The 111606-nt window shown below is 70.9% G+C and carries 102 protein-coding genes, 1 tRNA gene and 1 pseudogene (2 of these 104 cut by a window edge); 44 read left to right on the forward strand and 60 right to left on the reverse strand.

Features of this window, described 5'->3' with window-relative positions; genetic code table 11:
* From gap to uvrC, 6 genes are all read right to left on the reverse strand, one after another.
* Positions 1–978: the 5' portion of a type I glyceraldehyde-3-phosphate dehydrogenase gene (gene gap, locus ACWIGU_RS20165; protein ID WP_266565571.1), read on the reverse strand. Its footprint begins 33 nt before the window's first position; only the first 978 of its 1011 coding nucleotides appear in the window; the start codon lies at positions 976–978; the stop codon falls past the left edge of the window.
* Positions 979–1214: 236 nt separating this feature from the next.
* A complete protein-coding gene (locus ACWIGU_RS20170) occupies positions 1215–4175 on the reverse strand; it encodes a M14 family zinc carboxypeptidase (RefSeq protein ID WP_454402688.1) in 2961 nt (986 codons plus the stop codon).
* A 241-nt stretch (positions 4176–4416) separates the two neighbouring features.
* A complete protein-coding gene (gene whiA, locus ACWIGU_RS20175) occupies positions 4417–5406 on the reverse strand; it encodes a DNA-binding protein WhiA (RefSeq protein ID WP_100592386.1) in 990 nt (329 codons plus the stop codon).
* Positions 5397–6434: a gluconeogenesis factor YvcK family protein gene (locus ACWIGU_RS20180; protein WP_454402691.1), complete on the reverse strand. Its 1038-nt coding sequence runs from the start codon at positions 6432–6434 to the stop codon at positions 5397–5399. The genes whiA and ACWIGU_RS20180 overlap by 10 nt, the downstream gene beginning before the upstream one ends.
* Complete coding sequence (gene rapZ / locus ACWIGU_RS20185) at positions 6431–7423, reverse strand: RNase adapter RapZ (protein WP_454402693.1); 993 nt, start codon at positions 7421–7423, stop codon at positions 6431–6433. The genes ACWIGU_RS20180 and rapZ overlap by 4 nt, the downstream gene beginning before the upstream one ends.
* Positions 7420–9459, reverse strand: a complete 2040-nt coding sequence (gene uvrC, locus ACWIGU_RS20190) for an excinuclease ABC subunit UvrC (protein ID WP_454402695.1) — start codon at positions 9457–9459, stop codon at positions 7420–7422. Before uvrC ends, rapZ begins: the two co-directional genes overlap by 4 nt.
* A 198-nt stretch (positions 9460–9657) precedes the next feature.
* Between uvrC and ACWIGU_RS20195 the strand changes: the two genes are divergently transcribed.
* Positions 9658–10608, forward strand: a complete 951-nt coding sequence (locus ACWIGU_RS20195) for a hypothetical protein (protein ID WP_454402697.1) — start codon at positions 9658–9660, stop codon at positions 10606–10608.
* 17 nt (positions 10609–10625) lie between these two features.
* On the opposite strand, the gene ACWIGU_RS20200 is transcribed toward ACWIGU_RS20195, so the two are convergent.
* Positions 10626–11051 carry a Rieske 2Fe-2S domain-containing protein gene (locus tag ACWIGU_RS20200; protein WP_454402698.1) on the reverse strand — a complete coding sequence of 142 codons (426 nt, stop codon included), beginning with the start codon at positions 11049–11051 and terminating at the stop codon, positions 10626–10628.
* 91 nt (positions 11052–11142) lie between these two features.
* Here ACWIGU_RS20200 and ACWIGU_RS20205 point away from each other — a divergent pair, with 91 nt between their 5' ends.
* Positions 11143–11334, forward strand: a complete 192-nt coding sequence (locus ACWIGU_RS20205; RefSeq protein ID WP_454402700.1) for a hypothetical protein — start codon at positions 11143–11145, stop codon at positions 11332–11334.
* A 100-nt stretch (positions 11335–11434) separates the two neighbouring features.
* Positions 11435–12361: a carbohydrate kinase family protein gene (locus tag ACWIGU_RS20210; RefSeq protein ID WP_454402702.1), complete on the forward strand. Its 927-nt coding sequence runs from the start codon at positions 11435–11437 to the stop codon at positions 12359–12361.
* A 40-nt stretch (positions 12362–12401) separates the two neighbouring features.
* Here the strand turns inward: ACWIGU_RS20210 and ACWIGU_RS20215 are convergent, their stop codons facing one another.
* Positions 12402–13265 (reverse strand): helix-turn-helix domain-containing protein, encoded by an 864-nt coding sequence (locus tag ACWIGU_RS20215; RefSeq protein WP_454402704.1) that lies wholly within the window; start codon positions 13263–13265, stop codon positions 12402–12404.
* A gap of 101 nt (positions 13266–13366) precedes the next feature.
* On the opposite strand from ACWIGU_RS20215, the gene ACWIGU_RS20220 reads away from it, so the two are divergent.
* Positions 13367–13948: a YceI family protein gene (locus ACWIGU_RS20220; RefSeq protein WP_454402706.1), complete on the forward strand. Its 582-nt coding sequence runs from the start codon at positions 13367–13369 to the stop codon at positions 13946–13948.
* Between the two features lie 77 nt (positions 13949–14025).
* On the opposite strand, the gene uvrA is transcribed toward ACWIGU_RS20220, so the two are convergent.
* Positions 14026–17097 (reverse strand): excinuclease ABC subunit UvrA, encoded by a 3072-nt coding sequence (gene uvrA / locus ACWIGU_RS20225; RefSeq protein WP_454402708.1) that lies wholly within the window; start codon positions 17095–17097, stop codon positions 14026–14028.
* 221 nt (positions 17098–17318) lie between these two features.
* Between uvrA and ACWIGU_RS20230 the strand changes: the two genes are divergently transcribed.
* Positions 17319–18008 (forward strand): maleylpyruvate isomerase family mycothiol-dependent enzyme, encoded by a 690-nt coding sequence (locus ACWIGU_RS20230; RefSeq protein WP_454402709.1) that lies wholly within the window; start codon positions 17319–17321, stop codon positions 18006–18008.
* Positions 18009–18017: 9 nt separating this feature from the next.
* A complete protein-coding gene (locus tag ACWIGU_RS20235; RefSeq protein WP_454402711.1) occupies positions 18018–18674 on the forward strand; it encodes an MBL fold metallo-hydrolase in 657 nt (218 codons plus the stop codon).
* Positions 18675–18732: 58 nt separating this feature from the next.
* Here the strand turns inward: ACWIGU_RS20235 and aroQ are convergent, their stop codons facing one another.
* The 7 genes from aroQ to ACWIGU_RS20270 all read right to left on the reverse strand — a co-directional run bounded on the left by aroQ (position 18733) and on the right by ACWIGU_RS20270 (position 27608).
* Positions 18733–19206, reverse strand: a complete 474-nt coding sequence (aroQ, locus tag ACWIGU_RS20240; protein ID WP_454402713.1) for a type II 3-dehydroquinate dehydratase — start codon at positions 19204–19206, stop codon at positions 18733–18735.
* 98 nt (positions 19207–19304) lie between these two features.
* A complete protein-coding gene (locus tag ACWIGU_RS20245) occupies positions 19305–20405 on the reverse strand; it encodes a calcium:proton antiporter (protein WP_454402715.1) in 1101 nt (366 codons plus the stop codon).
* 127 nt (positions 20406–20532) lie between these two features.
* Positions 20533–21546 (reverse strand): TerC family protein, encoded by a 1014-nt coding sequence (locus tag ACWIGU_RS20250; protein WP_454402717.1) that lies wholly within the window; start codon positions 21544–21546, stop codon positions 20533–20535.
* A 231-nt stretch (positions 21547–21777) separates the two neighbouring features.
* On the reverse strand, positions 21778–23772 hold the full coding sequence (locus ACWIGU_RS20255) for a TerD family protein (RefSeq protein WP_454402719.1): 1995 nt from the start codon (positions 23770–23772) through the stop codon (positions 21778–21780).
* 48 nt (positions 23773–23820) lie between these two features.
* Complete coding sequence (locus ACWIGU_RS20260) at positions 23821–24423, reverse strand: TerD family protein (RefSeq protein ID WP_454402721.1); 603 nt, start codon at positions 24421–24423, stop codon at positions 23821–23823.
* A 190-nt stretch (positions 24424–24613) separates the two neighbouring features.
* Positions 24614–26761, reverse strand: coding sequence for an excinuclease ABC subunit UvrB (gene uvrB / locus ACWIGU_RS20265; protein ID WP_454402723.1), 2148 nt, complete (start codon positions 26759–26761; stop codon positions 24614–24616).
* A 40-nt stretch (positions 26762–26801) separates the two neighbouring features.
* Positions 26802–27608 carry an MHYT domain-containing protein gene (locus ACWIGU_RS20270; protein WP_454402725.1) on the reverse strand — a complete coding sequence of 269 codons (807 nt, stop codon included), beginning with the start codon at positions 27606–27608 and terminating at the stop codon, positions 26802–26804.
* Positions 27609–27876: 268 nt separating this feature from the next.
* Here ACWIGU_RS20270 and ACWIGU_RS20275 point away from each other — a divergent pair, with 268 nt between their 5' ends.
* The 3 genes from ACWIGU_RS20275 (at position 27877) to ACWIGU_RS20285 (ending at position 30834) form a co-directional block, all read left to right on the forward strand.
* Positions 27877–28752 carry a glycerophosphodiester phosphodiesterase gene (locus ACWIGU_RS20275; protein WP_454402727.1) on the forward strand — a complete coding sequence of 292 codons (876 nt, stop codon included), beginning with the start codon at positions 27877–27879 and terminating at the stop codon, positions 28750–28752.
* A gap of 78 nt (positions 28753–28830) precedes the next feature.
* A complete protein-coding gene (locus tag ACWIGU_RS20280; RefSeq protein WP_454402729.1) occupies positions 28831–29430 on the forward strand; it encodes a methylated-DNA--[protein]-cysteine S-methyltransferase in 600 nt (199 codons plus the stop codon).
* A gap of 129 nt (positions 29431–29559) precedes the next feature.
* Positions 29560–30834: an MFS transporter gene (locus ACWIGU_RS20285; RefSeq protein ID WP_454403081.1), complete on the forward strand. Its 1275-nt coding sequence runs from the start codon at positions 29560–29562 to the stop codon at positions 30832–30834.
* A 47-nt stretch (positions 30835–30881) separates the two neighbouring features.
* On the opposite strand, the gene ACWIGU_RS20290 is transcribed toward ACWIGU_RS20285, so the two are convergent.
* Entirely contained in the window at positions 30882–31247 is a 366-nt protein-coding gene (locus tag ACWIGU_RS20290; protein WP_454402731.1) for a cupin domain-containing protein, read from the reverse strand.
* A 150-nt stretch (positions 31248–31397) separates the two neighbouring features.
* Between ACWIGU_RS20290 and ACWIGU_RS20295 the strand changes: the two genes are divergently transcribed.
* A complete protein-coding gene (locus tag ACWIGU_RS20295; protein ID WP_100592364.1) occupies positions 31398–31697 on the forward strand; it encodes a GlsB/YeaQ/YmgE family stress response membrane protein in 300 nt (99 codons plus the stop codon).
* A gap of 74 nt (positions 31698–31771) precedes the next feature.
* Here ACWIGU_RS20295 and ACWIGU_RS20300 read toward each other — a convergent pair whose 3' ends face one another.
* Positions 31772–32206, reverse strand: a complete 435-nt coding sequence (locus tag ACWIGU_RS20300; protein WP_454403083.1) for a VOC family protein — start codon at positions 32204–32206, stop codon at positions 31772–31774.
* Between the two features lie 162 nt (positions 32207–32368).
* Between ACWIGU_RS20300 and ACWIGU_RS20305 the strand changes: the two genes are divergently transcribed.
* Together ACWIGU_RS20305 and ACWIGU_RS20310 are read left to right on the forward strand one after the other, a co-directional pair.
* The gene (locus tag ACWIGU_RS20305) at positions 32369–33274 is read left to right on the forward strand and encodes a pseudouridine-5'-phosphate glycosidase (protein ID WP_454402733.1); all 906 of its coding nucleotides are present in this window, start codon (positions 32369–32371) and stop codon (positions 33272–33274) included.
* A complete protein-coding gene (locus ACWIGU_RS20310) occupies positions 33259–34170 on the forward strand; it encodes a carbohydrate kinase family protein (protein ID WP_454402735.1) in 912 nt (303 codons plus the stop codon). Before ACWIGU_RS20305 ends, ACWIGU_RS20310 begins: the two co-directional genes overlap by 16 nt.
* Before the next feature lie 41 nt (positions 34171–34211).
* Here the strand turns inward: ACWIGU_RS20310 and ACWIGU_RS20315 are convergent, their stop codons facing one another.
* Entirely contained in the window at positions 34212–35009 is a 798-nt protein-coding gene (locus ACWIGU_RS20315; RefSeq protein WP_454402737.1) for a methyltransferase domain-containing protein, read from the reverse strand.
* A gap of 165 nt (positions 35010–35174) precedes the next feature.
* Here ACWIGU_RS20315 and ACWIGU_RS20320 point away from each other — a divergent pair, with 165 nt between their 5' ends.
* The gene (locus ACWIGU_RS20320; RefSeq protein WP_454402738.1) at positions 35175–36320 is read left to right on the forward strand and encodes a magnesium and cobalt transport protein CorA; all 1146 of its coding nucleotides are present in this window, start codon (positions 35175–35177) and stop codon (positions 36318–36320) included.
* An 82-nt stretch (positions 36321–36402) separates the two neighbouring features.
* Here ACWIGU_RS20320 and ACWIGU_RS20325 read toward each other — a convergent pair whose 3' ends face one another.
* Positions 36403–36822 carry a CBS domain-containing protein gene (locus ACWIGU_RS20325; protein WP_454402740.1) on the reverse strand — a complete coding sequence of 140 codons (420 nt, stop codon included), beginning with the start codon at positions 36820–36822 and terminating at the stop codon, positions 36403–36405.
* 129 nt (positions 36823–36951) lie between these two features.
* Entirely contained in the window at positions 36952–37602 is a 651-nt protein-coding gene (locus ACWIGU_RS20330; RefSeq protein WP_356274551.1) for a nucleoside/nucleotide kinase family protein, read from the reverse strand.
* Positions 37603–37686: 84 nt separating this feature from the next.
* Here ACWIGU_RS20330 and ACWIGU_RS20335 point away from each other — a divergent pair, with 84 nt between their 5' ends.
* From ACWIGU_RS20335 to ACWIGU_RS20345, 3 genes are all read left to right on the forward strand, one after another.
* Positions 37687–38409 (forward strand): DUF2293 domain-containing protein, encoded by a 723-nt coding sequence (locus ACWIGU_RS20335; RefSeq protein ID WP_454402742.1) that lies wholly within the window; start codon positions 37687–37689, stop codon positions 38407–38409.
* A 97-nt stretch (positions 38410–38506) separates the two neighbouring features.
* Positions 38507–38986 carry an anthrone oxygenase family protein gene (locus ACWIGU_RS20340; protein ID WP_454402744.1) on the forward strand — a complete coding sequence of 160 codons (480 nt, stop codon included), beginning with the start codon at positions 38507–38509 and terminating at the stop codon, positions 38984–38986.
* Between the two features lie 81 nt (positions 38987–39067).
* The gene (locus ACWIGU_RS20345; RefSeq protein WP_454402746.1) at positions 39068–40558 is read left to right on the forward strand and encodes a glutamate synthase subunit beta; all 1491 of its coding nucleotides are present in this window, start codon (positions 39068–39070) and stop codon (positions 40556–40558) included.
* A 26-nt stretch (positions 40559–40584) separates the two neighbouring features.
* On the opposite strand, the gene ACWIGU_RS20350 is transcribed toward ACWIGU_RS20345, so the two are convergent.
* Complete coding sequence (locus ACWIGU_RS20350; RefSeq protein ID WP_454402748.1) at positions 40585–41097, reverse strand: carboxymuconolactone decarboxylase family protein; 513 nt, start codon at positions 41095–41097, stop codon at positions 40585–40587.
* 47 nt (positions 41098–41144) lie between these two features.
* Between ACWIGU_RS20350 and pdxR the strand changes: the two genes are divergently transcribed.
* Complete coding sequence (pdxR, locus tag ACWIGU_RS20355; RefSeq protein WP_454402750.1) at positions 41145–42566, forward strand: MocR-like pyridoxine biosynthesis transcription factor PdxR; 1422 nt, start codon at positions 41145–41147, stop codon at positions 42564–42566.
* 44 nt (positions 42567–42610) lie between these two features.
* On the opposite strand, the gene ACWIGU_RS20360 is transcribed toward pdxR, so the two are convergent.
* Positions 42611–42883: a DUF397 domain-containing protein gene (locus tag ACWIGU_RS20360; protein ID WP_454402752.1), complete on the reverse strand. Its 273-nt coding sequence runs from the start codon at positions 42881–42883 to the stop codon at positions 42611–42613.
* Complete coding sequence (locus tag ACWIGU_RS20365) at positions 42884–43753, reverse strand: helix-turn-helix domain-containing protein (protein ID WP_454402754.1); 870 nt, start codon at positions 43751–43753, stop codon at positions 42884–42886.
* A 270-nt stretch (positions 43754–44023) separates the two neighbouring features.
* On the opposite strand from ACWIGU_RS20365, the gene ACWIGU_RS20370 reads away from it, so the two are divergent.
* Positions 44024–44746 carry an ATP-binding protein gene (locus tag ACWIGU_RS20370; protein ID WP_454402756.1) on the forward strand — a complete coding sequence of 241 codons (723 nt, stop codon included), beginning with the start codon at positions 44024–44026 and terminating at the stop codon, positions 44744–44746.
* Entirely contained in the window at positions 44734–45186 is a 453-nt protein-coding gene (locus tag ACWIGU_RS20375; RefSeq protein WP_454402758.1) for a hypothetical protein, read from the forward strand. The genes ACWIGU_RS20370 and ACWIGU_RS20375 overlap by 13 nt, the downstream gene beginning before the upstream one ends.
* Before the next feature lie 19 nt (positions 45187–45205).
* On the opposite strand, the gene ACWIGU_RS20380 is transcribed toward ACWIGU_RS20375, so the two are convergent.
* Both ACWIGU_RS20380 and ACWIGU_RS20385 read right to left on the reverse strand, forming a co-directional pair.
* On the reverse strand, positions 45206–45385 hold the full coding sequence (locus ACWIGU_RS20380) for a hypothetical protein (protein ID WP_399970237.1): 180 nt from the start codon (positions 45383–45385) through the stop codon (positions 45206–45208).
* 151 nt (positions 45386–45536) lie between these two features.
* Positions 45537–46220, reverse strand: a complete 684-nt coding sequence (locus tag ACWIGU_RS20385) for a DUF899 domain-containing protein (RefSeq protein WP_454402760.1) — start codon at positions 46218–46220, stop codon at positions 45537–45539.
* Positions 46221–46432: 212 nt separating this feature from the next.
* Between ACWIGU_RS20385 and ACWIGU_RS20390 the strand changes: the two genes are divergently transcribed.
* A complete protein-coding gene (locus ACWIGU_RS20390) occupies positions 46433–47272 on the forward strand; it encodes a S1 family peptidase (protein WP_454402762.1) in 840 nt (279 codons plus the stop codon).
* Between the two features lie 9 nt (positions 47273–47281).
* On the opposite strand, the gene ACWIGU_RS20395 is transcribed toward ACWIGU_RS20390, so the two are convergent.
* Positions 47282–49147 (reverse strand): FUSC family protein, encoded by a 1866-nt coding sequence (locus tag ACWIGU_RS20395; protein WP_454402764.1) that lies wholly within the window; start codon positions 49145–49147, stop codon positions 47282–47284.
* Positions 49148–49352: 205 nt separating this feature from the next.
* Here ACWIGU_RS20395 and ACWIGU_RS20400 point away from each other — a divergent pair, with 205 nt between their 5' ends.
* Entirely contained in the window at positions 49353–49979 is a 627-nt protein-coding gene (locus tag ACWIGU_RS20400) for a 2'-5' RNA ligase family protein (RefSeq protein WP_454402766.1), read from the forward strand.
* Here ACWIGU_RS20400 and ACWIGU_RS20405 read toward each other — a convergent pair.
* Positions 49934–50716, reverse strand: a complete 783-nt coding sequence (locus tag ACWIGU_RS20405; RefSeq protein WP_454402768.1) for a nucleotidyltransferase family protein — start codon at positions 50714–50716, stop codon at positions 49934–49936. The two genes, ACWIGU_RS20400 and ACWIGU_RS20405, sit on opposite strands and share 46 nt — an antisense overlap.
* Before the next feature lie 142 nt (positions 50717–50858).
* Between ACWIGU_RS20405 and ACWIGU_RS20410 the strand changes: the two genes are divergently transcribed.
* Positions 50859–51290 carry a (2Fe-2S) ferredoxin domain-containing protein gene (locus ACWIGU_RS20410; protein ID WP_454402770.1) on the forward strand — a complete coding sequence of 144 codons (432 nt, stop codon included), beginning with the start codon at positions 50859–50861 and terminating at the stop codon, positions 51288–51290.
* 45 nt (positions 51291–51335) lie between these two features.
* Here the strand turns inward: ACWIGU_RS20410 and ACWIGU_RS20415 are convergent, their stop codons facing one another.
* Positions 51336–51521 (reverse strand): hypothetical protein, encoded by a 186-nt coding sequence (locus ACWIGU_RS20415; RefSeq protein WP_454402772.1) that lies wholly within the window; start codon positions 51519–51521, stop codon positions 51336–51338.
* 87 nt (positions 51522–51608) lie between these two features.
* Here ACWIGU_RS20415 and ACWIGU_RS20420 point away from each other — a divergent pair, with 87 nt between their 5' ends.
* Positions 51609–52151 carry an RNA-binding S4 domain-containing protein gene (locus ACWIGU_RS20420; protein WP_454402774.1) on the forward strand — a complete coding sequence of 181 codons (543 nt, stop codon included), beginning with the start codon at positions 51609–51611 and terminating at the stop codon, positions 52149–52151.
* Positions 52152–52189: 38 nt separating this feature from the next.
* Here ACWIGU_RS20420 and ACWIGU_RS20425 read toward each other — a convergent pair whose 3' ends face one another.
* The 3 genes from ACWIGU_RS20425 to ACWIGU_RS20435 form a co-directional block, all read right to left on the reverse strand.
* Positions 52190–52639, reverse strand: a complete 450-nt coding sequence (locus ACWIGU_RS20425) for a DoxX family protein (protein ID WP_454402776.1) — start codon at positions 52637–52639, stop codon at positions 52190–52192.
* 95 nt (positions 52640–52734) lie between these two features.
* The gene (locus ACWIGU_RS20430; RefSeq protein WP_454403085.1) at positions 52735–53412 is read right to left on the reverse strand and encodes a class I SAM-dependent methyltransferase; all 678 of its coding nucleotides are present in this window, start codon (positions 53410–53412) and stop codon (positions 52735–52737) included.
* 8 nt (positions 53413–53420) lie between these two features.
* Positions 53421–54401: an acyltransferase domain-containing protein gene (locus ACWIGU_RS20435; RefSeq protein ID WP_454403087.1), complete on the reverse strand. Its 981-nt coding sequence runs from the start codon at positions 54399–54401 to the stop codon at positions 53421–53423.
* Positions 54402–54613: 212 nt separating this feature from the next.
* Here ACWIGU_RS20435 and ACWIGU_RS20440 point away from each other — a divergent pair, with 212 nt between their 5' ends.
* Positions 54614–54925, forward strand: coding sequence for a DUF6343 family protein (locus ACWIGU_RS20440; RefSeq protein WP_454402778.1), 312 nt, complete (start codon positions 54614–54616; stop codon positions 54923–54925).
* A gap of 30 nt (positions 54926–54955) precedes the next feature.
* Here ACWIGU_RS20440 and ACWIGU_RS20445 read toward each other — a convergent pair whose 3' ends face one another.
* From ACWIGU_RS20445 to ACWIGU_RS20465, 5 genes are all read right to left on the reverse strand, one after another.
* Entirely contained in the window at positions 54956–55324 is a 369-nt protein-coding gene (locus tag ACWIGU_RS20445) for a tetratricopeptide repeat protein (protein ID WP_356274491.1), read from the reverse strand.
* Positions 55325–55426: 102 nt separating this feature from the next.
* Positions 55427–55810: a hypothetical protein gene (locus ACWIGU_RS20450; RefSeq protein ID WP_454402780.1), complete on the reverse strand. Its 384-nt coding sequence runs from the start codon at positions 55808–55810 to the stop codon at positions 55427–55429.
* A 13-nt stretch (positions 55811–55823) separates the two neighbouring features.
* Positions 55824–56426 carry a dephospho-CoA kinase gene (gene coaE / locus ACWIGU_RS20455; protein WP_454402782.1) on the reverse strand — a complete coding sequence of 201 codons (603 nt, stop codon included), beginning with the start codon at positions 56424–56426 and terminating at the stop codon, positions 55824–55826.
* 41 nt (positions 56427–56467) lie between these two features.
* Entirely contained in the window at positions 56468–57406 is a 939-nt protein-coding gene (locus ACWIGU_RS20460; RefSeq protein WP_454402784.1) for a PAC2 family protein, read from the reverse strand.
* A gap of 100 nt (positions 57407–57506) precedes the next feature.
* Positions 57507–59117 (reverse strand): flavin monoamine oxidase family protein, encoded by a 1611-nt coding sequence (locus ACWIGU_RS20465; RefSeq protein WP_454402786.1) that lies wholly within the window; start codon positions 59115–59117, stop codon positions 57507–57509.
* A 218-nt stretch (positions 59118–59335) separates the two neighbouring features.
* Here ACWIGU_RS20465 and ACWIGU_RS20470 point away from each other — a divergent pair, with 218 nt between their 5' ends.
* Positions 59336–60301: a right-handed parallel beta-helix repeat-containing protein gene (locus ACWIGU_RS20470; protein ID WP_454402788.1), complete on the forward strand. Its 966-nt coding sequence runs from the start codon at positions 59336–59338 to the stop codon at positions 60299–60301.
* 86 nt (positions 60302–60387) lie between these two features.
* On the opposite strand, the gene rpsA is transcribed toward ACWIGU_RS20470, so the two are convergent.
* Positions 60388–61893 carry a 30S ribosomal protein S1 gene (gene rpsA, locus ACWIGU_RS20475; protein ID WP_329574325.1) on the reverse strand — a complete coding sequence of 502 codons (1506 nt, stop codon included), beginning with the start codon at positions 61891–61893 and terminating at the stop codon, positions 60388–60390.
* A 306-nt stretch (positions 61894–62199) separates the two neighbouring features.
* Here rpsA and ACWIGU_RS20480 point away from each other — a divergent pair, with 306 nt between their 5' ends.
* Both ACWIGU_RS20480 and hrpB read left to right on the forward strand, forming a co-directional pair.
* Positions 62200–63057 carry a class I SAM-dependent methyltransferase gene (locus ACWIGU_RS20480; RefSeq protein WP_454403089.1) on the forward strand — a complete coding sequence of 286 codons (858 nt, stop codon included), beginning with the start codon at positions 62200–62202 and terminating at the stop codon, positions 63055–63057.
* Positions 63058–63105: 48 nt separating this feature from the next.
* The gene (gene hrpB / locus ACWIGU_RS20485; protein WP_454402790.1) at positions 63106–65649 is read left to right on the forward strand and encodes an ATP-dependent helicase HrpB; all 2544 of its coding nucleotides are present in this window, start codon (positions 63106–63108) and stop codon (positions 65647–65649) included.
* Here hrpB and ACWIGU_RS20490 read toward each other — a convergent pair.
* From ACWIGU_RS20490 to ACWIGU_RS20500, 3 genes are all read right to left on the reverse strand, one after another.
* Positions 65639–66640, reverse strand: coding sequence for a DUF3068 domain-containing protein (locus tag ACWIGU_RS20490; RefSeq protein ID WP_454402792.1), 1002 nt, complete (start codon positions 66638–66640; stop codon positions 65639–65641). The two genes, hrpB and ACWIGU_RS20490, sit on opposite strands and share 11 nt — an antisense overlap.
* Positions 66641–66661: 21 nt before the next feature.
* Complete coding sequence (locus ACWIGU_RS20495) at positions 66662–66796, reverse strand: SPW_0924 family protein (protein ID WP_107489191.1); 135 nt, start codon at positions 66794–66796, stop codon at positions 66662–66664.
* Positions 66797–66969: 173 nt separating this feature from the next.
* Positions 66970–68700, reverse strand: coding sequence for a lytic transglycosylase domain-containing protein (locus tag ACWIGU_RS20500; protein ID WP_454402794.1), 1731 nt, complete (start codon positions 68698–68700; stop codon positions 66970–66972).
* A gap of 215 nt (positions 68701–68915) precedes the next feature.
* Here ACWIGU_RS20500 and ACWIGU_RS20505 point away from each other — a divergent pair, with 215 nt between their 5' ends.
* Positions 68916–69827, forward strand: coding sequence for a DUF4184 family protein (locus tag ACWIGU_RS20505; protein WP_454402796.1), 912 nt, complete (start codon positions 68916–68918; stop codon positions 69825–69827).
* Between the two features lie 115 nt (positions 69828–69942).
* Here ACWIGU_RS20505 and polA read toward each other — a convergent pair whose 3' ends face one another.
* Positions 69943–72669 carry a DNA polymerase I gene (gene polA, locus ACWIGU_RS20510; protein WP_454402798.1) on the reverse strand — a complete coding sequence of 909 codons (2727 nt, stop codon included), beginning with the start codon at positions 72667–72669 and terminating at the stop codon, positions 69943–69945.
* Between the two features lie 123 nt (positions 72670–72792).
* On the opposite strand from polA, the gene ACWIGU_RS20515 reads away from it, so the two are divergent.
* The 8 genes from ACWIGU_RS20515 (at position 72793) to ACWIGU_RS20550 (ending at position 82664) form a co-directional block, all read left to right on the forward strand.
* Positions 72793–75099: an FdhF/YdeP family oxidoreductase gene (locus ACWIGU_RS20515; RefSeq protein WP_454402800.1), complete on the forward strand. Its 2307-nt coding sequence runs from the start codon at positions 72793–72795 to the stop codon at positions 75097–75099.
* Positions 75100–75177: 78 nt separating this feature from the next.
* Positions 75178–75639, forward strand: coding sequence for a PaaI family thioesterase (locus ACWIGU_RS20520; RefSeq protein WP_454402802.1), 462 nt, complete (start codon positions 75178–75180; stop codon positions 75637–75639).
* 339 nt (positions 75640–75978) lie between these two features.
* Positions 75979–76635 carry a hypothetical protein gene (locus ACWIGU_RS20525; protein WP_454402804.1) on the forward strand — a complete coding sequence of 219 codons (657 nt, stop codon included), beginning with the start codon at positions 75979–75981 and terminating at the stop codon, positions 76633–76635.
* 444 nt (positions 76636–77079) lie between these two features.
* Positions 77080–78279: a branched-chain amino acid ABC transporter substrate-binding protein gene (locus ACWIGU_RS20530; RefSeq protein WP_454402806.1), complete on the forward strand. Its 1200-nt coding sequence runs from the start codon at positions 77080–77082 to the stop codon at positions 78277–78279.
* A gap of 110 nt (positions 78280–78389) precedes the next feature.
* Positions 78390–79319 (forward strand): branched-chain amino acid ABC transporter permease, encoded by a 930-nt coding sequence (locus tag ACWIGU_RS20535; RefSeq protein WP_454402808.1) that lies wholly within the window; start codon positions 78390–78392, stop codon positions 79317–79319.
* 5 nt (positions 79320–79324) lie between these two features.
* Positions 79325–81094 carry a branched-chain amino acid ABC transporter permease gene (locus ACWIGU_RS20540; protein ID WP_454402810.1) on the forward strand — a complete coding sequence of 590 codons (1770 nt, stop codon included), beginning with the start codon at positions 79325–79327 and terminating at the stop codon, positions 81092–81094.
* 5 nt (positions 81095–81099) lie between these two features.
* Entirely contained in the window at positions 81100–81951 is an 852-nt protein-coding gene (locus ACWIGU_RS20545) for an ABC transporter ATP-binding protein (RefSeq protein WP_454402812.1), read from the forward strand.
* Positions 81948–82664 carry an ABC transporter ATP-binding protein gene (locus ACWIGU_RS20550; RefSeq protein WP_454402814.1) on the forward strand — a complete coding sequence of 239 codons (717 nt, stop codon included), beginning with the start codon at positions 81948–81950 and terminating at the stop codon, positions 82662–82664. Before ACWIGU_RS20545 ends, ACWIGU_RS20550 begins: the two co-directional genes overlap by 4 nt.
* Before the next feature lie 77 nt (positions 82665–82741).
* Here the strand turns inward: ACWIGU_RS20550 and ACWIGU_RS20555 are convergent, their stop codons facing one another.
* The gene (locus tag ACWIGU_RS20555; RefSeq protein ID WP_356274441.1) at positions 82742–83398 is read right to left on the reverse strand and encodes an ANTAR domain-containing response regulator; all 657 of its coding nucleotides are present in this window, start codon (positions 83396–83398) and stop codon (positions 82742–82744) included.
* Positions 83399–83499: 101 nt separating this feature from the next.
* On the opposite strand from ACWIGU_RS20555, the gene ACWIGU_RS20560 reads away from it, so the two are divergent.
* Positions 83500–83572 (forward strand) — tRNA-Leu (locus ACWIGU_RS20560).
* Between the two features lie 105 nt (positions 83573–83677).
* Positions 83678–84443: pseudogene (locus ACWIGU_RS20565) on the forward strand (transcriptional regulator).
* A gap of 3 nt (positions 84444–84446) precedes the next feature.
* Here the strand turns inward: ACWIGU_RS20565 and pyk are convergent.
* Together pyk and ACWIGU_RS20575 are read right to left on the reverse strand one after the other, a co-directional pair.
* Positions 84447–85883 carry a pyruvate kinase gene (pyk, locus tag ACWIGU_RS20570; RefSeq protein ID WP_454402816.1) on the reverse strand — a complete coding sequence of 479 codons (1437 nt, stop codon included), beginning with the start codon at positions 85881–85883 and terminating at the stop codon, positions 84447–84449.
* Between the two features lie 155 nt (positions 85884–86038).
* Positions 86039–86764 (reverse strand): SIMPL domain-containing protein, encoded by a 726-nt coding sequence (locus ACWIGU_RS20575; RefSeq protein ID WP_454402818.1) that lies wholly within the window; start codon positions 86762–86764, stop codon positions 86039–86041.
* Between the two features lie 132 nt (positions 86765–86896).
* Here ACWIGU_RS20575 and ACWIGU_RS20580 point away from each other — a divergent pair, with 132 nt between their 5' ends.
* A complete protein-coding gene (locus ACWIGU_RS20580) occupies positions 86897–88696 on the forward strand; it encodes a 5'-nucleotidase C-terminal domain-containing protein (RefSeq protein WP_454403091.1) in 1800 nt (599 codons plus the stop codon).
* A gap of 17 nt (positions 88697–88713) precedes the next feature.
* Here ACWIGU_RS20580 and ACWIGU_RS20585 read toward each other — a convergent pair whose 3' ends face one another.
* The 5 genes from ACWIGU_RS20585 to ACWIGU_RS20605 all read right to left on the reverse strand — a co-directional run bounded on the left by ACWIGU_RS20585 (position 88714) and on the right by ACWIGU_RS20605 (position 95668).
* The gene (locus ACWIGU_RS20585) at positions 88714–90159 is read right to left on the reverse strand and encodes a lysine N(6)-hydroxylase/L-ornithine N(5)-oxygenase family protein (protein WP_454402820.1); all 1446 of its coding nucleotides are present in this window, start codon (positions 90157–90159) and stop codon (positions 88714–88716) included.
* Positions 90156–91577, reverse strand: a complete 1422-nt coding sequence (locus ACWIGU_RS20590) for a pyridoxal phosphate-dependent decarboxylase family protein (RefSeq protein WP_454402822.1) — start codon at positions 91575–91577, stop codon at positions 90156–90158. The genes ACWIGU_RS20585 and ACWIGU_RS20590 overlap by 4 nt, the downstream gene beginning before the upstream one ends.
* Before the next feature lie 170 nt (positions 91578–91747).
* Positions 91748–94285 (reverse strand): aminopeptidase N, encoded by a 2538-nt coding sequence (gene pepN / locus ACWIGU_RS20595; protein WP_454402824.1) that lies wholly within the window; start codon positions 94283–94285, stop codon positions 91748–91750.
* A gap of 124 nt (positions 94286–94409) precedes the next feature.
* Entirely contained in the window at positions 94410–94745 is a 336-nt protein-coding gene (locus ACWIGU_RS20600) for a chorismate mutase (protein WP_356274426.1), read from the reverse strand.
* Between the two features lie 11 nt (positions 94746–94756).
* Entirely contained in the window at positions 94757–95668 is a 912-nt protein-coding gene (locus tag ACWIGU_RS20605) for a helix-turn-helix domain-containing protein (protein ID WP_454402826.1), read from the reverse strand.
* Between the two features lie 134 nt (positions 95669–95802).
* Here ACWIGU_RS20605 and ACWIGU_RS20610 point away from each other — a divergent pair, with 134 nt between their 5' ends.
* The 3 genes from ACWIGU_RS20610 (at position 95803) to ACWIGU_RS20620 (ending at position 100254) form a co-directional block, all read left to right on the forward strand.
* Complete coding sequence (locus tag ACWIGU_RS20610) at positions 95803–97548, forward strand: beta-galactosidase (RefSeq protein WP_454403093.1); 1746 nt, start codon at positions 95803–95805, stop codon at positions 97546–97548.
* A 285-nt stretch (positions 97549–97833) separates the two neighbouring features.
* Positions 97834–98727, forward strand: coding sequence for a hypothetical protein (locus ACWIGU_RS20615; RefSeq protein WP_454402828.1), 894 nt, complete (start codon positions 97834–97836; stop codon positions 98725–98727).
* A gap of 48 nt (positions 98728–98775) precedes the next feature.
* Entirely contained in the window at positions 98776–100254 is a 1479-nt protein-coding gene (locus tag ACWIGU_RS20620; protein ID WP_454402829.1) for an ankyrin repeat domain-containing protein, read from the forward strand.
* Here ACWIGU_RS20620 and ACWIGU_RS20625 read toward each other — a convergent pair.
* The 5 genes from ACWIGU_RS20625 to hsaA form a co-directional block, all read right to left on the reverse strand.
* On the reverse strand, positions 100214–101881 hold the full coding sequence (locus ACWIGU_RS20625) for an FAD-dependent oxidoreductase (protein ID WP_454402831.1): 1668 nt from the start codon (positions 101879–101881) through the stop codon (positions 100214–100216). The two genes, ACWIGU_RS20620 and ACWIGU_RS20625, sit on opposite strands and share 41 nt — an antisense overlap.
* Positions 101878–102366: a flavin reductase family protein gene (locus ACWIGU_RS20630; RefSeq protein WP_454402833.1), complete on the reverse strand. Its 489-nt coding sequence runs from the start codon at positions 102364–102366 to the stop codon at positions 101878–101880. Before ACWIGU_RS20630 ends, ACWIGU_RS20625 begins: the two co-directional genes overlap by 4 nt.
* Positions 102354–103250 carry a VOC family protein gene (locus tag ACWIGU_RS20635; protein ID WP_454402835.1) on the reverse strand — a complete coding sequence of 299 codons (897 nt, stop codon included), beginning with the start codon at positions 103248–103250 and terminating at the stop codon, positions 102354–102356. Before ACWIGU_RS20635 ends, ACWIGU_RS20630 begins: the two co-directional genes overlap by 13 nt.
* 74 nt (positions 103251–103324) lie before the next feature.
* A complete protein-coding gene (gene hsaD / locus ACWIGU_RS20640) occupies positions 103325–104206 on the reverse strand; it encodes a 4,5:9,10-diseco-3-hydroxy-5,9,17-trioxoandrosta-1(10),2-diene-4-oate hydrolase (RefSeq protein WP_454402837.1) in 882 nt (293 codons plus the stop codon).
* Entirely contained in the window at positions 104203–105387 is a 1185-nt protein-coding gene (hsaA, locus tag ACWIGU_RS20645; RefSeq protein WP_454402839.1) for a 3-hydroxy-9,10-secoandrosta-1,3,5(10)-triene-9,17-dione monooxygenase oxygenase subunit, read from the reverse strand. The genes hsaD and hsaA overlap by 4 nt, the downstream gene beginning before the upstream one ends.
* Positions 105388–105627: 240 nt before the next feature.
* Between hsaA and ACWIGU_RS20650 the strand changes: the two genes are divergently transcribed.
* Together ACWIGU_RS20650 and ACWIGU_RS20655 are read left to right on the forward strand one after the other, a co-directional pair.
* Positions 105628–106335, forward strand: coding sequence for an HAD family hydrolase (locus tag ACWIGU_RS20650; protein WP_454402841.1), 708 nt, complete (start codon positions 105628–105630; stop codon positions 106333–106335).
* Between the two features lie 169 nt (positions 106336–106504).
* On the forward strand, positions 106505–107374 hold the full coding sequence (locus ACWIGU_RS20655; RefSeq protein WP_454402843.1) for an IclR family transcriptional regulator: 870 nt from the start codon (positions 106505–106507) through the stop codon (positions 107372–107374).
* A 48-nt stretch (positions 107375–107422) separates the two neighbouring features.
* Here ACWIGU_RS20655 and ACWIGU_RS20660 read toward each other — a convergent pair whose 3' ends face one another.
* The 5 genes in view from ACWIGU_RS20660 to ACWIGU_RS20680 are tightly spaced (at most 17 nt apart) and all read right to left on the reverse strand, a layout consistent with a single transcriptional unit that may run on beyond the window.
* Complete coding sequence (locus ACWIGU_RS20660; RefSeq protein ID WP_454402845.1) at positions 107423–108427, reverse strand: 2Fe-2S iron-sulfur cluster-binding protein; 1005 nt, start codon at positions 108425–108427, stop codon at positions 107423–107425.
* Entirely contained in the window at positions 108420–108647 is a 228-nt protein-coding gene (locus ACWIGU_RS20665) for a hypothetical protein (RefSeq protein WP_454402847.1), read from the reverse strand. Before ACWIGU_RS20665 ends, ACWIGU_RS20660 begins: the two co-directional genes overlap by 8 nt.
* Positions 108647–109792 carry a Rieske 2Fe-2S domain-containing protein gene (locus tag ACWIGU_RS20670; protein ID WP_454402849.1) on the reverse strand — a complete coding sequence of 382 codons (1146 nt, stop codon included), beginning with the start codon at positions 109790–109792 and terminating at the stop codon, positions 108647–108649. Before ACWIGU_RS20670 ends, ACWIGU_RS20665 begins: the two co-directional genes overlap by 1 nt.
* A 17-nt stretch (positions 109793–109809) precedes the next feature.
* Positions 109810–110835, reverse strand: a complete 1026-nt coding sequence (gene dmpG, locus ACWIGU_RS20675) for a 4-hydroxy-2-oxovalerate aldolase (protein ID WP_454402851.1) — start codon at positions 110833–110835, stop codon at positions 109810–109812.
* Positions 110832–111606 carry the 3' portion of an acetaldehyde dehydrogenase (acetylating) gene (locus ACWIGU_RS20680; RefSeq protein WP_454402853.1) on the reverse strand. 125 nt of this gene lie beyond the right edge of the window, so the window shows 775 of its 900 coding nt (coding positions 126–900); its start codon lies off the right edge, out of view — the gene reads right to left on this strand; the stop codon is at positions 110832–110834. Before ACWIGU_RS20680 ends, dmpG begins: the two co-directional genes overlap by 4 nt.

A 111606-nucleotide genomic window follows, 5' to 3' on the forward strand; every position in this document is an offset into this window, starting at 1 on the left:
GACGAGACGGTTGGAGTAGCCCCACTCGTTGTCGTACCAGCCGAGGATCTTCACCGAGTTGCCTTCCTGGACCATGGTCAGGGAGGAGTCGAACGTGCAGGACGCCGGGTCGCCGACGATGTCGGAGGACACGATCGGGTCCTCGGTGTAGGACAGGTAGCCCTTGAGGTCGCCGTCCTCGGAGGCCTTCTTGAACGCGGCGTTGACCTCGTCCTTGGTGGTCTCGCGCGCCAGGGTGACGACCAGGTCGGTGGCCGAGCCCGTCGGGACCGGGACGCGCATCGCGATGCCGTCGAGCTTGCCCTTGAGCTGCGGGAGGACCAGGGCGGTCGCCTTGGCGGCACCGGTGGTGGTCGGAATGATGTTCTCGGCGGCGGCACGGGCGCGGCGCAGGTCCGAGTGCGGGAAGTCCAGGATGCGCTGGTCGTTCGTGTACGCGTGGACCGTGGTCATCAGACCCTTGACGATGCCGAAGTTCTCGTCGAGAACCTTGGCCATCGGCGCCACACAGTTGGTGGTGCAGGACGCGTTCGAGATGACGTGGTCCGTCGCCGGGTTGTACTGGTCCTGGTTGACGCCCATCACGATGGTGATGTCCTCGTCCTTGGCCGGAGCCGAGATGAGGACCTTCTTGGCGCCGCCGGCGATGTGCTTCTCGGCGTCGGCCTTCTTCGTGAAGATGCCGGTCGACTCGATGACGATGTCGACGCCCAGCTCGCCCCACGGGATGTCCGCGGGGTTGCGCTCGGAAAGGACCTTGATGGTGTGGCCGTCGACGGTGATCGTGTCGGCGGTGTGCGTCACCTCGGCCTTGAGGCGGCCGAGGATGGTGTCGTACTTCAGAAGGTGTGCGGTGGTCGCGGTGTCACCGAGGTCGTTGACAGCCACGATCTCGATGTCTGCACCCTGCTCAAGCAGCGCGCGGAAGTAGTTACGCCCGATGCGGCCAAAGCCGTTGATGCCTACGCGGATCGTCACGAACCGATCTCCTCGTTGGTACGCCGGTTTTAGACGCCGGCGAGTTGTATGGGATGTCCCCGACCGCCTCCGACCCTACCTCTCCGAAGCCCTCCGGGTGACATTGAGTGGGCCCTTGTGCGGCCCGGCGGCCCGTACCGCCCAGTAGGGGCTCGGACCGCCGGGATTCCCGCTCATCTGGCGCTTTTCGCGAAAAGTGAGCGGGGTATTTCGTCCGCTTTTCGGCCCGGCCTTTCTCAGCTCCTCAGGGAGGCCAGCGCCTTCCCCACGAGCACGCTGCGCTCGGCCGCCGTGGCGACGTGTTCGAGACCGAATCCGAGGAGCACGGTGTCCTTGGTGCTGACGGCTCCATATGTCTTGAACAATTCACCCGCCCGGGCCCAGTCCTTGGTGACGACGGGGCTGCCCGGGGGCGGGCCCGCGACCTTCCAGGCGCCGAACGACGACTCGAAGCCCTCGGTCTCCTTCGCGGCGCCGCCGGTCACGACGGACGCGTTGTCGGCGAGGACACCGTGGCCGCCGCTCCCCGGGTCGGTGATGTAGCTGAGCGAGACCTCGACCGTCTTTCCGGCGTAGGCGCTCAGGTCGAAGGTCACCGGCTGCCAGCCGTCCGAGGCGCCCGTGAGGCTGTTCCAGGAGCCGGAGGTGCCGGTGGCCGTGCAGCCCGCGCTGCCGGGCGTCAGATAGCGCTTGAGAGCCGGGTGCTCCTTGATCAGGAATCCGGCCTCGCACTCGGCGGGGACGGCGTTCGTCGTGGCGCCGCCGGCGTCGGGCAGCGTCGTCCAGTCCTCGGCTCCCGCCGTGTGCGCCTCAAGCACCGCGTGGTCGTAGCCGGGCTCGGTGTCCCACAGGAGCTGGAACTTCAGGGCCGGCTTGTCGGTGGCGGAGACCCCGGTGAGGTCGATGGTGCGGGTCAGGCGTTTCCACCCGTCGTCCGTGTGCACGGCGGCGGCCATGGAGCTGCCCTCGTAGGGGCTGTACGGGTTGGGGGTGCCCGCGTACGCACCGGCGCCCGCGCTGGTGAACTGCGGGTAGTCGGCCGTGGACAGCACGTCGGAGGTGGCCTGGTAGGTCGCGGCGATGTTCAGCGGGTTGCCGGGAGCGTCGCCGAGGCCCGCGGCGGCGCCGGTCAGCACGCCGGATCCGGCGAACTTCGAGGCGCCGGGTGTCGACGTCCGCGAGTACGCGCCCAGGTAGTACTGGCTGAAGTCGTTGGTGGTGGTGCCGCCGATGCTGACGGAGCCGCCCGCCTGTTCACCGGCCTCGATCAGCTTGCCGCCCTCGTTGAGGTAGTCGCGCAGGGCGAGCTGGGTGGTGAGACCCGGGCGGTCGGCGCCCGTGTAGTGGACGACGGTCCTGAAGTGGTCGAGCACCGCGAGTGCGTCCGGGGCGCCCTGCGTGGCGACGTTCCACACGAGCGGAGTGCGGCCGTTCGCCTTCAGCGCGTCCACGTACGCCTTGCTCTGCCGGCCTGTTGCGTCGTTCTCCGCGACGACGAGGGTGTCGGCCCTGGGGCGCTCGGCCACGGTGTACGTGAAGTGCTCGCTGGAGGTGCGCTTCCCGGACTTCGTGCGTCCGGTGAACCAGACCTCGACCTTGTCGCCCGGGTCCGCGTCCTCGATCCTCGCGCGGTACGCGTCGAAGTGGAGGTTGTCCTCGCCGCCGTAGGTCTCGCCGCCCTTCCAGGCGCGCAGGTCCTCGTCGTGCGTACGGCCGCCGTCGACACGGTAGTTGAGCTCCTTGTCACGCACCGACCTGCGGGCGGTCACGGAGACTTCCTGGTCGGCGCCGCCCGCGTACGAGGTGCTGAAGGCGGCCGGGGTGAAGTCGGGGGCGTCGAGGCCGACCGAGGACGACGGCTGATCGGGGTGCGCCGCGGTCTCGGCCACGGAGAGCGCGAACGGGATGTTCTTGACGAACTCCTGCTGGATCAGCTTCTCGTCGTCCGGGAAGGTGAAGACCGACTCGCAGTCCTCGGGGCGCCACTGGTCGTCCGGGTCGACGGCCGACGCGGTCTGGCACTCACTCATCTCCGGCGTGAACATCCCGATGCCGTTGACGTTGCCCGCGTGCCCGTCGGCCTCGCCGTTGGTGGTGTACAGCTCCGAGGAGACCTGCGGGTGATAGCCGGGGATCGCGGAGTTCTCGGGGGTCCCGGCGAGCGCCTTGTAGAGCACGTCGTCCGGCGTCGGGGTGGCCACCTGCCAGCCCACTCCGTAGAGCAGCAGCTCGGCCGCGGAGTGGTAGTTGATGGCGTACCGGAAGCCGATGCGCTTCTCGAAGGCGTCGAGGGCCTTCGTCTCGGGCTCGGAGCCGGGGCTCGCGCCGCGGTAGGTCTCGCTTGCGGGGCTCGGGGACGAACCCTCGTCGTCATAGCCCCACTTGTAGGCGAAGTTGCGGTTGAGGTCGACGCCGTCGCCCGTGGTGATCGCGCCGTCGCCGTTCACGTCCCGCATGTTCTTGCGCCACTGGCGGTCGCCGTCGGGGTTGAACGTCCAGTCGTACCCGTCGGGGTTGGCGGACAGGACGAACCACATCTCGGTGGAGTCGACGATCTTCTTGATGCGCTTGTCCTTGGAGTAGTTGTCCAAGTAGTAGTGCATCAGGCGGCGGGTCATCTCGGGGGTGATCCACTCGCGGGCGTGCTGGTTGGACATGTAGAGCACGGACGGCTTGGCGCCGTCCCTCGTCGTACGGGCGCCCTTGGTGAGCTTGAGCGCGAGGATGTCCTGGCCCTGGAGCGTCTTGCCGATGGAGACGACCTTGGTGAGGCCGGGGTGCGCCTGGCCCGTCCTGACGATCTCCTCCTGGAGATTGCCCTTGCCGCTGTAGGGGCGGAACACGCCGTCGCCCGCGGCCGCCACGCGCGCTCGCGCCTTGGCGGAGAGCGTGTGCTCGGTGAGCTCCACGCCCTTCCTCTCCAATTGCCTGGCCTGCTTGTCGGTGAGGTAGACCTCGACCTCGGCCTTCCCCTTCTCGGGGGTCTGTTCGCCGAGTTCGTGTCCGTCCTGTCCGGCCGCGAGGAGCAGGGGTACCTGCTCCTTCGTGACCTCGGCGCGGAACACCTTGACCGGATCGGAGTCCGACCGGGGTGCACCGCCGCTCTCCGCCTGGGCGACGGGCGTGAGTCCCGCGCCTCCCAGTCCGCCCAGTACGAGTGCCGTGGCCGCGAGGATCGATCTCGCTCTTCGTCTCATGAGCCCCCCTTGCAGTTGTGTACCGCAGAAGCAGGTGAGTACCGCAGAAGCTGTGGTGAAACCGCAGAAGCGGCAGTTGCCGCAGAAGCGAACAGACGCCAGACTCATGACAGTTCATGGTCAAGTCAAGGGCGCGTCAAAGGGGCCCGTCACGCGTTGCACGGTCCCCTTGGGCAGCGAAAACGCCGGTGCCCGGCCCCGGCAGGGCGCAGGCACCGGCGTGAGGCATTCCGCTCCGGGGTCAGCCGGCGAGGTTGTCGGCCATCTCCTCGCTGATGTTCGACTCCGTGCCCGGGATGCCCATGTCCTGGGCCCGCTTGTCGGCCATCGCGAGCAGGCGGCGGATGCGGCCCGCGACGGCGTCCTTCGTCAGCGGCGGGTCGGCGAGCGCGCCCAGCTCCTCCAGGGAGGCCTGCTTGTGCTCCATGCGCAGCCGGCCGGCGGCCGCGAGGTGCTCGGGCACCTCGTCGGCGAGGATCTCCAGGGCGCGCTGCACGCGGGCCCCGGCGGCGACGGCGGCACGCGCCGAGCGGCGCAGGTTCGCGTCGTCGAAGTTGGCCAGGCGGTTGGCGGTGGCGCGGACCTCGCGCCGCATCCGCCGCTCCTCCCAGGCGAGCACCGACTCGTGCGCCCCCATGCGGGTGAGCAGGGCGCCGATGGCGTCCCCGTCCCGTACGACGACACGGTCCACACCCCGTACCTCACGGGCCTTGCCCGCGATCTGGAGGCGGCGCGCCGCCCCGACCAGGGCCAGCGCGGCCTCCGGGCCGGGGCAGGTCACCTCGAGGGAGGAGGAGCGGCCGGGCTCGGTGAGCGAGCCGTGCGCCAGGAACGCCCCGCGCCAGGCGGCCTCGGCGTCGCAGGTGGCCCCCGAGACCACCTGCGGCGGGAGACCCCGGATCGGGCGGCCGCGGCCGTCGACGAGACCGGTCTGGCGCGCCAGCTGGTCACCGCCGGCCACGACCCGTACGACGAAGCGCGAGCCCCGGCGCAGCCCGCCGGGCGCCATCACGATCAGTTCCGAGCTGTGCCCGAAGATCTCGAGGATGTCCCGCTTCAGCCGTCGTGCCGCCATCGCGGTGTCCAGCTCCGCCTCGATCACGATGCGGCCGCTCACCAGGTGGAGCCCGCCCGCGAAGCGCAGGATGGCCGAGACCTCTGCCTTTCTGCAGCAGGTCCGGGTGACGGGAAGCCGGGAGATCTCGTCCTTCACCGCTGCCGTCATCGCCATGGGCCGATCCTTCCATGCATCCGAAAAATACGGTCGTACGCGGCGGCCAACAGCTCCGGATCGTGCCTCGGAGTCCCGTCGGGCCTGGCCACAGGCGCCAGCTCGACCGCAGCGCCGAAGCCCTCCTTGGCGGCGTCGGTCAGGGACTCGCGGTCGGGCACGGCGGCCTCGTCGGCCAACACCACGTCCAGGGCGAGTTTAGGGGCGTGTCGTCCCAAAACCTCCAAATGACGCTGCGGTGAGAACCCCTCGGTTTCTCCGGGCTGCGGCGCAAGGTTCAGCGAGAGGACCCTGCGGGCCTTCGTCACCATCAGCGCGTCGAGCAGCTCGGGGACCAGCAGATGCGGGATGACGGAGGAGAACCAGGAGCCGGGGCCGAGCACCACCCAGTCGGCGTCGAGCACCGCGGCGACCGCCTCGGGGACGGCCGGCGGGTCGTGCGGCACGAGGTGCACGGACTGCACCTCGCCGGGGGTGAGCGCCACCGTGGCCTGGCCGCGCACCGTGTCGACGTCATCGGGGCGGGCCGGGTCGTGTCCCTTGACCAGGGCCTGGAGCTCCAGCGGCACCGCGGACATGGGCAGTACGCGCCCCTGCGCACCCAGCAGCTTGCCGACCAGGTCGAGGGCCTGCACATGGTCGCCGAGCTGCTCCCACAGCGCGACGATGAGCAGATTGCCGACGGCGTGCTCGTGCAGGTCGCCCTGGGACTGGAAACGGTGCTGGATGACGCGGGCCCAGGTCTGGCCCCAGTCGTCGTCGCCGCACAGGGCCGCGAGGGCCTTGCGCAGGTCGCCGGGCGGCAGGACACCCAGCTCGTCGCGGAGCCGGCCGCTGGAGCCGCCGTCGTCGGCGACAGTCACCACGGCGGTGAGGTCGCCGGTGATGCGCCGCAGGGCCGCCAGGGACGCGGACAGGCCCATGCCGCCGCCGAGGGCGACGACCTTGGGCTGGGCGCCGCGCCGGCGGCCCGTGGGAGGGGTGACCCGGCGGAGCCTGCTGCCGAGCCGGAGTGTGCGACCGGTCATTCGCGGCCCATGTCCCGGTGGACGACCACGGTCTCCACGCCCTCCGCCGCGATGCGCGCGGCGAGCTTCTCCGACATCGCGACGGAGCGGTGCTTGCCTCCGGTGCAGCCGACCGCGATCGTCACGTACCGCTTGCCCTCGCGGCGGTATCCGGCGGCGATGAGCTGGAGCAGCTCGGTGTACCGGTCCAGGAACTCCTTGGCGCCGGGCTGGCCGAAGACGTAGTTCGACACCTCTTCGTTCAGGCCGGTGAAGGGGCGCAGCTCGGGGACCCAGTGCGGGTTCGGCAGGAAGCGCATGTCGACGACCAGGTCGGCGTCGACGGGCAGGCCGTACTTGAAGCCGAACGACATGACCGTGGCCCGCAGCTCGGGCTCCTCGTCGCCGGCGAACTGGGCGTCCATCTTGGCGCGCAGTTCGTGCACGTTCAGGCTGGAGGTGTCGATGACCAGGTCGGCGTCGCCGCGCAGCTCGCGCAGGAGCTCGCGCTCGGCCGCGATGCCGTCGACGATGCGGCCGTCTCCCTGGAGGGGGTGCGGGCGGCGCACCGACTCGAAGCGGCGCACCAGGGCCTCGTCGGAGGACTCCAGGAACACGATGCGCCGGGTGACCTGGCGGGACTCCAGGTCGGCGAGGGACTGGTGGAGGTCGTCGAAGAAACGGCGGCCGCGCACGTCGACGACGACGGCGATCCGGGCGACATTGCCCTGGGAGCGGGCGCCGAGCTCGACCATCGTGGGGATCAGCGCGGGCGGCAGGTTGTCGACGACGAACCAGCCGAGGTCCTCCAGACACTTGGCGGCCGTGGAACGTCCGGCGCCGGACATCCCGGAGATGATCACCAGCTCGGGGATCGCCGCTTCGGGCGCCCCGGCGGTCTCGCTCGTCGTACCCGTACTCACCTGTGCTCCGTCTGTCTCCGCCGCCTGGCCCGCCGGGTCATCGGGGGCCGACTGTGGTGCCTGTCCGCCCTGCTCGTTCTCGTTCATGGCTCCTGCCCCCGTCGTCCTTCCGAGGTGGCCACGGCCGTGGCCGTGGGGTCCTCGTCTTCAATGATCTCTCCTGTGGCCGTGTTCACGGCCGGTGCGGCGGGCTCCGCGCTCGCGAAGGCCGCCACGATCGTCTCTGCCGTCTTGCGGCCTATGCCGGGAACCTCGCAGATCTGATCGATTGTGGCCGATCGCAGGCGCTTCACCGAACCGAAGTGCTTGATCAGGGCCTGCTTGCGCGCGTCCCCGAGGCCGGGCACCTCGTCGAGAGGCCCGGCCCGGAAGCGCTTGGCCCGCTTGGTGCGCTGGTACGTGATCGCGAAGCGGTGCGCCTCGTCACGCACGCGCTGGAGAAGATAGAGGCCCTCGCTGGTGCGCGGAAGGATCACCGGGTCGTCCTCGTCGGGCACCCAGACCTCTTCGAGGCGTTTGGCCAGGCCGCACACCGCGATGTCGTCGATTCCCAGCTCGTCCAGCGCCCGCTTGGCCGCCGCGACCTGCGGCTGCCCGCCGTCGACGACGACCAGCTGGGGCGGGTACGCGAACCGCTTGGGGCGACCGTCGTCCTCGGTGAGACGGGACTCGAGCGGGCCGTCCTCGTCCGCCGGCTCGGCGTCGGACCACTCCCCCGACTTCTCCTGCGCCGCCAGATAGCGCTTGAAGCGGCGCGTGATCACCTCGTGCATGGAGCGGACGTCGTCCTGCCCCTCGAAGCCCTTGATCTGGAAGCGCCGGTACTCGCTCTTCCTGGCCAGTCCGTCCTCGAAGACGACCATCGAGGCCACGACGTCGTCGCCCTGGAGGTGGGAGATGTCGTAGCACTCGATGCGCAGCGGGGCGCTGTCCAGCTCGAGAGCCCCGGCGATCTCCTCCAGGGCCCGCGAGCGCGTGGTGAGGTCGGAGGCGCGCTTGGTCTTGTGGAGCGCGAGCGCCTGCTGCGCGTTCCTGTGGACCGTCTCCATGAGGGCCTTCTTGTCGCCGCGCTGCGGGATCCTCAGCGACACGTTCGACCCGCGGCGCGTGGTGAGCCACTCCTGTACGGGTTCCAGGGGCTCGGGCAGCGCGGGCACGAGGACCTCCTTGGGAACGGCGTCCCCGCGCTCCTCGCCGTACAGCTGCTGGAGCGCGTGCTCGACGAGGTCACCGCTGGTGACCGCCTCGACCTTGTCCGTGACCCAGCCGCGCTGGCCGCGCACGCGCCCGCCCCGCACATGGAAGATCTGCACGGCGGCCTCCAGCTCGTCCTCGGCGAGGGCGATCAGGTCGGCGTCCGTGGCGTCGGCGAGGACGACGGCGCTCTTCTCCATCGCCTTGCGCAGCGCCTCTATGTCGTCACGCAGGCGTGCGGCGCGCTCGTACTCCATCTCCTCGGCGGCGTCCGTCATGTCCTTCTCGAGACGGCGGATGTACGTGCCGGTGCGGCCGGTCATGAAGTCGCAGAAGTCCTCCGCCAGTTCGCGGTGCTCCTCGGGCGAGACGCGGCCCACGCAGGGGGCCGAGCACTTGCCGATGTAGCCGAGGAGGCAGGGGCGGCCGGTGCGGGCGGCGTTCTTGAAGACGCCGGCGGAGCAGGTGCGGACCGGGAAGACACGAAGCAGCAGGTCGACGGTGTCGCGGATGGCCCAGGCATGCCCGTAGGGACCGAAGTAGCGCACGCCCTTCTTCTTCTGGCCGCGCATGACCTGCACGCGCGGGACCTCCTCGTTCATCGTCACCGCGAGGTAGGGATAGCTCTTGTCGTCGCGGTACTTGACGTTGAACCGGGGGTCGTACTCCTTGATCCAGGAGTACTCCAGCTGGAGCGCCTCGACCTCCGTGGACACCACGGTCCACTCCACGGACGCGGCCGTGGTGACCATGGTGCGGGTGCGGGGATGCAGGTGCGCCAGGTCCTGGAAGTAGTTGGCCAGGCGCTGGCGCAGGCTTTTCGCCTTCCCGACGTAGATCACCCGGCGGTGCTCGTCACGGAATCTGTACACCCCTGGGGAGTCCGGGATCTGTCCCGGCTGGGGGCGGTAGCTGGAAGGGTCGGCCATGTCAGACACCCTACTTGCGGCCACCGACAGTGAGGTTGCCCGCGCGATTCCCGGAGCGGTCCGGTGCCCGCCCGGCGAGACGGTTTGCGCAGCGAGTCTTGTCCGGTTCAGATCAACACGCTTCAATGCCGGGTGAATTGGGGCCGCGCACGCCCCGGCCGGACGGCCGTTGTGAGGATGCACGGGGGAGGGCCCTGGATGTCGTACGGCACACAGCACGCGGACGCCGGCGCGCCCGCACTGGAGACGGCCCTGCGGGCAGGGCCCTTCCATGTCGCCCTGCGGGCCGCGATCACCGCGCGCGGGCTGCCGCTGCACCGTGTGCAGCACCATCTGACCCGGCGCGGCGTCACGGTCGGCGTCACCAGTCTGAGCTACTGGCAACAGGGGGCCAGGCGCCCGCAGCGCACCGAGTCGCTGCGGGCCGTGCGCGCCCTGGAGGAGATCCTGGACCTGCCCGACGAGTCCCTGATCCGGCTGCTCGCCAAGGACGAGGAACACGCGGCCCGCCAGCGCCCCTCGACCCGCTCCTACCGCTCGCTCGTCGAGGCCTCGGGCGTCCTCGAACAGTTCCTCGCCGAGCTCGGCTCGCCCCCGGACGGCGGCCTGCACACGGTCGGCCACCACGAGCGGGTGCGGATAGGGGCGCGCCGCGAACTCCTCGGCCTCGACTCCCAGCACATCGTGCGCGCCCACCAGGACGATGTGGACCGCTATGTGGCCGTCCACCACGGGGACCCGGGATGCAGGACCGATCACGTCTCGGTGCGCGCCCTGGAGAACTGCCGTACGGGGCGGGTGCGCCGGCACCGCGGGACGGGCGTCGTCGTGGCGGAGCTGCTCTTCGACGCGCGGCTGCGGGCCGGCGACACGTTCCTCTTCCGCTACGGCTTCGAGGACGGCACGGCGGGCCCCTCATCGGAGTATCTGCGCGGCTTCGGCTTCGCGGGCGGGCAGTACGCGCTCCAGGTCAGATTCACCGAGGGCGTCCTGCCCGTGCGCTGCCACCGCTTCACCCAGCACTCGGCGGCGGCCCCGCGCGGCGGCCGTCAGGACCTGACGCTCAGCGCGAGCCACCGCGCCGTCCATGTGGTGGAGCCGCAGGTGCGGGCGGGGATCCTGGGGATCGGGTGGGACTGGGAGGGCTGATCGGGGTCCAGGTGCGGTCAGGCCTCCGGGCCCGCGACGATCTTGCCGTTCTTCACCACGACCGGCACCTTCGCCAGCGACTGCGTCGCCGGGGCGTGCAGCACCTTGCCGGTCTCGGCGTCGAACTTGCTGCCGTGGCAGGAACACGTGAGTTCCGTGCCCTCCAGCATGCTGATGGGGCACCCCGCGTGCGTGCAGATGGTGCTGAACGCAGCGTATTGGTCGGCCGCCGGACGGCTGACCACCACGTTCTCGTCCCGGTACAGCTTGACGCCGCCCACGGGCACCTCGTCGGCCTTGCCGAGGTCGACGGGGGCCGTCGGCGCCGAATCCGCGCCGCCGTCCGCTGCGCCCGTCGAGCAGGCGGCGATCCCGAGCCCCGCGGTCCCGGCGAGGGCGGCACCCCGCAACACGGTTCGACGGGCGGGCGACGTGCCGGGCATGAGGACTCCAGGGATCGGTCGGGGTGGTGCGGGCCGCTGCTGCACGCCAAGGCGCACATCGGTCGCAGATCCGACCATACCGGTGGGGTGCGTGACGGCTCGGAGGGCCCTCTCGTCCGGCCTCGGCTTCACGCCCGCCTCTGTGCTCACGGCCGCGATGGTCGCCACGTTCACGGCCGTCTCGGTGGCCACGCTGCGCCCCGGTACGAAGGGTCTGCCCGAGTCGGTCCCCGACGTGCCCGCTTCCGGCCGGGGCGGTGTGCCCGAGCCCGCGAACCTCTAGCCTGTGCCTCGCCCCTACCCCTTTGATCCACCGCACTCCAGCAGTTCAGCACTCCAGCACTGCCGCACCGCTCCGCCGTTCAGCCCGAAAGGAACCAGCCGTGATAGTCGTCGCCGGAGAGGCCCTGATCGACCTCGTGCCGCAGGGCGGGGCCGCCGATGACGGTGGCGACCTGCCCGCGCTCGCGCCCCGGCTGGGCGGCGGCCCCTTCAACACCGCGGTGGCCGTCGGCCGGCTCGGCTCCCCCGTGGCCTTCTGCTCGCGGGTCTCCCGCGACGCGTTCGGCGAGGCACTGCTCGGCGGGCTCGCGCGGGCGGGTGTCGACGTGTCGTACGTCCAGCGGGGCGACGAACCGACGACGCTGGCGGTCGCGTCGGTCGCCGCGGACGGATCGGCCCGTTACTCGTTCTACGTCGACGGCACGGCCGACCGGCTCTTCTCGGTGCCCGACCGGCTCCCGCCGGGCACACGCGCGGTGTCGTTCGGTACGTGCTCGCTGGTTCTTGAGCCGGGCGCGAGCGCGTACGAGGAGCTGATGAGGTCGGCCTCGGCCCAGGGCGTGTTCACCGCGCTCGACCCGAACATCCGGGCCGGCCTCATCCCCGACCCGGACGCGTACCGGGCGCGCTTCAAGAGCTGGCTCCCCTCGACCGGCCTGCTCAAGCTGTCCGAGGAGGACGCGCAGTGGCTGGGCGGCACCCCGCATGAGTGGCTGGCCTCGGGTCCCGCGGCCGTCGTGATGACCCGGGGCGGCGACGGCCTGACGGTCTTCACACGGGGCGGCGCGCGCTACGACGTACCCGGTGAGCGGGTCGAAGTCGTCGACACGATCGGCGCGGGCGACACCGTGAACGCGGCGCTGCTGCACGCCCTGGCCGCCTGGGACGCGCTGTCCGTGGAGGCGGTGGCGGGCCTGGGCGAGGACGACTGGCACCGGCTGCTGCGGTTCGCCGTACGCGCGGCCGCGGTCACCTGCTCGCGGGCGGGCGCCGAACCCCCGTACGCATCCGAACTCCCACCGCTGTAACGGCCGTTCACGCGCGGGTCGACTGTTCACGGACTGCCGGTCACCCGTTGACCGCCCGCAGCGCCCCTGGCCTGCGCCCGTTGAGGCGGTCCAGGGCGGACGCCGTGGTGTCGTCGGCCGGGAGGTGGATGACCAGGTTCTGGCCGTCGGCGTCGGGCATGGACAGCGTCTCGTAGGCCAGGCGGAGTGTGCCCGCCTCCGGGTGCGCGACGACGTCCACGCCGGTGCGCCGGGGCAGGGAGGGGACGGCGGCGAGCCGGTCGGCGAAGGGCGCCCCCGCGGTGACGGTCAGTTCGTCGACGAGCGCGGCGACGTGCGGGTCGTGGATCGATGCCCCGTGCCGGAGGTGGGAGACCTGCTCGTCGGCCACGCGGTCCCATTCGGGGTACGCGGTGCGGGCGCGCTCGTCGGTGAAGACGTACCGCACGAAGTTCGGCTGTCGGGCGTCGAGGATGCCGAGTGGGCGCGCGTACCGCTCGTAGGCGTCGGTGTACGCGATGACGTCGCCGATCCAGTTGACCAGGACCGCCGGGGTGGGTTCGAGGCGGTCGAGGAGGACGCGCACCGTGGGGCGGATCGTGCGTGAGAGGGAAGCGGCCACCGCCCCGGCGCACAGCATGCCGTCCCCGCCCGACTCCTTCGCGAGGCGGCGGAGCAGGAAGCGCTCGTCGACGGGCAGGAGCAGCGCGTCGGCGAGGGCGCCGAGGACCGGGGGTGACGGGTTGCGATCGCGGCCCTGTTCGAGACGGGTGAGGTATTCGACGCTGATGCCGGCGAGCGTGGCCAGCTCGGAGCGCCGCAGGCCCGGGGTGCGGCGCCGCGCGCCGGTGGGCAGCCCCACCTCGGCGGGTGTGACGGCTTCGCGCCGGGTGCGCAGATAGGTGCCCAACTCGTTGTCGCTCACCCGTCGAACGTATCAACGTAAGGGGTCTCTGATCGTGGCCCTGTCACTACCAGTCTTGGCCCGGCCTTCCTCCGGCCCGCCGGTGACCGCAGGGTGGACGCATGACCTACGACGACAACTCCGCTGCCACTGCTACGACTCCGGCCACCGCGCTGCCTCTCGCGGCCGGCGACTGGACACTCGACCCGCTGCACTCGGCGGTGAACTTCAGCGTCCGGCACCTCGGGATCGCGAAGGTGCGGGGGCGCTTCGCGCAGGTGGAGGCCGCGCTGCACATCGGCGAGAGGGTGGACGACATCAGGGTGAACGCCACCATCGCACTGGCCTCGATCGACACGGGCAACGCCGACCGTGACGCGCACGTCCGTCAGGCCGATCTGCTGGACGTGGAGCGCCGTCCGACGATGACCTACGTCTCGCACGGCGTGTCGGGTAAGGGCGACGACTGGTCCCTGGAGGGCGAGTTGACCATCGGTGACGTGACGCGGCCGGTGGCGCTCGCCGTGGAGTTCGGCGGGGTGGTGGACGTGCCGATGGACGGGAGCCGGCATGCGGGGTTCGAGGCGACGGGCGAGATCCGGCGGAGCGACTTCGGCCTGGACTTCGGGGCCGGTCTTCTTGGTGATGTTGTCAAGATTCAGCTGGACATGCAGTTCGTCGAGCCGCAGGGCCAGGGTGGCTGACAGCTGAACGCGTGGCGCCCCACGGGGAGTTCCCGTGGGGCGCCAGGTGTTTTCGTGCGGTCGCGGACCGTCCGCGGTCAGGCCTTGCCGGCCCGCGTGGACTTGGCCGCGGTCTTCTTGGCGGCCGTGACCTTCTTCGCCGCGGCCTTCGTGGCGGTCTTGCCGACCGCCGTGGTGTTGGCCCTGGCCACCTTCTTCGCCGGGGCCTTGGCGCTCGCCGAGACGGTCTTCTTCGCGGCCGCGGCCTTCTTCGCCGTGGCCACCGTCTTCTTCGTGCGCGCCGCGGGCACCGACGCGTCGCTGAACCGGTCGGCGCCGAGGATGTCGCGCAGGAACTTGCCGGTGTGACTGGCCGGTTCGCCCGCGACCTCTTCGGGGGTGCCCTCGGCGACGACGAGGCCGCCGCCGTTACCGCCCTCGGGGCCCATGTCGAGGACCCAGTCGGCGGTCTTGATGACGTCGAGGTTGTGCTCGATGACGATCACCGAGTTCCCCTTGTCGACGAGGCCCGACAGGACGGTGATGAGCTTGCTGATGTCCTCGAAGTGCAGACCGGTGGTCGGCTCGTCGAGAACGTAGACGGTGCGTCCCGTGGACCGCTTCTGCAGCTCGCTGGCCAGCTTCACGCGCTGCGCCTCGCCTCCGGAGAGGGTCGGCGCGGACTGCCCGAGCCGGACGTAGCCGAGGCCGACGTCGTTCAGCGTGCGCAGGTGGCGGGCGATGCCCGGGACCGCCTCGAAGAAGCCGAGCGCCTCCTCGATGGGCATGTCCAGGACCTCGGCGATGGACTTGCCCTTGTAGTGGACGTCCAGCGTCTCGCGGTTGTAGCGCGCCCCGTGGCAGACCTCGCACGGGACGTAGACGTCCGGCAGGAAGTTCATCTCGATCTTGATGGTGCCGTCGCCGGAACAGTTCTCGCAGCGGCCGCCCTTGACGTTGAAGGAGAAGCGTCCGGGCAGATAGCCGCGGACCTTCGCCTCGGTCGTCTCGGCGAACAGCTTGCGGACGTGGTCGAAGACTCCGGTGTACGTCGCCGGGTTCGAGCGCGGGGTGCGGCCGATCGGCGACTGGTCGACGTGCACGACCTTGTCGACGAGGTCGTCGCCCTCCACGCGCGTGTGCCGCCCGGGAACGCTGCGCGCCCCGTTCAGCTCGCGGGCGAGGTGCGTGTACAGGATGTCGTTGACCAGCGTCGACTTGCCGGAACCGGAGACACCGGTGACCGCGGTCAGGACGCCGAGCGGGAACGACACGTCGATGTCGCGCAGGTTGTTCTCGCGGGCGCCGTGCACGGTCAGCCTGCGGGTCGGGTCCACGGGGCGCCGGATGTCCGGCAGCGGGATGGACTTCTTGCCCGCCAGGTACTGGCCGGTCATCGACTCGGCGTTGGCGAGCAGCTCCTTCAAGGGACCGCTGTGGACGACCTTGCCGCCGTGCTCACCCGCGCCGGGGCCGATGTCGACGACCCAGTCGGCGACCTTGATGGTGTCCTCGTCGTGCTCGACGACGATGAGTGTGTTGCCCATGTCGCGCAGCCGTACGAGGGTCTCGATCAGGCGGTGGTTGTCGCGCTGGTGCAGGCCGATCGAGGGCTCGTCCAGGACGTAGAGCACGCCGACCAGGCCGGAGCCGATCTGTGTCGCGAGGCGGATGCGCTGGGCCTCGCCGCCGGAGAGGGTGCCGGCCGCGCGGTTGAGCGAGAGGTAGTCGAGGCCTACGTCGACGAGGAACCGCAGCCGCTCGTTGACCTCCTTGAGGACCCGCTCGGCGATCTTCTTGTCGCGCGCGTTGAGCTTCAGCTCGCCCAGGAAGTCCGCGCAGTCGCTGATGGACATCGCGGAGACCTCGGCGATGGACTTCTCCATCACCGTGACGGCGAGAACGATCGGCTTGAGGCGCGTGCCCTCACAGGTGGGGCAGGGCACCTCGCGCATGTAGCCCTCGAAGCGCTCGCGGCTGGAGTCGCTCTCGGCCTCGCTGTGGCGCCGCTTGACGAACGGGACGGCGCCTTCGAAGGGGGTCGTGTAGACCCGCTCGCGGCCGTACCGGTTGCGGTAGCGGACCTCGATCTGCGTCTTGTGGCCGTACATGAGGGCCTTCTTGGCCCGCTGCGGCAGGCCCGCGAAGGGGATGTCGGTCCGGAATCCCAACGCGTCCGCGAGGGCGCCGATGAGGCGTCCGAAGTAGTCCTTGGTGTGCCCGTGCGACCAGGGGTGGATGGCGCCCTCGTCGAGGGACTTGTCCTCGTCCGGGACGATCAGCTCGGGGTCGACCTCCATGCGCGTGCCGATGCCTGTGCAGTCCGGGCAGGCGCCGAAGGGCGAGTTGAAGGAGAAGGAGCGCGGCTCCAGCTCCTCGAAGGACAGGTCGTCGTACGGGCAGTACAGGTGCTCCGAGTACATGCGCTCGCGCTCGGGGTCGTCCTCGGGGAGGTCGACGAAGTCGAGCACGACCATGCCTCCGGAGAGGCCGAGCGCGGTCTCCACGGAGTCGGTCAGGCGGCGCTTGGCGGACTCCTTCACCGTGAGGCGGTCGACGACCACCTCGATGGTGTGCTTCTCCTGCTTCTTCAGGGTGGGCGGTTCCGACAGCTGGATCGTCTGTCCGTCGACCCGCGCGCGGCTGTACCCCTTGGTCTGGAGGTCGGCGAAGAGGTCGACGAACTCGCCCTTGCGCTCGCGCACGAGCGGCGACAGGACCTGGAAGCGGCTGCCCTCGGGCAGGTCGAGGACCTTGTCGACGATGGCCTGCGGCGACTGGCGCGAGATGGGACGGCCGCACTCGGGACAGTGCGGCTTGCCGATGCGCGCGAAGAGCAGGCGCAGGTAGTCGTAGACCTCGGTGATGGTGCCGACCGTGGAGCGCGGGTTGCGCGAGGTCGACTTCTGGTCGATCGAGACGGCCGGGGAGAGGCCCTCGATGAAGTCGACGTCCGGCTTGTCCATCTGGCCGAGGAACTGACGGGCGTACGAGGAGAGCGACTCGACGTAGCGCCGCTGCCCCTCGGCGAAGATCGTGTCGAAGGCGAGCGACGACTTGCCGGACCCCGACAGACCCGTGAAGACGATGAGCGAGTCGCGCGGAAGGTCGAGCGAGACGTTTCGGAGATTGTGCTCGCGCGCGCCACGGACGATGAGACGGTCGGCCACGCCGGTCCGCACCTTTCTTGAGAGAAGCAACAGGGGCGGGGCCCCTGTCTTTCGAGACTAGGGGGGCCACCGTCAGCGATGGACTGTTTTCCATGGTTGGTAACAAACCCGGACCACCAAGAATGCCCGATGCCGCTCCCGAGCCTATAGCACGTACATTCGATTCTGGGCCTCGGTCGGCCGCCTTCACCCGATCGAGTGGCGGCGCTATCGTCTGCGCCATGAGCGATCATGCGCGCGACCTGGCTTCTGTACGTGAAGCGACCGACCGGCTCCTCACCGCTGTCGGCACGCTGGACAACGCGGCTGTGGCCGAGTCGTCACGGCTTCCCGGCTGGACCCGGGGTCATGTCCTCGCCCATATCGCCCGGAACGCGGACGCACTCGCGAACGTCCTCGCGGGCCGGCCCATGTATCCGAGCGCCGAGGCGCGCGACGCGGACATCGAGCGGGACGCGCCGCGCGACCTTCGCGAGCAGCTCGATGACCTGCGGACCAGCGCCGCCGGCTTCGATCGCCTGGCCGAGGCCCCGGCCGACTGGGCGCGCACGGTCGAGCTGCGCAACGGCGTCAAGGACTCCGCCTCCCGGATCCCCTTCCGGCGCTGGGGCGAGGTCGACCTACACCACGTCGACCTCGGGATCGGGTACGAGCTGGAGGATCTGCCGGCGGAGTTCGTCGAGCGGGAGATCGACTTCCTCGCCGAGCGCTTCGCGGGGCACCAGGACATGCCGTCGACCGGCCTGAAGTCGGACGGCGGCCGGGTCTGGACGACGGGCGGCGGCGCCGGTACGGGTCCGGTCGGCGTCGCAGGTCCCGCCCCGGAGCTGCTCGGCTGGCTCTCGGGGCGGCGCGACGGCTCCGGGCTCACCGTCGAAGGCGGCACGCTGCCTGTCGTACCCCCGCTATAGGCTGATCCCATGACGTACAGCGGAGCGGTGAAGGTCGGCGGCCCGGCGGATGTGCACGAGCTGCAGAACCTGATGATCTCCAAGGTCGCGGTCGGCGCGATGAACAACAACGCGTATCTGCTGCGCTGCCGCGCCACCGGCGAGCAGCTCCTGATCGACGCGGCCGCCGACCCGGAGACGCTGCTGACCCTGATCGGGGACGACGGCATCGCGTCCGTCGTCACGACGCATCAGCACGGGGACCACTGGCAGGCGCTCGCCCGGGTCGTGGAGGTCACCGGCCCGCGTACGTACGCGGGCCGTTACGACGCGGAGGGTATCCCGGTGCCCACGGACGTGCTCGTCGAGGACGGTGACACGATCAACGTCGGCCGGGTCTCGCTGACCGCCCGGCATCTGGTCGGCCACACGCCCGGCTCGATCGCCCTCGTGTACGACGACCCGCACGGCCACCCCCATGTCTTCACCGGGGACTGCCTGTTCCCGGGCGGCGTGGGGAACACGTGGAAGGACCCGAAGGCCTTCGCGAGCCTGATCGACGACGTCGAGTCGAAGATCTTCGACCGGCTCCCCGACGAGACGTGGGTCTACCCCGGGCACGGGAACGACACGACGCTCGGCGCCGAGCGTCCGCATCTGCCGGAGTGGCGCGAGCGCGGCTGGTGAGTCAACGCCCGGCGGCGCCGGGCGTGTTCACTCCACGGAGCTTCGAGGGCCGGCGGTACTAGACCGTCGCGACGCCGGGCTCCGCGAGGGCCGCCACCCGCTCCACCGCGAACGCGTATCCCTGAACGCCGCATCCGGCGATCACGCCGTCCGCCCGGAGGGACACGTAGGAGTGGTGCCTGAACTCCTCGCGCTGGTGGATGTTGGAGATGTGGACCTCGATGACCGGCAGGCCGTCGCACGCGTTGAGGGCGTCCAGGATCGCGACCGAGGTGTGCGAGTAGGCAGCCGGGTTGATCACGATGCCCACGTGGTTCTGGCGCGCCTCGTGGATCCAGTCCACCAGCTCGCCCTCGTGGTTGGACTGCCGGAAGTCGACACTCCCGCCGTGTGCGGCCGCGGCCTTGGCGCACAGGGCCTCGACGTCCGCGAGGGTGTCGGACCCGTAGATCTCCGGCTGCCGGCGGCCGAGGAGATTCAGGTTCGGGCCGTTCAGAACCATGATCGGGGCGTTGGCGAGGGTGCGGGGCACAGGGGACCTCCGTGCGTCGGGCGGCTGCTCACCCAGGGTCTATCACGAGGCGTCACGGTGCTGCCCAGCCGTATCACCATGGCCGGTCGCCATGGCCGTCACGGCGTGACGGCGAGCTCCACGTACGCGGCGAACACCACGAGGTGGACTCCGCCCTGGAGCGGGGTGGCGCGGCCGGGGACGACGGTCAGCGTGCTCACCAGCATCGTGAGGACCAGCAGCACCATCTGCGTGGCACCGAGCCCGAGGACGAGAGGCCCCGACAGCCAGAACGACGCGATGGCGACGGCCGGGATGGTCAGCCCGATGCTGGCCATCGCGGATCCGAGCGCGAGGTTGAGGCTCGTCTGGACGCGGTCACGGCGGGCCGCGCGCAGGGCCGCGATCGTCTCGGGCAGCAGGACGAGGAGCGCGATGATCACGCCGACGACGGAGTGCGGCAGTCCGGCGGCCTCGACGCCGGACTCGATCGTCGGGGACACGCCTTTGGCGAGGCCGACGACGGCGACGAGGGCGAGTCCGAGGAAACCGAGGCTGATCAGGGCGATGCGGGTGGTGGGTGCGTCCGCGTGGTCGTCGCCGTCGATGACGTTGCCCTGCTTGGTGATCGGCAGGAAGTAGTCGCGGTGCCGCACGGTCTGGGTCGCCACGAAGATCCCGTACAGGACGAGGGCCGCGGAGGCCGCGAAGATCAGCTGCGTCGTGGAGAACTCCGGGCCCGGCTTGCTCGTGGTGAACGTCGGCAGGACCAGGCAGAGCGTGGCCAGGGTGGCGACCGTGGCGAGCGCGCCGCCGGTGCCCTCGGACTGGAAGACGGCGATGCGGTGCCGGAACGCGGCGGCGAGCAGGCTCAGTCCGACGATGCCGTTGCACGTGATCATGACGGCGGCGAAGACGGTGTCGCGGGCGAGGGTGGCGCCCTTCTCGCCGCCGTCGACCATCAGGGTGACGATCAGCGCCACCTCGATGACGGTGACAGCGACGGCGAGTACGAGGGAGCCGAAGGGTTCACCGACGCGGTGGGCCACCACCTCGGCGTGGTGGACGGCCGCGAGCACGGACACCGCGAGCACGACGGAAACGAAGGCGACAACGGCACCGGGCAGTGAGCGGCCCCAGGTGAACACCAGCAGGACGACCGCGAGGACGGGGACGACGGCCGTCCATTGCGTGACCAGTCTCCGGAGCCCAGCGATCATGCCATTGATGGTGCACCGACGGTGCGCGGGCCGCGACTTCGGGACGGGCGCGTGTGCGTGGGGCTCGAACGAGGCAAGGAGCGCGCGGCCGGCAGCCGCGCGCTCCTTCTCCGTACCGGTCCGGCGGTCAGGCCTGGACGCTGTCCTTGCGGGCGCCGTCGGTCGCGTCGCCGCCCTGGTCGTCGTCCCCGCCGTCGACGGCCTGCTTCTTGGAGGCGATGAGGCTGGCGATGGTGGTGATCGCCAGGACGCCGCAGATGACGCCCAGGGAGACCGGGATGGAGATCTCCGGCACGTGCACCCCGGACTCGTGCAGCGCGTGCAGGACGAGCTTCACGCCGATGAAGCCGAGGATCACCGACAGGCCGTAGCTGAGGTAGACCAGCTTCCGGAGGAGTCCGCCGATGAGGAAGTAGAGCTGGCGCAGACCCATCAGAGCGAACGCGTTGGCCGTGAAGACGATGTACGGGTCCTGGGTCAGGCCGAAGATCGCCGGGATCGAGTCCATCGCGAACAGCACGTCGGTCGTGCCGATCGCGAGCATGACGACCATGAGCGGCGTCAGGATCCGCTTGCCGTTGACCCTGATGAACAGCTTCGTGCCGTGGTACCGGTCGGCGACGCCGAACTTCTTCTCGATGGACTTGAGGAGGCGGTTCTCCTCGAACTCGTCTTCCTCGTCGTCCGACATCGCTTCCTGGATGAGCTTCCAGGCGGTGTAGATGAGGAACGCGCCGAAGATGTAGAAGACCCACGAGAAGTTGGCGATGACCGCGGCACCGGCCGCGATGAAGATGGCGCGCAGCACCAGGGCGATCAGTACACCGAACAGCAGGACGCGCTGCTGGAGCTGGGACGGCACCGAGAACTTCGCCATGATCAGGATGAAGACGAAGAGGTTGTCGACGCTCAGCGACTTCTCGGTGATGAAGCCGGCGAAGAACTCGCCCGAAGCCTGTGAGTTCCCCCAGATCAGCAGACCGATCCCGAAGAGGGCGGCCAGCACGATCCAGACGACCGTCCAGATTCCGGCTTCCTTGATCGATACGTCGTGGGGCTTGCGCCCGATGAAGAAGTCGACCGCGATCAGGGCGACCAGACCAAGAATGGTCAGCACCCAAAGGGTCATCGATACGTCCACTGCGCCTCCGGCGTCGTACGGCTACTGATCAGCGTCGTCGCTGCCGGAGGTCTCTTCCACCCGGGCGGCCTCAGCTCGCCTCGGGCCGACGCCCCGGGACCGATGTCAGTCCGTATTGACGGGAACGCCGCGTTCGGGAGTACTCCCCTCCGCTCGTCGGAGCCTACGGGAGACACCCATGAAACGTAAAGCGTTCGGTAAAGATACGTTCAAAACCGGTGCTCAGAGGAGTCAGATGCCCTGCTCTCGTCGCGCTCTGGCGACCTCTTCGAGGACCTGCTCCAGGATCCGGCTGCCGGGCGGGACATTCGGCGGCTCGTACGTCCACGCGTGCCCCACCCAGGGGTCGGCGAGGTGGTCGTCGGGTACGGGCGTGAGGCGCAGCAGCGCGCGCCAGAGCGGGTCGAGGACCGGTCCGTACTCGGCCGCGTCCTCGCGGTCGGCGACCATCAGGAGGTGGACGCCGACGGCGGGGCCCTCGTCGGCGAGGTAGCGCAGCCGGGTCACCGCACGGTCGTCGAAGCCGTGCGGGAAGTCGTTGACGATCAGCAGCTGCTCGGCGGTGTCCAGGTCGGGCGGCAGCGCGTCGGCCGCTCCGCCGCGGACCGCCATCTGGACGAGATCCACGCGCTGGACGAGCCGCGCGAGCACCTCGGAGACGCCCGTCACCCCGGCGGCCGGCGGCCCGGCGAGCACTCCGGCCCGCACGAGCGGGGCGAGCGCCCCTGCGGCCGATCCGGCCGGGTCGATGACGTGCACGGCGAACTCGCCCGCCGGGTAGACCGCGAGGAGCCGCGCGGCGTGCTCGACGGCGCTCCGCACGGCGCGGCGGCGCAGCTCGTCGGACCCGGTGAGCGCGTCCGCCCCGGAGCGGCCGCTGTCGATCCACATGCCGCGCTCCAGGGGCAGCCGCACGAGCATCGGGATGCGCAGGCCGAGACCGCGGGACTCGGGCAGCTGGAGGTCGCCCAGGCGCAGGGCCATCGGGATCTCCATGGGGCTGCGGTACGCGTGCCAGACCGGATTGTCCCAGCCCGCGTAGGCCGGGGGCAGGGCGGGCTCGACGACGGCGGACTCGGCGGCCAGCTGGGCGAGGTCGCGGTCGAGGGCCTCTCGCGCCTGATCGACGAGTCGGCCGTGCTTGGTGCGGGCGGCCTCGCGCGCGGCGTCGCCCTGGCCGCCGATCCGGCTGCGCGGGTCGGACAGGGCCTTGTCGAGCTCCTGCTCCATACGGGAGTCCGCGAAGTCGACGGCGCTGCGGTACGCGGCGACGCAGCGGGCCAGGTCCTCGAACATGCCCCACACCTGGTTGTAGAGCCGCTCGTCCATGGACCAGCCGGTCGCGTCTCCGGCGACGGGGACGGCGGGCTGCCCCGGCGCGCCGGGGGTCGCCATGGGCGCGGGGGCGGGTGGTGCGGGGGCCTGGCGGCCAGGGTGCGTGTAGTTGACCGGGCCCGTGCCGCCCGTCTGGCCGGAGGCCTGCGGCTGAGGCTCGTGCGTCGGCCGCGGGGCGGGGGGTGACTGGGGTTCGGGGGGCGACTGGGGCTGCGGGGAGCGGGGCGGGGTGGTGTTCGGCATCGCGGCGCCGGCGAGGGACGCCCCCGCTCCGGTGTCCGCCATGGCGCTCGCCCCGGAGGCCGCTGTCCGGGGCGGAGGCGGCGCCACCGTACGCGCGAGGCCCCGCGCCACCGCTTCGCCGACCTCGCCGGCGAGAGCTCCCGCGTCCGGGAGTCCCTGGTCCGTCAGGAGTGCTCCGAGGCCGCCCGCGTACCCCTGGCCCACCGCGCGCACCTTCCACGCGCCCTGGCGGCGGTACAGCTCCAGGGCCACGACGGCGGACTCGGCGTCGAGGTCGGTGATGGTGTAGCTGGCGACCTCGGAGCCGTCGAGTCCGGTGACGGCGACGAAGGGGGCCGCGACGGCGCCGAAGCGGTCTGGGTCACCGGGTCCGGTGGGCAGCGCGAGCAGCACGCTGACGCGGTGGGCGGCCTCGGGCACGGCGTCCAGGTCGACGGCGAGGCGATGGTCGGCCGCCGCCTGCCGGGGGACCTCGAGCCCAGGCAGCGCGGGGGCGCCGGGGTGGGCGACCCAGTCGCGGCCGTGCACCTTGCCCTGGTCGTCGCTGAGCGTCGCGCCCGCCACGATCGGCGCTCCCGCCGACACGCGGATCTCCAGACGGTTCTGGGTGAGGGGGTGGTTCTGCCCCCGGACCAGCTCGGCCGTCATCGCCTTCTCCCCCTCGTCCCGTCCGTCTGCTCTCGCGTCCCCGCTACCTCACAGGCCCGGCAGGATCGCCGGCATGAGGTCCTGGAACGTGCGGCCGTTGGCCGGCGCGCCCAGGGCCGTCATCTGCCAGCCGGCGCCCGCGCGGTGCACCTTCGCCATGATCTGGGCGGTGTACTGGCCGCCGCCGTCGAGCGTGTAGCGCGCCAGCTCCTGGCCGTTGGTCTCGTCGACCAGGCGGCAGAACGCGTTCTGCACCTCCTGGAAGGTCTGGCCGGTGAACGAGTTCACCGTGAAGACGATCTGGTCGACGTGGACCGGGACGCGCTGGAGGTCGACGAGAATCGCCTCGTCGTCGCCGCCCTGGCCGGCGCCGCCGACGAGGTTGTCACCGGTGTGGCGCACGGAGCCGTCGTCGCTGACGAGGTGGCGGAAGAAGACGACGTCCACCGGCTGCTTGTCCGCGAACAGAACCGCCGAGGCGTCGAGGTCGATCTCCCGCGTGCGGGTCCCGAACAGGCCGCGGCGCGGGGCGGCCTGCCAGCCGAGTCCCATCCGGACGGCCGTGAGGTTGCCCCCGTCCTGCTTCTGCAGGCTGATCGCCTGGCCCTTGCTCAGATTGACACCAGGACCCTTGGAAAAGTTGGCCGTCACGCGTCCGTCCCCTCTCGAACTGTGCTCTGCACCGCCCGTCCGGACGGTTGAGGGAACCCTACGCAGGGCCACTGACAACGCCGCACACCGGCAAGGACTTTGTGTCGGTGTTGCAACACACCGTGCGGCATGCCGGATCCGTCCGGCATGCCGTGGGGCGTGCGGGGCGCCGTGAGGCGTGCGGGATGCGTCAGGCCAGCCCGGCTTCCTTCATCTGGCGCAGCTCCTTCTTCATCTCCGACACCTCGTCACGCAGGCGCGCGGCGATCTCGAACTGGAGATCCCCGGCGGCCGCCCGCATCCGGTCGGTCAACTCCTCGATCTGCTCGGCGAGTTCGGCCGCGGGACGGTCGGTGGGCACCGTCTGCGCCGCCTTGCCCTTGGCGGCCTTGCCGCCGGTCTTCTTGGCGCCCGCCTTGGCGAGCGCGGGCACGGGCGCCTTGGCACCCTTGCCGTCCTTCACGCCCTTGCGGTAACCGGAGCCGAGGAGTTCCTCGGTGTCGACGTCCTCGCGCGCGATGGACGCGACGATGTCGTTGATCTTCTTGCGGAGGGGCTGGGGGTCGATCCCCTTCTCCGTGTTGTACGCGATCTGCTTCTCCCGGCGGCGGTTGGTCTCGTCGATGGCCTTCTCCATCGCCGGGGTGATCTTGTCCGCGTACATATGGACCTGGCCGGACACGTTGCGCGCGGCGCGGCCGATGGTCTGGATCAGTGAGGTGCCGGAGCGCAGGAAGCCCTCCTTGTCGGCGTCGAGGATGGCCACCAGGGAGACCTCGGGCAGGTCGAGGCCCTCACGGAGCAGGTTGATGCCGACGAGGACGTCGTACTCGCCCGCGCGCAGTTCGCGCAGCAGCTCGACGCGGCGCAGTGTGTCGACGTCGCTGTGCAGGTAGCGCACCTGGATGCCCAGTTCCAGGAAGTACTCGGTGAGGTCCTCGGCCATCTTCTTGGTGAGGGTGGTGACGAGGACGCGCTCGTCCTTCTCGGTGCGCTTGCGGATCTCGTGCACCAGGTCGTCGATCTGGCCCTCGGTGGGCTTGACCACGACCTCGGGGTCGATGAGGCCCGTGGGGCGGATGATCTGCTCCACGAAGCCGTCGCCGCGCGCGAGCTCGTACTTGCCCGGGGTGGCCGACAGATAGACGGTCTGGCCGATGCGCTCCTGGAACTCCTCCCACTTCAGGGGGCGGTTGTCCAGGGCGGACGGGAGCCGGAAGCCGTGGTCGACGAGTGTGCGCTTGCGGGAGGCGTCACCCTCGTACATGGCGCCGATCTGCGGCACGGTGACGTGCGACTCGTCGATGACGAGGAGGAAGTCGTCCGGGAAGTAGTCGAGCAGTGTGTTCGGCGGGGAGCCGGGCGAGCGGCCGTCGAAGTGCATCGAGTAGTTCTCCACGCCGGAGCAGGAGCCGATCTGACGGAGCATCTCGAGGTCGTACGTGGTGCGCATGCGCAGCCGCTGGGCCTCGAGCATCTTGCCCTGCTTCTCCAGCTCCGTGAGGCGCTCCCCGAGCTCCTTCTCGATGTCGTTGGCCGCGCGCTCCAGGCGCTCGGGGCCCGCCACGTAGTGCGTGGCCGGGAAGACGTACAGCGACTCGTCGTCGCTGATGACCTCGCCGGTGAGGGGGTGGAGGGTGGAGAGCGACTCGATCTCGTCGCCGAACATCTCGATGCGGACGGCGAGCTCCTCGTAGACCGGGAAGATCTCGATGGTGTCGCCGCGGACGCGGAACGTGCCGCGGCTGAAGGCCACGTCGTTGCGCGTGTACTGGATGTCGACGAAGCGGCGCAGCAGATCGTCCCGGTCGATCTCGTCGCCGACCTTGAGCGACACCATGCGGTCGACGTACTCCTGCGGCGTGCCCAGGCCGTAGATGCACGAGACGGAGGCGACCACGACGACGTCACGCCGGGTGAGCAGCGAGTTCGTCGCGGAGTGGCGCAGGCGCTCCACCTCCTCGTTGATCGAGGAGTCCTTCTCGATGTAGGTGTCCGACTGCGGGACGTACGCCTCGGGCTGGTAGTAGTCGTAGTACGAGACGAAGTACTCGACCGCGTTGTTCGGCAGCAGCTCGCGGAACTCGTTGGCCAGCTGGGCGGCCAGGGTCTTGTTCGGCGCCATCACGAGGGTGGGGCGCTGGAGCTTCTCGATCATCCACGCGGTGGTGGCGGACTTACCTGTTCCGGTCGCGCCGAGGAGGACGACATCCTTCTCACCTGCGGTGATGCGCCGCTCCAGGTCGGCGATGGCTGTCGGCTGGTCGCCGCTTGGCTGGTAGGGACTGACGACCTCGAAAGGCGCCACCGTGCGTTCGATCTTGGATACGGGCCGCATGGAATCCACCGTACGACCCCGCACTGACAACGGGGCAGGATCAGCCTGCCCGCCGCAGGGGGCGGACGGTCCGGCCCGCCCTGCTCGCGGCCTCGACGGCGTCCCGCCGGTCCGGCCTGCCCGTCATCATCATCGGGTCGAACACCACCACGACGCCGGCCAGCAGCAGGAAGCACAGGGGGCCGATCATCAGGGGCGCGAGGAGTTCGGCGGAGGTGTCACCGGCAGGGGTGCCGCCGCTTCCGTGCACGTGGACGCTGAGGGCGGCCATTCCGGTGTAGTGCATGCCGGTGACCGCGAGGCCCATGACGAGGCTCGCGCCGACGCTCCAGCTGAACCCCCTGACCTGGACCGCGGCCCAGAGCGCGGCGGTGGCGGCGGCCATGGCGATCACTACGGAGACGCCGACCGTGAAGGTGTTGTACTGAAGCGTCCCGTGTAGGCGCATGCCGGCCATGCCGAGGTAATGCATCGACGCGACGCCCAGTCCGGTGACCGTGCCGCCGGTGAACAGGGCCGTCCCTGTAGCGCCCCGGTAGCCGACGATGAAGATGCCTATCCCGACCATGACGATGGCGACGCCCAGGCTCGCGAAGGTCGTCGGTTTGTCGTAGTGGATCGGGGTGCCCTGCACGCGGAAGCCCATCATCGCGATGAAGTGCATCGTCCAGATTCCGGACCCGATCGCAGCCGAGCCGAGCGCAAGCCAGCCGGGCCGCCAGGACTGGGTGACGAGCAGCGATCTGGTGGTGCAGCGCAGGCCCAGCGCCCCGCCGAGGCAGGCCATGAAGAACGCCACCAGCGGTGTGACCAGCCCATAGCTGAATCCGTCGACCGTGCCCTGCATCCGCCGCAGCCTTTCCGCCCTGATGTTCCTGATGCGTTCCGTTTGCGCCCCTGGCAGCGGCTGCCGGGAGCGACCGCGATTGGAGCAGAGATTAAGGCTCCCGCAGGAACGTCTGAACGATTTTCCGGCAAAGCCTCACGACACCCACGCTCGGGGTGCACGTCCTCCCACCACTCCGTTCAGTGTGTGGCCATCCTTCACCTGTCTTCCGTTGGCAACTCACTGTCACTGTCGTTCAGTCCTTGATCCCTCGACGCGAGGAGTACACGTGTCCGCACGCGCAGCCACCGCGACCGCCGCCCTGGTGGGATTCGTCGGCGTCCTGGTCCTCCCCACCGCCGCCGAGGCGGCCCCGCGGAACAACGCACCTGTGGTCGTCGCACACCGCGGCGCCTCCGGGGACGCGCCCGAGAACACCCTGCAGGCCATCGACAAGGCGGACAAGCTCGGCTTTGACTGGGTCGAGAACGATGTGCAACGCACCAGGGACGGCCGGCTCGTCGTCATCCACGACACGAACCTGGCACGCACCACCAACGTCGAGCAGGTGTTCCCCGGCCGCGCTCCGTACAACGTCCGCGACTTCACCGCCGCGGAGATCGCCAAGCTCGACGCCGGCCGCTGGAAGGGCGCCGAGTTCAAGGGTGCCCGCGTCCCGACCCTCACCCAGTACCTGGACCGGGTCGACCACAACCACCAGAAGCTCCTCATGGAAATCAAGAACCCGGAACTCTACCCGGGCATCGAGACGGACATCCTGCACGTGCTCGGCAAGGAGGGCTGGCTCAACCGCGATCACGTCAAGAACCGCCTGGTGGTCCAGAGCTTCAGCGCCGACAGCGTACGGACCGTGCACGTGCTCCGCCCCGACATCACGACGGGCTTCCTCGGTACCCCCGCCGTGAGCGACCTGCCCCGGTACGCCCGGTTCGCCGACCGGATCCACCCCAGCTACGGGACGATCTCGGACCGGTACGTCACCTCGGTGCACGCCTTCAAGGGCCCGCACGGCAAGCGCCTGAAGCTCTTCACCTGGACCGTGAACGACGCGGCGACCGCGCGGCGCGTGGCCGGTCTCGGCGTGGACGGCATCATCAGCAACTTCCCGGATGTCGTGCGCAAGGCGGTGGGCGGCGGCCAGTAGAGCCGACGGCGGGCCGGGGAAGGCGAGGCCGACGGACGGCGCGGCCCGTTGTCAGTGGCTCCCCGTACCGTGGTCGGCATGAACGCCACTGGGCAGAAAGCCACTGGGGAAAGCACCGCCGGGGACAGGACCGCAGACGGGCGCGGGCTCACGGCCGTCTGGGCCGTCGTCGGCACCGACATCGGGCCGCTGCTCCTCGCCGCGACGGACGCCGGCCTGGTGAATGTCGTCTTCCACGCCTTCCCCGCCGTGCGGGACTCCGCGGTCGAGCGGCTCGGCTCCCGGCTCGGGACCGAGCCGGTCGAGGCCCCGGACTCGCCGCTCCTGGCCGAGCCCATACGCCAGCTGGAGGCCTACTTCGCCGGTGAGCGGCGCGACTTCGAGCTGCCGCTCGACTGGTCGCTGATCTCCGGGTTCAACCGGCAGGTGCTGCGCGAGCTGGCGTCCGGCGTCCCGTTCGGCTCGGTCGTCGGTTACGGGGATCTGGCGGGCCGCGTCGGACAGCCGGGTGCGGCGCAGGCGGTGGGCGTGGCCATGGGTGCCAATCCGCTGCCGGTCGTGGTGCCGTGCCACCGCGTCGTGGAGAGCGACGGCGGCATCGGCGGATTCGGCGGCGGCCTGGAGACGAAGCGGCAGCTGCTCGCGCTGGAGGGTGTCCTTCCGCAGCCGCTGTTCTGAGTCGCGCGAGAAACTGTTCCGAGGCGCGGGAGCGGCTGTTCCGAGCCCCGGGCACTGGTCGGCGCCGGGCCGCGCGGGGATACCCGGTGTTCGAGGGTGGGTGCCGGCTGGCACACTGCGCCGGTGCTCATACCCGATTCCGCCGCGCGCCGCCGCCCTTCCGTCCCCGAGACGCCCCAGGACCTGGCCGGGCTGCGCCGCCGTGTCACCGCCGTACTCGTCGCGAGCCAGATACTCGGCGGGCTCGGCGTCGCAACGGGTATCGCGCTCGCCGCCGTGCTCGCCAAGCAGGTCAGCGGGGACGAGGCACTCTCAGGGCTCGCGCCGACCGCGACGGTCGCCGGGACCGCCCTGCTGTCCGTTCCGCTCGCCGCCCTGATGACGGCGCGGGGGCGTCGGCCCGGGCTCGTCCTCGCGTATCTGATCGGCGCGCTGGGGGCCGGGGTCGTCGTGCTCGCCGCCGCGGTGGGGAGCTTCCCGCTGCTGCTCATCGGCATGGCCGGGTTCGGCGCCGCCTCGTCGGCCAATCTCCAGGCACGGTTCGCGGCCGCCGACCTGGCCGAGCCGCAGCATCGGGCGCGGGCGATCTCGAATGTCGTGTGGGCCACGACGATCGGCGCGGTGCTCGGGCCCAACATCGCGGCGCCCGCGGGCCGCAGCGTCGCCGGACTCGGCATCCCCGCGGCGGCGGGCCCCTTCCTGTGGGCGGCCGGGGTCTTCCTCGTCTCGGCCGTCATGGTGCAGCTCCTGCTGCGTCCCGACCCGCTCCTGACCGCCCGCGCTCTGGCTCCCGAGGAGGAGAAGTCGGCCGGAGGGCGGTCGATCCGTGCCGGGTTCGCCGCGGTCGCCGCGTCGCCACGCGCCCGGCTCGCCCTCGTGACCGTCGCCGTCTCGCACACCGCGATGGTGTCGATCATGTCGATGACGCCGGTCGACCTCGGGCATCACGGTGCGAGCATCGACCTCATCGGCCTGGTCATCAGCGGGCACATCGCGGGCATGTACGCGTTCTCGCCGGTGATGGGCCGGCTGTCGGACCGGCTCGGGCGGCTCTCCGTGATCGGCCTCGCCGTGGGCCTCCTCGCCTGCGCGGCGCTGCTCGCGGGCACGGCGGGCGGCAGCCACGGGCAGACCGCCGCGGGCCTGTTCGTCCTGGGGCTCGGCTGGTCCGCGGGCCTCGTCTCCGGTTCGGCCCTGCTGACCGACTCGGTGCCGCAGGCGGCGCGGGCCGCCGCGCAGGGCCTGTCCGACCTGACCATGAACACGGCGGCGGGCGTCGGCGGCGCGGCAGCGGGCCTGGTCGTGGCGACGGCGAGCTACGCCTGGCTCAACCTGGCCGCGGCCTGCCTCCTGCTGCCACTCGCCGCGCTCACCCTCTTCAGCCGGCGGCCCGCGACGGCGTGATCAGGGCGGCGTGGCGGTAGCCGGTGATCAGGCCACCATGACGCCGGTCAGGGCAGCGTGATGTGGTACGCCTTCCGCAGGGTCTCGTGCACCGTCCATGTCGTACGGTCGCCCTCGCGCAGCACGGCCGCGTCGCCGGGGCCCACCTCCAGCGTCTGCCCGCCCTCGACCTCGACCGTGGCGCGACCGGAGACGACCACGAACAGCTCGTTCGCCTCGGTGTCCGTCACCCTGCCCGGCGTGATCTGCCAGATGCCCCGCAGCTGCTTGCCGTCGGCGGACTCCCAGAGCACCTTGCCCGTGACGACAGGGGCGCCCGACACGATCTGCTCCGGGTCGAGGGGCTCCGGTTCGAGTTCAACGTCCGGGATGTGTACGGCAAAAGAAGCAGTGGCCTGATCATTCGTGGTCATGAACGGTCACTCTAGGGAGCGCAGCCCCCTCTGTTCACTGGACGACCCGTACCTCGGTCACGGCCCGGACTGGACGGCTCGTCAAGGGGAAGAGACCTTGAGACAACGTCCCGGGCGCCGCGTGCCCGGGTTCTAGGGAGTCGTGGGGACATGGAGATTTCCGGCGTCATCAGCGCGATCGTGATCGGCATCGTCATCGGCGTCCTGGGCCGGCTCGCCCTGCCGGGCCGTCAGCGCATCGGCATCCTGGCGACGGTCGTCGTCGGCATCGTGGCCGCGCTGCTCGGTTCGGCCATCGCCGCGGGCATCGGTGTCGCGGACACCAAGGGCGTCGACTGGGTGGAGTGGCTGATCCAGATCGGCCTGGCCGCGCTCGGCGTGGCCCTGCTCGACCGCGGCCGGACGGGCGGCCGGTCGCGCGGCCGTGCGTGGGGCCGCGCGCGCCGCTGAACCGCAACCCTGGTACGGCCCCCCGGTACAGCCGGCCCCTGTACGAGCAGGGCCGCGCCCCCGTATCTGGCCTTTCAGGCCTCGTCGTAGTACCGCGCTTCGAAGACGTTCCCGTCGGGGTCGCGGAAGTAGAAGCTGCGGACGGCCGGGCCGCGGGCGCCGTACGAGTGGCGGCCGTGGTCCGAGACCGGCACCTCGCGCTCCTCCAGACGGGCGCGCAGGCTGTCGTAGCCGCCTTCGGTCAGGGCGATGCACACGTGGTTGACCGGGTGGCCGGCGCTCTTGTCGCCGCCCGGCACCATGTTCATGCGGGCCGCCATGGGCAGCGGCGCGAGGTCGAGGATGGTCTCCTCGTTGAGCCGCACCGAGGGGAACGAGACCGTGCCCTCCTTGAACTCGGCGATCCTGAGGGGTTCGAGGCCGACGGCCTGCTCGTAGAAGTCCGCCGCGGCCACCGGGTCGCTGACCCAGAGCACGACATGGTCGAGGCGTGCCGTGTTGTCCGTCATGCGCTCAGAGTTGTCCGTCATGCGCTCAGGCTGCTCGGCCGGCCGTCGCGCCGCAAGTGTTCGCCGGTACACCGTGAGTGTTTGCCGTCATGCCGCTGGGGTTTGGGCGTGCGCGCCGCCCGCCATGGATGAGGGGAGACCCGACAGGCAGGAGGCAGGCGCGTGGTGCTGGTGTCCGATGAGGTGCGGGAAGCGGTGGCGGCGGGCCGGCCGGTCGTGGCCCTGGAGTCGACGATCATCGCGCACGGGCTGCCGCGCCCGCGCAATCTGCGGGTGGCGCTCGAACTCGAAGAGCTCGTACGCGCCGAGGGAGCGGTCCCCGCGACGATCGCCGTTCTCGACGGAATCCCCCAGGTCGGCCTGGACAAGGGCCAGTTGGAACGGGTCGCGACCGAGGACGGCATCCGCAAGCTGAGTCACCGCGATCTGCCGCTCGCCGTGGCGACGGGTGCGAGCGGGGCGACGACCGTGTCGGCGACAGCGCTGCTCGCGGCGCGCGCGGGGGTACGGGTGTTCGCTACGGGTGGGCTGGGCGGGGTGCACCGGCGGTGGACGGAGACGCAGGACGAGTCGGCCGACCTCGGGCTGCTCGCGCGGACGCGGATCACCGTGGTGTGCGCGGGCGTCAAGTCGATCCTGGACGTACCGGCGACCCTTCAGCGCCTGGAGACCCTGGGAGTGCCGGTGGCCGGGTACGGGACCGGCCGCTTCCCCGGCTTCTATCTGTCCGACTCGGGCCATCCGGTGGACTGGACGCTGCGCGATCCGGCCGAGGTGGCCGGGGTGATGCGGGCTCAGGACACGCTGGGCGGGCCCGAGGCCGCGCTGATCGTGGCGAACCCGGTGCCCGAGGCGGAGCAGCTCGATCCCGCGCTCCACGCGCGCGTGCTGGACGATGCGCTGCACGCGTGTGACGCCGAGGGCGTCACGGGGCAGGCGGTCACGCCGTTCCTCCTGGACTACCTGGTACGGCACACGGACGGCGCCTCACTGGAGGCCAACCTCGCGGCGGTACGCGGCAACGTACGGCTCGCGGCGCGCATCGCGGCGGCATGGGCGCGGCCGTGAGCGGAACACTCCTGGTCGTCGGGGACGTCGTCACGGACATCGTGGCCCGGCACGGCGCCCCGCTCGCGGCGGGCACGGACACAGCGGCGGAGATCCGTACGCTGCCGGGGGGCGCGGGGGCGAACGTGGCGTGCTGGGCGGCCCATTCGGGCTGCCCGGACGTGGCGTTGCTCGGGCGGGTCGGCGCGGACTCGGCGGCCTGGCACGGGGAGGCGCTCACGCGCGCGGGGGTGCGTCCCCGGCTCGTCGTCGACCCGGAGGCGGCGACCGGCACGGTGATCGCGCTGGTCGACACGGGAGCCGGCGCCGAGCGGACGTTCCTCACGGACAGCGGGGCCTCGCTGCGCCTCTCCCCCGCCGACTGGTCCGCGGACCTGCTCGGCGGGGTCGCGTGGCTGCACCTGTCCGGGTATCTGTTCTTCTCCGCCGAGGGGCGGGGCCTGGTCACGGCGGCGCTGGGCTCGGCACGCGCGCGTGGGGTGCCGGTGAGTATCGATCCCGCTTCGGCGGGCTTCCTCAGGGAGCTGGGGCCCGACCGGTTCCTGGCGCTCGCCAAGGGCGTGGACATCCTGCTGCCCAGCAGGGACGAGGCGGAGCTGTTGAGCGGCGTCGGAAACGCGGAGGTCGCGGCGGCGAAGCTCAGTGGATGGTTCCCGCTGGTCGTCGTCACGTCGGGGGTCGCGGGAGCGGTGGTGGCGCAGGGCGGGTCGGTACGCGCGCGCGTGCCGTCGCTGCCGGCGGTGGCGCGGGACTCGACGGGGGCGGGCGACGCGTTCACGGGCGCGTTCCTCGCCGCGTGGGTGCGGGGCGCCGGGCCCCGGGAGGCGGCGACGGACGGTTGCCACGCGGGGGCGCTGGCGGTGGCGCGGGTGGGGGGCCGACCGCCGCCGCGCTGAGAGCGCCCGGGCCGCCCGCAAACGGGAGAACGGCGGACGTCCTAGGCCCGCTTCCGCCCCCAGGCCGAGATCAGCGGTGCCGTCGCCAAGTCCATCGCGCCGGTCGCGACATCGGCCAGGTGGCGGTCGATCTCCTCGTCCGTGGCGTGGCCCGCGCGGACCAGGGACTCGCGGATCTGCTGGAACGTGGCCGTCTCCAGGGCCCCGCAGGCCTCGGACGTCAGCGGGAAGTACGCGTCGGCCTCCACCTGGTCCAGGCCCGCCTCCCGCAGCAGCCTCGGCAGCCTGCGGCCGTACGACAGGTCGGCGCCGCGCTCCGCGAGCAGTTTGCGGAAGCCGCGGCGGAGCCGGTTCGCCAGCTCCTCGGCGGGGCCGTGCTCGTCGGGGCAGGCGAGCGGCTGGAGCGCGGGGTCGGCATCCTCGACGAGCAGCCGTCCGCCGGGCCGCAGCGCGCGCAGCATGGACTTCAACGCCCGCTCCCTGTCGGGCACATGGACCAGGACGAGCCGGGCATGGACCAGGTCGAAGCCCTCGGCGGGCGGCTCGTGGGCCGCCACGTCGTGGCGGCGGACCTCGATGGGGGAACGGGCGGCGGACGTCTGCCACGAGGTGTCGATGTCGGTGGCGAGGACCCGGCCGGTGGGGCCGACCTTCTTGGCGAGCCAGGAGACCACGGAGGTGCCGCCCGCGCCGACCTCCCAGCAGCGCCAGCCGGGGCCGATGCCCAGCCGTTCGATGTGCCGGAACGTCGTGGGGTCGAAGAGGGTCGAGAAGGCGTCGAAGCGCCGGCCGGCCTCTTGCTGCTGGTTGTCCAGGAGATAGCCCTCGGATCGCGTCATGCCGCGATCATCCCAGTTGTCCGGCCCGGTACCGGGAGGCGGTTCCGCGCGTTCCGAAGGGGAGCCTTCCGTTCCCCCAGGGGCCGTGGGCGTTGTCGCCGTGAGCTGGCAGACTGGCCCGCCGAGTCACCGAAGCACGATGTCACACCGCGCGAGGAGCCCCGCATGTCGATGGCAGGCAACCTGCGGAAGGTCGGAGATCTCCGAAAGGTGTCCGACCTGCGCAAGGCCGGACGCCTCAGAAGAGTGGCGCGCCTGGCCCGGCGGCACCCCCGCGTCGACCTGAGCCACCCCGCCCGCTCGCCGCTGGGTTCCGCGGTCGTCAAGTGCGTGACGTACCGGGACGGGGTCCGTGAGCAGGCCGGGCGCGATCTCGTGGACGCGGTCGACCGGGTCCGCAAGTCCGACGACGGCTTCGTCTGGCTGGGGCTGCACGAGCCGACGGAGGTGGAGTTCGCGGACATCGCCGAGCTGTTCGACCTGCACCCGCTGGCCGTCGAGGACGCGGTGCACGCGCACCAGCGGCCGAAGGTCGAGCGGTACGGCCAGACGCTGTTCGCCGTGTTCAAGACCGTCTGTTACGTGGAGCACGCGGAGCTGACCGCGACCAGTGAGGTCGTCGACACCGGCGAGATCATGGTGTTCATCGGCCGGGAGTTCGTGATCACCGTGCGGCACGGGAGGCACGGCTCGCTGGGCCCGGTGCGCGAGGGCCTGGAGGCGGACCCGGAGCAGCTCGCCAAGGGCCCGGCCGCTGTGCTGCACGCGATCGCCGACCATGTGGTCGACGACTATCTCACCGTGATCGACGCCGTCCAGGCCGACATCGACCAGGTCGAGGCGGATGTGTTCGCCGAGGACGGCGCGCGCACCGACCCGGGCCGGATCTACCAGCTCAAGCGCGAGCTGCTGGAGCTGAAGCGGGCCGTCGTGCCGCTCGCCCGGCCGATAGAGGAGCTCTCGGGCCGCCCCTTCCAGGTGGTGGCGCCGGAGATACAGGCGTACTTCCGGGACGTCTCCGACCATCTGCTGAGGGCCGCCGAGCAGATAGCGTCCTTCGACGAGCTGCTGAACTCGATCCTGCAGGCCCATCTCGCGCAGGTGACCGTGGCTCAGAACGAGGACATGCGCAAGATCACGGCCTGGGCCGCGGTCGTGGCCGTGCCGACCATGGGCTGCGGCGTGTACGGGATGAACTTCGACCATATGCCGGAGCTGCACTGGCAGTTCGGGTATCCGCTGTTCCTGGGCGTGATCGCGGGCATCTGTTTCGTCCTGCACCGCGCCTTCCGGCGCAACGGGTGGCTGTGACCCGTAGTGGCGGACAGCGGGCCGTGCTCGGTGGCGGCGGGCCGCTCCGGAGAAGTGGCCCGCCGGAGCGTGATCTCCGGGGTCAGCCCTTGGCGTAGACGCTCTCGACCCAGGCCGACATCTGGTCGTCGGACAGATGCGCCGCGAGATCGGCCTCGCTGATCATGCCGACGAGGCGCTTGTCCTCGATGACGGGGAGCCGGCGGATCTTGTGGCCCTGCATCTCCTGGAGGACCTCCTCGACGTCGGCGCCCGCGTCGATCCAGCGGGGCGTCCCCTGCGCGAGGTCACCCGCGGTGATCTCGGAGGGGTCGTGGCCCACGGCCACGCAGCCGATCACGATGTCGCGGTCCGTGAGGATCCCGCAGAGGCGTTCGTTCTCGTCGCTGATGGGCAGCGCGCCCACGTTCAGCTGGCGCATGAGCTGGGCGGCGCGGTCCAGGGTCTCGTGAGCGGGGATCCACTGCGCACCGCGGTGCATGATGTCTCCGGCGGTGGTCATGGGGTACCTCCCGGTGCCGGTGGCCGGCGCAGCACGGTTGCGCCGCAGGTCCCGGCGCAATTCATTCTTCCCGGCTTGCCTTGGGCCCGCACCTGGGAGCGGACCCGCACCGACACGTGGGCGCGCCCGTCACGAGGGCAGCCCGCCCCAGGCCGGATGCCGGGGGTCGTCCGCCCGTACGACGACGTCCGCCGTGCCGGCCGGGTCGGTCTCGCTGTCGTAGCGCTCGAAGGCCGGCAGCGTCCACTGCTCGTCCTCGGGCGTACGACGTCGCAGGGCGCCCGGCGACAGTTTGAGGTGCACGGTCAGGTCGAAGGGGAACCAGTGCCCCATGAGCAGGGGCCCGTGCAGCAACAGGACGCCGCCGGGCGGCAGTTCGACGTAGGAGCTGCGCGTCGCGCGGTCGGCCGCCGGGTCCCACAGGTCCGGCAGGACGCGTCCCGTGCCGCCCGGTTCGAGCGGCCCGAAGACCTCGCGCCACAGCGCGGCCGTGTCGAACCAGCCGCTGTAGTACGCCTCCACGTCCTCGCGCCCGTACTCGAAGCGCAGCGAGGCGGGCCGCAGGAATCCGCCGGTGTCCACGGCGAGCGAGGGGCGTCCGCGCACCCGCAGCGCCTCCCCGAGAAGTGCGGCGAGGTCACCGGGGCGGGCGGCCGGCGGGCCGTCGATGGCGATACGGGGCCACGGACTGCCGTCGCCCGGCTTCAGTTCGAGCAGCCTCTCGGCGAGGGCGTCGCCGAGCCGTTCCCAGGTGATCGCTTCGAGTCGCACGCGCCTCATGATGCCTCGCACGCCGGTGGGGAGCCGAGGGGGACCCGTACCCCCGCGACGCGTTCTCGCCCGCGCGCGGGGAATGAACCGCGTATGACCGCCAAGGCCCGGCCCGACCGGACCCCCCAACGCCGGACTCCCCCGCCGCACACCGGCCTCGGCGGGCCGGTCGTCGTGCAGCCGCTGAAGCGCCGGCAGTGCGCGGAGTGTCACCGGGCGCCGCTGGACCTGCTGACCCTGGAGGACGGGGCGCCACGCTGCCTGGACTGCGCGGACCTCGGGCATCTCGTGTATCTGCCGCGCGGCGACTGGGCGCTCACCCGCCGTGCCAGGGAAGGCAGTTCGCTGTCGGCGGTGGTCGTGCGTTTCCATCGGCGGCGCGGCCGTTACGAGCGCCAGGGCGTTCTCGTCGAGGAGGCGGCGCTGGCCCGCGCCGAGGAGCGGTGTCTGGCGGACGCGGATGCGCGGGCGAGGCGTCGTGCGCGGGACGCGGCGCGCAGGGCGGCACAGGACGTGTCGTTCACGGCCGCGTTCGCGCGGGAGATCCTGCGGCTCTTCCCCGGCTGCCCGCCGGACCGGGCGGAGGCCATCGCGGCCCACGCGTCCCTGCGCGGCAGTGGCCGGGTGGGGCGCAGCGCGGCGGGCCGCGCCCTGTCCCGGGCCGCGGTGACGGCGGCGGTGCGGGCGGCGGTGCGGCACACGGAGACCGCGTACGACGCGTTGCTGATGAGCGGGGTGCGGCGGGGCGAGGCCAGGCGGAGCATCGGGGCGCAGGTGGAAGCCGTCCTCGCCGCATGGCGCGCGCGGGAATCGTGAGAAGCGTGTACGTCACACGGTGGCGGCCGTCTCGTCCGTGCGGCAGGATCTTGACCGGACCGCGAGGCCAACGGCATCGCCGGCAGGGGGAGTTGTGTTGATCGAGGGACCGTACTTCGTACTCACCGTTCTGGGCGCGCTCGCCTGCGGGGTGTCGGCGGGCGTTTTCATCGCCTTCTCCACCTTCGTGATGAAGGGGCTCGCGGCGCTCCCGCCCGCGCAGGGCATCGCGGCGATGCAGGCGGTCAACCTGGCCGCGGTCTACCCGGCGTTCATGGTGGTGTTCCTGGGGGCCGCGGCGCTGTGCGGGGTGCTTGCCGTCGTGACGTTCGTGCTCTGGCCGGAGCAGGGCACCGTGGAGCTGCTGCTCGGCAGCGCGCTCCAGCTCGTCGGCGCGTTCGGCGTGACCGTCGCAGCGAACATCCCGCGCAACGACGCGCTCGCGAAGCTCGACCCCGAGGCGCCGGACAGCGAGGGACAGTGGCGCAGGTACGTGTCCGAGTGGCTGATGTGGAACCACATCAGGGGTGGTGCGTCGCTGGCCGCGTCGGCCTCCTTCATCCTCGCCCTGACCTGAGCCTTCGCGTCCTGCCGCACCCCTGCACACCGGGGGAAACGGACGTATCGTGGCGAGAAGGACACCGTAAGGGAGACGGCCATGGCCGACCCCAAGGGCTTTCTCACCACCCCCCGACAGGACTGGCCACGCCGCCCTGTCGGCGAGCGGATCCAGGACTGGGACGAGGTGTACGTCCCGGGGGCGCTCCTGCCGATCGTCGAGGCGCAGGCCGACCGCTGCATGGACTGCGGGGTCCCGTTCTGTCACGAGGCGTGTCCGCTCGGCAACCTGATCCCGGACTGGAACGACCTCGTGTCGCGGGACGACTGGCGGGCGGCGAGCGACCGGCTGCACGCCACGAACAACTTTCCCGAGTTCACCGGGCGCCTGTGCCCCGCGCCGTGCGAGGCGGGCTGCGTCCTGGCGATCAACCAGCCGGCCGTGACCATCAAGAACGTCGAGGTCGCCATCGCCGACCGCGCCTGGCAGGACGGCCTCGCCCCGCCCAAGCCGCCCGAACGGCTGTCCGGCCGCACGGTCGCCGTGGTCGGCTCGGGCCCGGCGGGGCTCGCGGCCGCCCAGCAGCTCACGCGCGCGGGGCACACGGTCGCGGTCTTCGAGCGGGACGACCGGCCGGGCGGACTGATGCGGTACGGCATCCCCGCTTTCAAGATGGAGAAGCGCCATCTGGACCGCAGGCTGGCGCAGCTGAGGGACGAGGGGGTGCGTTTTCGTACGTCGACGGAGGTGGGCCGTGACATCGGCGCCGCCGAGCTGCGGTCCCGCTACGACGCGGTGGTCCTCGCGGTCGGCGCCACGGCCTGGCGCGAACTGGACGTGCCGGGGCGGGAGTTGGACGGGATCGTGCAGGCGATGGAGTATCTGCCGCTGGCCAACCGTGTGTGCGAGGGCGACCTCGACGCCTCTCCCCTGTCGGCCGCGGGCAAGCACGTCGTGATCGTCGGCGGCGGCGACACCGGCGCCGACTGCCTGGGCACGGCGGTGCGCGAGGGCGCCGCGTCCGTCACGCAGCTGGACATCTACGGGCAGCCGGGCGCCGAGCGCGACGAGCTGGCCGAGCCCTGGCCGACGTATCCGAAGATCTACCGGATGTCCGCCGCCCACGAGGAGGCCGGGGAGCTGCGGACCGCGCCCGCGGCGGATGCCGACGCGCGCCTCTTCGCGGCGTCCACCCTGCGTTTCGAGGGGGACGAGCGGGGCCGGGTGAGGGCGTTGCATCTCGTCGAGGTCGACGAGGCGCGGCGGCCCCGGGAGGGTACGTCCCGGGAGCTGCCCGCCGATCTGGTGCTGCTCGCCCTCGGCTTCTCGGGGCCCGAGCGCGGGGCCGGCGGCCCGGTCGGCCAGCTAGGACTGGCGGTGGAGGAACGCGGCATGCTCGCCCGCGACGCGCGCTTCACGACCTCGGTGCCCGGCGTGTTCGCGGCCGGGGACGCGGCCCGCGGCCAGTCGCTCATCGTGTGGGCGATCGCCGAGGGCCGCTCGGCCGCCGCCGCGGTGGACCACTGGCTGACCGGCTCGACGCGGCTGCCCGCGCCGATCGGGCCGTACGACCGTCCGATGACGGCCTGAGCCCGCAGCCGGTCGGCGCTCGTCGTTCATTTGCGCTCGTCGGTGCCCGCGATCTTGGCGGTCGACAGGGCGATCCGGTTCCAGGTGTTGATCGTGAGGATCAGGGACAGGACGTGGGCCAGCTCCTGCTCGTCGAACTGGGCGGCAGCCTCGGCGTAGACGTCGTCGGGGACACCGCCGTCGGCGACGAGCGTGACGGCCTCGGTGAGCGCGAGCGCCGCGCACTCCCGGGCGCTGAAGAAGTGCCGGGCCTCGCGCCACACGGCCACCATGTGCAGCCGGTCCTCGCTCTCGCCGGCCTTGCGCGCGTCGTTGGTGTGCATGTGGAGGCAGTACGCGCAGTGGTTGAGGTGCGAGGCACGGATCTGGATCAGCTCGACCAGGGCCGGGTCGAGACCCTCGCGGGCGGCGGCGTCGAAGCCGATGAGGGAGCGGAAGACCTTGGGCGCGGCCTTCGCGAAGTCGATGCGGCCGGCGGAGTGGGCGTGCGCGTGGGGGTGGTTGTGGGTGTTCGCCGCGGTGATCGTGTTCGTCGTCATGACCATGAATCTACGGTCCGGACAGACCTCTTGTAGGGTGCATTTTCATGGCGGATTCATGGGTCAATTCTGCGGAGCGCATCGGCGCCGACCTGCATCTGGACCTGTCCGGGGCGGGTAGCCGCAGGGCCGCTCTCATGGGGGCGCTGCGCGACGCCGTCCGCTCGGGGCGGCTGGCTCCGGGCACCCGGCTGCCGCCCTACCGTTCGCTCGCCGCCGACCTCGGCGTCGCCCGCAACACGGTCGCCGACGCGTACGCGGAGCTCGTCGCCGAGGGCTGGCTGACCGCGCGGCAGGGCTCGGGGACGCGTGTCGCCGAGCGGGCCGGGCCGCACGCCCCCGGCCGCGTCCCGAAGAAGGGTCCGGCCCGCGCGCACGGGCCACGCCACGACCTCCGCCAGGGCACACCCGACGCGTCGTCCTTCCCGCGCGCGGAGTGGGCGGCCGCGTACCGGCGTGCGCTCCAGGCCGCGCCGAACGAGGCGTTCGGGCCGGGCGACCCGCAGGGCCGCGCCGAGCTGCGGGTGGCGCTCACGGAGTATCTGGCCCGCGCGCGCGGCGTGCGGACGGAGCCGGACCACATCGTGATCTGCTCCGGCTTCGCGCATGCCCTGCGGCTTCTGTTCAACGGCCGGGTACTGCGCGGACAGCTCGCCGTGGAGTCGTACGGACTCGGCTTCCACCGCGAGATCCTGACGGCGGCGGGGGTGCGGACGCTTCCTCTGACGCTCGACGAACACGGCGCGCGCGTCGGGGAGTTGACGGCCGGCGCGGGCCGGGCGAAGGCGGCGCTGCTCACGCCCGCGCACCAGTTCCCCACGGGCGGCCCGCTGCACGCGGAGCGGCGTACGGCGGCCGTCGACTGGGCACGCGCGCGTGGCGGTCTGATCGTGGAGGACGACTACGACGGCGAGTTCCGCTACGACCGCAGGCCCGTCGGCGCGGTGCAGGGCCTCGACCCCGAACGGGTGGTCTATGTCGGCTCGGTGAGCAAGAGCCTGTCACCGGCGCTGCGGCTCGGCTGGATGGTGCTGCCGCGGGAGCTGGTGGGGGATGTCGTCGCGGTGAAGGGCGAGCGGGAGGCGTGGGCGAGCGTGCCGGACCAGCTGGCGCTCGCGGACTTCCTGGTCTCGGGGGCGTACGACCGGCATGTGCGGCGGATGCGGCAGCGGTACCGGGGGCGGCGCGACCGGCTGGTGGAGGCGCTCGCCCAGCGGGCGCCCGGGGTGGCGGCCACCGGGATCGCGGCCGGGCTGCACGCGGTGCTGCGGCTGCCCCCGGGGACCGAGCGGTCCGTGGTCAAGGCCGCCACGTGGGGCGGTGTCGCCCTCGACGGCCTCGCGGAGTTCCGTCATCCGCAGGCGACGATGCCGCACGCGGACGGGCTGGTGGTGGGGTACTCGACGCCGTCGGACCATGCCTACGGCGCCGCGCTGGACGCCCTGTGCGGGGTGCTGCCACCGGACTGAGACCCCGCCTCGGGGTTCACGGCTCGCGCACCCGTCCGCTCCGCTCACGAGAGCAGGAAATCCGCCGCCCCGGCCTTGGCGCCCTCGATGAACGCGGTGATCTCGCCCGGGGTGTAGATCAGGGCGGGGCCGTCCGGGTCGGCCGACTGGCGCATCGCGACCCGGCCGTCGGCCAGCTTCATCGCTTCCACGCAGTTGCCGCCGTTGCCGCCGCTCCAGGGCTTGTGCCAGCCCTCGTTGCCGAGTTCGCGGGCGGGCATCCCGTTGTAGATGACCTCACCGTCGATCCCTCGTATGCGGGCCTTGATCCGATCCATTCACAGCTCCTTGCGGAGATCCCGGAGGATGTCCTTTGTGCGATGTGCCGTCGCGGCATGTGCCGCCATGCGGTCCATGACCTCCAGGTGGGTGGCCACCTCGGGGCGCGCGTCGAGATAGACGGCGCCGGTCAGGTACTCGCTGTAGACCATGTCCGGCAGTTCTGACATGGCAAATCGGAACAACACGAAGGGGCCGTACGTGCCGGGGTGCGGGCCGGAGGCGAATTCGGCGATCTGCAGCGTCACGTTGGCCAGCTCCATGACCTCGAGGAGCCGGTCGATCTGGCCGCGCATCACGTCGGGCCCGCCGACCGGGCGGCGCACCGCGGTCTCGTCCATGACCATCCACAGGCGCGGGGCGTTCTCGCGGGTGATCAGCTCCTGGCGCTGCATCCGGAGCGCGACATGCCGCTCGACGACGCCGGGGTCCTCCGCGAGGGCGCGGCCGACGGCTCCGGAGCGCAGCACGCCACGCGCGTAGTCCTCGGTCTGCAGGAGCCCGGGAACGAAGTGGGGCTCGTACGACCGGATGAGGCTGGCGGCGCCCTCCAGGCTCACGTACATCGAGAACCAGCCGGGCAGGATGTCGTGGAACCGCTGCCACCAGCCGGGTTTGTTGGCCTCTTCGGCGAGCGCGACGAAGGCTTCCGCCTCTTCGTCGGTGACGCCGTAGGACTTCAGGAGGAGCTGGAGGTACGGGATCTTCAGGCCGACCTCGGCCATCTCCATGCGGCGGACGGTGGCGGGGGCGACGCGCAGGACCTTCGCGGCCTCCTCGCGCTTGAGCCCGGCGCGTTCGCGCAGATCCTGGAGGCGCCGGCCGAGGACGACCTGGCCAACGGTCGGAGCGGACCGCGGTTCGCTCACGCCCCCTACCTCCCCGTCGTCCCTGTGGTCCTTTTGCGGTCGCGCGTGTGGCCGCGCTCCCAAGGGGAAGCCGGGTTGCCCCGACGCCCGGTCATTCCGGGCAACTTCCCTGAAATCGTCGGCGTTTTCGCCATCACGGGCGCCGTACGGCACACCGCCGTCAGCAGTGTGCCATGGCTCGACGCCCGAGCACACTGCACTCTGCACATTTCAGAGTGGCCCTTGCCAAGTGTTCACGACGGGGAGATAGTGGCAAGCGTGATTCCGTCCGTGCCGTTAGGAACAGAAGTCGGCGAAGCTACGCTCGGTGACGAAGCCGGTGCGTGCTCCGGCGCCGCGTCCGTACGCCGCCGCAGCAGCTTCGAACTGGCTCCCCACCCGGGCTCTGCCGCTCAGGCCCGGAAGCTGACGCGCGCCCACCTCAGCGGCTGGGCAGTGTGCGATGACACCTGCGACGCGGCCGCCCTGGTCATCTCCGAACTGGTCACGAACGCGATCGTCCACACCGCGAGCAGCCGCATAGTGTGCGAGCTCCACGACGGTGACGACCGGGTGCGGATAGCTGTACGTGACGAGGGCTGGGCGCCCGGCGAGCCGCATCCCGCCCGCCGTGTCGCGCCGGAGGAGGAGCACGGGCGTGGCCTGTTGCTCGTGGCGGCGGTGAGTACCGCGTGGGGCGCGCAGGAGACCGGCCCCGGACTCCTCGTGTGGGCCGAGCTCGCACGTGACGCGGGCAGCGCGCAGAACGCGAACGCCACCCAAGGACATTCCCCCGTCGCGGGACCCCATGGGATTCCCAGACCGCACCGCAGCGGTGAACCGCACACGGGCGGAGCGCCTCACTCCCCCGGCACGGGACCGGGCACCGAACAAGGCGCGGCCTTCGACACAGAGCAGTTCGAGTCAGAGTTCGAGACGGGGTTCGGCACCGGCTTCGGCCCGGCCGTCGGCCCCGGTACGGGGACAGGGGCAGGAGCCGGATGGGTGTGGTGACGACGCGCACGATGGATCTCGACTCGCTGGTCCGCTTCTCACGGCAGCGGCAGATCCTGCGGACCGCCCCGCTCAGGCTCGCCGTCCCCGACGGCATGACCGCGCCGCTCGGCTGCGACGCCGTCGCGGTCCCCGAGGCCTGCGGGCGCGCCATGGTCGCGCGGCTGCCGCGCATGGGCTGCGTGTACACCGACGGTGACCGCTGGTGGTGGATCGTTCCCTCGGACTCGGACGTCGCCCTGGAGTGGCCGGCCCCGGCCAGCTACACGAGCGGCGCGCTGGTGCCGGACGCGCGGCGCGCGCCCGGACTCATCCACCGGCCCGACGGCAGCGTCCCCTACACCCCGCCGATCCCCCTCTATCTCGCGCTGTGCCGGGTCACCGGCACGACGCCCGCCTGGTCCCGTTCGATCGGCGCGGGCGCGGCCGACGCCGCCTGAACCGCACGCTCCACCCGGATCAGCCCGCGACAACCTCCGCGCGCGGCACGATCACCAGGAAGGCGTCCGTCGCGAGGTCCATGACCACCTCGGCGGGCTGACCCTCCAGACGCCGGTCGCGCGCGAACTCCTCGGCCGGCCACGACCCGCGCGGTCCTCCCGCGGGAAAGCGTTCAAGTACCACTCGTCCGTCGATCATCGTGCACCCCTGCCCCCGTCGTCGTACGTGCGCTGTCGCGCGTTCTTACGGAGAAGAACGCCCGCGAGGCGCCTGGGGGCTCGCAACGTGACGACAATGACACCGAGTTGAGACACGCACCGCCGCTACGCCGGTCCGATCGGCCGCCGAGTCAGTCCAGATACTCGTCGTGATAGCGGACCCGCGTGCTGCCCGCCTGGGCCCCGAGCGCCGACGCCCGCCCCCGCGGCTCCTCCCACTCCTCCTGCCGGCCGAGCGCGGTCAGGTCGAGCAGGCTGTTGACGGAGCCGATGCCGTCGAGGCCACGGCCCGTCGTGGAGTACGTGTGGTAGACCCGGTCGCCGTCGCGCAGGAAGCAGCTGAGGCCGGGCAGGTCGCGGGGGCCCTCGTCGGACGCGAAGCCGAAGTCCTGGTTGAAGTCGCTCGTGGCCGACGAGTACCAGGGCATGGTCCAGCCCATACGGGCCTTGAACGGCAGGAGTTTGGTGAACGGCGCACGCGACACGGCCGCGAACTCCGTACCCCTGGCGCGCAGATGGGAGAGGTGGCCGATCTGGTCGAGGAACGCGGAGCAGCTGGGGCAGCCCGCGTCCTGGTCCGGGCCGAACATGAAGTGGTAGACGACGAGCTGGGAGCGGCCCTCGAACAGGTCGAGAAGCTCCGCCTTGCCGTCGGGCCCCTCGAAGACGTACAGCTTCTCGATCTCCACCATGGGCAGTTCGCGGCGCTGCGCGTTGAGCGCGTCGCGGGCGCGGATCGCCGCCTCCTCCCTGGCGAGCAGTTCTTGGCGCGCGCCGAGCCACTCCTCGCGGGTGACGACGTTCGGCAGCCCCATGGGTCCTCCTCGGGTCGGTACTCCTCAGGTGGTTGACCGGGGGACTTCGCGGAACTCATCGCTCGGCGGCAGAAATCTTCCGCACTTCTTCTGGGGGATCCGTTGTGTTCGCTGAGCATGCACTGTTGTCCGCTGACGCCGACACCACCACAATGCACATGTCAAAACCGGTAGTTGCCGGTTTCAGCAAGCAACGGGAGAGGACCCCCCACATGAACAAGCCTCTCGTCGGTGCGGTGTTCGGCCTGCTCCTCATAGGAGCAACAGCCGCGCCCGCCACGGCAGTCGGAGCCCAGCACGAGGCCAAGGCCAGGGCCAAGGCGGCCACCTTCGCCGGGACGGTGGCGCTCAGCAACTGCTCCGGATCGGTCGTCCGCGTGCCGGACTCCCAGCCCACGGACCCGGCCCTGGTCATGTCCAACGGGCACTGCCTCGAGAGCGGTTTCCCCGGCCCGGGCGAGGTCGTCGTCGACCAGCCGTCGTCCCGCACCTTCAGCCTGCTCGACTCCGCGGGCACCAAGGTCGCGACGCTGCGCGCGGACAAGATCGCGTACGGCACGATGACGGACACGGACGTCTCGCTCTACCAACTCACCAGTACCTACGAGCAGATCGAGAGCTCGTACGGCATCAAGGCCCTCGAACTGTCGGCCTCGCACCCCACGGCCGGCACGGCCATCACGGTCGTCTCCGGCTACTGGAAGAAGACCTACAGCTGCAACATCGACGGCTTCGCGTACCGCCTCAAGGAGGGCGAGTGGACCTGGAAGGACTCGGTCCGCTACACCTCCACGTGCAACACGATCGGCGGCACCTCGGGCTCCCCCGTCGTCGACCAGGCGTCCGGCAAGGTCGTCGCGGTCAACAACACGGGCAACGAGGACGGCGCCCGCTGCACGGACAACAACCCGTGCGAGGTCGACGAGAACGGCACCGTCACGGTCCGCAAGGGCATCAACTACGCGCAGGAGACGTACGGGATCGTGCCGTGCGTCGGGATCGGCAACAAGATCGACCTGAGCGCGGCGGGCTGTGAGCTGCCGAAGCCGTAACTCCCCTGCCTAGGCGGCGAGTTCCGCGAGCAGCGCGTCGATCCGTTCGGCGTGCTGCTCCGGGACCCGGCCCGTGTCGTCGAGGTGCACGGCGCAGGACGTGGTCGTGTCGACGAGGGCTTCGAGGGTGACGGCCACGTCCTCCGTGCCGGCCGTGTGCCGGGCGAGCGGGGGAAGTTCGGCGGCGGCGAGGTCGATCGCGGTGCGCGCCTCGGCGAGTGCGCGGTACGCCTCGCGGCGCAGCGTCCACCGTCCGGCGCGGTCGTCGGACCCGCTGAGCACATGGAGAACGTAGGCCCGCGCGGCCTCGCCGGCGGTGGTCAGGCGCGTACGGACGGCGCCGCCGCCACGGCCCGGCGCAGGCAGCGGCAGGTGGCCGACGCAGAGCACGATCGCGCACGCGAGCAGCGTCTCCCCGATCCGGGCCAGGGCCATCTGCGGTTCTCCGCCCACCATCACGAGGGACAGCACGAAGACGGTCACGACGGCAGTCTGGGCGGCGAAGTGCCGTGTGCCCACGGGAATCAGCGCGCCGCCGAGCACCACGAGCGCGACGGGTCCCGCGGGGCCGGGCAGCAGCGCAGCGAGCCCCGCGAAGAGCGCCGCTCCGAACACCGTCCCGAACGCCCGGCACAGCACGCGCGAGGCGAGCGGCCCGAGGTCCGGCTTGACGAGGAAGACGACGGTCGCGGGCAGCCAGTACCAGTGGGCGTTGTGGAGGAGCTGGGCGACGGCGGCACCGGCCCCGAAGCAGAGCGCCACCCGGATCCCGTACTCGCGCCCGGCGGGGCCGACGACTCTGCGCAGGGCGGTGACGGGGGTGCGGGGGCGGGTGTGCAGCGGCTGGGGCCCGGCGTCGCGCGGCTGGTCGTCGAGGCCGGTGGCACTCACGGTGACAGGGAACGGGGCGACACGGGTCCGGCCACGTACGGGTCCGTCGAAGGCCACGGCCGCGTGCAGCAGTGCCTCGTCCAGCGCGCGCAGGGCCGCGTCGGAGCGGGCGGGTGCGGGCAGCGGGCCGCACGGCTGCGCGGTGCGGACGGCGTCGGCGAGGCGCCACAGGCCCTCCGACGCGCGGGCCGGGAGAGGGCTTCCCGCCCAGGCGAGGGCGGTGGCCGCCTCGCCGAGCGGCAGGGCGGCGGCGTACTGCGCATGGAGGCGGCGCTCTTCCCGGGAACCCGCGTACCGGCGCAGACGCGGTCCGGACAGGGCGTCCTGCGCGTGATCGAGCGCGGCGGTCAGGGCGGCGCGTTGCGCGGTGGCCCGGGGTGAGCCCGCCGCGTCGACGAGCCCGGCCACGGCCGCGTACACCTGGGCGACGGCGGCGCGTTCGCCGTCGAAACGGTACGCACCTGCCCCAGTCGGCGACGGCAGCATGCTCCGCAGCACGAGGAGCCAGCCTGCGCCCGCGAGGAACAGCAGGGCCCGCTGCCAGCCGGCCTCCGGCAGCGGCATGCCCGCACCGATCGCGACGGCGACGAGGAGTTGAGTTGCGCAGGCGGACCCGATCGGCCCGACGGCGCTGAGGGCGCCGCCCGCGAACCCGAGCAGCGCGAACACGCCGACCAGCGCGGCGGAACCCGCATGCGCGCCGACCCACGTACCGAGGGCGAGTCCGCCCGCGCCGGCCAAGGCAGGGACCCCGATCCGGGGCACCGCGGCGCGACGGCTGCCGGGCCGGTCGTTGATTCCCGCGAACATGGCACCGAGCGCGGCGAGCACCCCGGCGGAGGGACGGCCTGCGAGCAGGGCCGCGACGAGGAGCGGCCCGGCCGCGAGTGCGCCGCGCACGACGGCGCTCCATGGGACGGGGCCGCGCTGGACGCGCAACGCGTGGCCGAGCCACGGTGGAAGGGGGCGGAGGGTGGTGCGCACGGTGCTCCTGTCGGCGGGTCCGGGGCGGGGGTGTGCCGCGGGACGACGTCGGCCTGGGCTGCTGCGTCAACGGTAGGTGGCGTATTTGGAGGGAAAGGTACGTGCGCGTTTCCACGATGTGACGATGTGCGGGACTTCGTGCGGGACTCCTCGGAACGGGCCCGCCGCAGGTCACCCGGGCGGCGCCATGGCAGGATTGCGCGCCGTGAGCAGCGAGGACGGCTGGCCGGACGTGCCCGGCGACACGGCCCTGACGATTCGGATCCCGGAGGCGGACGCGTTCGTGCGGGCGCCGTTCCCGGCCCACATCACGGTGCTGTACCCCTTTCTCCCCGCCGCGCGGATCACGCCGGAGGTCCACGCCGAGTTGTCGGCGCTGTTCGCGGAGCGGGACCCGTTCGACCTGACGTTCGCGGAGTTCCGCCGCTACCCGGGTGTCCTCTATCTCCCGCCCGCTCCCGAGGACCCCGTCCACGCCCTCACGAAGTCCTTGCGGGAGCGCTGGCCGGAGGCGGTCCCCTACCGGGGCGTGTTCGGGCCGGAGGGTCTGGACCCTCACCTCACGCTCGCGAACGACGAGGGACCCGAGACGTACGAGGCGGCGTACGACGCGCTGGAGCGGGCACTGCGGCCCATGCTGCCGGTGACGGCGCGCGTCGGGTCGGTGCGCCTGATCGTGACGGACGGGCGAGTGTGGGAGGACTGGGCGGTGTACGAGCTGGGGCACTCACCCACGCAGCCTGCACCCCTGATCCCGCCCGCGCAGCCTGTACGGGCTTCGCCCGCTCAGCCCCTGCGCGCGGAGTCGACGGCGCTCTCCAGGAGAAGCTGAGTCCGGTCGACCACGTCGGCCAGGTCGCCGGACGCCCCTGCAAGCAGGCTGTGCACGCCGAGGAGACCCGCGCGCTCCAGGAGCCGCTTCTCGTTGGTGACCCAGGCGCCGCGCGCGGCGAGTACGGCGTGGGCGGCCGACATCGCGGCCACGGCGACCGCTCCGTGCACCTCGGCCCTGCCGCCCTGGGGCGCGTTGTTGGCCTTGGCGTACTGGAGCGTGCCCAGGGCGCGTCCCCACCACATCTCGGGGGCCGCCTTGCGCAGCGCCGCGGGGTAGCCGGCGGGCCGGGGCACCGTGCCGCGCAGCACTTGGTTGACGGCGAGCTCGCCGACGACGAGGTAGGTCGGGATCCCGGCCAGATGGAACATCAGGGGCTCCCAGCGGACGCACCCCCGCTCGGCCTCGGCCAACTCCCGCTCCACCACGTCGAGATCGCGGTAGTGGACGTCGACGCGCCGCCCGTCGACGGTCAGCCAGGCCCCGCCGTTGAAGACCCCGCCACCCCACCCGCCGATCTCGGAGACCTCCCCTTCCCACCCGATGCCCCGCAGGTCGTCCGGCTGGAAATCACCCCGGTAGTAGACCGCGAAGTCCCAGTCGCTGTCCGGCCGTTGAGTGCCCTGGGCCCGCGACCCGCCGAGCGCGACGGCCCGCACACCGGGAAGCGCGGCGAGCCGCTCGGCGACGTGGTCGAGGAAAACGGCATCGGTCATGGCTTCGGGTGCGGCGGGCATGAGTCCACGCTATCGACGGCGCCGCAGGACGGTCGACTCCATTACGGGGCGCCCAGGGCGCGCACTTGGGGGCGGACGCGTACATGACGGAGAATCGCTCCGTACGTATACGCCTTCCGCGCCCGCCCGGACAAGGAGTTCTGTGCCAGCCCGACCCGCCCGACCCACCCGTTCCGTGATCGGTGCCGCCGGTAGCCACCCCTGCACCCTCGTGGTGTGCAGGGGCTGCTGTTGCGGCAACACGGCGAAGTACCCCGGCTATGACCACGCGTGGCAGTTGGAGCGGCTGCGGGCGGCGGCCGCCTCGTCCGGTGGGTCGGTCGCGGTGCGGGTGACGGACTGTCTGGGTCCGTGCGACCAGGCGAACGTCATGGTGGTGCAGCCGTCGGGCGAGGGCCGGCGGCGGGGCGGACGCCCCGCATGGGTGGGCTGGTCGATGGGCGACGACGCGACGGACGAGATCCTGCGCTGGGCCGAGGCGGGCGGCCCCGGGATCGCTCCGGCCCCGGCCGCCCTGGAGCTCCAGTTCATCGAGACCCCCGGCGAACGGACCCGCCGCCGCACGCGCCGCTGACGGCGGCACCCGACGGCTGACCACTCCCTCGGCATGCCAAGTGCGCTATGACGTTCGACCTGTCGTCACCGGCGGCGGGATCTCGCCGAAGGTGCCGGGCAGATCGATCCGCTCGACGCGCTCGACACCGACGTCCCTGAGCGGCCCGACCAGCAGGTCATGCGCCTCCCGCACGGGCTCGGCCGGGAAGCCGGGGCCCCTCGCTGTCCGGCGGCCACCCTTGAGGTGCATGGCATTTTGTCCGAATTTTCCGTTGCGGTGACGTGTGGCGTACGGGTGACTCGCCGGATCAGGGCAATCCGGGACTAAGGTCGAGGCATGGCTTCGGATACTGCTTCGGATACCGCCTCGAATTCCGCCTCGGATTCCGGTTCGGGCACTGGTTCGAATACGGCTTCGAACGCGGCGGCTGCGGCGCGGGCGGCCGGTCCCGGCGCCGGTGAGAGCGTGCGGATCGACAGCTGGATCTGGTCCGTGCGGCTGGCCAAGACGCGCTCGGCGGGCGCGACGGCATGCCGGGGCGGGCATGTGAAGGTCAACGGCGAGCGCGTGAAAGCCGCCTACAACGTGCGCGTGGGCGACGAGGTGCGGGTGCGCCAGGCCGGCGGCCACGAGCGGGTCGTGATCGTGAAGCGCCTGATCCGCAAGCGCGTGGGCGCCCCGGTGGCCGTCGAATGCTACGTCGACAACAGCCCGCCGCCCCCGCCGCGCGCGGCCGTCGCCCCCGTGGCCGTCCGCGACCGCGGCGCGGGCCGCCCGACGAAGCGGGACCGCAGGGACATGGACCGGCTGCGCGCGACGTTCGGCGCAGGCCCCGTCCCCCCGGCCGAGCACGACGGAAACCAACGCGACAAAGGCTGACCCCGTACGTCGACGGGGTCAGCCTCCGGCCGCGCGGGTCACGCCCGGCGCTTGACCAGGCGGACCAGATCCGCGTTGCTCCGGCGCCGTGTCCACGCGAGCAGCGCCAGCGGGACGATCAGGACGAGCGGCGTCGCCGCGTTCTCCCCGTCGAAGTACGACATCTGCACGACGAACGCGCCGGTCATCAGCGCGCCCAGCGCGATCGGGGCGACCCCGGAGAGCACCGGCACCAACAGGGCGATTCCACCGGCCAGTTCGAGGGCACCGATGACGTACATCGCCGCGCTCCCCCACCCGATCGTGTCGAACGACTCGACCGCCGACGGGTGCGCGATCAGCTTGGGCAGGGCGCTTGCGACGCCGTAGAACAGCGCGAGCAGCACCGTGAGCGTGCGCAGCGCGATACGGGCGGCGCGCGCCCTGCCGGCGACCGGGGCGGAGGTGACGGAGGCGGCGGTCGTGACGGGGGCGGTGGTCTCGGACATGGGGTGCTCCTCGGTGAGTCGGCGCCGGGCTCGCTGTCCGGCTGTCACAGAGGTAGACGGCGCCGCCCCAGGCAACTCATCGGTCGCCCGGCACCCTAGGCAAGTACCGCCCGCACCCACACCTGGTCGTCCGTGAGGTACTGGTCGACCTTCAGCCCGGCCTGCGCGAGCGCCTCTTCGAACTGCTCCTGCGTCAGGGGACGCGCCAGGAACGTGTGCGTCCAGGCCGCGTCGGGGAACTCGTACTCCGCACGGACCGAGTTCACCCCGTCCCCCACGGGCTCCGCGGACACGATGCGGACCGTGAAACCGCTCGGGTCCACACGCTCGCGCGGCAGGTTCGTGTGATAGTCCGGGCCCTCGCGCTGGATCAACACGCAGCCCTTGTCGGCGACATGACGCCGACAGGTGTCGAGCAGCCCCTGCCGCACCGCCACGTCCCCTGCGTGCACGAGGAACGACGCGAGCAGCACCACGTCGAACGTCCCGCCCGCGTCCAGCGACTCCACCGGCGAACAGATCGTCCGCACCCCGCGCACCCGCTCCAGCATCTCGGCGGACTCGTCCACGGCCGTGACCGTGAAGCCGCGCTCGACGAGGGGGTGCGTCATCCGGCCGACACCACTGCCCAGTTCGAGAATGCTCGCTCCCGCGGGCACGGCCGAGGCGATGATGTCGGGCTCGTCCCCTACGGGCAGGCGCGCGTACAGATCGACCGCGCAGCCGTCCGGCGTGATGGCGCCGGGTCCCGTCCCTCCGTATCCCTCACGCATCTCAAGGCTCATGCCCCTCCAACGAACCGTTCTGGGACGGCAGTTCCCGACCACGGCAACGGGAACCAGCCATGCCCTCCGTACCAGTGCCCGCCGCTCCGCAGATGGTCGCCGACGGCCCGTTCGACGCTCGTACGGCGCGGCAGGGTCCCGACGGGGAGGCGGGGGTCACCGAAGACGAAGCCTACCGGGCCCTCGTCGTCCGGTTCCATGTCCTCCCAGGACGTGCGGAATCGCTCCTGGAAGCGCACCACGTTGGAGTCCTTCGGCAGCCGGTCCTTCAACTGGGGATCGAGGAGCCAGGAGTGGCAGACGGCGGCCTCGTAGCGCTCGTCGGGGTAGTACCGCGCGAAGAACTCCCGGGCCAGGGCCAGGGACCGGTCGCACGCGCGCGGGGAGAGCGGGCCACTGAAGTCGGGGATGTGGAGGTTCATGCACAGGTCGTCCGCCGTCACCGGCAGGCCCGCGGCCGCGGCAGCGCCGGCCGAGCGCCCGCCGAGCAGGGCCCGCTGATACTGGAGCCGGCCCAGCTGGTAGAGCTCCCCGTGGAAGTGCAGGCCGAGCCAGGCCACCGCATGGATGCCGCAACTGCCGTACCGCCTGCGGTGGACGGCCATGTGGCGTCCGAGGTCGGCGAGGGTGCGCCGCGAGACCTCGTCCGGCACCCCGAGAGAGCGGTGGTACGCGCGCGTGGCGGGCAGCGCGGCGACGTAGACGTACACGGAGAAGCAGCGTTCGAGCACGTCGCCACCGTCGGGCGGGGACGGGAAGCGAGGGCTTCCGTCGACCGCGCCCATGTCCCGGGTGACGGCCCCCACGGCCCGCTCCAGGAGATCGCGCACCCCGGGGTCGTCGGCCACGCGGGGGCGCAGCGCGACCAGTTCGTTGATGTCCTCGTGGGCGACCCCGAGGTCGAGCAGCACCTCGGGCAGGTCCTCCGCGTCGGGGACGACCGCCTCCGCCCGCTCCTGTCCGTCGAGCGCCTCCACCCACCCTGCGAGCCGCTCGCCGCTCTTCTGCCCGTCCAGCACGCGTCCTCCCCTCCGCCGGCCGAACGCCGGTGGCCGCACTCCACCGACCGGAACCCACCTCACCTTTTCAGGGAACGGTGCGCCGCGCGAGAGGCCGGACGTACCCGACGCCTCCGCCCGTGACGAGGCACCCTGGAGGGGGTGCCCCTTCACGGGCGGAGGTGATGACGATGCGTACGGGCAGTGAACCCGTGACCGCGCGCAGTGCTCTACGCGCCCGGCTGTGGCTCAGCATCTGGGGTCTGGCCTGGACGATCTTCGGCACGGTCGCGTTCATCCTCACGAACCGCCCGTGGTGGGCGTTCGCGTGCGGTGTGCTGTGGCTGGTCGTGACCGTCGACCTGTTCGTGATCACCCGCCACATCCGGCAGGGCCCGCACTACCAGCCGGGCCCCGACGTACCCCCCTACGCTCCCCCGAACGTACCGCCCTACGATCCCCCGGACGTACCGCCCGATCATCCCCCGGACGACAAGCCCTAGACCGCCCTGGAACTCCCTAGGGGCCTCGCCCTACTGAGCGTCGTCGAAAGCTGCAGCGGCCACGTAGTCCGGCTGCGGATCGAGCGCCGCTGCCAGCCGGAAATGGCGCCTCGCCTGGTCCGGCCGCGCGGCACGCTGATAGGTGCGGGCGAGCGCGAAGTGCGCGAACGCGTTGTCCGGCTCGCGCTCCAGGACGATGGTGAACTCGAGTTCGGCGGCCCGCAGTTGGGCCGCCGCGAAGAACGCGCGGGCGCGCAGCAGCCGCGCCGCCGTGTTCTCGGGGTGGGCCGCGATGACCGGGTCGAGCAGTTTCACCGCGCCTCGCGGGTCGCGTGCCGTGAGCAGATGCTCAGCGGCACGGAAGTCGATGACATGCGTCTCCGGGTTGGAGTGGGGCACAGCGGTCTCCCTCCTTCGTCGTCCACGTCAACGGCGTGAACTGTCGGCCCTATTCCTCCCCCGTAACACCCTGACGTACGTACGTCCGACCGCTGCGATGACTCAGCCCCAGGTCACCGTGAGTACCGCGCCGAGCACGGCCAGCGCCACACCCGCGGCCACGAACACCCAGTCGAGGGCGGCCCGCTCGCCGCCGATGAGCACGGTCTCACGGGGGTCGTCGACGTCGTACGCGATGCCGACGTGGCCGCCCGGCGGCAGCGGAAGCCGTCGGGTGGGCGGCGCGGGGGACGTCACCTCGACGACGCGGCCGTCGTGCGTCTCGAACTGCAGCAGGGGCCGCTCGGCACCCGTCTGCGGGGGTTTCACGAGTGCCTGGGTGACGCGTCCGGCCTCGCTGATCCGCCGGGTCCGCCAGAGCCCGTACGCCCCGGCGAGGATCGCCACCAGGCCGCCGAGGAACGTGAACGCCGCCAGTACGACCACGCCCGTCCCCCTTCTAGGCCGCTGACGCCCGTTGTGCGAGGTCCGCCCAGACGGCGTCGACCCGCCGGTGCAGCTCGTCGAGCGGCACGTCGTTGTCGATCACGATGTCGGCGGTCTCCAGGCGCTTGTCGCGGGTGGCCTGGGCGGCCATGCGGGCGCGGGCGTCCTCCTCGCTCATGCCGCGCAGGCGCACGAGGCGGTCGAGCTGGGTCTCGGGGCTCGCGTCGACGACGATCACGAGGTCGTACAGCGGTGCGAGGCCGTTCTCGGCGAGCAGCGGTACGTCGTGCACGACGACGGAGTCACCGGTGGCGGCGGCTTCGAGTTCGGCGGAGCGGGCACCGACCAGTGGGTGCACGATCGAGTTGAGGACGGCGAGACGGTCCGCGTCGGCGAACACGATCGCGCCGAGCGCGGGCCGGTCCAGCGAGCCGTCCGGGGCGAGCACGTCGCTCCCGAACGCCTCGACGACCGCGGCGAGTCCGGGAGTTCCGGGCTCCACGACCTCCCGCGCGATGCGGTCCGCGTCGATCAGTACGGCCCCGTGCTCCACGAGCAGCCGGGACACCTCGCTCTTGCCGGCACCGATTCCGCCGGTCAGACCCACCTTCAGCATGCGGGCAGCTTAGGCGAGGCCCCCACTGCTGACCACAGCCCCTATGCGTCGCCCTCGCGTTCGGCGAGGAACTTCTCGAACTCGAGGCCGATCTCGTCGGCGGACGGGATGTCGGTCGGTTCGGCCAGCATGTTCCCGCGGCTCTCGGCGCCCGCGGCAGCGTCGAACTGGTGCTCAAGTCCCTGGACGAGCGCGACGAGTTCCTCGTCGCCCTCCTGGATCTGCCGGTCGATCTCCGTCTGCGTGCGGTACGCCTCCGTGCGCAGCCCGTGCGCCACCGACGGCAGCACCAGGCCGGTCGCCGCCGTGATGGCTTCGAGGACGGTCAGCGCGGCGTCGGGGTACGGCGAGCGCGCGATGTAGTGCGGAACGTGCGCGGCGACACCGAGTACGTCGTGTCCGGCCTCCATGAGGCGGTACTCGACGAGGGACTCCGCGCTGCCCGGGACCTGCGCCTCGTCGAACGGGCTGCGGTGGCCGGGGACGAGCTCGGTCCTGTTGCCGTGCGGGGTGAGGCCGACGGGCCGCGTGTGCGGCACGCCCATGGGGATCCCGTGGAAGTTGACCGCGAGACGCACGCCGAGCCGCTCGACGATCTCCTTCACAGCGGCGGCGAAACGCTCCCACTCGACGTCCGGCTCGGGGCCGGAGAGCAGCAGGAAGGGGGCTCCCGTGGCGTCCTGGACGAGCCGCACCTCAAGGGCGGGCACGTCGTAGTCCGTCCAGCGGTCGCGCCGGAAGGTGAGCAGCGGGCGGCGGGCCCGGTAGTCGACGAGCCGGTCGTGGTCGAACCGCGCCACGACCTGGTGCGGCAACGAGTCGAGGACACGGTCCACGATCTGGTCGCCGGTCTCACCCGCGTCGATGTATCCGTCGAAGTGGTAGAGCATGACCAGTCCGGCCGACTCCTGGGCGAGCGCCATGTCCACCACGGCCAGGCCCTTCGGCTCCCATGCGTACAAACCCTGCGGATCAAGCACTGTGACCGCTCCTCCTCGTGTTCGTTAGGGGAACGCGCGGCAGGGCGCGGGCATTCCCTCCCCGCGCCCCTCACAGACACCTCTTCCCTGTCGTGCGTCCCTACGCGGCCAGCGCGCGCGTGTGGAGCCTGGTGACTGCCCGGCGGGCGGAGGTGAACGCCCCGTGCTGCCATGCGTCGGTGTAGCTGAGCCAGTCCCCGGCGAAGTAGACGCGGCCCGTGGGTTCGTTGAGCGGCTTGTAGCGGGGGTCGTCGGGGCCGCCGGGGGTGTCGTGCCAGGCGGCTTCGAGGTGCGGGGTCTGGCGCCAGTGATGCGAGAAGGAGGAGGCGAGTTCGGTGCGGTACTTCTCGCCGTAGATCTTCACGCCGGCGGCCACGGCACGCTTCTCGCGCTCGCCCGGTGTGAGCTTGGCGTACGAGTCGGCGTCGCCGTCGTAGTTGTAGTAGCCGACGAGTACGCCGCGCTCGCCGTGGAAGCCGTAGGAGGGGTGCCAGATGTGGGTGACGTCGAGGTCGGTCTCGGTGATGCCGCCGTAGATCTTGTGGTCGAGCTCCCACCAGCGGGACCGGTACTCCAGGCCGATCTTGCCCGCGGACTGCGGGGTGATGGCCTCCAGTGCGGACTGCACGCCGGAGCCGAGGTTGTGCGGGATCTTCGCGAGGATGTTGGGCGGCAGCGCGCCGACGCAGTAGTCGGCCTCGACGGCTCTCGTCCTGCCGCCCTGCGTGTAGGTGACGGTGACTCCGCCCGCCGTCTGGGTGATCCTGCTGACGACGGCTCCCGTACGCACCTTGTGCGCACCGATCGCGCGCGTCAGCGCCTTCGGTATCTGGTCCATGCCGCCCACGGGCTGGAACATCAGCATGGCCTGGTCGAAGCCGAACTCGAAGGAGAAGTACCGCCCGACGCCGCTGGCGAACACGTCCGACGCGGAGGGCAGGTCGCCGAGCATCACTCCGGGTGTCCCGGTGGCTGCCGGGACGGTGCTGTAGCCGCGGCGCTCCGAGCCCGCGTAGCCGAGCTTGTCGCCGAGGTCCCCGAAATCCTTGAGGAACTCCATGAGGCGGTCCTGGTCGGAGGCGGTGAGTTCCTTGTCGAGGGCGCCCTTGTCGGTGGCCTTGGCGAGCAGCTCCGATACGTAGCCGTACACGTCGGCCTTGGCGGTGCGGTAGCGCACGGGGGCGGTCATGCCGGCGGACTCGTTGTAGAGATAGGCGTCGGCGTTCGTGTTCGTGAACACCTCGACGGGGACGCCGAGTTCGCGGCAGTAGTCGAGGGTGACCATCCACTGGGGCAGCCGCGCCGGGCCGGCGTTCAGGTACTGGCCCTGTGCGAAGCGCGCGGTCTGCCGGTTGCCGTACAGGTCGACGGTGCTGTCGCCGCCGCGCACCGTGAAGTTGCGGCCGCCGGTGCGGTCCCTCGCCTCCAGGACCGTACAGTCGTAGCCCGCCTTGCCGAGTTCGTACGCCGTCGCGAGTCCGGCGATGCCGCCGCCCACGACGACGACCTTGGCGGCGCCGCGGCCGGTGAGCGTGAAATCGCCCGGCTTCGGTGCGCTGTAGGCCTGTTCGCGGGAGGCGGCCTGCGCGGTGGGGGCGAGGCCGAGGGCTCCCATGGTGGCGAACATCGCGCCCGCACCACCGCTCACCCCGACGTTGCGCAGGAAGGTCCGGCGGCTCGAGCCCGCCTCCGGTCGCTGCTGTACTGCCATGCTGACGGCTCCCCTCACGATCTTGAGTGACCCGGGGATCCTCGCAACGGCCTGTTACGGCACAGGAGTTACTCGTGTATCTCCCACGTTTCCCTCCCCGCACACCCCACTGGTCCAGACCTTGACGCAGCCACGCCATACTCCTAGGTTCATGACTGCACCCAGAGTTCACGTACGAGAACACTCTTTTGCACGAACCGACGGGAAGGCACCCCCACATGCGCATCCGTTCCGCGCTCCTGCCCGCTCTGACCGCCTCCGTGCTCGTCGCCGGAGCCGCCACGGCCCTCGCGACGCCCGCCGCCGGAGCCGTCCAGGTCATCGAGGTCTCCACCGCGGCGCAGCTCAAGTCGGCGCTCACCGCGGCCGCCCCCGGTGACACGATCCGTCTTGCCGACGGCACGTACACGGGCAACTTCAAGACGTCGCTCGCCGGGAGTTCCGGCTCGCGCATCACCCTGACCGGCTCCGCGAAGGCGGTCCTCACAGCGGGCGGCGGCTACGGCCTGCATCTGAACGGCGCCTCGTACTGGACGGTCCAGGGCATCACCGTCACCGGCGGTCAGAAGGGCATCATGATCGACTCGGCGAAGGGCGTCGTCGTCGACACGGTCACCGTCCACGGGCTCGACATGGAGGGCGTCCACTTCCGTAACTCCAGCACGGACGGGACGATCAAGAACTCGCGGATCTACGACACCGGCAACGACGGCCGCGGCATGGGCGAGGGCGTCTACGTCGGCACAGTCGGCGGAACCTCGGACAGGAGTGACCGCGTCCAGATCACCGGCAACACGATCGGCCCGGACGTCGGCGGCGAGAACGTCGACATCAAGGAGGGCACGACGGGCGCGCGGATCGTGGGCAACAGGTTCGACGGCAGCGGCCTGACCGGGGCCAACTTCGACGACTCCTGGGTCGACGTGAAGGGCAACGACGTCCTGGTCGAGAACAACAGGGGCAGCGCCACCACGAACAACGGCTACGAGACCCACACCCAGCAGTCCGGCTGGGGCTGCGGCACCGTCTTCCGCTCCAACACGTCGGACCTGCGCGGCGCGACGGGCGACAAGCAGCTGGCGGTCAACGTGACGAACGCCGGCGGAAGCTGCGTGACGACGGTCTACAGCAGCAACACGGTCACCGGCGGCAAGGGCCTGACGAACGTACCGGTCACTCCATAGGAAACGTCGGCGGACACAGAGAAGCGGGCCCGCACCCAAGGGGTGCGGGCCCGCTCAACTACTTACCGGAACCCGGAGGGTTCAGGTCAGCTCTGACCACCGGCCAGCTTCTCACGGAGCGCGGCGAGCGCCTCGTCCGAAGCAAGCGCGCCGGAGCTGTCGTCCGACTCCGAGGAGTACGAACCGCCGCCGCCACCGGAGGCAGCCGGGGCGCCGGCCGGAGCGGCAGCACCCTCGGCCTCGGCCTGGGCGTCGGCCTCGCGGGACTTGATGACCTGAGCCTGGTGCTGCTCGAAGCGCTGCTGCGCCTCGGCGTACTGGGTCTCCCAGGCCTCGCGCTGGGTCTCGTAGCCCTCGAGCCAGTCGTTGGTCTCGGGGTCGAAGCCCTCGGGGTAGATGTAGTTGCCCTGGTCGTCGTACGACGCGGCCATGCCGTACAGGGTCGGGTCGAACTCGACCGTCGACGGGTCGGCACCGAAGGCCTCGTTGGCCTGCTTCAGCGAGAGGCTGATGCGGCGACGCTCGAGGTCGATGTCGATGACCTTGACGAAGATCTCGTCGTTGACCTGGACGACCTGCTCCGGGATCTCCACGTGGCGCTCGGCCAGCTCGGAGATGTGGACCAGACCCTCGATGCCCTCGTCCACGCGGACGAACGCACCGAACGGAACCAGCTTCGTGACCTTGCCGGGGACGACCTGGCCGATCTGGTGCGTACGGGCGAACTGCTGCCACGGGTCTTCCTGCGTCGCCTTCAGCGACAGGGAGACACGCTCGCGGTCCATGTCGACGTCGAGGACCTCGACGGTGACTTCCTGGCCGACCTCGACAACCTCGGACGGGTGGTCGATGTGCTTCCAGGACAGCTCGGAGACGTGCACGAGACCGTCGACGCCACCCAGGTCCACGAAGGCACCGAAGTTGACGATCGAGGAAACGACGCCGGAGCGGACCTGACCCTTCTGGAGGGTCGTGAGGAACGTCTGGCGAACCTCGGACTGGGTCTGCTCGAGCCAGGCACGGCGGGACAGGACCACGTTGTTGCGGTTCTTGTCCAGCTCGATGATCTTGGCCTCGAGCTCCTTGCCCACGTAGGGCTGGAGGTCGCGGACGCGGCGCATCTCGACGAGGGAAGCCGGCAGGAAGCCACGGAGGCCGATGTCGAGGATGAGACCACCCTTGACGACCTCGATGACGGTACCGGTGACGATGCCGTCTTCTTCCTTGATCTTCTCGATCGTGCCCCAGGCACGCTCGTACTGAGCGCGCTTCTTGGACAGGATCAGACGGCCTTCCTTGTCCTCCTTCTGGAGAACCAGGGCCTCGATCTCGTCGCCGACCTTGACGACCTCGTTCGGGTCGACATCGTGCTTGATCGAGAGCTCACGGCTCGGGATCACGCCTTCGGTCTTGTAACCGATGTCGAGCAGGACCTCGTCCCGGTCGACCTTCACGATGACGCCGTCGACGATGTCGCCGTCGTTGAAGTACTTGATCGTCTCGTCGATCGCGGCGAGGAAGGCTTCCTCGTTACCGATGTCGTTGACCGCTACCTGCGGGGTGGTGGCGGTGGTCTCGGTGCTGCTCGTCATGTGGGTAAGGGCTCCGGTACGGACATTGAAGTCGTAGGTACTGCTACGCCGGGAGCCCGTGATCGCACTGCAGAAGGCCGGACAGCTCAGGAAGCGCCACTCCCGGAGGGGGCGCCTCGATTACCGAGGGGACATACATACAGATGCGAGCGCAGCCTGCTACGTCTGAGGAGCGCAGGCTCGCAGCGCAACTTGTAGCATACGGGGGCAGCCGGACAGGGTCAATGCGCGAAGGCGCACACCCGGGGCGAACTTCGCATACCCGGCACAAAACCTGTCGCACGAGGCCATGGGCCGCCAGGCACTCTGCCGCGACGGGTTGAACGGAAGAGTACGACTAGGGAGCCCATCATCCAAGAGCCCGAACCGTTCGAGCCTGAAGCCACCCGGCGCGACGCCGATGTCACGGAGAGTTCCCGTGCCAATCGTGGTTGGTGGGACAGGAACGCGGACGACTACCAGGTCGAGCACGGCACGTTCCTCGGGGACGACCGCTTCGTGTGGGGGCCCGAGGGTCTCGACGAGGTGGAGGCCGAGCTGCTCGGCCCGGCGGAGGACCTGAAGGACAAGGTCGTCCTGGAGATCGGCGCGGGCGCGGCGCAGTGCTCGCGCTGGCTCGCCGCGCAGGGCGCGCACCCCGTCGCCCTCGACCTCTCGCACCGGCAGCTCCAGCACGCGCTGCGCATCGACGGCGGCGCGGTGCCGCTGGTGCAGGCGGACGCGGGCGCGCTGCCGTTCGCGGACGGCTCGTTCGACCTGGCGTGCTCGGCGTACGGCGCGCTCCCCTTCGTCGCCGATCCGGTGCGGGTGCTCCGGGATGTGCACCGGGTGCTGCGGCCCGGCGGCCGGTTCGTGTTCTCGGTGACGCATCCGATCCGCTGGGCGTTCCCGGACGAGCCGGGGCCGGAGGGCCTCTCCGTAGCGGCCTCCTACTTCGACCGCACCCCTTACGTGGAGCAGGACGACGAGGGGCGCGCCGTATACGTGGAGCACCACAGGACGGTCGGTGACCGGGTGCGGGACATCGTGGCCGGCGGTTTCCGCCTGGTGGACCTCGTGGAGCCGCAGTGGCCCGCGTGGAACACGCAGGAGTGGGGCGGCTGGTCGCCGCTGCGCGGCAACCTGATCCCGGGGACGGCGATCTTCGTCTGCGAGCGAAGCTAGATCCAAGGGGTCTCCCCCGGCCCTTGGCCGGGAGGAGAGACTGGGCGCGTGATCCGTGACGACGCTCTGGACCTGCCTGTACGCAGTGCGCTGCCCGGCCTGCGCGATGCCCTCGACGGGCCCGCGGCGCCGGGCAGCGCCGTTCTCGTGGCGCCGCCGGGGACCGGCAAGACGACCCTGGTGCCGCTGGTGCTCGCCGGGCTCGTCGGTGACGGGCCCGCGCGGCGTGTCGTCGTCGCGGAGCCGCGGCGGATCGCGGCGCGGGCCGCGGCGCGGCGGATGGCGTGGCTGCTCGGTGAGAAGGCCGGCGAGAGCGTCGGCTACACGGTGCGCGGTGAGCGGGTGATGGGGCGGCACGCGCGTGTGGAGGTCGTCACGACGGGTGTGCTCCTGCAACGGCTCCAGCGCGACCAGGAGCTGGCGGGCGTGGAGGTCGTCATGCTCGACGAGGTCCACGAGCGGCATCTGGACGCGGACACGGTCGCGGCGTTCCTGTGCGACGTGCGCGAGGCGCTGCGACCCGAGCTTCGGCTGGTGGCGGCGTCGGCGACGACGGACGCGCAGGGCTGGGCGCGGCTGCTCGGCGGGGCGCCCGTGGTCGAGGCCGAGGGAATCTCGTATCCCGTGGAGACGGTGTGGGCGCCGCCCGCGCGTCCGGTGCGGCCGCCGCACGGGATGCGGGTGGATCCGGCGTTGCTCACGCACGTGGCGGCCGTGGTGCGGCGCGCGCTGCGGGAGCAGAGCGGGGATGTGCTGTGTTTCCTGCCGGGGGTCGGTGAGATCGCGCGCGTGGCCGGGCAATTGGGAGGGCCCGGTGATGTGGATGTGCTACAGGTCCACGGGCGGGCGCCGGCCGCGGTGCAGGACGCGGTGCTCTCGCCCGGTGCGCGGCGGCGGGTGGTGCTCGCGACGTCCGTGGCCGAGTCGTCCCTGACGGTTCCGGGTGTGCGGGTCGTCGTGGACTCGGGGCTCGCGCGGGAGCCGCGGGTGGACCACGCGCGCGGGCTGAGCGCCCTGACGACCGTACGGGCCTCGCAGGCGGCGGGGCGGCAGCGGGCGGGGCGTGCCGGGCGCGAGGCTCCCGGCGTGGTGTACCGGTGCTGGACGGAGGCGGAGGACGTGCGGCTGCCCCGGTTCCCCGCGCCGGAGATCAAGGTGGCGGACCTGACGGCGTTCGCGTTGCAGGCGGCGTGCTGGGGCGATCCGGACGCCTCGGGCCTCGCGCTCCTGGACGCTCCGCCGGCCGGGGCGATGGCCGCGGCCCGGTCCGTCCTGACGGCGATCGGGGCGGTCGGAGCGGACTCGGGCCGGGCCACGGAACGCGGCGCGCGCCTCGCGGGCCTCGGCCTGCATCCGCGCCTGGCCCGCGCCCTCCTCGACGCGACCCCGCTGGTGGGCGCTCGCCGCGCGGCCGAGGTGGTCGCCCTCCTGAGCGAGGAGCCGCCCCGCGACTACGGCGACGATCTGGCCGCCGCGTGGCGCACGGCGCGCCGGGGCGCCGACGCGTACGCCGCGCGCTGGAAGACGGAGGTACGTCGGCTCACGGGGGCGGCAGGGGCCGGATCTGAGCGAACCGCCGGGCCGACCCCGGTGCGCGGGGCCGGGACCGGGGATCTGTCCGAGGACCGGGTCGCCGGCATCGTCGCCGCGCTCGCCTTCCCCGAGCGGGTGGGGCGTGGGCGTGACGGCGAGTACCTGATGGTGTCCGGTACCCGGGCCGCGCTCGCGGAGGGGTCACGGCTGCGGGGCGCGCCGTGGATCGCCGTCGCGGTCGCCGACCGGCCGGTGGGTGCCGGCCACGCGCGCGTGCGGCTCGCCGCGGTCGTCGACGAGGAGGTCGCGCTGCGTGCCGCGGCGCCGCTGCGTACCGAGGGGGACGAAGTGGCGTGGGCCGACGGGGAGTTGGTGGCGCGGCATGTCGAGCGGCTCGGCGCGGTGGAACTCGCCGTGCGCCCGCTGAAGGAGGCCGCCCCCGCTCTCGTACGGGAGGCGTTGGAGGAAGGGCTGCGGCGGGAGGGGTTCTCTCTGCTGCGGTGGTCTCGGGAGGCCGGGGAGCTGCGGGAGCGGCTCGCGTTCCTGCACCGGACGCTGGGTGAGCCCTGGCCCGACGTGTCGGACGACGCGCTGCACGCGCGCGTGGACGAGTGGCTGGAGCCGGAACTCGGCAAGGCACGGCGCCGGTCGGATCTGGGCCGGATCGACGCGGGCCAGGCGCTGCGGCGGCTGCTCCCCTGGGCGAGCGGTGACGCGGCCCGCCTCGACGAGCTGGCGCCGGAGCGACTTGAGGTGCCGAGCGGGTCCAGGATCCGGATCGACTACGCGAACCCCGAACAGCCCGTACTGGCCGTGAAGGTGCAGGAGATGTTCGGGCTGCACGAGTCGCCGCGCGTGGCCGGTGTGCCGGTCCTGGTGCATCTGCTGTCACCCGCGGGGCGTCCCGCGGCGGTGACGGCGGATCTCGCCTCCTTCTGGCGCGAGGGGTACCGGGCGGTGCGGGCCGAGCTGCGCGGCCGCTACCCGAAGCATCCGTGGCCCGAGGATCCGGCGGGCGCGGTCGCGACGCGGCACACGAGCGCGCGGCTCAGGCGCTGACGGGTTCCGGCTCGTGCTCCGGGGCGGCCTCGGGCTCGCCCGGGCGGCGGCTGCGGGCCTCGAGCCACAGGGAGAGCGCGAGCAGGAGCAGGCCGAGGATCAGGAAGCCCCACGGCAGGTACGAGGTGAGCAGGACGACCAGGACGCGGTTGGACTTGACGAGGTCGACCGTCGACCTGATGTAGTCCTCGCGCATCTTCACGTGGCCCTTGAAGACCGTCACCTTGTCGCGGCCTCCCAGGAGCGTGCCGCCGCGGAGTTCGTTGTTCTGGATCTCCTCGCCGTAGACGGGGGCGCCGGTGACCGGCTCGACCCAGAACTTGCGGACCGTGCTGTACCAGCGGGTGGTGCCGGTCTTGGCGACGGACTCCGGCGTGATGCCCTTGACCGGCATCGTCTTGGGGAGGGGAACCTTCGTCCAGGGGATGGTCTGCTCGAAGTAGTAGACCTTCACGCCGCGGAACGTCTGGGTCCCCTTGTAGTGGATGGGCCGGGTGACGCGGGCCTGGGCGTCGTAGTACTCGTAGTCCCGCTTCTCCGTGAGGAAGGGCCACTTGAACTCGATGCCGTCCCGCCTGACCTTGTCGCCGTCGACGGTCTCGGCGTACTTGCCCGTGGGGTGGACGGGTGCCTGGCTGTGGGCGTCGAAGACGTAGCGCTCGGGGACCTGGGAGACCATCTTGCCGTCGGGTCCGACGACGTAGGAGAGGGAGTCCCAGACGACGACGTCGCGGCCCGCGCTCTTCTCGACCTCTTCGGAGGCCTCCACGTTGCCCTTGAGCGTCTGGACGATCGTGACCTTGGGGACCTTCTTCGCCTGCATCGAGCCGTAGTCGAGGAGGGTCGGGTTCTTCGCCTCCAGGACGGCGTTCTGGTACTGGCCGGCCGGGATCTTCGCGAGGCGTGGGAACGCGTACCAGCGCATCAGCGGGGACATCGCCGTGCAGAACACGGCGAGGGCGAGCAGGATCAGGCTGGCCTTGCGGCGCATCGCGGCGGCCTCCTCGGCGGGTCAGGGGTGCTTGGGGACGGTGGTCAGCAGAGGTTTGGGCGAGGTCTCGCCGGGCGGGGAGCCGATCGCCGAGATCGTGATGACGAGGGCGAGCGCCACGGCAAGACCGGTCGCGGCGGCGATCAGGGCACGCATGCAGCCTCCCGGCGGATCACCGGATCTGAAATCTGATAGGGCGTCAGGGCTGGGGCACCGTAGCAACGCGCGGCCGAGATGAGAACACGTTGCACAACAGCGCCGCCCCCTCGGCCGGTGAACGGTGAGGGAGCGGCGCGTGTGCTGCTGATACGGCTTGCGCCGTACGGGAGTTACGTCGCCGAGGGCGAGGCGGACGGGGTTGCCGTGGCGCCGGCCGTGGTGACCTTCAGTTCGATGGTGAGGGTCGCGCCGCCGGTCGTGTTGATGCGGAGCAGGAACGTGCCGGTGGCGTCGTCCGCGAAGATCCTCGGCAGCTGGAGCCGGCCGTCGGCGTCGGTCTTGAGGCCCTTGAGGGTGCGGATCGCCTTGCCGTCCGCGTCCTTGAAGTAGGGTCCCTTGTCGTTCTCGGTCGCGTCGTCCGTGGACTTGATCAGCGTGGCCGTGGTGGCGACCCCGTCTGCGACGTCGCCCTTGTACGTGGCCCTGACCTGGACCGGGTCAGCGAACTGGCCGCCGGCCTCGCAGGTCAGCTCCGTGTCGCCGGTCCTGGTGAGGGTGTCGGCCTGACGCGCGGAGACGGTCGCCGTGTAGTCGAGGCCGGGCAGCTTGCGGTCGACGACGGTGGCGCGGACGGTGAACTCGCCGGTGTCCTCGCCCGCCCTCAGCGGCGGCGCGGTGGCCTTGCCGGTGCTGTCGGTGACGACGGTGACGGTCTTGAAGCCGCCGCTGAAGGCCAGATCCGTGTCGCCGACGACGGTGAGCTTCACCTTGACCGTGCCGACGCCCTTGCCCGCGGCGTTCTCCGTGCGGACGGCGACCCGTTCGGCGAAGGCGTCACCGGCGGTCGCGTTGAGCGTGCCCGTACCGGCGTCCTCGATGTGCGCGACCGTCTCGGCGGGCGTGGGCGGTGCGGGGCTCGTGGAGCCTCCGCCGCCCGGCTTCGACGGGTCGTTGCCCGGGGAGCCGCTGGGCTTGCCGGACTCCGACGGCTGGGACGGCTTGGGCGGCTTGGAGGTGCCGGGGGACGGGCTGGTCGTGCCGGGGCTGCTCGGCGAGGGCGAGGGGCTGGGGCCGCCGTCGCTGCGGTCGCCGGGCTGGACTCCGGTGCCGTCGGGGACCTCGTGGGTGCCCTTGCGGTAGAACTCCAGCCACGACAGGACCGTGTTGAGGTATTCCTGCGAGTGGTTGTAGCTGAGGATCGCCGCGTTCAGACCGGCGCTCTGGGACAGGTCGCGGTCGCCGCGGCACAGGTAGTGGCCGGCGGCGAGGGCCGCGTCGTAGATGTTGTTGGGGTCCTTCTTGCCGTCGCCGTTGCCGTCGCGGCCGGACCACGCCCAGGTCGACGGGATGAACTGCATGGGGCCGACGGCCCGGTCGTGCGTCGTGTCCCCGTCGTAGGCGCCGTTGTCCGTGTCGGTGATCCTCGCGAAGCCGTTGCCGTCGAGGACCGGGCCGAGGATCGGCTTGAGCGTCGTGCCGTTCGCGTCGACGTTGCCGCCGCGGGCCTGGCCCGACTCGACCTTGCCGATCGCGGCGAGCAGCTGCCAGGGGAGGTTGCAGCCCGGCTTGGTCGCGGCGAGCTCCGCCTCGGCCTTCTTGTACGCGTCGAGAACGGTGGCGGGGATACCGGCCTCGGCGGCGCCGGTGGGGCCGTTCGGGCCGCCGGTGCCCGCGCTCGGGGGCGCGGTGGGGCTGTTGAGGGGTGGCAGATCGGTGTAGTACGGGGAGTTGCCGGTCGCCGAGTCGCCGGGCGGGGGCGGCGCGTCGGCGGTGGCATGCCCGCCGTCCTGCGCGGTGGTGAAGCCGGGCGCCTGTGACGCGGAGAGCGCCGCCACGGCGGCAGCCGCCACAGCGGTTGTCATCGCCGACCTGCGCAACCGCTTTCCGAATAGCGCCGCCATGCCGTGAGCCCCTCCGATTGCCGACCGTTTCCGGGTCCGTCCACGCTCCCCGGCGTGGAGTGACCCAGGCGACACTACGACAACTTCCAGCGCGCATACACCCGTTCGTGCCCGGTATTTGCCGGTTGGCCATGTACGCGTTACCGCGATCGTCACGGGTCATACTGAGCGGCACCGCGTACGCACCGCACCAAGAACCGTCCGAGGGGGACCTCTTGCCCTTCACGATCAGCCATGCCGCGGCCGTGCTGCCGGCCGTCCGCCGCGACGGCACGGGGCGCGGCGCGCTCGTGCCGTCGCTGCTGGTGGCGGGCTCGTTCGCGCCTGACGTGACGTACTTCGCGGCGAGTGCGGTGCCGGGGGCGATGGAGTTCGGGGATTTCACGCACTCCTTCCCGGGCGTCTTCACGATCGACGTGGCCCTCGCTGCGGTACTGGTCGGCCTGTGGCGCCTGCTGCGGGAGCCGGTGATCGCGCTGCTGCCGGGGCGGGTGCGGGGGCGGGTCCTTGTGGTGGCACGGGGTGGTGCGGGCGACGCTCGGGGCGGCTTCGGGTCTGGCGCTTTCGCGTCTGGCGGTTCCGCTTCCGGCGCTTTCGCGTGGGAGCGGCGGCCGGTGGCCGCGGTGTGGTGGTGGTACGTGTCCGCCGTCCTCGGCGCGGCGACGCACGTGGTGTGGGACGCGTTCACGCATCTCGACCGGTGGGGCATGCGCGTGTTCCCGGTCCTCGGCGAGAAGATCGCCGGCTCCCCTCTCTACTGGTACGCGCAGTACGGGGGTTCGGCGGTCGCGCTCGTCGTGATCGCGCTCTTCGTGGTGTCGGCGGTGCGCCGTGTCCCCTCGTCGGCCGCCGCCGACGCCCGCGCCGCGCTGCCTCGGCTCTCGGTGGGCGAGCGGTGGGTGGCGGCGCTGGTGATCGGCGGGTGCGTGGCGCTGGCCGCGGGGGTACGGACGGTGCGCTGGTGGACGTACTGGGGCGCTGTCGCCAAGCCGTGGGAGATCATCCCGACCCTGTGCTTCGGCGGGGGCGCGGGCCTCGTACTCGGCCTGGTCGTGTACGCGCTTCTCGTGCGGGGGCGTCGAGGTCCGGCCAGTCGCGGGGTGGCGCCGGCGGAACAACAGCGGTGACACGACAACGGTGAACGCAGTAAGGGGCGGAGCCCATTGGCTCCGCCCCTTACCTGAACTACGGCTTGCCTGAACAGCAGCCCGAACTAAGGCCCGAACAACGGCCCGCCGCCGGCTAGTGCGCCGCGGACTCCCAGTCCGGGCCCACGCCCACCGACACGTCCAGCGGCGCCCGCAGATGCACGGCTCCGGCCATCTCGCGCCGGACCAGCTCCTCCGCCGCCGCGGCCTCGCCCGGGGCGATCTCCAGGACGATTTCGTCATGGACCTGGAGCAGCAGCCGGGACTTGAGCTTCGCGTCCTTGAGCGCCTTGTCCACGTTCAGCATGGCGATCTTGACGATGTCGGCGGCCGTGCCCTGAATGGGGGCGTTGAGCGCCATGCGCTCGGCCATCTCACGGCGCTGGCGGTTGTCGCTGTTGAGGTCCGGCAGATACCGGCGGCGGCCGAGCATCGTCTCCGTGTAGCCCGTGGCGCGCGCCTCGTCGACGACGCGGCGCAGATAGTCGCGCACGCCGCCGAACCGCTCGAAATACGTGTCCATGAGGACCCGCGCCTCGCCCGGCTCGATGTTCAGCTGCCCGGACAGGCCGAACGCGGACAGGCCGTAGGCGAGCCCGTACGACATGGCCTTGATCTTGCGGCGCATCTCCGCGTCGACGGCGGACCGCTCGACGCCGAAGACCTGCGCGCCGACCGTGGTGTGCAGGTCCTCGCCGGAGGTGAACGCCTCGATGAGGCCCTCGTCCTCGGAGAGGTGCGCCATGACGCGCAGCTCGATCTGGCTGTAGTCCGCGGTCATGAGCGACTCGAAGCCCTCGCCGACGACGAAGCCGCGGCGGATGGCGCGGCCCTCGTCGGTGCGTACCGGGATGTTCTGCAGGTTCGGGTCGGTCGAGGAGAGCCGGCCGGTCGCGGCCACCGTCTGGTTGAACGTCGTGTGGATGCGGCCGTCGGCGGCGATCGTCTTGATGAGTCCCTCGACGGTGACGCGCAGCTTCGCCTGCTCGCGGTGGCGCAGCATGATCACGGGGAGTTCGTGGTCGGTCTGCGCTGCCAGCCAGGCGAGCGCGTCCGCGTCCGTCGTGTACCCGGTCTTCGTCTTCTTCGTCTTGGGCAGGTCGAGCTCGCCGAAGAAGACTTCCTGGAGCTGCTTGGGCGAGCCGAGGTTGAACTCGTGGCCCACGGAGGCGTGCGCCTCCTTCACCGCCTGCTGGACGGCGCCCGCGAACATCTGCTCCATGGCCTCCAGATGGGCGCGGTCGGCGGCGATGCCGTGCCGCTCCATGCGGGCGAGGAGCGTGGACGTGGGCAGCTCGACGTCCTTGAGGAGGTCGGCCGCGCCGACCTCCCGGAGCTTGCCGCCGAAGGCCTCGCCGAGGTCGAGGATCGCGCGGGCGTGCACCATGAGCGCGTCGGCCTCGGCCTGGTCGTCGTCCTCCGTACCGAAGGCGAGCTGTCCGTCGGCCGCCGCCGGGGCGAGCTCACGGCCGAGGTACTCCAGGGTCAGCGCCTCGAGCGCGAAGGAGCGGCGGCCGGGCTTGACCAAATACGCGGCGAGCGCCGTGTCCATGGTGACGCCGTCCACGGTCCAGCCGTGCTCGGCGAAGACCCGCATGACACTCTTCGCGTTGTGCAGGACCTTGGGCTTCGCGGCGTCGGCGAGCCAGGCCGCGAACGCGTTCTCGTCGGCCTCGTCGAGCTGGGTGGGGTCGAACCAGGCAGCGGCTCCCCCCGCGCCGGCGAGCGCCACCTCGGTGACGGATCCCGTGCCGAGCGTCCAGGTGTCGACGGTGGCGAGGCCGAGGACCGCGTCGCCGTGCTCGGCGAGCCACGGGGCCACCTCGCCCGCACCGAGCACCGAGCCGTCGACGTCGACGCCCGGCTCGGCGGGTGCCTGTTCGGCCTGCTCGGCGCCCGGGTCGACGGCGAGGAGCCGCTCGCGCAGCGACGGGTTACGGATCTCCAGGGTGTCCAGGACCATCGCGAGGGCCGTGCGGTCGTACGCGGCGCGCTCCAGGTCGTCGACCGTCTTGGGGAGCTCGACGTCGCGCACCATCTCGGTGAGCCGGCGGTTCAGCTTGACGGCTTCGATGTGGTCGCGGAAATTCTGCCCCGCCTTGCCCTTGACCTCCTCGGCGCGCTCCACGAGCTCGGCGAACGAACCGAACTGGTTGATCCACTTCGCGGCGGTCTTCTCGCCGACGCCGGGGATGCCCGGCAGGTTGTCCGACGGGTCGCCGCGCAGGGCCGCGAAGTCCGGGTACTGGGCCGGCGTGAGCCCGTACTTCTCCTCGACCTTCTCCGGCGTGAACCGCGTCAGCTCGGAGACGCCCTTCGTCGGGTAGAGCACCGTGACGTGGTCGCTGACGAGCTGGAAGGAGTCCCGGTCGCCGGTCACGACCAGGACGTCGAACCCGGCGGCCTCGGCCTGGGTGGCGAGCGTGGCGATGATGTCGTCCGCCTCGAACCCGTCGACCGCGAAGCGCGGGGTGTGCATCGCGTCGAGGAGCTCGCCGATCAGCTCGACCTGCCCCTTGAACTCGTCCGGGGTCTTCGAACGGTTCGCCTTGTACTCCGTGAACTCCTCGGAGCGCCACGTCTTGCGCGAGACGTCGAACGCCACCGCGAAGTGCGTGGGCGCCTCGTCGCGCAGCGTGTTCGCCAGCATCGACGCGAAGCCGTAGATCGCGTTGGTCGGCTGTCCGGTCGCGGTCGTGAAGTTCTCCGCGGGCAGCGCGAAGAACGCGCGGTACGCCAGCGAATGCCCGTCCATGAGCATCAGCCGCGGCCGGCTGCCTGAGGTCTTCTTCTCGGTCTTCTTCGCTGCTGTCTCTGCCACGCCCTCGATCCTGCCACGCCCCACTGACACTCCGGTCCGCCACGGGCCTCCGGCGAGGGCTGTCAGTCGTGCGTGCGAGGATCGGCGACGTACCTCACACGCGTGCTCGAAGGGGAACAGACGATGGCAACGAAGCCGCCCACGGGAGATCCGGTCCAGGACGCGCCGCAGGTGGACGCGCCGCTGCGCGCCGCCGCCGGACTGCCCGCCGTCGCCCATTCCCTCAAGATCGCCCAGCAGCAGATGGGCGTGCGCCGCACCGCGCTCACCCTCCTCCGCGTCAATCAGAAGGACGGCTTCGACTGCCCGGGCTGCGCCTGGCCGGAGCCCGACCACCGGCACAAGGCGGAGTTCTGCGAGAACGGCGCGAAGGCGGTCGCCGAGGAGGCCACCCTGCGCCGGGTCACCCCCGACTTCTTCGCCGCGCACCCCGTCGCCGATCTCGCGACCCGCTCCGGGTACTGGCTGGGCCAGCAGGGCCGCCTCACCCACCCCATGTACCTGGCGGACGGCGCCGAGCGCTACGAGCCGGTGTCCTGGGAGCGCGCCTTCGACATCATCGCAGAGGAGCTGGCCGCCCTGGCCTCCCCCGACGAGGCCGTGTTCTACACCTCGGGCCGCACGAGCAACGAGGCGGCGTTCCTCTACCAGCTGTTCGCCCGCGAGTTCGGCACGAACAACCTGCCCGACTGCTCCAACATGTGCCACGAGTCGTCCGGTTCCGCGCTCACGGAGACCATCGGCATCGGCAAGGGCAGCGTCCTGCTGGAGGACCTCTACAGGTCCGACCTGATCATCGTGGCCGGGCAGAACCCGGGCACGAACCACCCGCGCATGCTCTCCGCCCTGGAGAAGGCCAAGGAGAACGGCGCGAAGATCATCACGATCAACCCGCTGCCCGAGGCCGGACTCGAACGCTTCAAGAACCCGCAGACCCCGCAGGGCATGTTCAAGGGCGCCACCCTGACCGACCTGTTCCTCCAGATCCGCCTCGGCGGGGACCAGGCCCTGTTCCGCCTCCTGAACAAGCTGATCCTGGAGACGGAAGGCGCCGTCGACGACGCCTTCATAGAGGAGCACACGCACGGCTACGAGGCGTTCACCGAGGCCGCGCGCGCCGCCGACTGGGACGCGACGCTGACGGCGACGGGCCTGGAGCGCGCCGAGATCGAGGAGGCCCTCGCCCTGGTGCTCGCCTCCGAGCGCACCGTCGTGTGCTGGGCGATGGGCCTCACCCAGCACAAGCACTCCGTGCCCACGATCCGCGAAGTGGTCAACTTCCTGCTCCTGCGCGGGAACATCGGCCGCCCCGGCGCGGGCGTCTGCCCGGTGCGCGGCCACTCCAACGTGCAGGGCGACCGCACCATGGGCGTCTTCGAACGCCCCGCGCCCGCCTTCCTGGACGCCTTGGAGAAGGAGTTCGGCTTCGCACCGCCCCGCGAGCACGGCTTCGACGTCGTACGGGCCATCGAGGCACTGCGCGACGGCGAGGCGAAGGTGTTCTTCGCGATGGGCGGCAACTTCGTGGCGGCCTCCCCCGACACCGACGTCACCGAGGCCGCGATGCGCCGCGCCGCCCTGACGGTCCACGTGTCGACGAAGCTCAACCGCTCCCACGCGGTCACCGGCGCGCGCGCCCTGATCCTGCCGACTCTCGGCCGCACCGAGCGGGACCTTCAGGTCGGCCCGGACGGGAAAAGCAGGGAGCAGTTCGTGACCGTCGAGGACTCCATGAGCATGGTCCACGCCTCCCGTGGCCGCCTCGCGCCCGCGAGCAAGCACCTCCTGTCGGAGCCGGCGATCGTGGCCCGCCTCGCGCGCCGCGTCCTGGGCGAGGCGTCACGCACGCCCTGGGAGGAGTTCGAGAAGGACTACGCCACGGTCCGCGACCGCATCGCGAAGGTCATCCCGGGCTTCGAGGACTTCAACGCGCGCGTGGCTGGTTCTGCTGGTCGCCCTGGCGGCTTCACCCTGCCGCACGGCCCGCGCGACGAGCGGCGCTTCCCCACCACCACCGGCAAGGCGAACTTCACGGCCGCGCCCGTCGAGTACCCGAAGCTCCCCGAGGGCCGGCTGCTGCTGCAGACCCTGCGCTCGCACGACCAGTACAACACCACGATCTACGGCCTCGACGACCGCTACCGCGGCATCAGGAACGGCCGCCGGGTCGTCCTCGTCAGCCCCCACGACGCCCAGGACCTGGGCCTCGCCGACGGCTCCTACGTCGACCTGGTCAGCGAGTGGACGGACGGTGTGGAGCGGCGCGCCCCCGGTTTCCGCGTCGTCCACTACCCGACGGCCCGGGGCTGCGCGGCCGCGTACTACCCGGAAACCAACGTCCTGGTCCCGCTGGACGCCACCGCCGACACCAGCAACACCCCCACCAGCAAGTCCGTCGTCGTCCGCCTGGAACAATCGGCGACCGACTGAGCGTTTGCTCAGCCAGCCGGCCAGGCCGAACAGTACCCACCCACCAACACCGACAGACGACGAACGGAGCCGGGCACCATGGGCGAACACAGCAGCGTGAAGTTCCCGCAAGAGGTCATCGACGAGTACGCGGCGCTCGGCGTCGACCTGCCCGCCCTGTTCTCCGCGGGCCATCTCGGCACCCGCATGGGCGTCGAGATCAAGGAAGCGTCCGCCGACCGCGTCGTCGGCACCATGCCCGTCGAGGGCAACACGCAGCCCTACGGCCTCCTGCACGGCGGCGCCTCCGCGGTGCTCGCCGAGACACTCGGCTCCGTCGGCTCCATGCTCCACGGCGGCAGCTCCAAGATCGCCGTCGGCGTCGACCTGAACTGCACGCATCACCGCGGCGCCCGCTCCGGCCTCGTCACCGGCGTCGCCACACCCGTACACCGCGGCCGCTCCACCGCCACGTACGAGATCGTGATCACCGACGAGCAGGACCGGAGGGTCTGCTCGGCCCGCCTGACCTGCCTCCTCAAGGACATGCCCACGAGCTGAGGCCCCTCGTCCGCGGCGGGGCCCGCCCGTCACCGGACTCATCCGCCCACGGGCCCGTCCGTCACAGGGCGCCACAACGATCACGACGCTTCACGCCGCTGCTCCCGGCGCGGACGGCCACCGCCGCCGCGCCGGGCAGTGCAGACGATGCCCAGAGGACGGGAGCCCGGCAGCGCGGCACACGGCCGCCATCGACGCGGGTTCGGCCCACGCGAAGCCCCCGCCGGCCACCACAGCGCAGGCATCCCCCGCACCGGCCCATGACCCAACCGGCCGCTCACACACCCCAGTTACCCCGCCCACATTGGCGGACCCGCCCCCTCCGCACTAGCGTGGAGCATGGCCGGTATCGGACCCGTCGAGCCGGAACCCCCCTCCGGCGACAGCACCCCGCGCACCCCCGCCCACACCGACACCCTGTGGGCCGGCTCCCCCAACTCCCGCCGCCTCTACGAGCGTTGGGCAGCCCTTCCGCCGCACCTGCGCCGCACCCTGCAAGCCCTGCTCGTCGCCACAGCCCTCACGGGCGCCTACGCGTACACCGCCCTCACCACCACCCCGGCCGCACCCACCCCCACCCCCTGGCCCTCCCAGGTCACCTTCCTGCACTACGAGGGAACGGGCCCACCGGACCCGCACCACCCGCACACCGCCACGTTCCGCTTCACCGTCTCCGTACGCGACACCCACCCCGTGACCATCCGTCAAGTACAAGCCGGACTGCCGGGATTGACCGCCCACGCCACCCCCGCCCTGCCACTGACAGTGAAGGGCGGCAGCCCGGAACTCCTCACGGTGCGCATCTCCGTATACAAGTGCACCGCCCTGCCACCCGGCTTCACCCTGCCGCACCTCGACCTCGGTCTGCGCAACCGTCAGGCACAGCAGCAGCACAGCTACCTCTTCGGCGGCGCCTTCCCACGCGACCTCGCCACCTACCTGCACGACGCCTGCGGACCGCGCACAGGGCACTGGGGACCGCCCCGCACACCGTGAACAGATCTCACACGGAAGTAACACTCGGTTACCTCTGCCGCAACAGAGCAATGCGGAGCGCGAGCCACCGCCACCCGAAGCTCCCGGCACCCGCCCCACCGACGGCACACTCCCGTCCGTAAGGACCAAGATCACCTCAAGTTCCTTAGCGGAACAGCATGTTCTCTACACGCGAGCGCCGGCCACCCCTCTCCAGAAGGCCTGATCGCCCCCACCGCACCCGCCCACGAGCACCGCGTCATAACAAGAGCGTCACATCCTTCCCTCCTCAGCTCCCCACCCCACCCACCTGCGCTTATAGTCACGGCCAGTCACCGCGCCGCCGGGCGCGTCTGCTGCACGGCCCTGCACCACCCCAGTACGGCCCGGCGAGACACACGGCCCCCAACCGCGGGAGCCGCGCCAGGGAGAGGATTGATCGTGCGACACCGTTCCTTGCTCATCATGACCAGCGTGCTCACCACCGGAGCACTCACGCTCACCGCCTGCGGATCGCGCGACGACAACAAGGGCAGCGACAGCGGCAAGAAGACCACCGTCGTCATCGGCGTCGACGCCCCGCTCACCGGCGCGAACTCCGCCACCGGCCTCGGTATCCAGTACGGCGTCCAGATCGCCGTCGACGACGCCAACAAGAAGAACACCGTTCCCGGCGTCACCTTCAAGGTGAAGGCGCTCGACGACAAGGCCGTCCCCGCGACCGGCCAGCAGAACGCCACCGCCCTCGTCGGCAACAAGGACGTCCTCGGAGTCGTCGGCCCCCTCAACTCCGGTGTGGCCACCTCCATGCAGCAGGTCTTCGCGACGGCCAACCTCGTCGAGATCTCGCCCTCCAACACGGCGCCCGAGCTCACCCAGGGCAAGGACTGGCAGACCTCGAAGAAGCGCCCGTACAAGTCGTACTTCCGCACCGCCACCACCGACGCCCTCCAGGGCGGCTTCGCGGCCGACTACGCGTACAACACGCTCAAGAAGAAGAAGGTCTACGTCGTAGACGACAAGCAGACCTACGGCGCCGGCCTCGCCAAGCTCTTCACCGCGGGCTTCAAGAAGGCCGGCGGCAAGGTCGTCGGCACCGACCACGTCAACACCGGCGACAAGGACTTCTCCACCCTCGTCACCAAGATCAAGAACTCCGGCGCCGACCTGCTCTACTACGGCGGCCAGTACGACGAGTCGCAGATCCTCACCAAGCAGCTCAAGGACTCCGGCGCCAAGATCCCGCTCTTCGGCGGTGACGGCATGTTCTCCGACACCTACATCAAGACCGCCGGAAAGTCCGCCGAAGGCGACCTCTCCACCTCCGTCGGCGTCCCGGTCACCACCCTGCCCGCCGCCAAGGACTTCATCGCCACCTACAAGGCGAAGAAGTACCCCGGCGACTACGGCACCTACGGCGGCTACTCCTACGACGCCGCGACCGCCATCATCAAGGCCGTCGGCGCCGTCGTGAAGGACGGCAAGGTCCCGTCCGACGCCCGCGGCAAGATCGTCGAAGAGGTCCAGAAGGCCACGTTCGACGGCATCGCCGGCCCCGTCGCCTTCGACGAGTACGGCGACACCACCAACAAGCAGCTCACCGTCTACCAGGTCACCAAGGGCGAGTGGAAGGCCGTCAAGAGCGGCACCTACGACGCAGGCTGACCCACCCCGCACCGCACGCACCACACAGGGCCGCGCGGCCACGACGACCCGTCACCGCGCGGCCCCACCCATATCCCTGCCCCACTCTCCCCACCCATGGAGGCCACGCGGTGAACACCCTGCCGCAGCAGCTGGCCAACGGGCTGTTCCTCGGCTCGATGTACGGGCTGATCGCCATCGGCTACACGATGGTGTACGGCATCGTCCAGCTCATCAACTTCGCCCACGGCGAGATCTTCATGACCGGCGGCTTCGGCGCACTCACGGTCTACCTCGCGCTCCCCGACGGCATATCCATGTGGATAGCCCTGCCGGCGATGCTCATCGGAGGCGCACTCGTCGCCACCCTCATCGCCGTCGGAGCCGAACGCTTCGCCTACCGGCCACTGCGCGGCGCGCCACGCCTGGCCCCCCTCATCACCGCGATCGGCCTCTCCCTCGCACTCCAGCAGGCCGTCTTCAACTGGTACCCCGACGCCAAGAGCGCCCGCGTCTTCCCGCAACTCCCCTTCGGGCCCTACCACCTGGGCGACATCCGCATCCAGAGCGGCGACGTCTTCCTGATCATCGCCGCCCCCCTGTGCATGGCCGCCCTCGCCTTCTTCGTCCGCCTCTCACGCACCGGCCGCGCCATGCAGGCCACCGCCCAGGACCCGGACACCTCCCAGCTCATGGGCATCGACACCAACCGCATCATCGTGATCGCCTTCGCCATCGGCGGCATCTTCGCCGCCGTCGCCGGCGTCGCCTACGGCCTCAAATACGGCTCCGTCCAGTACGACATGGGCTTCCAGGCCGGCCTCAAAGCCTTCACCGCAGCCGTACTCGGCGGCATCGGCAACATCTACGGCGCCATGCTCGGCGGCGTCGTCCTCGGCCTCGCCGAAGCCATGGCCACCGCCTACATCGCCGACATCCCCGGCATGCAACAGTTCGGCGGCCAGGGCTGGGCCTCCGTCTGGGCCTTCGTCCTCCTCATCCTCGTACTGCTGCTACGGCCACAAGGCCTGCTCGGCGAACGCGTCGCGGACAGGGCGTGATCACCATGACCACACAGAAGACCGACACCGCCCGCGGCCTGATCACCCTCCCCGCAGGCGCCCCCCGCATCCTCATCGCCGCCGGCGCCGTCGCCACCATCGCCAGCACCTTCATGTCCTGGACCTGGACCTCCGACTTCCCCGGCGACCTCACCGTCTACGGCTACCCCGCAGGCCTCCAGACCATCGCCCTCGTCGCAGGACTCATCACCCTCCTCTTCACCCTCCCCCTGTGGAACGTACGAGGACTGCACCGGCTCAACCCCGCCGGCGCCACCTCCCCGATCCTCCTCACCACCCTCGCCGGCTTCACCGTCTGCTGGTACGCGGCCATCGCCATCGCAGTCGAACTCGGCGGACTCGCCAACCTCGACCCCGGCGCCTACATCGCCGCCGTCGCCTCCGCACTCCCCGTCCTCGGCGCCCTCGCCCTGCCACGCCCCGGCGACAGTGCCAAGGCCTACCTCACCAAGCCCGACCAGCCCGCACCCACCGGCCAACTCCCCGGCTGGACACAGCGACTGATCGTCACCCTCGGCATCACCCTCGGCCTCATCGCCTTCACCTACGGCATCGGCATCAACGACGAAGAAAGCGAAACCTTCATCGGCTTCGTCCTCCTCCTCGTCTTCGTCGCCTGGGCCCTCGTCCACGCCGGACAACTCGACCGCTTCTCCACCCTCTGCGCCCAGAACAAGGGCTTCGCCACCGGCATCGCCTTCCTCGCCGCAGCGATCTTCCCCTTCACCCAGAGCGAAGACCACAACGCCAACCTCGGCGTCAACATCCTGATCTTCGCCACCGTCGCCCTCGGCCTCAACATCGTCGTCGGCCTCACCGGACTCCTCGACCTCGGATACGTCGCCTTCCTCGGCGTCGGCGCCTACGCCGCCGCCCTCGTCTCCGGCTCCGAGTTCTCCCGCTTCTCCGGAGTCCAATTCCCGTTCTGGGCCGCCGCCCTCACCGGCATGGCAGCCTCACTCATCTTCGGCGTCCTCATCGGCGCACCCACCCTGCGACTGCGCGGCGACTACCTCGCCATCGTCACCCTCGGCTTCGGAGAAATCTTCCGCATCGCCGTCAACAACATGGACGGCTCCTCCGGACCCGACATCACCAACGGCCCCGACGGAATCCCCTCCATCCCCGACCTCGAAATCTTCGGATTCAACCTCGGCGCCAGCCACGACGTCGCCGGATTCACCCTCGGCCGATTCGCCAACTACTTCTTCCTGATGCTCCTCATCACGGCGCTCGTCGTACTCGTCTTCACCCGCGCCGCCGACTCCCGCATCGGCCGCTCCTGGATCGCCATCCGCGAAGACGAAACCGCCGCCACCGCCATGGGCATCAACGGCTTCCGCGTCAAACTCATCGCCTTCGCACTCGGCGCCACCCTCGCCGGCCTCGCCGGCACCGTCAGCGCCCACGTCACCTACAGCGTCGTCCCCAGCCCCTACCAGTTCGCCGGCGCCGCACCCCCCAACAGCGCCTTCCTCCTCGCCGCCGTCGTCCTCGGCGGCATGGGCACCGTCAGCGGCCCCCTCCTCGGCGCCTCACTCCTCTACCTCATCCCCGAAAAGCTCACCTTCCTCAAGGAATACGAGCTCCTCGCCTTCGGCATCGCACTCGTCATCCTCATGCGCTTCCGCCCCGAAGGCATCATCGCCAACCGCCGCCGCCAACTCGAATTCCACGAGACCGGCCAACTCGACATCCCAGAACAACAAAGCCTGCCCGACAGCACCGTCGGCGCCACCAAGGCAGGGGCGTGACCCGCATGACCACCACCACGACCACTGCCGTCCTCGAAGCCAAAGGCGTCACCATGCGCTTCGGCGGACTCACCGCCGTACGCTCCGTCGACCTCACCGTCAACAGCGGCGAAATCGTCGGCCTCATCGGCCCCAACGGCGCAGGCAAAACCACCTTCTTCAACTGCCTCACCGGCCTCTACATCCCCACCGAAGGCCAGGTCTCCTACAAGGGCACCGCACTCCCGCCCAAACCCCACCTGGTCACCAAAGCCGGCATGGCCCGCACCTTCCAGAACATCCGCCTCTTCGCCAACATGACCGTCCTGGAAAACGTCCTCGTCGGACGCCACACCAGGACAAAGGAAGGGCTCTGGTCCGCGCTCCTGCGCGGCCCCGGCTTCAAAAAGGCCGAAAAAGCATCCGAAGAACGCGCCATGGAACTCCTCGAGTTCATCGGCCTCGCCCACAAACGCGACCACCTCGCCCGCAGCCTCCCCTACGGCGAACAGCGCAAGCTCGAAATCGCACGCGCACTCGCCAGCGAACCCGGCCTGCTCCTCCTCGACGAGCCGACCGCGGGAATGAACCCCCAAGAAACCCGCGCCACCGAAGAACTCGTCTTCGCCATCCGCGACAAAGGCATCGCCGTACTCGTCATCGAGCACGACATGCGCTTCATCTTCAACCTCTGCGACCGCGTCGCCGTCCTCGTCCAAGGCCAAAAACTCGTCGAAGGCACCAGCGACGTCGTCCAGGGCGACGAACGCGTCATCGCCGCCTACCTCGGCGAACCCTTCGAAGGCGCCCCCGAAGACACCGCCGCAGCCGCAGTCGAAGCCGCGGAAGCACACGCCACGGAAGGAGACGACCAGTGAGCGCACTCCTCGAAGTAGAGAACCTCAAGGTCGCCTACGGCAAGATCGAAGCCGTCAAGGGAATCTCCTTCAGCGTCCAGCAAGGCGAAGTCGTCACCCTCATCGGCACCAACGGCGCCGGCAAAACCACCACCCTGCGCACCCTCTCCGGGCTCCTCAAGCCCCTCAGCGGCAAAATCACCTTCGACGGGAAACCCCTCACCGGCATCCCCGCACACAAGATCGTCGCCATGGGCCTCGCCCACTCCCCCGAAGGCCGACGCATCTTCCCCCGGCTCTCCATCGCAGAAAACCTCCAGCTCGGAGCATTCCTCCGCAAGGACACCGCCGGCATCGAAAAAGACATCCAGCGCGCCTACGACCTCTTCCCCATCCTCGGCGAACGCCGCAAGCAAGCCGCCGGAACCCTCTCCGGCGGCGAACAGCAAATGCTCGCCATGGGCCGCGCCCTCATGTCCCAGCCCAAACTGCTCATGCTCGACGAACCCTCCATGGGCCTCTCCCCGATCATGATGCAGAAGATCATGGCGACCATCGCCGAACTCAAGTCCCAGGGCACGACCATCCTGCTCGTCGAGCAGAACGCCCAGGCCGCGCTCTCCCTCGCCGACCACGGCCACGTCATGGAAGTCGGCACCGTCGTCCTCTCCGGAACCGGACAAGACCTCCTCCACGACGAATCCGTCCGCAAGGCCTACCTCGGCGAGGACTGAGCCCGCACGCAGTCATGGCTGAGGCCCGTACCCCTCCCGGGGCACGGGCCTCAGCCATACACAGCGCGGGGCGGAACTCAGCCCTTCGCCGACTTCTTCTCCTCGGCGTCCTGAATAACCGCCTCAGCAACCTGCTGCATCGACAGACGACGATCCATCGACGTCTTCTGAATCCACCGGAACGCCGCCGGCTCCGACAGGCCGTACTCCGTCTGCAACACCGACTTCGCCCGGTCCACCAGCTTCCGCGTCTCCAGCCGCTGCGTCAGATCCGCGACCTCGTTCTCCAGCGTCCGCAGCTCCTGGAACCGCGACACCGCCATCTCGATGGCCGGAACGACATCACTCTTGCTGAACGGCTTCACCAGATACGCCATCGCACCCGCGTCCCGCGCCCGCTCCACCAGATCGCGCTGCGAGAACGCCGTCAGCATCAGCACCGGAGCGATCGACTCCTCCGCGATCTTCTCCGCCGCCGAGATGCCGTCCATCTTCGGCATCTTCACGTCGAGGATCACCAGATCGGGCTTGTGCTCTCGAGCCAGCTCGACCGCCTGCTCGCCGTCACCGGCCTCACCGACGACGGAGTAGCCCTCTTCCTCGAGCATCTCTTTGAGGTCGAGGCGGATCAGGGCCTCGTCCTCGGCGATGACGACACGGGTCGTCAGCGGCGGGACGTGCGACTTGTCGTCGTCGGGCGCGTCTACGGGCTGGGGCGACTCGGGGGCGGTCACGTGAGCTCCTCGTTCTGGCCAGGGGTACTGCTCCCAAGAGCCTACCTAGCTACGGTAAGGTGGTGGCACAGCGGGTGACTGCTGACCTTCGTTTCGAAGGGGCCCCGGTAGCCCAGCGGTAGAGGCCATGGATTCAAAACCCATACAGCGTCGGTTCGAATCCGACTCGGGGCACTTTTCCTTCGATTCGAAGGTTACTGATACAAGCGGATGCTCACGTTCTCGTGAACATCCGCTTTTTGCTGCGTGGCGTAGCGGTCAGTTGCACAGAGTGGCCACATGTACGACATGGGCACACGCAAACGAGCTCTTGCGCTGGTGGCGCAGGGGCGCAGTCTCAACTCCGTAAGCAAAGAGACCGGAGTCTCTCGCGCGGCGATCCGTTCCTGGCAATCACGCATCGACCCGTTGCCACGCATGCGGCACCAGCCTTGCGCGCGCTGCGGCCCGTCCCTCGAGCCGCCGACCGACCAGGAGGCTTACAGCTATCTCTTAGGCCTCTACCTCGGGGACGGCTGTATCAGCGCGGGAGTACGAGCTGGCTACTTCCTGCGTATCGCCTGCGCGAACGCCTGGCCCGGCCTCATCGATGCTTGCGCGGCTGCCGTGGAGGCCATCAATCCCAGCAAGAAATCCGCTCGCGTACAGGCTGTGGGCTACGTATCGGTCGTGGGATACAGCCATCACTGGCCGTGCCTCTTCCCCCAGCATGGCCCCCGGCAAAAAGCACGAGCGCAAGATTGCCCTCGAAGCCTGGCAGCAGGAGATCGTGGATGCCCACCCCTGGGAGTTCGTCCGCGGGCTCATCCACTCCGACGGTTGCCGGATCACCAACTGGACCGAGAAGGTCATCGGCGGCGAACTCAAGCGCTACGAATACCCCCGGTACTTCTTCACCAACGTGTCCAGCGACATCGTCCGGCTTTTCACCGACGTCTTGGACGAGATGGGTGTCGAGTGGAAACAAGCCAACGCCCGCAACATCTCCATCGCCCGCAAAGCCTCAGTAGCCCTCATGGACACCCACATAGGCCCCAAATACTGACCCCTACTTCGGGCTGTCGTCCTCGCCGATGTGGTGGACGCGGACCAGGTTGGTGGAGCCGGAGACTCCGGGCGGGGAGCCGGCCGTGATGACGACGATGTCGCCCCTCTGGCAGCGGCCGTACTGGAGGAGGAGTTCGTCGACCTGGTCGACCATCGCGTCGGTGGAGTCGACGTGGGGGCCGAGGAAGGTCTCCACTCCCCAGGTGAGGTTGAGCTGGGAGCGGGTGGACGGGGTCGGGGTGAAGGCGAGGAGCGGGATGGGTGAGCGGTAGCGGGAGAGGCGGCGGACCGTGTCTCCGGACTGGGTGAAGGCCACCAGGAACTTCGCGCCGAGGAAGTCGCCCATTTCGGCTGCGGCGCGGGCGACGGCTCCGCCTTGGGTGCGGGGTTTGTTGCGTTCGGTGAGGGGCGGTAGCCCTTTGGCGAGAATGTCTTCTTCGGCGGCTTCGACAATGCGGCCCATGGTGCGGACGGTTTCGACGGGGTATTTGCCGACGCTGGTCTCGCCGGAGAGCATGACGGCGTCGGTGCCGTCGATGACGGCGTTGGCGACGTCGCTCGCTTCTGCCCTCGTCGGACGGGAGTTGTCGATCATCGAGTCGAGCATTTGGGTGGCGACGATGACCGGCTTGGCGTTGCGTTTGGCGAGTTTGATGGCGCGCTTTTGGACGATGGGGACTTGTTCGAGTGGCATTTCGACGCCGAGGTCTCCGCGGGCGACCATGATTCCGTCGAAGGCGGCGACGATGTCGTCGATGTTGTCGACGGCCTGGGGTTTTTCGACCTTGGCGATGACGGGGAGGCGGCGGCCTTCCTCGTCCATGATGCGGTGGACGTCCCGGATGTCGCGGCCGCTGCGGACGAAGGAGAGGGCGATGATGTCGGCGCCGGTGCGCAGGGCCCAGCGGAGGTCTTCCTGGTCCTTGTCGCTGAGTGCGGGGACGGAGACGGCTACGCCGGGGAGGTTGAGGCCTTTGTGGTCGGAGACCATGCCGCCTTCGATGACGAGGGTGTGGACGCGGGGGCCGTCGACGCCGGTGACTTCGAGGGTGACTTTTCCGTCGTCGACGAGGATGCGTTCGCCGGTGGTGACGTCGGTGGCGAGGCCGTCGTAGGTGGTTCCGCAGGTCTGGCGGTCGCCTTGGATGTCGGGTTCGACGGTGATGGTGAATTCGTCGCCGCGTTCAAGGAGTACGGGGCCTTCGCGGAAGCGTCCGAGTCTGATCTTCGGGCCTTGAAGGTCGGCGAGGATTCCGACGCTGCGGCCGGTTTCGTCGGAGGCCTTTCGGACGTGGTGGTAGCGCTCCTCGTGTTCGGCGTAGGTGCCGTGGCTGAGGTTGAAGCGGGCTACGTCCATTCCGGCTTCGACGAGTGCCTTGATCTGCTCGTACGAGTCGGTGGCTGGGCCCAGGGTGCAGACGATCTTTGCTCGGCGCATGGTTCGAGCCTAGGGCTTACCGGTGGGTAAGGAATTGGTTGCGCATGACTACCCAACCACCTTTAGGTGAAGGGCTATTGACAAGTGTTGAATTGTGCATGGGGGTGCTCTGATGAGCATGTATTTCGGTGCGGGTGTTCGGGGGGAGCGGGTCTTTACAGCTCGGGCGGGTGCATGGTGAATCGGGCGTTGACGTTGGCGTAGACGGTCTGTCGCTGGGGTTCGAGGTCGAGGGGTGTGGGGGTGTCGTCGGGGGCGCCCGAGTATGCGGCCATGCGCATGTGGGGTGCGTCGGGGACGGGTCCGTAGCGGTCGGGGTCTTCGGCTCCGGTGTCGGCGAGTTCGATGAGGGCGGCGAGGCGGGTGCCGAGGGCTTCGGCGTATTCGCGGGCGCGCTGGACGGCTTCGTGGACTGCTTGCCGGCGGGCGGTGCGGTGGACGGGTGAGTCGGGGCGCAGGGACCACCAGGGGCCGTCGATGCGGGTGAGGTCCTGGTCGGCGAGGCGGGTGGTGAGTTCGCCGAGTGCGGTGAAGTCGGTGAGTTCGGCGGTGATGTGGACGCGGCCGTGGTAGGCGCGGATGCGTTCGGAGCGGCCGTGGCGGGTGAGTTCGGGGGTGATGGAGAAGGCGCCGGTCTCGATTTTTTCGATGGCTTCTCCGTAGCTCTTGATGAGGTCGAGGGTGGCGGTGTTGCGGCGGGTGAGGTCGGTGAGGGCTTCGCGCCGATCGGTGCCTCGGGCGTTGACGGTGATGCCGATGCGGGCGAGGTCGGGGTCGGTTTCGATGCGGGCTTCGCCGCGGACGGCGATGCGGGGGGCTTGGGGGGTGCCGTAGGGGGTGGCGGTGGGGTGGGTGGCGGGTGTCGTCTCGTCGGGGGTCATGGGGTCACTGTGGCAGCGTCGCAGTGGACAGTCATCGGATTGAAACCTCGTGGGTCTGTTGCGTGTTGGGTTGAGGCGCCAGAATCTACGCGCGTTGCAAGTGTCGATGAGTGGTGCCGGAGGGGATCTGAGATGCCGTTGAATCGCAGGAAGTTTCTGGGCAAGTCCGCTGCTACGGGTGCGGCCGTGGCGCTGACCGGGGCGGTGTCGGCGCCGGCCGCGCAGGCGCACGGGGGCCGGCCGAAGGGGCGTAAGCGGTACTCGTTCACTGTCATGGGGACGACGGACCTGCATGGTCATGTCTTCAACTGGGACTACTTCAAGGACGCGGAGTACTCGGATGCGGCGGGCAACGCGATGGGGCTGTCGCGGATCTCGACGCTGGTGGAGCAGATCCGTGATGAGCGGGGCCGGCGGAACACGCTGCTGATCGACGCGGGCGACACGATCCAGGGGACGCCGCTGACGTACTACTTCGCGAAGGTGGATCCGATCACCGCGAAGGGTGGTCCGGTGCATCCGATGGCGCAGGCGATGAATTCGATCGGCTATGACGCGGTGGCGCTGGGGAACCACGAGTTCAACTACGGGATCGAGACGCTGCGTAAGTTCGAGTCGCAGTGTGACTTCCCGCTGCTCGGTGCGAACGCGGTGGACGCGAAGACGGAGAAGCCGGCGTTCCCGCCGTATTTCATGAAGCGGCTGCGCACTCCGCACGGCAGGGACGTGAAGGTGGCGGTGCTCGGGCTGACGAATCCTGGGATCGCGATCTGGGACAAGGCGTATGTGCAGGGCAGGTTGAAGTTCCCCGGTCTTGAGGAGCAGGCCGCGAAGTGGGTGCCGAAGCTGCGGTCGATGGGTGCGGACGTGGTGATCGTGTCGGCGCATTCGGGGGCTTCGGGTACATCGTCGTACGGGGATCAGGTTCCGTATGTGGAGAACGCGGCGGCGAATGTTGCGCGGCTGGTGCCGGGGATCGACGCGATCCTTGTGGGGCATGCGCATGTGGAGATTGCGCAGCAGCTGGTGACGAACGAGGAGACGGGCAAGGCGGTCGTGTTGTCGGAGCCGCTGTGTTATGCGGAGCGGCTGACGCTGTTCGACTTCGATCTGGTGTGGGAGAAGGGGCGTTGGGCGGTCGAGTCCGTCAAGGCGTCGCTGCGTGACTCGAAGACGGTGGCGGACGATCCGAAGATCACGAAGCTGCTTCGGGACGAGCATGCCGCGGTGGTGAAGTACGTCAACCAGGTCGTGGGGCAGGCGACGGTGGAGCTGACGACGGTGGAGGCGCGGTACAAGGACGCGCCGATCATCGATCTGATCAACACGGTGCAGGCGGATGTGGTGAAGAAGGCGCTGACGTCGACGGAGTACGCGTCGCTGCCGGTCCTTTCGCAGGCTTCGCCGTTCTCGCGGACGTCGTCGATTCCGGCGGGTGAGGTGACGATCCGGGATCTGTCGGGTCTGTATGTGTACGACAACACGCTGGTCGCGAAGTTGATGACGGGTGCGCAGGTGCGGGCGTACCTGGAGTTCTCGGCGGAGTATTTCGTGCAGACGGCGGCGGGCGCGGTCGTGGACGTGGACAAGCTGACGAACGCGAACAACCGGCCGGACTACAACTACGACTATGTGTCGGGGCTTTCGTACGACATCGACGTCGCGCAGGCGGCGGGTTCGCGGATCAGGAACCTGATGTATCAGGGTGCGGCGCTGGATGACGCGCAGAAGTTCGTGTTCGCGGTGAACAACTACCGGGCGAACGGTGGCGGGGCGTTCCCGCATGTGGCGTCGGCGCAGGAGCTGTGGTCGGAGTCGACGGAGATCCGTACGCGGATCGCCGAGTGGGTGACCGCGAAGGGCACCCTGGACCCGGCGGAGTTCGCTTCGGTGGACTGGCGGCTGACGCGGGACGGTACGCCTGTGTTCTAGGGCGTCTCGTTCGGCCTCTAGTTCTTGAGCTCGATGAGATGAGATGTGCCGCGTTCTCCGGACTGGGTCCGGGGGGCGCGGTTTTCGTTGGGGGTGAGGCCGAAGGTGGTGAAGGCGGTGCGCTGCGGGAGGGGGTAGGGGTCTTTGCCGGTGAGGGTGTTGAGGATGGTGGCGCTGCGCCAGGCGGCGAGGCCGAGATCGGGGGCGCCGACTCCGTGGGTGTGACGTTCGGCGTTCTGTACGTAGATGTTGCTGCCGGAGTCGGTGACGGTGCGGTCGAGGACGAGGCGGAACTGTTCGTCGATGCGGGGGCGTTCGCTCTTGTCTCGGCGGAGGTGGGGGCCGAGGCCGGTGAGGATGTGGTCGAGGGGGCGTTCGCGGTAGCCGGTGGCGAGGACGACGGCGTCGGTGGTGAGGCGGGAGCGGGTGTTCTGCCGGCGGTGTTCGAGGTGGAGTTCGACTTGGGTGGTGGCGACGCGGCCGGCGGTGCGGACGGATACGCCGGGGGTGAGGGTGGCGTCGGGCCAGCCGCCGTGGAGGGTGCGCTGGTAGAGCTCGTCGTGGATGGCGGCGATGGTTTCGGCGTCGATGCCTTTGTGGAGCTGCCATTGGACGGGGACGAGTCCGTCGCGTACGTCTTCGGGGAGGTGGTGGAAGTAGCGGGTGTAGTCGGGGGTGAAGTGTTCGAGGCCGAGCTTGGAGTACTCCATGGGGGCGAAGGCTTCGCTGCGGGCGAGCCAGTGGAGTTTTTCTCGGCCTTGGGGGCGGTTCTTGAGGAGGTCGAGGAAGATTTCGGCGCCGGACTGGCCTGATCCGATGACGGTGATGTGGTCGGCGGCGAGGAGTTCGGTGCGGTGGGTGAGGTAGTCGGCGGAGTGGATGACGGGGACGGTGGGGGCTTCGGCGAGGGGGCGCAGGGGTTCGGGGATGTAGGGGGCGGTGCCGACGCCGATGACCACGTTCTTGGTGTAGGTGCGGCCGAGTGCTTCGGCTTCGCCTTCGGTGTCGAGCTGGGTGAAGTCGACTTCGAAGAGGCGGCGTTCGGGGTTCCAGCGGACGGCGTCGATCTGGTGGCCGAAGTGGAGTCCGGGGAGGTTTTCGCTGACCCAGCGGCAGTAGGCGTCGTATTCGGCGCGCTGGATGTGGAAGCGCTCGGCGAAGTAGAAGGGGAAGAGGCGGTCAAGGGTTTTGAGGTAGTTGAGGAAGGACCAGGGGCTTGCGGGGTCGGCGAGGGTGACGAGGTCGGCGAGGAAGGGGACTTGGAGGGTGGCGCCGTCGATGAGGAGGCCGGGGTGCCAGTGAAAGGCGGGGCGTTGTTCGTAGAAGGCGGTGTCGAGTTCGGTGAGGGGGTGGGCGAGGGCGGCGAGGGAGAGGTTGAAGGGTCCGATGCCGATGCCGACGAGGTCGCGGGGTGCTTCGGGGTGCGGGGGGCTGGGGGTGGGGGCGGTGGGCGCGGTGCTCATCGGACGGTGTTTCCTTCCACCAGTTTCAGCAGCTGGGCCAGGTCGCCCGGCTGGGTGTGCGGGTTGAGCAGGGTGGCTTTGAGCCAGAGCCGGCCGTCGATGCGGGCGCGGCCGAGTACGGCGCGGCCTTGGGTGAGGAGGGTGCGGCGGATGTGGGCGACGCTTTCGTCGGGTGCGCCGTGGGGGCGGAAGAGGACGGTGCTGAGGGTGGGGGTGTCGTAGAGGTCGAAGCCGGGGTGGGCGTGGAGGGTCGCGGCGAACTCCTGTGCCTGGTCGCAGACTTGGTCGACGAGGGCGCCGAGTCCGGTGCGGCCGAGGGCTTTGAGGGTGACGGCGATTTTGAAGATGTCGGGGCGCCGGGTGGTGCGCAGGGAGCGGCCGAGGAGGTCGGGCAGGCCGGCTTCGGTGTCGTCGTCTGCGTTGAGGTAGTCGGCGTGGTGGGTGAGGGGCGCGAGGTCGGCGGGGTCGCGTACGGCGAGGAGGCCGGCGGCGACGGGCTGCCAGCCGAGTTTGTGCAGGTCGAGGGCGACGGTGGCGGCGCGGTCGAGGCCGGTGAGCTGGGTGCGGCGGGTGGGGCTGAAGAGGAGTCCGGCGCCGTAGGCGGCGTCGATGTGGAGGCGGGCGCCGTGGTGTTCGCAGACGTCGGCGATCTCGGGGAGGGGGTCGATGAGTCCTGCGTCGGTGGTGCCGGCGGTGGCGGCGACCAGTTTGGGTCCTGGCAGGTCGGTGAGCGCTTCGTCGAGGGCGGCCGGGTCGAGGGTGCCGGTGGGGGCGGGCACGGTGACGGGGTCGGGGAGGCCGAGGAGCCAGGCTGCGCGGGGCAGGGAGTGGTGGGCGCCTGCGCCGGTGATGAGCTGGAGGGGGCCTTGCGAGGCGTGGGCTTCGCGGGCGAGGAGGACGGCGAGCTGGTTGGCCTCGGTGCCGCCGGTGGTGACCAGGGCCTGGGGGTGGCCGGGCCGGCCGGGGTGCGCGGGCCGGGCGGCGTGGCCCGTGTCGCCGTAGACCTCGTGGGCGAGTGCGTCGGTGACGAGGGTTTCGAGGGCGGAGGCCGCGGGGGCCTGGTCCCAGGAGTCCATGGAGGGGTTGAGGGCCGAGGCTGCGAGGTCGGCTGCTGTGGCGAGGGCGAGGGGCGGGCAGTGGAGGTGGGCCGCGCACAGGGGGTCGGCCGGGTCGGCGGCGCCTTCGGCGAGGGCCTGTACGAGGGTGCGCAGCGCGGTGTCGGGGCCGGTGCCGTGGTGGGGCAGGGGGTCGCCGGTGAGTTCGCGCAGGCGGGCGGTGACGGTGTGGGGGCCGCCGGCGGGGAGGGGGCCGCCTCGGGCGGTGGCTCCGTCGTGGAGGGCTTCGAGGACGGTGTTGAGCAACGGCCGCAGGGCTTGGGGGCCTTGGGGGCCTCCGGCGAGGGGCGGCGGGTTGCTCATGGCGGTGTCCTTCGGGGTGCGGGTGGGGCCTCCAGCCTGTCTGCGGTGGCGGTGGCGTGCCCGTTGATCACAACGATCGGAACCCGAAAGTGGTACTGCCGTGCGGGGACGGGGCGGTGGCGGGGTGGTTGGTGGTACGGGGTCCGGGTACGCCGGACCCCGTACACCCCCTAGTTGGCGGCGGTGGCCGTCCTGATCTTCAAGGCGCGGGCGAGGTCGTCGAGTTGGTCGGCGAGTTTGCGGCGCAGGGCGGGGATGGGGTCGTCGTCCTCCAGGCAGGATTCGCCGAGGGTAAGGGTGTGGGTGTCGATGGCGTGGGCGGGGAAGGCCCAGCGTCCCGCGGCGTCGGCGACGGCGGGGCCACGGCGGTGGGCGACGGCTACGGCGTCCGGGAAGTAGCGGGCGACGTAGGGGTGCAGGAGGTCGCTCTGTTCGGGCTGCCAGAAGCCCTGGGCGGTGGCGGTGAAGAGGTAGTTGGAGAGTTCGTCGGTGGTGAACATGGCGTCCCAGGCGGCGCGTTTGGCGTCGGGGTCGGGCAGGGCGGCGCGGCAGCGGGCGGCGCCTTCCCGGCCGGTGGCGCTGGGGTCCTGGGTGAGTTCGGCCTCGATGACGGCGTCGTCGACGGCGCCGAGTACGCAGAGGCGGCCGAGGATGCGCCAGCGCAGTTCGGGGTCGAGTTCGGGGCCGCCGGGGACGCTGCCGCTGTCGTACCAGTCGCGGATGGTGTCGGCGTGTGCGGCGCTGTCGATGAGGGTGCGCACGGCGGTGAGGCGCAGGCCGGGGTTGCTGCCGTCCTCGGTGCGGCGGATGAGGTCGGCGCACAGGTCGGTGAGGAGGGCGAGTGCGTCGGGGCGTTCGGCGGGGGTGGTGTAGCGGTCGGCCACCTGGGTGCGGGCGAAAGCCAGGACGCCCTGGACGTTGGCGAGTTCGCGTTCGCGGGGGAGGTGGGCGCGGGCGGCTTCGAGGTAGGTGAGGGGTTCGAGTTCGCCGTCGCGGACCATGTCGCGCAGGCAGTTCCACAGGACGGCGCGGGTGAGGGGGTCGGGCACGCGGGACAGGCCGCGCAGGGCGGTTTCCTCGGAGTGGGGGTCGAGGCGGATCTTGGCGTAGGTGAGGTCCTGGTCGTTGGGGACGACGAGGGCGGGGCGGGGGCCGGGGAGGCGGTGTGCGCCGTCGGCGGGAAGGGCTGGGAGGTCTGGGATGGCTGGGATGGCTGGGATATCGATGTCCGTCAGTTCGCGGCGGACGAGGGTGGCGCCGTCGATGAGGTCGCGGTCGTAGATGCCGACGGTGACGCGGTGGGGGCGGCTGCCGTCGCGGGTGAGGGTGAGTGCCGACTGTCCGGGGTGTTCGGTGACGGTGGCGGTGAGGGTGTCGACGCCGGTGGTGCGCAGCCAGGTGTCGGCCCAGGCGTGGACGTCGCGGTCCGTGTGGTGGGCGAGGGAGGCGATGAAGTCGGCGAGGGTGGCGTTGGCGAACTTGTGGCGCTGGAAGTGGGTGTTGATGCCGGCGAGGAAGTCCTTCTCGCCCAGCCAGGCGACCAGCTGCCGTAGTGCGGAGGCCCCCTTGGCGTAGGAGATGCCGTCGAAGTTGAGCAGGGCGGACGCGGTGTCGGGGACCGCGTCGGCGTCGGGGGCGACGGGGTGGGTGGAGGGGCGCTGGTCGGCGTCGTATCCCCAGGCCTTGCGGGACACTCCGAAGTCGACCCAGGTGTCCTTGAAGCGGGTGGCTTCGGTGAGGGTCTGGTAGCCCATGTACTCGGCGAAGGACTCGTTGAGCCAGATGTCGTCCCACCATTGGAGGGTGACGAGGTCGCCGAACCACATGTGGGCCATTTCGTGGGCGATGACCATGGCGCGGGTCTGGCGTTCGGTGTCGGTGACGGCGGAGCGGTGGACGAACTCGTCGCGGAAGGTGACGAGTCCGGGGTTCTCCATGGCGCCGGCGTTGAACTCGGGGACGAACGCCTGGTCGTAGGAGTCGAAGGGGTAGGGCTCCTCGAACTTCTCGTGGTAGCGGTCGTAGCAGGCGCGGGTGATGTCGAGGATTTCTTCGGCGTCGGCGTCGAGGTAGGGGGCGAGGGAGCGGCGGCAGTGCAGGCCGAAGGGGAGGCCGCGGTGCTCGGTGCGTAGGGAGTGCCAGGGTCCGGCGGCGACGGCGACGAGGTAAGTGGACAGCAGCTGGGTGGTGGCGGCCTGCCACTTCCCCTCGCCCAGGTGCTCGGTGACGCTGTTGGCGAGGACGGTCCAGCCGTCGGGGGCGGTGACGGTGAGGTCGAACACGGCCTTCAGGTCGGGCTGGTCGAAGGCGGCGAAGACGCGCTGGACGTCTTCCATGAACAGCTGCGTGTAGGCGTACGTCTCGCCGTCGGCGGGGTCGGTGAAGCGGTGCATGCCTTCGCCGGTGTGCGAGTACGCCATGGCGGCTTCGACGCGCAGTTCGTGCGGGCCGGGGGTGAGTCCGGTGAGGGGGAGCCGGTTGTCGTCGAGTGCGGCGGGGTCCAGGGGCTGTCCGTCGAGGGTGACGGATCGCAGGGTTGCGGGCCTGACCTCGACGAAGGTGTCTCCGGCCGTGCGGGTGGTGAAGCCGATGACGGTGGTGGAGTCGAAGGTGTCGGCTCCACGGGTGAGATCGAGGTCGATCTCGTACCGCTGGACGTCGATGAGCTGGGCTCGGGTCTGCGCTTCGTCGCGCGTCAGTACGGGCATTTGGTTATCGTGCCGTACGCCTCCGGCGGGGAACAGGGTGAACAGGGCGAGGGGCTGGTGCCCGTCGGCGCGATGTCCCGGCGCAGGTGCCGAGGCCTCGGGGCTCCGCCCCGGACTCCGCTGCTCAGTCGCCGGAGGGGCTTGAACTGGCGGCGATCTGCTCGTGGTGGCGGATGACCTCGCTGATGATGAAATTCAGGAGCTTCTCGGCGAACGCGGGGTCGAGTTTGGCGCTCTCGGCGAGCTGGCGCAGGCGGGTGATCTGGCTGGCCTCGCGGGAGGGGTCGGCCGGGGGCAGGGCGTGTTCGGCCTTGAGGTGGCCGACCTGCTGGGTGCATTTGAAGCGTTCGGCGAGCATGTGGACGACAGCGGCGTCGATGTTGTCGATGCTGTCGCGCAGGCGGGCGAGTTCGGCGCGGACGGCGGAGTCCACGGCGTCCGCGGCGTTGCTGTTGGTCATGGGAGGAAACCCTACGTGGCGCGAGGGCGCTCGATCGTGGGGCCCGGGGAGCGCAGCATCGGCGGGTCGTCGGGGTCGGGGACGGTGTGCGACCAGCCGCCGGGGACGGTGCGGCCCTGCTGTTCGCGGAAGCGGACGGGTGCGGTGCCGACGCGGCGGGTGAACAGGCGGGAGAAGTAGGCGGGGTCGTCGTAGCCGACGCGGCGGGCGACGGCGGCGACGGGGAGTTCGGTGGCGGCGAGGAGTTCCTTGGCGCGGCCGAGGCGGATGCCGAGGAGGTAGTCCTTGGGGCTGCAGCCCGCGCCGCGGCGTACGGCGGTGCGCAGTTCGGCGGGGGTCATGCCGTGGCGGGCGGCGTGTTCGGCGACGGACAGGGGCTGGAAGGCGTCGCGGGCGAGGGACTGGAGTACGGGGTCGCCGTCGGGGGCCATGTCGGCACGGGCGCGGCGCAGGGCGACGAGGAGTTCGTGGACGGCGGCGGCGGTCTCGACTTCGAGCAGGGGGTTGTCGCGGCGGGCGGCGCGGGCGATGCGGCCGACGGCGGTGCGGGCGTGGGCGGCGTCGGAGAGCGGGACGACGGGGCGTTCGGGCTCTATGTAGCCGAGTTCGGTGTATGGAGTGGTGGCGGGGCCGGTGAAGTCGACGAAGCACTCGTCCCAGCCGGTGTCGGGGTCGGGCCCGTAGTGGTGGGGGGCGCCGGGGGTGACCCAGATGAGGGCGGGTGCGGTGATGGTGGTGCGGCGGCCGTCGGGGGCCTGGTACCAGCCGCGTCCGGCGGTGATGACGACGGCGACGTGGTGGTCGAGGGTGCGGGGGCCGACGGTGGGCAGGGCGCCGTACTGGAGGCCGACGCCGAGGCAGACGAGGCCGAGGCGGTGGTGGGCCGGGCTGGGGGTGAAATACCGCATCCAGGTGTGGTACATCCGCTTCTGTCCCTTCCTGGGCGGGTGTGGTGCCGGTGGTGCGCGGTTGCGTCCAAACAGGGCTGATCTTTGTCCATGGACCGTGCCGCCCGCCAGAGGTGATCGTGGCGGGCAGTGAGAGCGAGAGGGACATGATGGCCGGGTTCAGAGTGGGCGAGGACGACTTCGAGGTCGACGGGCGGCCCGTGCGGCTCCTGTCGGGGGCGCTGCACTACTTCCGGGTGCACGAGGAGCAGTGGGGGCACCGTCTCGCGATGCTGCGGGCGATGGGCCTGAACTGTGTGGAGACGTACGTCCCGTGGAATCTGCACGAGCCGCGTCCCGGCGAGCTGCGTGACGTGGGGGCTCTGGGCCGGTTCCTGGACGCGGTGCGTGAGGCGGGGCTGTGGGCGATCGTGCGTCCGGGTCCCTATATCTGTGCCGAGTGGGAGAACGGGGGGCTGCCGCACTGGCTGACGGGTCCGCTGGGCTCGCGGGTGCGGACCAGGGACGGGGAGTTCCTGGCGGCGGTGGACCGCTGGTTCGCGGCGCTGCTCCCCCAGGTCGTGGAGCGGCAGTTCGGCCGGGGCGGCCCGGTGATCATGGTGCAGGTGGAGAACGAGTACGGCTCGTACGGCTCGGACCAGGTGTATCTGGCGCGTCTCGCGGACGGTCTGCGCGGGCTCGGGGTGACGGTGCCGCTCTTCACGTCGGACGGTCCGGACGACCACATGCTGACCGGCGGGTCGGTACCGGGTGTCCTCGCGACGGCGAACTTCGGGTCGGACGCGCGGCGCGGTTTCGAGACGCTGCGCCGGCACCGGCCCAAGGGTCCGCTGATGTGCATGGAGTTCTGGTGCGGCTGGTTCGACCACTGGGGCGCGGATCATGTCGTGCGGGACGCCGAGGACGCGGCGGCAGCCTTGCGGGAGATCCTGGAGTGCGGGGCGTCGGTCAATCTGTACATGGCGCACGGCGGGACGAGTTTCGGCGGCTGGGCGGGGGCGAATCGTGCGGGTCAGTTGCACGAGGGCCCGCTCCGGCCCGATGTGACGTCGTACGACTACGACGCGCCGGTCGACGAGCGCGGGCGGCCGACGGAGAAGTTCTGGCGCTTCCGTGAGGTGTTCGCCGCGTACGCGGACGAGCCGCTTGCGGACGTGCCCGGGCAGCCGGCGGCGCTGGCCGCCGCGGTGACGGCGGAGTTGACCTCGTACGTGCCTCTGGGGGCGGTACTGGACGGGCTCGGTTCTGCGGAGGGTGAGTACGCGGTGCCGCCGACCTTCGAGGAGCTCGACGTGGACCGGGGGCTGGTCCGCTACAGCGTCGACGTGCCGGGGCCCCGCCGGGCGTATCCGCTGCGGGTGGCGGGGCTGCGGGACCGTGCCGTGGTGTACGTGGACGGGGTGCGGGCCGGGGTGCTCACGGAGGACGAGCCGGTCCTCGCGGAGCCGGTCGCAGGGCCCGCGCGCATCGAGCTGTGGGTGGAGTCGCTGGGCCGGGTCAACTACGGGCCGCGCACGGGTGAGTCGAAGGGCATCACGGGCGGGGTGCTGCACGAGCGGCAGTATCTGCACGGAGTGCGGGCGCGGGCGCTGCGCCTGGACGCGTTCGACGACGCGGACGCGGTGCGGGGCCTGGCGCCGGTGGACGGGGCCGCGGGGGCAGCGGGCCTGTACCGCGGCACGTTCGAGGTGAGCGGCGCCGGGGACGCGGAGCTCGAACTGCCGGACTGGACGCGGGGGTTCGTGTGGGTGAACGGCTTCAACCTGGGACGTTACTGGTCAGTGGGGCCGCAGCACTCACTGTACGTTCCCGGTCCCGTGCTGCGGGAGGGCCGCAACGAGGTGTGGGTGCTGGAGATCGAGGCGGCGGGCGAGCCGCGCGTGACGTTGTCGTAGGCGCCGCCGGGCAGAGGTACAGGGCCGGTTCCGGATCACGGAACCGGCCCCTCTTTACGCGCGACGGGGTGCGGGCCGCTCTCCGTGGGAGCGGGCGGGCACGGGCCTCGCTGCGCTCATGGTGGGGCGCGTTGATCACGATGGTGCGTGCGGAGCGTGCGGGCCCATGGACAAAGGAGGGGGAGGTCTTGGACTAATCGCGCACGGTGGGCCTGCCGGATCCCGCCGTACAGTGGAGTTCCGGTGTCCGGGCGGCGGTGCCCGGCGGCCCCAGGGGGTGCGGGCGTGGCGAACGGCGGACCGGTGGAGCACGGCTTTCCGCATCTGGAGACGGTGCGGGCGGCGGTGACCGCGCTGTACAAGCGGCTCTCGTACGACACCGTGCACACCTTCGAGACGAGTGTCGCCCCGGTCGACGTGGCGTTCTGCGACCAGGACGACCTGTATCTGGGGGCGCAGCGGGTGGCGCGTGAGCTGGTGCGGCACTACCGGCTGCCGGACGCGCGGATGATCGTCAGTTTCCGCGAGATGACGCACGCGGCGAGTGTGGAGCTGGCGGCGGGTCCGGAGTACTTCATCGAGCTGAACGACCGGTTCCGTACGCATCGGCGTGACATCGGGGCCGCGCTCGCCCATGAGGTCATGCACGTCTATCTGCACCGGCTCGAGCTCTCGTTCCCGGGGACGCGGGACAACGAGATCCTCACGGACACGGCGACCACCTATCTGGGGGCCGGCTGGCTGCTGCTCGACGCGTACCGGGAGGACGCGGCGTCGTCGCAGAAGCTCGGCTATCTCACGCCGGAGGAGTTCGGTTACGTCCTTGCCAAGCGGTCGCTGGCGTTCGGTGAGGCGCCGGAGACGTGGTTCACCAGTGCCCAGGCCTACACCGCGTACACGAAGGGGCTGGCGCGGGCGCGGGCCGACGAGCAGCGGCCGCCGCTGACGGCGGCCGGGTGGGCGGGGCGGCGGCGGTACGCGAAGGACCGGCGTGAGGCCCGGGAGGGCGGGGTGGGCACGGTGGCGCCGGGCGGTGCGTACGCGTTCTCGACGGAGGGGTCCGCGCTGCGGGTGACGTTTCCGTGCCCGACGTGCCATCAGCGGATCAGGGTGCCGGTGCGGGGCCGGGTGCGGGCGCGGTGCGCACTGTGCCACACCGTCATGGATTGCGACACATAGCATCAAAACGCTTTGCGTTCACCCCGGGTGAGGGGCGATGGTCGACAAATGGATGAAGAGCTGAAGGCGGGCGCGAGCGGCCTGTTCGACGCGGTGTACGGCGGTGACGAGGACGCGGTGGTGCGGGCCCTGCGCGCGGGTGCCGCGGCGGACGAGCCGGACGACGAGGGCCGTACGGCGCTCTATCTGGCGTCGGTGAGCGACGAGCCGGGCGTCGTACGGCTGCTGTTGGCGGCCGGGGCGGACCCGGACCGGCTGAGCAGTGGCACGGATCTGCCGCTGTGCGGGGCGGCGTGCGGCGGGCACACGGAGGTGGTGCGGGCGCTGCTCGCGGCGGGCGCGCGGGTCGATCTGCGCGAGGAGTTCGGGTTCACGGCGATGGCGTGGGCGCTCCAGCGCGGGCACGAAGGGGTGGTGCGGGCGCTGCTCGACGGCGGCGCGGATCCGCGGCTGCCGGGTCCCGGCGGCGGGCTTTTGCTGGTCGCGGCGGCGAGGCGCGGGTCGACGGGGTGTGTGCGGGCGCTGCTCGAACACGGCGCGCAGGGGCGGACCGAGGCGCTCGCGGAGGCGCTGGCCTGGTGCGGTGCGGATGTGGCGGCGGTGCTGCGCGCGGGCCTTGAGCAGCCGCAGAGCGAGGCGGTGACGCAGCAGTTCACCGAGGACGGCGGGGTGACCGTGGTCGTGGAGCTGCTGGACGAGGAGGGGCGGCCGCGTTCGGGCAACGACCTCCAGACGGGGCACGCGGCGATCGCCACGCTCCTGGAGGCGGACCTGGGTGTCGTGACGCCGGCCGCCGGGCTTGCGGAGCGTGCGCTGCGCCGCGGTGACCCGGACGACGACGACTGGACCGAGGCCGTCGCGGTGCTCCGGGCGCGCGGCGACGAGGAGACGTACCGGTCGGCGGCCGCGTGGTGCGCGAGCGACGAGGCGCTGCGGCGGGCCTTCGGGGCGGACGTGCTCGGGCAGTTGGGGCCGCGGGGCCGGTACACGGCCAGGTCACTGCCCGTGCTGCGCGATCTGGCCCGGACGGCCCGCGACCCCGCGGGTCTGCGCTCGGCGGTCGTCGCGCTCGGCCATCTCGGGGACCCGGCCGCGCTGCCGGAAATCCTGCTCCACGCCGGGCATCCGCAGCCGCGGGTGCGGCGCGCGGTGGCGCTCGCCCTGACGGGCCTGGTGCCCGCCGGTCACGACGAGGCCGTCGCGGCGCTGGTCGCGCTGACCCGCGACGCGGACGGCGATGTGCGCAACTGGGCCTCGGCGGCGCTCGCCGCGGCCCCTGCCGACACGGCCGAGGTCCGCGACGCGCTGGCCGCGCTCCTCGAAGACCCGGTCGCGGACGCCGCGGCGGAGGCGGCCCGCGGTCTGGCGCTGCGCCACGATCCGCGGGCCGTCGAGGCGCTCGCGCGGATCCTCGCCTGCCAGGCGCCGGGCGGGTACGCGCACGACACGGCCCGGGACGCGATCCGCCACGTCCCGGACGCGCGGGTCAGGGCCCGTCTTGAGTGGACGGTCCCGCGATGTCGTTGACGGCGGCCCAGCTGAACGCCATGGCGGGCCCGATCGTCGCGCCGGGCCCCGGGTACGTCTCCCCCATGACGGCCGCCGAGCAGTTCCCGGAGGCGTAGAGCCCGGCGACGGCTGTCCCGTCCTCGCGCAGGACGCGGGCGTCCGCGTCGGTGACGAGGCCGCCCTTGGTGCCGATGTCGCCGGGGTGGACGGGGACGGCGTAGAAGGGGCCCTTGTCGAGGGGGGCGAGGTTGGGGTTCGGGAGGGTCGGGTCGCCGTAGTAGCGGTCGTAGACGCTGTCGCCGCGCGCGAAGTCCCCGTCCTTTCCGGCGGCGGCGAAGCCGTTGAACCTCCTTATGGCGGGCGGCAGTTGGGGTGCTTCGATGATCCGGGCGAGCTCCTCCACGGTGGCGGCCTGCTTCAGGAAGCCGCTCTCGCGCCACCGCTTGGGGAAGGCCTGGCCGGGGAAGAGGCCCGCGAAGATGTAGCGGGCCTTGGAGCGGGCGTCGAGGATCAGCCAGGACGGGACGGTCGTCGCGTCGGGGCGGTCGGCGGCGTACATGCGGTCCACGAACTCGTGGTACGGCGCCGCCTCGTTGGCGTACCGCTCCCCCGCCGCGTTCACGATCACCATGCCGGGGATGCCCCGGTCGGCGACGAGGAAGAACGGCTTCTCGCCCGGCGGGCACAGGGAGGGGGCGCCCCACACCTTGTCGAGGAGGTCGGTGGCGGCGCCGAGTTCCTCGCCCAGGCGCAGGGCGTCGCCGACCTGGCCCTCGGAGGCATGGGTCCACGCGGTGGACGTGGGCTGCGGCAGGTGCTTCTCGCGCAGCGCCTGGTCGTGGGAGAAACCCCCCGACGCGAGGACGACGCCGCCGCGCGCCCGTACGACGCACTCGGCACCGTCACGCAGGACGCGGACGCCGGTGACCCGGCCGCCCTCCACGACGAGGCCGGTCAGCGGCGCGGACAGCCACAGGTCACCGCCGAGCCGCTCCAGGGAGAGCCGCATCCTGGCGATCAGCGCCTCGCCGAGCGAGAGCAGCTTGCGCCCGCGCAGCGCCGCGCCCACGGCCCGCGCCCCCACCCGCAGCGACCTGCGCTTGCCGGCCCAGGTGCGGGCGACCATGTTGAGGAAGCGGAAGTCGTACGACGTCATGGTCAGCCCGTACGTGGGCAGCCCGGCCCGGCGCAGGTCCCGGGCGAGCGGGCCGAGCTCCTTGAGGTCGACGACGCACGGCTCGGCCGAGCGGCCCTGCGCCATGCCGCCGAGCGCCTCCGGGAAGTAGTCGGAGTATCCGGGCGTGTACATGAAGCGGACGGCGGTGCGGTCGTGGAACTCGCGCACCATGCGCGGCCCGTGCCGCAGATAGGCGTCCTTGCGGACGCCGGGCACGCGGTCGCCGACGGTCGCGTCGAGGTAGGCGCGGGCCTTCTCGTACGTGTCGCCGAGGCCGGCCGCGTCGAGGTGGAAGGTGCCCGGTACCCAGATCGCGCCGCCGGACAGGGCGGTGGATCCGCCGTACCGGTCGGTCTTCTCGACGATCAGGGCGGTCAGGCCGCGCAGGCGGGCGGTGATCGCGGCGGCGAACCCGGCGGCGCCGGACCCGACGACCACCACGTCGTAACCGATCTCGGCGTCACTCATGCGAACTCCCCGGTGGCGTAGGCGCTGCGGAAGCAGAGGAGGGGGCTGCCGCCGTCCCGTGCGGTCACGGCGAGGACCCGGGCGGTGACGATCCAGTGGTCGCCGGCCTCGTGGACGGCGTACAGCTCGCAGTCGACGCCTGCGAGGGCGCCCGCGACGCGGACCGCGCCGCCTTCGATCGGCTCCCACCGCACGTCGCGGAACTTGGCGGGGCCGCTGCGGCCGACGGCGGCGCACACGGCGCGCTGGTCGTCGGCGAGGATCGAGATGCCGAACCGGCCCGCGCGCCGCACCTTGGGCCAGCTCGTCGACGACTTGGCGACGCACAGCAGCACGAGCGGCGGTTCGAGGGAGAGCGAGGCGAAGGACTGGCAGGCGAGGCCCACCGGTTCGCCGGTGTCCTCGTCGAGGGCGGCGACGACCGTGACGCCGGACGCGAAGTGGCCCAGGACGTCACGGAACGCGTCCGGGGTCAGCCGTTCCACCGGTGGCCCCAGAAGCTGTCGGCGGTGATCTCCTTCGTCACCCAGGTCGCTTTGTCGACGATGAGACCGTCCCAGCCGTACTCGACCTGGAAGCCGCCGGGGGCCTGCGCGTAGAACGACACCATGTGGTCGTTGGAGTGCCGGCCGAGGGTGGAGGCGATCGGGATGCCCGCCGCGTTCATGCGGTCCAGGCAGAAGCCGACGTCGTCGAGGCGCTCCAGTTCGACCATGAAGTGCACGATGCCGGGCGGGAGTTCGCCCGGGTACAGGCCGAGGCTGTGGTGGCGGGCGTTGGGACTGAGGAAGTTCATCCAGTAGAAGTCCTGGCCCGGCTTCCCCGTGGGCACGGCGACCGGCGGCAGCTTCATCCGGTCGCGGAGCTGGAAGCCGAGGAGGTTCTCGTAGAAGTCGAGGGTGGCTTCCATGTCGGGGGCGGGCATGACGACGTGACCGAGGCCGAGGTGGTCGCCGGTGACGAAGCGGTTGCCGTACGGCGCGGCGAGCGGGGTGTGGTCCTGGGCCTGGCCCCAGTAGATCTCCAGGGGGTTGCCGGCCGGGTCCTCGCAGTGGATGAGGCCCTGGACGCGGCGGTCGGCGAGGGTGGCGTCGTCGGCGTGCTTGACGGCGACGCCGGCCGCTTCGAGTTCGGCGGCGGCCTCGGCGAGCGCTCGCGCGTTCGCGACCTCGAAGCCTGCGGACAGGAGCCGGTCGTGTTCGCCCGCCACGAAGGACAGGCGGCGGATACGGTCGTCGATCCGGGCGTGCAGAACGGATTCTGTCGAATCCGCGCCCTCGGTCATCCCGAGAATGTCGGTGACGTAGGTGCGCCACTCGGCGAGCTTCGCGGTCTCGATGCGGAGAAACCCCAGAGAGCGGATGTCCATGGCTGCGGGCCTTTCGGGGGCTGGTGACTGGTGTGTTGGCTGGTGATGTGTGGCCGGTGACCAGTGGCCGGTGACTAGTTGCAGAAGAAGTCGACGGCGAGGCGGTTGAACTCGTCGAACCGCTCGGTCTGCGCCCAGTGGCCGCAGTGCGGGAAGACGTGCAGGCGCGCGTCCGGGATGGTCTTGAGGGCGACCAGGGCGCCGTCGAGCGGGTTGACGCGGTCCTCGCGGCCCCAGGTGAGAAGGGTGGGCGCGGTGATGCGGTGGGCCTCGCGCCACAGCATCGCGTCGGCGGGCCACCGGGCGAAGGACGCGGCCATGCGGTCGTTGCCGAGCTTGGCCTCGGGGTCGGTGGCCTGCGCGTAACGCTCCTCGACGAACGCGTCGGTGACGATCGAGGCGTCGTACGCGAGGGTGGTGAGGAAGTCGCGCATCATGGCGCGGGTCGGCTCGCCCGAGCCGTTGAACGCGAAGAGCTTCTTGATGCCCTCGGTCGGGTCGGGCGCGAACAGGTTGACGGAGATGCCGCCCGGGCCCATCAGGAGGAGCTTGCCGACCTTGTCCGGGTGGTCGAGGGCCATTCGGGTCGCGGTGCCGCCACCGAGGGAGTTCCCGACGAAGTGCGCCTGGGGGATGTCCAGTTCATCCATGAGGGCGGCCACGGCGTCGGCCGCGAAGGAGAAGAAGTCCTTGGTGAGCTCGGGCTTGTCGGAGGCGCCGTAGCAGGGCTGGTCGATCAGGAGGGTACGGAAGTGCTCGGCGAACACGGGCAGGTTGCGGCCGAAGTTGGACCAGCCGGAGGCGCCGGGGCCACCGCCGTGCAGCATGATCACGGCAGGGGTGTCCGGGGCGTCGGGGCCCGCCTCGTGGTAGTGGAGGGTCAGGCCCGCGGCTTTGCCGGTCCGCGAAGTGTCCTCGTAGCCAAGGGGATTCACCGTATCGGTAGAGAAGCTCACAGCATCGTGTCCTGGATGTCGAGGCCGAGGGCGCTCTGGCCGGAGAGGAGGAGGGCGCGCTCGGGGTCGTTGGCGGCGTGGCCGCGGCCGGTGTGGACGTCGCGCCAGGCGCGCTGGACCGGGTTGGGGCCGGTGCGCATGGCGCCGCCGCCCGCGTTCTCCATGAGCAGGTCGACGGCGGCCACGGCGCGTTCGGTGGCGAGGACCTGGTCGCGGCGGGCGCGGGCGCGCAGCGGCATGGGGAGTTCGTCGCCGCGTTCGGCGCAGGCGTACAACTCGGAGATGTTGCGCCGGAGTTGAAGTCCCGCGGCGTCGATGTCGGAGGCGGCCCGGGCGATGCGGACCTGCGCGAAGGGGTCCTCGGCGACCTGCTGGCCGTAGGAGATGCGGAAGCGCTTGCGGGTGGCCTCCACGTACGCGTCGAGGGCGCCCTCGGCGATGCCGACGATGGGGGTGGAGATGGTGGTGGTGAAGACGGCGGCGTACGGGAGGCGGTAGAGCGGCTCCGGGTTGGCCTCGTGGCCCGGCACGTCGAGGGCCGTGACCGGGCCGAAGCTGAGGGCGCGGTGCTCGGGCACGAACACGTCCTCGCACACGACGTTGTTGGAGCCGGTGCCGCGCAGGCCGACGGTGTCCCACACGTCGTCGACGCGGTACTCGGCGCGCGGCACGAGGAACGTCCGCATGTCGACGGGCCGGCCGTCCGCGTCCAGGACGAGACCGCCGAGCAGCGCCCAGTCCGCGTGGTCACAGCCGGAGGAGAAACTCCAGGAGCCGCTGATGCGAAAGCCGCCGTCGACGGGGGTGACCTTGCCGGTCGGCGCGTACGAGGAGCAGATCCGGGCCGACGGGTCGGAGCCCCACACCTCTTCCTGGGCGCGAGGGTCGTAGAGCGCGACGTGCCAGGGGTGCACGCCGACGACGGACGCGACCCAGCCGGTGGAGCCGCAGGCCCGGGCGATCTCGCGGACGGCGGCGTAGAAGACGGCCGGGTCTGCGGCGAATCCGCCGTAGGCCCGGGGCTGGAGGAGCCGGAAGAAGCCGGCCTGCTCAAGGTCCTTGACCGACGTGTCGGGCACCTTGCGCAGCGCCTCCGCCTCGGCGGCGCGTTCGCGCAGCGCCGGCGCGAGGGCGCGGACCGCTTCGAGTACGGCGGCTGCGGTGGCCGGGGATTCGCTCATGCGGGGGCCCCTCTCCTGGGTGCGGGTTCGAGTGGCTGGACCGTACGCCCGCCTCCCGCGGGCCGAGAACGGGTGGTTCCCGCTGAGCGGGAACCACGCCGGGTTCCCCTGCTGTCGCCTGTGGGCTGCGTGGACGGCGCGCTCCGTTCACCGGCCTGTCATGCCGGGCGACCGTAATGAGAGGGTCGGCCTTTCCCGTCGGCTTTCACGCCGGCCCGTCCCTTCGGCTTCTGGAGCACTGTGAACACCCCTCGCGCCCACGCCGGCGCGCCCACCCGCGCGCTGCCCGTCGCACCCTCCGCCCTCCAGGCGGTGCTCTTCGACATGGACGGCACGCTCGTCGACACCGAGGACATATGGCTCGAGGTCGTCGAGGCCGTGTCCGTGCGCCACGGCCGCCCCCTGGACGAGGAGGGCCGCGCCGCGGTGCTCGGGCGCTCGGTCGAGGACGCGGCGGAGCTGCTGTACGAGTCCCTGGGCGCGCCCCGCGAGGGCCTCGCGGACGAACTGGGCAGGGACTTCACCGCCAGGATCGCCGAGGGCGCGCCGCCGCGGCCCGGCGCCCTTCGGCTGCTCGCCGCACTGCGCGCGGCGGGGGTCCCGACCGCCCTGGTGTCGGCGTCGCCGCGCGCGGTGGTGCGCCAGATCGCCGAGTCCCTCGACGGGCATGTCTTCGACGCGGTGTACGGGGCCGAGGACACGCCGCGCACGAAGCCGGCGCCGGACCCGTATCTCGCGGCGGCGGCGACCCTCGGCGCGGAGCCCGCGCGGTGCGTCGCGGTGGAGGACACCCCGACGGGGGTGGCGTCGGCGGAGGCGGCGGGGTGCGCGGTCCTCGCGATCCCGTCGGTGCGGCCGATCGCCCCGGCCCCCGGCCGCACGGTCGTCGCCGATCTCACGGGGGCGGATGTGGGGCTGCTGCGGTCGCTCGTGGCGGGCGCGGCGTGACGGCGACGGGCGGGCCGGAGCGGGCGGCATGACGGCGAAAGCTATGCCGAACCGAAATACGTAGCTCCCGGCCCTTCCCCTGGGTCGCGGGCACATGGCAAGGTCGGCGCGAGGTCGTCAACGCGCCCGCAATGTCGCGGATGCGCCCTGTTGTCCTGGGGGTTCAGCCATGCCCGAGCAGACCGGGTTCGTCGAGGGCCCCGCGCCCTCGCTCCTGGAGAAGGCCGCGAAGGTGCTCGGCGCCTTCGACGGCGCGCAGCCGCGCCTCTCCCTCACCGAGGTGATCCGGCGCTCCGGAATCCCCCGGTCCTCCGCCCATCGCATCCTCGACCAGCTGGTACGGCTCGGCTGGCTCGACCGGGAGGGCCGGGACTACCGGATGGGCATGGGGATGCTCGAACTGGGCGCGCTCGCCGCCCACCACAACCGGCTGCGCCGGGCGGCGCTCCCCCGGCTGCACGCGCTGCACGAGTCGACCGGGCACCTGGTGCACCTGTACGTCCTCGACGGCGCCGACGTGGTCTGTCTGGAGCGGATCGGCGGCCTGCACGACACGTCGGTGCCCTCGCGGGTCGGCGGCCGCATGCCCGCGTACTGCACGGCCGCCGGCAGGGCGGTCCTCGCGTTCAGCGACCCGGCGGCCGTCGAGGGCGTCCTCGGGCGCGGCCTGCGCCCCCGCACACCGCGCACCCTCACGCATCCGACCGCGCTGCGGTCCGCGCTCGCCGCGGCCCGCGACCGGGGCGTCGCCTTCGACCACGAGGAGAGCCACCGCGACGTCGTCTGCGTCGCGGCCCCGCTGCGCGGCGCGGGCCGGGCCGTCGCCGCGATCTCCCTGTCCGGCAAGGGCCTGACGGCCCAGCGCGACCTGGAACGCCTCGCACCCGCCGTGCTCGCCTGCGCCCGCGCGGTCTGGCGCGACCTGTACGGGCCCGGGCGCGCGACCCGCTCGGCGCCGCCGCCGAGCTGCGCGCCGGGCGTCTCCGAGCAGGCGATGGACAACATGATGGGGTGGCTGCGGACGAGCGAGTGGATGTAGGCCCGGCTCCGCGGTCCCGGCCCGCCGTACTCGCGCGGGCCGGGCCCCTCAGGAGTACGTGACCCCCACCGCGTCCGACACCGGCAGCGCCTGGCACGCGAGGACGTACCCCTCGTCCAGGTCCCGCTGGTCGAGGATCTCGTTCCGTGCCATCGTGACCTCCCCCTTGGTGACCCGGCAGCAGCACGCGCTGCACGCGCCCTCGCGGCACGAGAAGGGGGCGTCGACACCGGCGGCGAGCAGGGCGTCGAGCAGGGGCGTCCCGCCGGGCCACGCCACTTCCCGCTCCTCGCCGTCGAGTTCTACGTGAAGCCGGTGGTCGTCGGCGTCCGGCGCGGCCCCGTCCCTGCGCTCGGCCTGGTCCGCCCGCTCGGCGAACACGTCGTCGCCGAGCGAGAAGTACCGCTCCCTGCGCACGGATCGCCCGCCCACCGCCCGCAGCGCCTGCTCGGCCGCGTCCATCAGGGGCGCGGGCCCGCACAGATAGGCGTCGCGGCCCGCGTACGGGGCGAGGGGTGCGCGCAGGGCGGCGGCCGTGGGCAGGCCCTGGAGGGTCTCCAGCCAGTGCACGACGGCGAGCCGGCCCGCGAACTCGACTCCCAGGAGCCGGAGTTCCTCACGGAAGATGACCGACTCCTCGTCACGATTGGCGTACAGGAGGGCGACCCGGCCGCGGCCCGCGGCGAGGGCCGACTTGGCGATGGAGACGACGGGCGTGATGCCGCTGCCGCCCGCGACGAGCAGCAGGTCCCCGCCGAGGCCGGGCGGCGTGAACGTGCCGGCGGGCGGCAGGACCTCCAGCTCGTCGCCAGGTGCGACACGTTCGCACATCCAGCCCGACCCGACTCCCCCGGCGACCCTCTTCACCGTCACCTTCATGGGCTCGCCGGTGTGCGGGGAACTGGCCAGCGAGTAGCAGCGGGCCCCGCCACCCGGCAGCCGTACGGTCATGAACTGGCCCGGCTTGTACGGGAGTTGTGCGTCCAGGACGAGGGAGACCGCGTCGGCCGTCTCCCGTATCACCTCGGCGACCCGGACCCTCACGCTAGGCATCCGCGACCCCCAGGAGTCCGCTCGCGACCGCCACGTCGACGCTCGCCCGCAGGGGCGCGCAACCCCGTACGCGCGCGCTCAGCTCGCCGGCCGCGACGCGCTCCGCGATGATCGGGCAGACCTCGGCCGCCTCCCCGGTCCACTGGATCTGCGTGTGGGCAGCGCTGAACTTCTCGCACAGGACCTCGTTTCCGCAGGCCGCACACCGGACGGGCCGCATCAGTCGGCCTTCCGCCGGGCGAGGTTCCGCTCGACCTCCGCGCGCCAGGCGGCGGTCGCGCGCTCGGTGTCGATCTCGAACTCGAAGCGCCGCACCATCTCGTCCTTGACGTCGCCGGCATCCACGTAGAACTGCTCGTACCAGCGCCGCAGTTGGTAGACGGGACCGTCCTCCTCGGTGAGGAGGGGGTTGTCGATACGGGTCTTGTTCCGCCAGATCTCGACGTCCTGCTCGAAGCCGACCGCGAGCCCCTCGGAGGTGAGCCGGGCGGCATCGGCGGCCTGCTCGTCACTCATGCCGGGCAGCTTCCTGACGATCGCGCCGTACATGAGCATGAAGCTGTTCTCGTCGATCGGGTAATGGCAGTTGATGAGGACCGACTCCATCTCGACGCCTCCGCCGACATCGCTCCACAGCTTGTCGATCATGTACGAGGGGCCGAAGTACGAGGCGTCGGAGCGCAGGCCGCCGCCGGTCGACAGCGTGCCGAGCTCGACGTCGCCGCGCGGCGTGGACTCCATGTACTGGGTGGCGACATGGCCGTCGAAGACGTTCTTGAAGTAGTTCGGGAACGCGTAGTGGACGTAGAAGAAGTGCGCCATGTCGACGACGTTGTCCACGATCTCGCGGCAGTTGGAGTTCTCGACGCGCAGGGCGCTCCAGGACCAGTCGGACCACTCGGGACTGCCGAAGCCCTCGATCTCCGGGATGGTGACGCCGGGCGGGGGCTCATGGCCCTCGGGGTCGTGCCACACGTAGAGCTGGCCGTTGCGTTCGAGGGTGGTCCAGGCGCGGGTCCTGGCGCGCGGCGGGACGCGTCGCGCGTACGGGATGCCGGCGCAGCGCCCGTCGCCCGCCCAGCGCCAGTCGTGGAACGGGCAGGCGACGGCGTCACCCTTGACGGTGCCGTGGGCGAGGTTGCCGCCCATGTGGGGGCAGTACGCGTTGAGGACGTGCAGGCGGCCGGGACCTCCCGCCGCGGGCTCCCCCCGGAAGACGACGAGCTTCGTACCGAACGCCTCGATCTCGTGCGGGCCGCCGTCACGGAAGGCGGTGGCCAGGCCCAGGCAGTGCCAGCCGCGGGCGTAGCGGGCCGGCGGTGCGCCGGCCTCGATGACGCGGACCTCTTGCCGCTGTGCGCTCATGTCGCGTGTCCTGCCCTTCAGTCGCGTGCCGCGAGTTCGACGGCGATGTCGATGAGCTGGTCCTCCTGGCCGCCGACGAGGCGGCGCTCCCCGGCGCGCAGCAGGATCTCGGCACCGGAGACGCCGTAGCGCTCCGCCTGCCGGTAGGCGTGCTTGAGGAAGCTGGAGTAGACGCCGGCGTGCCCCATCAGGAGGGACATCCGGTCGAGCAGGCACTCGTCGTCCATGACGGGCCGCACGACGTCCTCGGCCGCGTCGATGATCTTCAGTACGTCGATGCCGGTGCGCAGGCCCATCTTGTGGCAGACGGCGGCGAACGCCTCGAGGGGCGTGTTGCCCGCGCCCGCGCCGAGCCGCCGTGTCGAGCCGTCGATCTGCAGCGCTCCGGCGCGCACGGCGGCCACGGAATTGCCCACGCCCAGGCCGAGGTTCTCGTGCCCGTGGAAGCCGACCTGCGCGTCGTCGCCCAGCTCGGCGACAAGCGCGGACACCCGGTCGGTGACGTCGTCCATGACCAGGGCGCCGGCCGAGTCGACGACGTACACGCACTGGCAGCCTGCGTCGGCCATGATCCTGGCCTGGGCGGCGAGCCGCTCCGGGGTCGTGGAGTGCGCCATCATCAGGAATCCGACGGTCTCCAGGCCCATCTCCCGCGCGAGGCCGAAGTGCTGGACGGAGATGTCGGCCTCCGTGCAGTGCGTCGCGATGCGGCACACGCGCGCGCCGTTCGCGTGCGCGGCCCTGATGTCGTCCATCACGCCGAGGCCGGGCAGCATCAGGAACGCGATGCGCGCCTGCCGCGCCGTGTCGACGGCGGCCTTGATGAGCTCCTGCTCGGGCGTCTTCGAGAACCCGTAGGTGAAGGACGAGCCGCCCAGGCCGTCGCCGTGCGTGACCTCGATGACGGGGACCCCCGCGCCGTCGAGGGCGCCGACGATGCTGCGTACGTCGTCGGCGGTGAACTGGTGCCGCTTCGCGTGCGAACCGTCGCGCAGCGAGGAGTCGGTGACGCGGATGTCGAGCGTCTGTGAGTACGGCTTCACTTGCTGATCCCCTTTGCGAGCTCCTCGCCGGCCTTCGTCGCGGCGGCGGTCATGATGTCGAGGTTTCCTGCGTACGGCGGCAAGAAGTCGCCCGCACCCTCCACCTCCAGGAAGATCGCGACGCGCGCCATCCCGCCGTTCATGGGATCGGGGTCGTCGAACTGCGGTTCCGTGCGCAGCCGGTAGCCGGGCACGTACGTCGCCACGCTCTCGGCGATCTCCTTCACGGAGAGGGTGATCGCGTCACGGTCGGTGTCCTCGGGAATGGCGCAGAAGACGGTGTCGCGCATGATGACGGGTGGCTCGGCGGGGTTGAGGATGATGATCGCCTTGCCGCGCGCGGCGCCGCCGATCTCCTCGATGCCGCGGGACGTCGTACGGGTGAACTCGTCGATGTTCGCGCGGGTGCCGGGCCCCGCGGACACCGAGGCTACGGACGCCACGATCTCCGCGTACGCGACGGGGGCGACGCGTGAGACCGCGTACACCATGGGGATGGTGGCCTGGCCGCCGCAGGTGATCATGTTGATGTTGGGCGCGTCGAGATGCGCGGTGAGGTTCGCGGGCGGGACCACGGCGGGGCCGACGGCGGCCGGGGTCAGGTCGATGGCCCGGATGCCGAGTTCGGCGTAGCGCGGGGCGTTGGCGCGGTGGACGTAGGCGCTCGTCGCCTCGAAGACGAGGTCGGGCCGCTCGTCCTGGGCGAGCAGGTGCTCGACGCCCTCGTGGCTCGCCTCGACCCCCAGCTTCCGGGCCCGCGCGAGGCCCGCG

The organism is Streptomyces sp. NPDC055400, assembly GCF_053644375.1.

Bases quoted from the DNA above. Each gene is read 5' to 3' on its own strand.
- ACWIGU_RS20170 (WP_454402688.1), bottom strand. From the start codon at position 4,175: ATGAGACGAAGAGCGAGATCGATCCTCGCGGCCACGGCACTCGTACTG.
- whiA (WP_100592386.1), bottom strand. From the start codon at position 5,406: ATGGCGATGACGGCAGCGGTGAAGGACGAGATCTCCCGGCTTCCCGTC.
- ACWIGU_RS20180 (WP_454402691.1), bottom strand. From the start codon at position 6,434: ATGACCGGTCGCACACTCCGGCTCGGCAGCAGGCTCCGCCGGGTCACC.
- rapZ (WP_454402693.1), bottom strand. From the start codon at position 7,423: ATGAACGAGAACGAGCAGGGCGGACAGGCACCACAGTCGGCCCCCGAT.
- uvrC (WP_454402695.1), bottom strand. From the start codon at position 9,459: ATGGCCGACCCTTCCAGCTACCGCCCCCAGCCGGGACAGATCCCGGAC.
- ACWIGU_RS20195 (WP_454402697.1), top strand. From the start codon at position 9,658: ATGTCGTACGGCACACAGCACGCGGACGCCGGCGCGCCCGCACTGGAG.
- ACWIGU_RS20200 (WP_454402698.1), bottom strand. From the start codon at position 11,051: ATGCCCGGCACGTCGCCCGCCCGTCGAACCGTGTTGCGGGGTGCCGCC.
- ACWIGU_RS20220 (WP_454402706.1), top strand. From the start codon at position 13,367: ATGACCTACGACGACAACTCCGCTGCCACTGCTACGACTCCGGCCACC.
- ACWIGU_RS20230 (WP_454402709.1), top strand. From the start codon at position 17,319: ATGAGCGATCATGCGCGCGACCTGGCTTCTGTACGTGAAGCGACCGAC.
- ACWIGU_RS20235 (WP_454402711.1), top strand. From the start codon at position 18,018: ATGACGTACAGCGGAGCGGTGAAGGTCGGCGGCCCGGCGGATGTGCAC.
- ACWIGU_RS20245 (WP_454402715.1), bottom strand. From the start codon at position 20,405: ATGATCGCTGGGCTCCGGAGACTGGTCACGCAATGGACGGCCGTCGTC.
- ACWIGU_RS20255 (WP_454402719.1), bottom strand. From the start codon at position 23,772: ATGACGGCCGAGCTGGTCCGGGGGCAGAACCACCCCCTCACCCAGAAC.
- uvrB (WP_454402723.1), bottom strand. From the start codon at position 26,761: ATGCGGCCCGTATCCAAGATCGAACGCACGGTGGCGCCTTTCGAGGTC.
- ACWIGU_RS20270 (WP_454402725.1), bottom strand. From the start codon at position 27,608: ATGCAGGGCACGGTCGACGGATTCAGCTATGGGCTGGTCACACCGCTG.
- ACWIGU_RS20280 (WP_454402729.1), top strand. From the start codon at position 28,831: ATGAACGCCACTGGGCAGAAAGCCACTGGGGAAAGCACCGCCGGGGAC.
- ACWIGU_RS20290 (WP_454402731.1), bottom strand. From the start codon at position 31,247: ATGACCACGAATGATCAGGCCACTGCTTCTTTTGCCGTACACATCCCG.
- ACWIGU_RS20295 (WP_100592364.1), top strand. From the start codon at position 31,398: ATGGAGATTTCCGGCGTCATCAGCGCGATCGTGATCGGCATCGTCATC.
- ACWIGU_RS20300 (WP_454403083.1), bottom strand. From the start codon at position 32,206: ATGACGGACAACACGGCACGCCTCGACCATGTCGTGCTCTGGGTCAGC.
- ACWIGU_RS20310 (WP_454402735.1), top strand. From the start codon at position 33,259: ATGGGCGCGGCCGTGAGCGGAACACTCCTGGTCGTCGGGGACGTCGTC.
- ACWIGU_RS20315 (WP_454402737.1), bottom strand. From the start codon at position 35,009: ATGACGCGATCCGAGGGCTATCTCCTGGACAACCAGCAGCAAGAGGCC.
- ACWIGU_RS20320 (WP_454402738.1), top strand. From the start codon at position 35,175: ATGTCGATGGCAGGCAACCTGCGGAAGGTCGGAGATCTCCGAAAGGTG.
- ACWIGU_RS20325 (WP_454402740.1), bottom strand. From the start codon at position 36,822: ATGACCACCGCCGGAGACATCATGCACCGCGGTGCGCAGTGGATCCCC.
- ACWIGU_RS20330 (WP_356274551.1), bottom strand. From the start codon at position 37,602: ATGAGGCGCGTGCGACTCGAAGCGATCACCTGGGAACGGCTCGGCGAC.
- ACWIGU_RS20335 (WP_454402742.1), top strand. From the start codon at position 37,687: ATGACCGCCAAGGCCCGGCCCGACCGGACCCCCCAACGCCGGACTCCC.
- ACWIGU_RS20345 (WP_454402746.1), top strand. From the start codon at position 39,068: ATGGCCGACCCCAAGGGCTTTCTCACCACCCCCCGACAGGACTGGCCA.
- ACWIGU_RS20350 (WP_454402748.1), bottom strand. From the start codon at position 41,097: ATGACGACGAACACGATCACCGCGGCGAACACCCACAACCACCCCCAC.
- pdxR (WP_454402750.1), top strand. From the start codon at position 41,145: ATGGCGGATTCATGGGTCAATTCTGCGGAGCGCATCGGCGCCGACCTG.
- ACWIGU_RS20360 (WP_454402752.1), bottom strand. From the start codon at position 42,883: ATGGATCGGATCAAGGCCCGCATACGAGGGATCGACGGTGAGGTCATC.
- ACWIGU_RS20375 (WP_454402758.1), top strand. From the start codon at position 44,734: ATGGGTGTGGTGACGACGCGCACGATGGATCTCGACTCGCTGGTCCGC.
- ACWIGU_RS20380 (WP_399970237.1), bottom strand. From the start codon at position 45,385: ATGATCGACGGACGAGTGGTACTTGAACGCTTTCCCGCGGGAGGACCG.
- ACWIGU_RS20385 (WP_454402760.1), bottom strand. From the start codon at position 46,220: ATGGGGCTGCCGAACGTCGTCACCCGCGAGGAGTGGCTCGGCGCGCGC.
- ACWIGU_RS20390 (WP_454402762.1), top strand. From the start codon at position 46,433: ATGAACAAGCCTCTCGTCGGTGCGGTGTTCGGCCTGCTCCTCATAGGA.
- ACWIGU_RS20405 (WP_454402768.1), bottom strand. From the start codon at position 50,716: ATGCCCGCCGCACCCGAAGCCATGACCGATGCCGTTTTCCTCGACCAC.
- ACWIGU_RS20415 (WP_454402772.1), bottom strand. From the start codon at position 51,521: ATGCACCTCAAGGGTGGCCGCCGGACAGCGAGGGGCCCCGGCTTCCCG.
- ACWIGU_RS20420 (WP_454402774.1), top strand. From the start codon at position 51,609: ATGGCTTCGGATACTGCTTCGGATACCGCCTCGAATTCCGCCTCGGAT.
- ACWIGU_RS20425 (WP_454402776.1), bottom strand. From the start codon at position 52,639: ATGTCCGAGACCACCGCCCCCGTCACGACCGCCGCCTCCGTCACCTCC.
- ACWIGU_RS20430 (WP_454403085.1), bottom strand. From the start codon at position 53,412: ATGCGTGAGGGATACGGAGGGACGGGACCCGGCGCCATCACGCCGGAC.
- ACWIGU_RS20440 (WP_454402778.1), top strand. From the start codon at position 54,614: ATGCGTACGGGCAGTGAACCCGTGACCGCGCGCAGTGCTCTACGCGCC.
- coaE (WP_454402782.1), bottom strand. From the start codon at position 56,426: ATGCTGAAGGTGGGTCTGACCGGCGGAATCGGTGCCGGCAAGAGCGAG.
- ACWIGU_RS20465 (WP_454402786.1), bottom strand. From the start codon at position 59,117: ATGGCAGTACAGCAGCGACCGGAGGCGGGCTCGAGCCGCCGGACCTTC.
- ACWIGU_RS20470 (WP_454402788.1), top strand. From the start codon at position 59,336: ATGCGCATCCGTTCCGCGCTCCTGCCCGCTCTGACCGCCTCCGTGCTC.
- rpsA (WP_329574325.1), bottom strand. From the start codon at position 61,893: ATGACGAGCAGCACCGAGACCACCGCCACCACCCCGCAGGTAGCGGTC.
- ACWIGU_RS20490 (WP_454402792.1), bottom strand. From the start codon at position 66,640: ATGCGCCGCAAGGCCAGCCTGATCCTGCTCGCCCTCGCCGTGTTCTGC.
- ACWIGU_RS20495 (WP_107489191.1), bottom strand. From the start codon at position 66,796: ATGCGTGCCCTGATCGCCGCCGCGACCGGTCTTGCCGTGGCGCTCGCC.
- ACWIGU_RS20500 (WP_454402794.1), bottom strand. From the start codon at position 68,700: ATGGCGGCGCTATTCGGAAAGCGGTTGCGCAGGTCGGCGATGACAACC.
- ACWIGU_RS20515 (WP_454402800.1), top strand. From the start codon at position 72,793: ATGGCAACGAAGCCGCCCACGGGAGATCCGGTCCAGGACGCGCCGCAG.
- ACWIGU_RS20520 (WP_454402802.1), top strand. From the start codon at position 75,178: ATGGGCGAACACAGCAGCGTGAAGTTCCCGCAAGAGGTCATCGACGAG.
- ACWIGU_RS20525 (WP_454402804.1), top strand. From the start codon at position 75,979: ATGGCCGGTATCGGACCCGTCGAGCCGGAACCCCCCTCCGGCGACAGC.
- ACWIGU_RS20530 (WP_454402806.1), top strand. From the start codon at position 77,080: ATGACCAGCGTGCTCACCACCGGAGCACTCACGCTCACCGCCTGCGGA.
- ACWIGU_RS20540 (WP_454402810.1), top strand. From the start codon at position 79,325: ATGACCACACAGAAGACCGACACCGCCCGCGGCCTGATCACCCTCCCC.
- ACWIGU_RS20545 (WP_454402812.1), top strand. From the start codon at position 81,100: ATGACCACCACCACGACCACTGCCGTCCTCGAAGCCAAAGGCGTCACC.
- pyk (WP_454402816.1), bottom strand. From the start codon at position 85,883: ATGCGCCGAGCAAAGATCGTCTGCACCCTGGGCCCAGCCACCGACTCG.
- ACWIGU_RS20575 (WP_454402818.1), bottom strand. From the start codon at position 86,764: ATGACCCCCGACGAGACGACACCCGCCACCCACCCCACCGCCACCCCC.
- ACWIGU_RS20580 (WP_454403091.1), top strand. From the start codon at position 86,897: ATGCCGTTGAATCGCAGGAAGTTTCTGGGCAAGTCCGCTGCTACGGGT.
- ACWIGU_RS20585 (WP_454402820.1), bottom strand. From the start codon at position 90,159: ATGAGCACCGCGCCCACCGCCCCCACCCCCAGCCCCCCGCACCCCGAA.
- ACWIGU_RS20590 (WP_454402822.1), bottom strand. From the start codon at position 91,577: ATGAGCAACCCGCCGCCCCTCGCCGGAGGCCCCCAAGGCCCCCAAGCC.
- pepN (WP_454402824.1), bottom strand. From the start codon at position 94,285: ATGCCCGTACTGACGCGCGACGAAGCGCAGACCCGAGCCCAGCTCATC.
- ACWIGU_RS20600 (WP_356274426.1), bottom strand. From the start codon at position 94,745: ATGACCAACAGCAACGCCGCGGACGCCGTGGACTCCGCCGTCCGCGCC.
- ACWIGU_RS20605 (WP_454402826.1), bottom strand. From the start codon at position 95,668: ATGTACCACACCTGGATGCGGTATTTCACCCCCAGCCCGGCCCACCAC.
- ACWIGU_RS20610 (WP_454403093.1), top strand. From the start codon at position 95,803: ATGGCCGGGTTCAGAGTGGGCGAGGACGACTTCGAGGTCGACGGGCGG.
- ACWIGU_RS20620 (WP_454402829.1), top strand. From the start codon at position 98,776: ATGGATGAAGAGCTGAAGGCGGGCGCGAGCGGCCTGTTCGACGCGGTG.
- ACWIGU_RS20625 (WP_454402831.1), bottom strand. From the start codon at position 101,881: ATGAGTGACGCCGAGATCGGTTACGACGTGGTGGTCGTCGGGTCCGGC.
- ACWIGU_RS20635 (WP_454402835.1), bottom strand. From the start codon at position 103,250: ATGGACATCCGCTCTCTGGGGTTTCTCCGCATCGAGACCGCGAAGCTC.
- hsaA (WP_454402839.1), bottom strand. From the start codon at position 105,387: ATGAGCGAATCCCCGGCCACCGCAGCCGCCGTACTCGAAGCGGTCCGC.
- ACWIGU_RS20655 (WP_454402843.1), top strand. From the start codon at position 106,505: ATGCCCGAGCAGACCGGGTTCGTCGAGGGCCCCGCGCCCTCGCTCCTG.
- ACWIGU_RS20660 (WP_454402845.1), bottom strand. From the start codon at position 108,427: ATGCCTAGCGTGAGGGTCCGGGTCGCCGAGGTGATACGGGAGACGGCC.
- ACWIGU_RS20665 (WP_454402847.1), bottom strand. From the start codon at position 108,647: ATGCGGCCCGTCCGGTGTGCGGCCTGCGGAAACGAGGTCCTGTGCGAG.
- ACWIGU_RS20670 (WP_454402849.1), bottom strand. From the start codon at position 109,792: ATGAGCGCACAGCGGCAAGAGGTCCGCGTCATCGAGGCCGGCGCACCG.